Source organism: Maribellus mangrovi, from assembly GCF_037646455.1.
In the GTDB taxonomy this organism is placed as follows: Bacteria; Bacteroidota; Bacteroidia; order Bacteroidales; family Prolixibacteraceae; genus Draconibacterium; species Draconibacterium mangrovi_A.
The window spans coordinates 807402-922744 of record NZ_JBBIXN010000001.1 but is presented as its reverse complement, the minus strand read 5'-3'; the positions used below and the strand labels follow the sequence as shown (position 1 = coordinate 922744).

At 41.8% G+C, this 115343-nt stretch carries 82 protein-coding genes and 3 tRNA genes (2 of these 85 cut by a window edge); 51 read left to right on the top strand and 34 right to left on the bottom strand.

Annotation, left to right across the window (positions count from 1 at the left end; all coding sequences use genetic code 11):
• From mutS to WFY05_RS03510, 5 genes are all read left to right on the top strand, one after another.
• Positions 1-1244, top strand: partial view of a DNA mismatch repair protein MutS gene (gene mutS / locus WFY05_RS03530; RefSeq protein WP_340111343.1) — the end only. The gene continues 1339 nt to the left of window position 1, outside the view; 1244 of the gene's 2583 nt are visible here — the last part of the coding sequence; the start codon falls outside the window, past its left edge; it ends in the stop codon at positions 1242-1244.
• 164 nt (positions 1245-1408) lie between these two features.
• Positions 1409-1481 (top strand) — tRNA-Gly (locus WFY05_RS03525).
• 21 nt (positions 1482-1502) lie between these two features.
• Positions 1503-1591, top strand: a tRNA-Leu gene (locus WFY05_RS03520).
• Between the two features lie 5 nt (positions 1592-1596).
• A tRNA-Gly gene (locus WFY05_RS03515) sits at positions 1597-1669 on the top strand.
• A gap of 171 nt (positions 1670-1840) precedes the next feature.
• Entirely contained in the window at positions 1841-2089 is a 249-nt protein-coding gene (locus WFY05_RS03510) for a GIY-YIG nuclease family protein (RefSeq protein WP_340111342.1), read from the top strand.
• 249 nt (positions 2090-2338) lie between these two features.
• Here the strand turns inward: WFY05_RS03510 and WFY05_RS03505 are convergent, their stop codons facing one another.
• On the bottom strand, positions 2339-3310 hold the full coding sequence (locus WFY05_RS03505) for an endonuclease/exonuclease/phosphatase family protein (protein WP_340111341.1): 972 nt from the start codon (positions 3308-3310) through the stop codon (positions 2339-2341).
• Positions 3311-3458: 148 nt separating this feature from the next.
• On the opposite strand from WFY05_RS03505, the gene WFY05_RS03500 reads away from it, so the two are divergent.
• Positions 3459-4715 (top strand): glycoside hydrolase family 5 protein, encoded by a 1257-nt coding sequence (locus tag WFY05_RS03500; RefSeq protein WP_340111340.1) that lies wholly within the window; start codon positions 3459-3461, stop codon positions 4713-4715.
• Between the two features lie 203 nt (positions 4716-4918).
• Here WFY05_RS03500 and WFY05_RS03495 read toward each other — a convergent pair whose 3' ends face one another.
• Positions 4919-6382, bottom strand: a complete 1464-nt coding sequence (locus WFY05_RS03495) for a M48 family metalloprotease (protein WP_340111339.1) — start codon at positions 6380-6382, stop codon at positions 4919-4921.
• A 132-nt stretch (positions 6383-6514) separates the two neighbouring features.
• Here WFY05_RS03495 and WFY05_RS03490 point away from each other — a divergent pair, with 132 nt between their 5' ends.
• Positions 6515-8059, top strand: coding sequence for a M28 family metallopeptidase (locus WFY05_RS03490; RefSeq protein WP_340111338.1), 1545 nt, complete (start codon positions 6515-6517; stop codon positions 8057-8059).
• A 48-nt stretch (positions 8060-8107) separates the two neighbouring features.
• Positions 8108-9685: a M20/M25/M40 family metallo-hydrolase gene (locus tag WFY05_RS03485; RefSeq protein ID WP_340111337.1), complete on the top strand. Its 1578-nt coding sequence runs from the start codon at positions 8108-8110 to the stop codon at positions 9683-9685.
• Between the two features lie 150 nt (positions 9686-9835).
• On the opposite strand, the gene WFY05_RS03480 is transcribed toward WFY05_RS03485, so the two are convergent.
• Positions 9836-11248: a putative oxidoreductase C-terminal domain-containing protein gene (locus tag WFY05_RS03480; protein WP_340111336.1), complete on the bottom strand. Its 1413-nt coding sequence runs from the start codon at positions 11246-11248 to the stop codon at positions 9836-9838.
• 247 nt (positions 11249-11495) lie between these two features.
• Here WFY05_RS03480 and WFY05_RS03475 point away from each other — a divergent pair, with 247 nt between their 5' ends.
• Positions 11496-13925, top strand: a complete 2430-nt coding sequence (locus tag WFY05_RS03475; protein ID WP_340111335.1) for a right-handed parallel beta-helix repeat-containing protein — start codon at positions 11496-11498, stop codon at positions 13923-13925.
• Positions 13926-14016: 91 nt separating this feature from the next.
• Entirely contained in the window at positions 14017-16407 is a 2391-nt protein-coding gene (locus WFY05_RS03470; protein WP_340111334.1) for a glycoside hydrolase family 95 protein, read from the top strand.
• Positions 16408-16501: 94 nt separating this feature from the next.
• On the opposite strand, the gene WFY05_RS03465 is transcribed toward WFY05_RS03470, so the two are convergent.
• The 8 genes from WFY05_RS03465 to WFY05_RS03430 all read right to left on the bottom strand — a co-directional run bounded on the left by WFY05_RS03465 (position 16502) and on the right by WFY05_RS03430 (position 29633).
• A complete protein-coding gene (locus WFY05_RS03465) occupies positions 16502-20731 on the bottom strand; it encodes a hybrid sensor histidine kinase/response regulator transcription factor (RefSeq protein WP_340111333.1) in 4230 nt (1409 codons plus the stop codon).
• A gap of 377 nt (positions 20732-21108) precedes the next feature.
• Positions 21109-21666, bottom strand: coding sequence for a hypothetical protein (locus WFY05_RS03460; protein ID WP_340111332.1), 558 nt, complete (start codon positions 21664-21666; stop codon positions 21109-21111).
• A 367-nt stretch (positions 21667-22033) separates the two neighbouring features.
• Positions 22034-23509 (bottom strand): sulfatase, encoded by a 1476-nt coding sequence (locus tag WFY05_RS03455; RefSeq protein ID WP_340111331.1) that lies wholly within the window; start codon positions 23507-23509, stop codon positions 22034-22036.
• A gap of 12 nt (positions 23510-23521) precedes the next feature.
• Entirely contained in the window at positions 23522-24862 is a 1341-nt protein-coding gene (locus tag WFY05_RS03450) for a BNR-4 repeat-containing protein (protein ID WP_340111330.1), read from the bottom strand.
• Positions 24863-24978: 116 nt separating this feature from the next.
• A complete protein-coding gene (locus WFY05_RS03445) occupies positions 24979-25890 on the bottom strand; it encodes a ThuA domain-containing protein (RefSeq protein WP_340111329.1) in 912 nt (303 codons plus the stop codon).
• Between the two features lie 3 nt (positions 25891-25893).
• Positions 25894-27267 carry a Gfo/Idh/MocA family protein gene (locus tag WFY05_RS03440; protein WP_340111328.1) on the bottom strand — a complete coding sequence of 458 codons (1374 nt, stop codon included), beginning with the start codon at positions 27265-27267 and terminating at the stop codon, positions 25894-25896.
• A 51-nt stretch (positions 27268-27318) separates the two neighbouring features.
• Entirely contained in the window at positions 27319-28563 is a 1245-nt protein-coding gene (locus tag WFY05_RS03435) for a DUF6807 domain-containing protein (RefSeq protein WP_340111327.1), read from the bottom strand.
• A 26-nt stretch (positions 28564-28589) separates the two neighbouring features.
• Positions 28590-29633: a uroporphyrinogen decarboxylase family protein gene (locus tag WFY05_RS03430; protein ID WP_340111326.1), complete on the bottom strand. Its 1044-nt coding sequence runs from the start codon at positions 29631-29633 to the stop codon at positions 28590-28592.
• 180 nt (positions 29634-29813) lie between these two features.
• Between WFY05_RS03430 and WFY05_RS03425 the strand changes: the two genes are divergently transcribed.
• Complete coding sequence (locus WFY05_RS03425) at positions 29814-33584, top strand: beta-galactosidase small subunit-related protein (protein WP_340111325.1); 3771 nt, start codon at positions 29814-29816, stop codon at positions 33582-33584.
• On the opposite strand, the gene WFY05_RS03420 is transcribed toward WFY05_RS03425, so the two are convergent.
• On the bottom strand, positions 33571-35031 hold the full coding sequence (locus WFY05_RS03420; protein WP_340111324.1) for a sulfatase family protein: 1461 nt from the start codon (positions 35029-35031) through the stop codon (positions 33571-33573). The genes WFY05_RS03425 and WFY05_RS03420 overlap by 14 nt on opposite strands.
• A 57-nt stretch (positions 35032-35088) precedes the next feature.
• Positions 35089-36030 carry a tRNA epoxyqueuosine(34) reductase QueG gene (gene queG, locus WFY05_RS03415; protein ID WP_340111323.1) on the bottom strand — a complete coding sequence of 314 codons (942 nt, stop codon included), beginning with the start codon at positions 36028-36030 and terminating at the stop codon, positions 35089-35091.
• 40 nt (positions 36031-36070) lie between these two features.
• On the opposite strand from queG, the gene WFY05_RS03410 reads away from it, so the two are divergent.
• The gene (locus tag WFY05_RS03410) at positions 36071-36988 is read left to right on the top strand and encodes a Ppx/GppA phosphatase family protein (RefSeq protein ID WP_340111322.1); all 918 of its coding nucleotides are present in this window, start codon (positions 36071-36073) and stop codon (positions 36986-36988) included.
• A 24-nt stretch (positions 36989-37012) separates the two neighbouring features.
• Here WFY05_RS03410 and WFY05_RS03405 read toward each other — a convergent pair whose 3' ends face one another.
• The 3 genes from WFY05_RS03405 to WFY05_RS03395 form a co-directional block, all read right to left on the bottom strand.
• Complete coding sequence (locus WFY05_RS03405) at positions 37013-38362, bottom strand: MATE family efflux transporter (RefSeq protein WP_340111321.1); 1350 nt, start codon at positions 38360-38362, stop codon at positions 37013-37015.
• Between the two features lie 10 nt (positions 38363-38372).
• Positions 38373-38837 carry a MarR family winged helix-turn-helix transcriptional regulator gene (locus WFY05_RS03400; RefSeq protein ID WP_340111320.1) on the bottom strand — a complete coding sequence of 155 codons (465 nt, stop codon included), beginning with the start codon at positions 38835-38837 and terminating at the stop codon, positions 38373-38375.
• Positions 38838-38898: 61 nt separating this feature from the next.
• Positions 38899-39708: an XRE family transcriptional regulator gene (locus WFY05_RS03395; RefSeq protein WP_340111319.1), complete on the bottom strand. Its 810-nt coding sequence runs from the start codon at positions 39706-39708 to the stop codon at positions 38899-38901.
• Positions 39709-40009: 301 nt separating this feature from the next.
• Here WFY05_RS03395 and WFY05_RS03390 point away from each other — a divergent pair, with 301 nt between their 5' ends.
• The 3 genes from WFY05_RS03390 to WFY05_RS03380 all read left to right on the top strand — a co-directional run bounded on the left by WFY05_RS03390 (position 40010) and on the right by WFY05_RS03380 (position 43549).
• On the top strand, positions 40010-41299 hold the full coding sequence (locus tag WFY05_RS03390; RefSeq protein ID WP_340111318.1) for a putative DNA modification/repair radical SAM protein: 1290 nt from the start codon (positions 40010-40012) through the stop codon (positions 41297-41299).
• A 92-nt stretch (positions 41300-41391) separates the two neighbouring features.
• On the top strand, positions 41392-42165 hold the full coding sequence (locus tag WFY05_RS03385; RefSeq protein WP_340111317.1) for a TIGR03915 family putative DNA repair protein: 774 nt from the start codon (positions 41392-41394) through the stop codon (positions 42163-42165).
• A 148-nt stretch (positions 42166-42313) separates the two neighbouring features.
• Positions 42314-43549: a PQQ-binding-like beta-propeller repeat protein gene (locus WFY05_RS03380; RefSeq protein ID WP_340111316.1), complete on the top strand. Its 1236-nt coding sequence runs from the start codon at positions 42314-42316 to the stop codon at positions 43547-43549.
• A gap of 80 nt (positions 43550-43629) precedes the next feature.
• Here WFY05_RS03380 and WFY05_RS03375 read toward each other — a convergent pair whose 3' ends face one another.
• The 4 genes from WFY05_RS03375 to WFY05_RS03360 form a co-directional block, all read right to left on the bottom strand.
• Entirely contained in the window at positions 43630-44832 is a 1203-nt protein-coding gene (locus WFY05_RS03375) for a uracil-xanthine permease family protein (protein ID WP_340111315.1), read from the bottom strand.
• Positions 44833-44901: 69 nt separating this feature from the next.
• Positions 44902-45705 carry a 3-keto-disaccharide hydrolase gene (locus WFY05_RS03370; RefSeq protein WP_340111314.1) on the bottom strand — a complete coding sequence of 268 codons (804 nt, stop codon included), beginning with the start codon at positions 45703-45705 and terminating at the stop codon, positions 44902-44904.
• Between the two features lie 92 nt (positions 45706-45797).
• Entirely contained in the window at positions 45798-46052 is a 255-nt protein-coding gene (locus tag WFY05_RS03365) for an HTH domain-containing protein (protein ID WP_340111313.1), read from the bottom strand.
• A gap of 251 nt (positions 46053-46303) precedes the next feature.
• Entirely contained in the window at positions 46304-49243 is a 2940-nt protein-coding gene (locus tag WFY05_RS03360; protein ID WP_340111312.1) for a serine hydrolase domain-containing protein, read from the bottom strand.
• Between the two features lie 92 nt (positions 49244-49335).
• Between WFY05_RS03360 and WFY05_RS03355 the strand changes: the two genes are divergently transcribed.
• The 4 genes from WFY05_RS03355 to WFY05_RS03340 all read left to right on the top strand — a co-directional run bounded on the left by WFY05_RS03355 (position 49336) and on the right by WFY05_RS03340 (position 54510).
• Entirely contained in the window at positions 49336-50490 is a 1155-nt protein-coding gene (locus WFY05_RS03355; RefSeq protein WP_340111311.1) for an exo-beta-N-acetylmuramidase NamZ family protein, read from the top strand.
• A 9-nt stretch (positions 50491-50499) separates the two neighbouring features.
• Positions 50500-51942 carry a sodium:solute symporter gene (locus tag WFY05_RS03350; RefSeq protein WP_340111310.1) on the top strand — a complete coding sequence of 481 codons (1443 nt, stop codon included), beginning with the start codon at positions 50500-50502 and terminating at the stop codon, positions 51940-51942.
• Between the two features lie 104 nt (positions 51943-52046).
• On the top strand, positions 52047-53498 hold the full coding sequence (locus WFY05_RS03345) for a choice-of-anchor Q domain-containing protein (RefSeq protein WP_340111309.1): 1452 nt from the start codon (positions 52047-52049) through the stop codon (positions 53496-53498).
• Positions 53485-54510 (top strand): endonuclease/exonuclease/phosphatase family protein, encoded by a 1026-nt coding sequence (locus WFY05_RS03340; RefSeq protein WP_340111308.1) that lies wholly within the window; start codon positions 53485-53487, stop codon positions 54508-54510. The genes WFY05_RS03345 and WFY05_RS03340 overlap by 14 nt, the downstream gene beginning before the upstream one ends.
• Here WFY05_RS03340 and WFY05_RS03335 read toward each other — a convergent pair.
• Positions 54507-55913 (bottom strand): CCA tRNA nucleotidyltransferase, encoded by a 1407-nt coding sequence (locus WFY05_RS03335; protein ID WP_340111307.1) that lies wholly within the window; start codon positions 55911-55913, stop codon positions 54507-54509. The genes WFY05_RS03340 and WFY05_RS03335 overlap by 4 nt on opposite strands.
• 267 nt (positions 55914-56180) lie before the next feature.
• Here WFY05_RS03335 and trxA point away from each other — a divergent pair, with 267 nt between their 5' ends.
• Positions 56181-56552, top strand: a complete 372-nt coding sequence (gene trxA, locus WFY05_RS03330; RefSeq protein ID WP_340111306.1) for a thioredoxin — start codon at positions 56181-56183, stop codon at positions 56550-56552.
• Here trxA and WFY05_RS03325 read toward each other — a convergent pair.
• Positions 56545-57843, bottom strand: a complete 1299-nt coding sequence (locus WFY05_RS03325) for a UDP-N-acetylmuramoyl-tripeptide--D-alanyl-D-alanine ligase (protein ID WP_340111305.1) — start codon at positions 57841-57843, stop codon at positions 56545-56547. The genes trxA and WFY05_RS03325 overlap by 8 nt on opposite strands.
• 78 nt (positions 57844-57921) lie before the next feature.
• Positions 57922-59364, bottom strand: a complete 1443-nt coding sequence (locus tag WFY05_RS03320) for an SUMF1/EgtB/PvdO family nonheme iron enzyme (RefSeq protein WP_340111304.1) — start codon at positions 59362-59364, stop codon at positions 57922-57924.
• A gap of 219 nt (positions 59365-59583) precedes the next feature.
• On the opposite strand from WFY05_RS03320, the gene porU reads away from it, so the two are divergent.
• The 5 genes from porU (at position 59584) to WFY05_RS03295 (ending at position 65781) form a co-directional block, all read left to right on the top strand.
• Positions 59584-63318: a type IX secretion system sortase PorU gene (gene porU, locus WFY05_RS03315; protein WP_340111303.1), complete on the top strand. Its 3735-nt coding sequence runs from the start codon at positions 59584-59586 to the stop codon at positions 63316-63318.
• A 110-nt stretch (positions 63319-63428) separates the two neighbouring features.
• A complete protein-coding gene (gene porV, locus WFY05_RS03310) occupies positions 63429-64604 on the top strand; it encodes a type IX secretion system outer membrane channel protein PorV (protein WP_340111302.1) in 1176 nt (391 codons plus the stop codon).
• On the top strand, positions 64601-65080 hold the full coding sequence (ispF, locus tag WFY05_RS03305) for a 2-C-methyl-D-erythritol 2,4-cyclodiphosphate synthase (RefSeq protein ID WP_340111301.1): 480 nt from the start codon (positions 64601-64603) through the stop codon (positions 65078-65080). Before porV ends, ispF begins: the two co-directional genes overlap by 4 nt.
• Positions 65077-65442 (top strand): CoA-binding protein, encoded by a 366-nt coding sequence (locus WFY05_RS03300; protein WP_340111300.1) that lies wholly within the window; start codon positions 65077-65079, stop codon positions 65440-65442. Before ispF ends, WFY05_RS03300 begins: the two co-directional genes overlap by 4 nt.
• A gap of 6 nt (positions 65443-65448) precedes the next feature.
• Positions 65449-65781 (top strand): thioredoxin family protein, encoded by a 333-nt coding sequence (locus tag WFY05_RS03295; protein WP_340111299.1) that lies wholly within the window; start codon positions 65449-65451, stop codon positions 65779-65781.
• Between the two features lie 89 nt (positions 65782-65870).
• On the opposite strand, the gene WFY05_RS03290 is transcribed toward WFY05_RS03295, so the two are convergent.
• From WFY05_RS03290 to hutU, 3 genes are all read right to left on the bottom strand, one after another.
• Positions 65871-66479, bottom strand: a complete 609-nt coding sequence (locus WFY05_RS03290; RefSeq protein ID WP_340111298.1) for a trimeric intracellular cation channel family protein — start codon at positions 66477-66479, stop codon at positions 65871-65873.
• Positions 66480-66546: 67 nt separating this feature from the next.
• Positions 66547-67359 carry a DUF3667 domain-containing protein gene (locus tag WFY05_RS03285; protein ID WP_340111297.1) on the bottom strand — a complete coding sequence of 271 codons (813 nt, stop codon included), beginning with the start codon at positions 67357-67359 and terminating at the stop codon, positions 66547-66549.
• 118 nt (positions 67360-67477) lie between these two features.
• Complete coding sequence (gene hutU, locus WFY05_RS03280) at positions 67478-69478, bottom strand: urocanate hydratase (protein WP_340111296.1); 2001 nt, start codon at positions 69476-69478, stop codon at positions 67478-67480.
• A gap of 123 nt (positions 69479-69601) precedes the next feature.
• Between hutU and WFY05_RS03275 the strand changes: the two genes are divergently transcribed.
• The 3 genes from WFY05_RS03275 to WFY05_RS03265 all read left to right on the top strand — a co-directional run bounded on the left by WFY05_RS03275 (position 69602) and on the right by WFY05_RS03265 (position 71490).
• Positions 69602-70180: a LemA family protein gene (locus tag WFY05_RS03275; RefSeq protein WP_340111295.1), complete on the top strand. Its 579-nt coding sequence runs from the start codon at positions 69602-69604 to the stop codon at positions 70178-70180.
• 13 nt (positions 70181-70193) lie between these two features.
• Positions 70194-70631 carry a TPM domain-containing protein gene (locus tag WFY05_RS03270; RefSeq protein ID WP_340111294.1) on the top strand — a complete coding sequence of 146 codons (438 nt, stop codon included), beginning with the start codon at positions 70194-70196 and terminating at the stop codon, positions 70629-70631.
• Between the two features lie 91 nt (positions 70632-70722).
• Positions 70723-71490, top strand: coding sequence for a TPM domain-containing protein (locus WFY05_RS03265; protein ID WP_340111293.1), 768 nt, complete (start codon positions 70723-70725; stop codon positions 71488-71490).
• Between the two features lie 182 nt (positions 71491-71672).
• Here the strand turns inward: WFY05_RS03265 and WFY05_RS03260 are convergent, their stop codons facing one another.
• The 4 genes from WFY05_RS03260 to WFY05_RS03245 all read right to left on the bottom strand — a co-directional run bounded on the left by WFY05_RS03260 (position 71673) and on the right by WFY05_RS03245 (position 75078).
• A complete protein-coding gene (locus tag WFY05_RS03260) occupies positions 71673-72449 on the bottom strand; it encodes a zinc ribbon domain-containing protein (protein ID WP_340111292.1) in 777 nt (258 codons plus the stop codon).
• Positions 72450-72551: 102 nt separating this feature from the next.
• Positions 72552-73649 (bottom strand): Nif3-like dinuclear metal center hexameric protein, encoded by a 1098-nt coding sequence (locus WFY05_RS03255; RefSeq protein WP_340111291.1) that lies wholly within the window; start codon positions 73647-73649, stop codon positions 72552-72554.
• Positions 73642-73989, bottom strand: coding sequence for a MerR family transcriptional regulator (locus WFY05_RS03250; protein ID WP_340111290.1), 348 nt, complete (start codon positions 73987-73989; stop codon positions 73642-73644). The genes WFY05_RS03255 and WFY05_RS03250 overlap by 8 nt, the downstream gene beginning before the upstream one ends.
• 108 nt (positions 73990-74097) lie before the next feature.
• Positions 74098-75078, bottom strand: a complete 981-nt coding sequence (locus WFY05_RS03245) for a M23 family metallopeptidase (RefSeq protein ID WP_340111289.1) — start codon at positions 75076-75078, stop codon at positions 74098-74100.
• A gap of 179 nt (positions 75079-75257) precedes the next feature.
• On the opposite strand from WFY05_RS03245, the gene alaS reads away from it, so the two are divergent.
• Positions 75258-77879, top strand: coding sequence for an alanine--tRNA ligase (gene alaS / locus WFY05_RS03240; protein ID WP_340111288.1), 2622 nt, complete (start codon positions 75258-75260; stop codon positions 77877-77879).
• Between the two features lie 97 nt (positions 77880-77976).
• On the opposite strand, the gene WFY05_RS03235 is transcribed toward alaS, so the two are convergent.
• A complete protein-coding gene (locus WFY05_RS03235; protein WP_340111287.1) occupies positions 77977-78804 on the bottom strand; it encodes a hypothetical protein in 828 nt (275 codons plus the stop codon).
• A gap of 334 nt (positions 78805-79138) precedes the next feature.
• Here WFY05_RS03235 and WFY05_RS03230 point away from each other — a divergent pair, with 334 nt between their 5' ends.
• On the top strand, positions 79139-82207 hold the full coding sequence (locus tag WFY05_RS03230) for a cytochrome c biogenesis protein (RefSeq protein WP_340111286.1): 3069 nt from the start codon (positions 79139-79141) through the stop codon (positions 82205-82207).
• A gap of 413 nt (positions 82208-82620) precedes the next feature.
• Positions 82621-84420 (top strand): AMP-dependent synthetase/ligase, encoded by a 1800-nt coding sequence (locus WFY05_RS03225; RefSeq protein ID WP_340111285.1) that lies wholly within the window; start codon positions 82621-82623, stop codon positions 84418-84420.
• 58 nt (positions 84421-84478) lie between these two features.
• Here the strand turns inward: WFY05_RS03225 and WFY05_RS03220 are convergent, their stop codons facing one another.
• On the bottom strand, positions 84479-84919 hold the full coding sequence (locus WFY05_RS03220; RefSeq protein WP_340111284.1) for a hypothetical protein: 441 nt from the start codon (positions 84917-84919) through the stop codon (positions 84479-84481).
• A 122-nt stretch (positions 84920-85041) separates the two neighbouring features.
• Here WFY05_RS03220 and WFY05_RS03215 point away from each other — a divergent pair, with 122 nt between their 5' ends.
• From WFY05_RS03215 to WFY05_RS03195, 5 genes are all read left to right on the top strand, one after another.
• On the top strand, positions 85042-86040 hold the full coding sequence (locus tag WFY05_RS03215) for a nucleoside hydrolase (protein ID WP_340111283.1): 999 nt from the start codon (positions 85042-85044) through the stop codon (positions 86038-86040).
• A gap of 12 nt (positions 86041-86052) precedes the next feature.
• A complete protein-coding gene (locus WFY05_RS03210) occupies positions 86053-86787 on the top strand; it encodes a hypothetical protein (RefSeq protein ID WP_340111282.1) in 735 nt (244 codons plus the stop codon).
• Between the two features lie 79 nt (positions 86788-86866).
• A complete protein-coding gene (locus WFY05_RS03205; protein ID WP_340111281.1) occupies positions 86867-87679 on the top strand; it encodes an SDR family oxidoreductase in 813 nt (270 codons plus the stop codon).
• A 31-nt stretch (positions 87680-87710) separates the two neighbouring features.
• Positions 87711-88892, top strand: coding sequence for a mannonate dehydratase (gene uxuA / locus WFY05_RS03200; RefSeq protein WP_340111280.1), 1182 nt, complete (start codon positions 87711-87713; stop codon positions 88890-88892).
• Positions 88893-89029: 137 nt separating this feature from the next.
• Positions 89030-91198: a hybrid sensor histidine kinase/response regulator transcription factor gene (locus tag WFY05_RS03195; protein WP_340111279.1), complete on the top strand. Its 2169-nt coding sequence runs from the start codon at positions 89030-89032 to the stop codon at positions 91196-91198.
• A 26-nt stretch (positions 91199-91224) separates the two neighbouring features.
• On the opposite strand, the gene WFY05_RS03190 is transcribed toward WFY05_RS03195, so the two are convergent.
• The gene (locus WFY05_RS03190; protein WP_340111278.1) at positions 91225-93456 is read right to left on the bottom strand and encodes a carbohydrate binding family 9 domain-containing protein; all 2232 of its coding nucleotides are present in this window, start codon (positions 93454-93456) and stop codon (positions 91225-91227) included.
• An 89-nt stretch (positions 93457-93545) separates the two neighbouring features.
• Positions 93546-95681, bottom strand: a complete 2136-nt coding sequence (locus tag WFY05_RS03185) for a helix-turn-helix domain-containing protein (protein ID WP_340111277.1) — start codon at positions 95679-95681, stop codon at positions 93546-93548.
• Positions 95682-95927: 246 nt separating this feature from the next.
• On the opposite strand from WFY05_RS03185, the gene WFY05_RS03180 reads away from it, so the two are divergent.
• The 15 genes from WFY05_RS03180 to WFY05_RS03110 form a co-directional block, all read left to right on the top strand.
• On the top strand, positions 95928-96473 hold the full coding sequence (locus tag WFY05_RS03180) for a hypothetical protein (RefSeq protein ID WP_340111276.1): 546 nt from the start codon (positions 95928-95930) through the stop codon (positions 96471-96473).
• A gap of 78 nt (positions 96474-96551) precedes the next feature.
• Positions 96552-97721 carry a leucine-rich repeat domain-containing protein gene (locus tag WFY05_RS03175; RefSeq protein ID WP_340111275.1) on the top strand — a complete coding sequence of 390 codons (1170 nt, stop codon included), beginning with the start codon at positions 96552-96554 and terminating at the stop codon, positions 97719-97721.
• 156 nt (positions 97722-97877) lie between these two features.
• Positions 97878-99134, top strand: coding sequence for a T9SS type A sorting domain-containing protein (locus WFY05_RS03170; protein ID WP_340111274.1), 1257 nt, complete (start codon positions 97878-97880; stop codon positions 99132-99134).
• A gap of 73 nt (positions 99135-99207) precedes the next feature.
• Positions 99208-101379, top strand: coding sequence for a hybrid sensor histidine kinase/response regulator transcription factor (locus tag WFY05_RS03165; RefSeq protein ID WP_340111273.1), 2172 nt, complete (start codon positions 99208-99210; stop codon positions 101377-101379).
• A gap of 105 nt (positions 101380-101484) precedes the next feature.
• Positions 101485-101937 (top strand): hypothetical protein, encoded by a 453-nt coding sequence (locus WFY05_RS03160; RefSeq protein ID WP_340111272.1) that lies wholly within the window; start codon positions 101485-101487, stop codon positions 101935-101937.
• Between the two features lie 135 nt (positions 101938-102072).
• Complete coding sequence (locus WFY05_RS03155) at positions 102073-103263, top strand: alpha/beta hydrolase (protein WP_340111271.1); 1191 nt, start codon at positions 102073-102075, stop codon at positions 103261-103263.
• A gap of 119 nt (positions 103264-103382) precedes the next feature.
• Positions 103383-103913, top strand: a complete 531-nt coding sequence (locus WFY05_RS03150) for a hypothetical protein (RefSeq protein ID WP_340111270.1) — start codon at positions 103383-103385, stop codon at positions 103911-103913.
• A gap of 393 nt (positions 103914-104306) precedes the next feature.
• Positions 104307-106460: a hybrid sensor histidine kinase/response regulator transcription factor gene (locus tag WFY05_RS03145; RefSeq protein ID WP_340111269.1), complete on the top strand. Its 2154-nt coding sequence runs from the start codon at positions 104307-104309 to the stop codon at positions 106458-106460.
• A 118-nt stretch (positions 106461-106578) separates the two neighbouring features.
• Positions 106579-107145: a hypothetical protein gene (locus WFY05_RS03140; protein ID WP_340111268.1), complete on the top strand. Its 567-nt coding sequence runs from the start codon at positions 106579-106581 to the stop codon at positions 107143-107145.
• Positions 107146-107272: 127 nt separating this feature from the next.
• Positions 107273-108547 carry a T9SS type A sorting domain-containing protein gene (locus WFY05_RS03135; protein WP_340111267.1) on the top strand — a complete coding sequence of 425 codons (1275 nt, stop codon included), beginning with the start codon at positions 107273-107275 and terminating at the stop codon, positions 108545-108547.
• Between the two features lie 114 nt (positions 108548-108661).
• On the top strand, positions 108662-109906 hold the full coding sequence (locus WFY05_RS03130; RefSeq protein ID WP_340111266.1) for a T9SS type A sorting domain-containing protein: 1245 nt from the start codon (positions 108662-108664) through the stop codon (positions 109904-109906).
• An 84-nt stretch (positions 109907-109990) separates the two neighbouring features.
• Positions 109991-112159 carry a hybrid sensor histidine kinase/response regulator transcription factor gene (locus tag WFY05_RS03125; protein WP_340111265.1) on the top strand — a complete coding sequence of 723 codons (2169 nt, stop codon included), beginning with the start codon at positions 109991-109993 and terminating at the stop codon, positions 112157-112159.
• A 168-nt stretch (positions 112160-112327) separates the two neighbouring features.
• A complete protein-coding gene (locus tag WFY05_RS03120; RefSeq protein ID WP_340111264.1) occupies positions 112328-112888 on the top strand; it encodes a hypothetical protein in 561 nt (186 codons plus the stop codon).
• A 73-nt stretch (positions 112889-112961) separates the two neighbouring features.
• The gene (locus WFY05_RS03115) at positions 112962-114218 is read left to right on the top strand and encodes a T9SS type A sorting domain-containing protein (protein ID WP_340111263.1); all 1257 of its coding nucleotides are present in this window, start codon (positions 112962-112964) and stop codon (positions 114216-114218) included.
• Positions 114219-114404: 186 nt separating this feature from the next.
• On the top strand, positions 114405-115343 hold the 5' portion of the coding sequence (locus WFY05_RS03110) for an ATP-binding response regulator (RefSeq protein WP_340111262.1). 1134 nt of this gene lie beyond the right edge of the window; 939 of the gene's 2073 nt are visible here — the first part of the coding sequence; its start codon is at positions 114405-114407; its stop codon lies beyond the right edge, outside the window.

Here is a 115343-nt window from a genome sequence, read left to right as displayed (position 1 = left end):
AGCACGGGATCACTTCGTTAAAGATCGGTTTTAATAATGTGTTTGGCTACTACATTGAAGTGCGAAACACACATAAAGACAAAGTTCCGGCGGAATGGATCCGTAAACAGACGCTGGTAAGCGCCGAGCGCTACATTACTGAAGAATTAAAAGAATATGAAACTAAAATTCTGGGTGCCGAAGAAAAAATTCAGGAGCTGGAAACTCGTCTGTTCGGAGAACTTGTTTTTGCACTTTCGGAATACATCTCAGCTATTCAATTGAACTCGAATATCCTGGCTCAGATCGATTGTTTATTGTCGTACACTACCTGTGCGCAGGAATACAAATATTTCCGCCCTGAGATTAATGAGGGTACAACTATCGATATTAAAAATGGCCGTCACCCGGTGATCGAGCAACAGCTTCCAATTGGCGAATCTTATATTGCTAACGATGTACTCCTCGATCAGGATGATCAACAGATTATCATAATTACCGGGCCAAACATGGCGGGTAAATCGGCTTTGTTGCGCCAAACTGCCTTGATTGTGCTACTGGCACAAATGGGATCGTTCGTTCCGGCTGAAGCTGCCAAGCTAGGATATGTAGATAAAATATTTACACGGGTTGGGGCTTCGGATAACATTTCGCTGGGCGAATCGACTTTTATGGTTGAGATGAACGAGGCGGCCAGCATTCTGAATAATGTATCCGACCGAAGCCTTATTCTTTTTGATGAACTGGGGCGCGGAACTTCAACTTACGACGGTATCTCCATAGCCTGGTCGATAGTGGAACACCTGCACGAACATGCAATTGCAAAAGCAAAAACCTTGTTTGCTACGCATTATCACGAGTTGAATGAAATGGAAGGCGCTTTTCCACGGGTGAAAAATTACAATGTTTCGATAAAAGAAGTTGGAAATAAGGTGATTTTCCTGAGAAAACTGGTACGCGGTGGAAGTAACCACAGTTTTGGGATCCACGTGGCAGGTATGGCCGGCATGCCAAAATCGGTGATCAAACGGGCCGAACAAATTCTGAAAAAACTGGAAGGCGGCAAAGAAAAGGAAAGCCTCGCCAAGCCACTCGAAGAAATCGGTGAAGGACGTGAAGGAATGCAGCTCAGTATTTTTCAGCTCGATGATCCGGTTTTAAAACAGATCCGCGATGAGATCACCGGCCTTGATGTAAACAACCTGACTCCCATTGAAGCGCTGAACAAATTGAATGAGATCAAGAAACTTACGGGATTGAAGTAGGATTCTAGAGGGGAATGCCAGTAAAAACTTGTGATCCCGGATCTAAGTTCGGTATTCGTTCGAAAATTGATTTGAATTTTTCAAATCAAATTCTCACTAATTTTGCGAGATAAAAAAATAGCAATATATTTGCATCGCTTTTGAAAGCACGTTCTTAAAAATACGCGAGAATAGCTCAGTTGGTAGAGCACGACCTTGCCAAGGTCGGGGTCGCGGGTTCGAGTCCCGTTTCTCGCTCAGTCACAATAAACAAAGGATGCCCGGGTGGTGGAATTGGTAGACACGTTGGACTTAAAATCCAATGCCTCATTGTTGGCGTGCGGGTTCAAGTCCCGCCTCGGGTACCATTATTGCGAGAATAGCTCAGTTGGTAGAGCACGACCTTGCCAAGGTCGGGGTCGCGGGTTCGAGTCCCGTTTCTCGCTCATTAAAGGCTTCACAACTTTGTGAGGCCTTTTCATTTTATGACCTTGCACGGTCTCGGGGGCCCGAGCCCTGACGTTTAGTCGGAAGTCAGAATACTGAACGGAGTGTCAGCCTTCGAGTCTCGTTTCCATCACTCATAATGGGTTTCACATTGTTTTGTAAATTGCATAATGTCTTTCACTGTTTACATCTTATATTCGCTTGCAACAGATACGTACTACAAGGGACAAACTTCTAATCTTGAAGATCGATTAAGAAGACATAATGGCGGATATGAAAAGGCTACTAAACGCGGAATCCCATGGAAATTGGTTTGGACTGCCACTAAGAAAACGCGAGGAGAAGCTTTGAAACTGGAAAAGAAGTTGAAAAATCTATCGCGGGAAAGAACACTTGAATTTATAAAAAAATACGGTTAAGGTATCACGAGCCCTGACGTTCTAAAGGAAGTCAGGATGCTGACCGGAGCGTCAGCATTCGAGTCCCGTTTCTCGCTCCAGAGCAAAGGTCTTACATTAATTTGTGAGAACTTTTTTTCGCCTTACTTTTTAATGGAGAGGGACGAGTAGTTTATCCTGATGAATATCGGGAAGTCCCGTTTCTCACTCGAAGAGAGAGGTTCTCAAGAAAGTGTGGGGCTTTTATGTTTTTATTGGTATTCCAAAAATTTATTTGAATTTCAAAACGGCAGTCACCGGTAAATGATCCGAAATTTCTCCGAATTCGTTAGGCACTCTACCAAACAGTTCAACAAAATCCTTTTTGGTATAAAAAATAAAATCGATCCGCTCTTCGGGATCTCCTGATGAAAAGGTAAAATAGTTCGAACTTTTCGGATGATACGCGGCACAACCAATGGTCGTATCATTCAGGAAAAGTTGAAGTCCGGGTTCCCCTGATTCCGGTGTTGAATTAAAATCTCCGGCAATAATTACCGGCAGTTCGCGGCTTTCGTTTTTGAAAATCTCATAAACATGGGCAAGTTGTTCATTTCGAGTTAGTGTGTCAAAAGCCTCGGCATGAATGTTCATTAACCAAAATTCCTGTACCGGGTGTTCAACTTTTGTACTTACTAAAAGACGGTCGAGATAATACGCATTATAATAGAAAGGATTTGAGTTTACCTTATCCAGCACTTCACGATGCGGATCTTCCAATTCCCAATTGCTCATAATTGATTGTCCCGAAAGGATTCTTCCGAAATGAACTCGTGGCGGCCAGTAAGGAAAGGGAACATAATTGTTGTCCCAGTTAACGGCTTTAAGCGACCACGGATAAAAATGTGCGGCAATACTGTCGTGCAGGTCTAACCAGTTCGATCGTTTGCTGTGGTAATCAATTTCCTGAAAACAAAGCAGGTCAGGTGTATCATCCTTCAGCAAATTAACAAGTTTATGATAATTGTTGATGGTGTGTGCCTCATCTTTCCAACTTGCTGAATTATTTGTCATTCCCGACATGTAGCCAACATTGTAGGTCATGATAGCAATGGTACTATCATTTGCATTTGATTTTTCAACGGTCTGATGGACGAGCTTAAGTTTTTGGGTAGAAGAGCCGTTTGAAGACCATAAATAAAAGGCGAGAAATGCCATAATAAAAATGAGTACGGCGACCAGGAACCATTTTAGTACCCTCATTACATGATTTCATTGGTTTTAGTCAAAAGTAGAATTATTTTTATGAATGAAAGAAGATTTGCTTAGGTCTAAAAAAAGTTCGATGAGAAATATATTCAAAAGAAGACCTTTTCATTATCTTCAAACCAAGTTTTTAAATGAACCTAAAATGAGACAACTTAACCTATTTCTATTTCTTTCAGGGCTGATTGCAGTGTTTTATTCCTGTCAGCCGGCCGTTGAACCACAATCGGAAACACCACAATTTATCACCATCGATGGACCGGATTTGAGAACTCCGGACGGAAGCAAATTCTTTATAAAAGGCACCAATTTGGGCAATTGGTTGAATCCTGAAGGCTATATGTTTCGTTTTCAACGCGTGAATTCGGCACGATGGATTGATGAAGCTTTCCGCGAAATGGTGGGACCGGACTTTACCAACGAATTCTGGAAAACATTTAAAGATAATTATGTAACACGTCAGGACATTCAATACATTAAAAGTACGGGTGCCAATACCATACGAATACCTTTTCATTACAAGCTGTTTACCGATGAAGATTACATGGGACTGACACACGATCAGAATGGTTTCCAGCGGATCGATAGTTTGGTAGAATGGTGCCGCGATTCGGAAATTTATCTGATACTGGATATGCACGATGCACCTGGCGGGCAAACCGGCGATAATATCGACGACAGTTATGGATATCCCTGGTTATTTGTCAGCGAGAAAAGCCAGGAGATTTTTGTAGATATCTGGAAAAGAATAGCCGATCACTATCAAGATGAACCGGTGATTCTGGGGTACGATCTGTTGAATGAACCGATCGCTTCTCATTTTAGCGAGCAGGAAAAAGACAAACTGAATGCGCTGCTGGAACCGGTTTACATGAAGGCTGTAAAAGCCATTCGCGAGGTAGACAACAACCACATTGTAATGCTTGGCGGGGCACAGTGGAACAGTAATTTTAAGGTGTTTACCGATTCCGGATTTGACGACAAAATGATGTACACCTGCCACCGTTACTGGTGCGATACTATGCAGGCCAATATCCAGGATTTTGTGGATTTTAGAGACTCGGTTAACCTGCCCATTTTTATGGGCGAAACCGGCGAAAATACCAACGAATGGATTGCCGCCTGGACCCGTTTGATGATCCGAAACAATATTGGTTACACTTACTGGCCTTACAAAAAAATGGGCAGCGAGCGCGGAATGGTGACAATACCAACGCCCGAAAACTGGGATTTGGTGATTGACTTTGTGGAAGGACCACGTAGTAATTACGCTGAAATTCGTGAGTCGCGACCCGACCAAGAAATAACAAAACAGGCAATGCTTGATTTTCTTGAGAATTGTAAATTCAGTAACTGTACAAAAAATCCGGGGTACATTCGGGCCATGGATCTCGAGCCCTGATTAAGAATTTAGTTGTTGTTTTTTATTCTTTGCACCGTACTTCAGTGGTGCTACGAGCTAAATTCTTTTCAATGATTTTTAGGAAATTATGTATTATACAGCTTACATAATTTCCTAAAAATCAAATGTCATTAAAAGAAATCACTAATAGCCGCACTAAAGTGCGGCTCAATAAAATATCAAGCTTGTTTTCGACTCCAATTCTATTTACTGACTATCTTAAAGCGTTCACCTTTTTCAAGGCGGGTGTTTAAATCTTTATTATTCAGCAGGGCCAGTTCGTTGTATTTGTCTTTCGGAAGTTTGAACGTGTCAAACAATTCCTGCAATGTAGCTGATCTTGGAGCCGTTTCCACCTGAATCCGGTTGGGCTTGATATTGATCTTTGCGGGATCGATTAACGTTCTGAAGTCGCCCATTGTTGATGCCAGAACTGATCGGTACGCGTCAAATGTTTCACCGTTTGAAATACCATGAAATACATAAACACGGTCTCCTTTTTTTATGAAATACGACAGCACCTTGGTAACAGTCTCTGATCCATCCTGTGCCTGGTTGACCTGTTGCGACAACACTTCAACAGCTTCGTTGCCGTTAACCGATAAAGCTTTCGAATCCAGAGCAGTCAGGTTCAGGTCGCTCAGCGCTTTTTGCGAGGCTTCTTCAGGCGTATTTTCTTCTGTTAGGCTGAATATAATTCCGGCTTTCTGATCGGGCGAAATAATCTGGACCTGTGCCGGTGTGTTCACCAGTACCCACTTATCAGGGAAAGAAAACTGAAACAACAGATCGGGATGATAAAAAGTATTGTTTTCCACAAAACCCTGTCGTGGATCTTCTCCATAAACGATGCCGTCGATCATATCCAGATAGTGCTCTTGGTTCACGGCAAATGTTTCTCCCGGGTATTTGGCCTGCCAGGTGTCGGATAATTCATGAACGGTTGAAAAACGGTCTTTCGGATCGGGGTGTGTCGACATGAAAGTAGGCACACCACCCTCCGAACTTTCCATGCTCATTTTATCCAGCACGCCAAAAAAGTCGGCCATTTTATTGGCATCGTACCCCATTTTTGTAGCATATTCTACTCCCAACCTGTCCGATTCGCGCTCGTTATCGCGACTAAAACTCAGAAACAGAAGTTGCATACCGGCCATTGCTACATCAGCCAGTTCGTAAATTTCTTTCGAGGCGATCATACCGCCAGCCAGCACAATCTGTCCAATAGTTTGATTGGTTTGTTGTTGCGCGGTGTGGCGCGCGGTAACATGTCCCATTTCGTGGCCGAGAACGCCAATCAATTCGGCTTCGCTGTTCATTTGGGCAAGAATTCCGCGGGTAAAATACAGATAACCCCCCGGGACGGCAAATGCATTTACCACCGGCGAGTCGAGTATGGTAATTCGATAACGCAAATTCGGCCGATGCGATAATTGCCCCATTTGTGTCCCTTTTTCATCGAGAAAATTTTGCAGTTCTTCGTTTTCATAAACTCCAAACGTCGATATTACCGAAGGATGGTACTGGGCACCCATGGCAATTTCCTGTTCTTCGCTAACAAACATGATCTGTCGTTTACCGGTTACCGGATTTACTGCACAAGAGGGGATCAAAAAGATCAGAGTTAGTATTAAGCTGATTGTAAATAGTGTTTTTCCTTTTTTCATTACGAGAGGTGTAAAGTGTTATTTTAAACCAAGGTTCAATCAAATTTTTGGAGTAGAGCTCAGCTAGTTCAGGTTTATTGTTAATTTTATAAATTCATATTTAAATATCGGTAATTTTTTGACTTCAGTTGCATGGTTCAACGTAAAATAATAATAACAATTCAGGTCCTCATCTCGTTCATTTTTTCTGCATTTGCCCAGCATACGGCACTGCAGGTTATCGACACTGCAGATTTAAAGGAACACCTTTCGTTTATTGCTTCCGATGAATTACAGGGCAGAAGAATGGGGACAGAAGCGGAAGGGTTGAACAAGGCCGCTGATTATTTGGCTGAGAATGCCGCCCGGTTGGGACTGACTCCCGGGGCTCCTGATTATTTCCAGAAAGTAGATTTGCTGGCTACCAAAAAGGACGAAACTAATTTTGTGGAAGTAGTTGACGCAAAAGGAAAATCGAAATTTAAGGCACATTCGATGGTGGAACTCAGAGGTCCTGACGCCCCGAAATCGATTACAAATATGCCGGCAATCTTGGTAGGTTTTGGTGAACAGCTTCCCGATAAGGATTTTGACGGCAAATTGGTGCTGCTTGCACAGGGAACGGAAAAAAGCTTTACGAACAAACTTTTTCATTGGAATAACAGGATGGAAAATGAAAGGTTGGAAGCCATAAAAAGTAAGAATCCCGAGGTGGTGCTGCTGGTTACCGATCCGGATGACAAAACAAACAAGATCTATCAACAACTTAGCAGATGGTATGGGCGGACACGTTACCAACTGGCGTCAGAAAATACAAAGGAAGAAATTCCGGTAATTCTGGTACTCCCCGAAGTGGCAGATCAGCTGCTGGGTGGAAAAAGAAAATACAAAAAGTACCTTCAGAATCTGGTGGATGGTGAACAGGAATCGTTGATGGAAGTGCAAAAGCGCAGTCTGAACCTGAAAATTGGAAAGAAATCCGAAGTTTTAGATGCCAAAAATGTGGTGGCTGTTTTAGAAGGTGCTGATCCTGAGCTGAAAAAGGAGTGCGTGGTGTTGATGTCGCATTACGATCATTTGGGATTGGATGAAAACGGTGAAGTGTACAATGGCGCCGACGATAACGGTTCGGGAACTGTAACCATTATGGAAATGGCGGAAGCCTATGCCAATTTAAAGGAAAAACCAAAACGTAGCATTGTATTCCTTTGGGTAACCGGTGAAGAACTTGGAATGCTTGGATCGAATTACTATACGCAACATCCGATTGTGCCACTCGAAAAAACAGTGGCCTGCTTTAATCTCGATATGGTGGGGCGTGTTTTTGAGGAACGCGATACGGTTTGGAACAAATCGCCAAAGCGTGTAAAGGATTTTGATGGAATATTTGCGTTGACGAACGATGCCTGGCCCGAGTTGGCTAAAATCAATCAAAAATACTGCGAGCAGTTAGACCTTATCCCCGACACCACATTACCTGCTCAGTTCTTAAGCACGAGCGATCATTACCATTTTCATAAACATAGCATACCGATTGTAAATTATGCCACTGGTTATCATGCTGATTATCATCGGATTAGTGATAAAGTTGAGAGAATCAATTTCGAAAAAATGAAGCGCGTTGCCGAACTTTGTTTTTTGGTTAGCCTTGAGGTGGCCAACCGCGATGATATAGATATTCATAAACCCGAGCAGTAATTGTTGCAGGAATTTTATACAAATCAAACCTATAAATATTCAAAAAAAATGACAAGAACTAAACTGAACCTAAGTCTGCTGATGCTGTTTACAGTCAGCGTTGTTTTTGCGCAGAAAAAAGCCGCAGAAACCATTACCGAAAATGATCTTCAGGCACATCTCGATTACGTGGCCAGCGACTTTATGCAGGGCCGCGATTTTTACACCGATGTACCGGGGCTGGAACTCACGGCCAGTTATTTGAAATCGCAATGTCAGAAAATGGGATTGAAACCTGGCTTCAACGGCTATTTTCAACCTATTGAAATGACTTCTTCAAAACCGGATCCGGAGAATACTTATTTTCAACTGATCAGTAAAGATGGTAAAGTCACATCTACCGATGCCAATATTTTTGCTTTAGGCGGTTCATCGGGCAACGATACAATTGCGGGAGACCTTGTATTTACGGGCTACGGTTGGTACAACAACGATACAAAATACAACGATACCGAGGGACTCGAACTGAAAGGTAAAATCGTGGTTGTAATGACACGAAATCCCACAATGGTAGAATCGGGTGGTCATAATAATATGCAGATTGAAATGCAAAAAATGCAAAAGGCCATGTTGGGTGGTGCCAAGGCTTTACTCTTTGTCCCGGATCCAATGAATCCGGAGCCGGAATACATCAACAGCATAAAAAAGTATGCTACCGGTGGTACCCTTCAACTTAAAGGAGCCAAACCCGGAAGAACAATGCCTGTAAAATTGCTTTTCGGAACTGAAGAGCTGGCCAATCAGATTGTGCAGGAATCAGGTAAAACACTGGCTGAAATTCAAAATGAGATCAGTGAAACAGGTACTCCAAAATCGTTTGATGTGAAAGAGTTGACTGCAAACGTTGTTTTGGGAAAAGACACTTCAACTGTTATCGGTAAAAATGTAGTGGCTATGATTGAGGGCAGCGATCCTGTTCTAAGGAATGAATGTGTGGTTTATACCGCGCATTACGATCATTTGGGGATTGATGGCGAACAGGAAGTGTATAACGGTGCCGACGATAACGGCACGGGAACAGTGGCCTTGCTCGAAATTGCGGAAGCTTTTCAAAGCCTTAAAAAGAAACCAAAGCGCAGTATTGTTTTTGCCTGGGTAACGGGCGAAGAAAAGGGCCTGCTTGGCTCAGATTATTATTCACAATATCCCGTTTTCCCAATGGAGAATACACTGGCTGATATTAATATGGATATGGTTGGCCGTTCGGCAGAAAAAGAACCGGATGCCGAGGCAGAAGTTGAGAAAAGCCTCGCTGGGCCTGATGGAATATATATCGTTTCAGGGAAACAAAGTTCTGAGTTGATGGAGATCAGCGCTGATATTTGTGAAGAAATGGGATTAATTCCAAGCGATAAACTTTCGCAGGCATTTTTAACCCGCAGCGACTATTATCACTTCTATAAAAACGGAGTGCCCGTTTTGGGTTTAAGCACCGGTTTGCACGACGATTACCACAAAGTAAGCGACGAGGTTGATAAAATCGATTTTCATAAAATGAAGCGCGTAGCTCAATACAGCTTTTTGGTGGGCGAAAAAATAGCTAATCAGAAAAAACGTATTTTAGTGGACAATCCGTCCGTGGAGTAAAATCACATCCTTTTTATTTAAGTTCACCGGGTGACTAATCGAATTATCGAACAGTCACCCGGTGAATTGTTTTAAGGATCTGCGATTGCCAATCAACGAATTTTGATTGTAGATTTTCTCTGTGGAAACTCTTTCTCAAATCGTTAATTATCATTCTCCATTCATTGCTGCCTTCAGCCCTTCTGTAGTGGTGTAATATTTTACGATCATGTTTGGCACTTCCCAGTCGGGTAGTTTGCCGTCAACCAAATATTGCAGGTACTTTTCGGTAACCTGGCCAAAATGAGCTTCGTGGCCTACTTTATATTTGTCCGGAATATTCAAAGCCCACTTTGTGTCGCTGAGTTTTTCCAGCTCAATGCCCGTGTATTTTTCTGCCAAACCCTGAACACCGTTGTTCAGGTTACCGGCGAAAGCTTTTATGTCATCACCGATCGATTCAATGTACAAACGTGGTTTGTAACCTTCTTCTTCTCCCTGTTGAATGATGAGGTTACACAGGGTTCCGCGCATGATCGAATAGTGGGTATCGCCGGCTCCTTCGGGAGCCTGAAAATTCCAGATTACCGAAGCTTTGGCGTGAATGCCTTTCAGGGTATAGTTGATCTCGCCGTTGCTGTACACTTTCAAAACATCGTTTTCAATATCTTTTTGAAGGTAATCAGGGTAAGCGTCAAGATGGGTAACTTTGTTGAACATTTCCGGTGTCAGGTCGGTCGTCCATCGTTTTGCTGAAAGAATAGCCACGTCGTCTTTCGACAGGATAACCTCAGGAAAAGCTTCCCACTGGATCAGATCGACGAGGTGAGTATTAACATCAACAATTCCTTCTCCCTGTTGCTCGGTGTCGAAAAACCAGGCCGGGCGGGTGAGCGGTTTCCCTGAAACATATTTAAAGAAATGATGTACACTTTCTTTTGTAATAGCCGGATTTTCTGGAGTTCCGACTTGCAACTGTCCAAATACTTCAGGCAATTGCGAAAGTTCGCGTTGGAGCATTGTGGTAATCTCATGGCGCTCGGTCATAATATCGTAAAGTAAAACTCCTTTTTCTTCAGCCACCTCAAATGCCTTTTCCAGTTTCGGAAACTCATAGGGATTAATCACCATCGGTTTGTCGGCCAGTACATTTATTCCTGCCTCAACAGACCTTAGTATATAATCCGTCTTTTTTGCATTGTTGCCGGCAGTGTTCATTACGTTGCCGGGTTTTTCACTTAGCATTTTTTCAAAATAATCTGGCCCTTTGTAAACCTTCAGGTCCCAAGATGTTGGATTTTCAGAACGCAGGTTATACGACTCAATGCGAACCAGTTGATCTTCCACGTCGGGACCTTCGGGAGCATAAACATGAACTACAGGATTCACCTGATCATACATTGTTTTCAGAATTAATGCCGCATGAAAATGCCCGGGATCCAACGACATGATCTTTACTTCGCCTTTGGCTCCTGTAAACATAGCTTGTGATTTTTTCTGGGTAGTTGATTTTTCGCTGTTTCCTCCGGCACATGCCGTGAGAAATATGCTGATGATGATAACGCCGACAGCTGGAAGCTTCATATTGATTTATTTTTTTAGCGATTTAGATCTTCAAAAGTATAATTTTATTTCGATTGCTCCGGTGTTCACGATTTTTGGAACAGGCAATAAATTCAGAAAACCTCACTTTTCAAGCGGACAAACAAATTAAAATATTTTAAAAGATTTACTTTTATTTTGAAAATCATTATTTTGTCCGCTGTGGCAGCATGTTCAGCTTCACCATGCTTTTTGAAACTTTACGTTTCCTTTTTATTAATAGCGTAGTATGAGAAGAATCAATTCAATTTTATTGATCGCACTTGCTTTTCTGATTGCATCTTGTCGGCAAAATGTAGTAGAAATATATGTGTCGGCTGATGGCAATGATGCCGCAGACGGGATTAAGACCAATCCGGTGGCGACACTTGAAAAGGCTGTTGAACTGGCACGCACTAAAGCCGGAAATCAAACGGTTCATGTTTTGGTGGAAGACGGAACTTATTACCTGTCGCAAACGCTGAAACTCGATGCCGGTATATCGGGAAGCACTGAGCATCCAGTCGTTTTCAAGGCAATCAATTCGCCCGGAGGAGTAGTGATCAGTGGTGGGCAGAAACTGGAACTGCAGTGGAATCCTTACAAAAACGGTATTTTTTACGCAGAAATTTCTGAAGATACAGATATTGATCAGTTATACATTAATGGACAGCGCCAGCGAATGGCCCGCTTCCCGAATGCAATCGAAGGAAAAAACTTGTTCGATTCATGGGATCTGAAACATACCCGAGAACCCGATTCCGCACATGATCCGCTTGTTCCTGAACGTATTGATTCATGGGCGAATCCGGAAGGGGCTTTTGTGCATGCCATGCAAATTGCGTTGTGGGGCGACATGCACTGGATAGTAAAGGGGAAAAATTCTGACGGGACACTCGATATGGAAGGAGGATGGCAAAACAACCGACCGTCGAAGATGCATCCGCGATACCGCATGGTTGAAAATGTTTTTGAAGAACTGGATGCTCCTGGAGAGTGGTACTTTAATAAAAAGGAAAGTGTATTGTATTTTTATCCAGCTAAGGCTGAAAATCTATTGGAAGCAGTAGTGGAGATTGTCCGGCTGAAACATTTGGTTGAATTGAACGGAACAAAAGACAAGCCGGTAGAACAAGTTCATTTCGAGGGATTTATATTTCGGCATGCCGCGCGTAGTTTTATGGAAAACAAGGAACCGCTTCTCAGAAGCGACTGGACAACATACCGGGGTGGTGCCTTTGTGTTTAACGGAGCCGAAGACTGTTCGATAGAAAACTGTGAGTTTGACCAGGTAGGAGGGAACAGCATTTTTGTTAACAATTACAACCGTCGCATTACGATCAGAAGCTGTTATATACATCATTCGGGAGCCAACGGCATTGCTTTTATCGGCGATCCTGAAAGTGTACGTAGTCCTCTGTTTCGCTATGGCCCTCAGGATTTTGAAAATCTTGATCTCACTCCCGGACCCAAAAGCGACAATTATCCTTCGGATTGTGTGGTTGAAGACTGTTTGATCACCATGACTGGCCGTGATGAAAAGCAAACTTCTCCAGTTCAGATATCCATGTCGCATAAAATTCGAGTGAGCCACTGTTCGATTTACGATGTCCCTCGTGCAGGTATAAACATCAGTGAGGGAACCTTTGGCGGACATATTATTGAAAACTGCGATGTTTTTAACACAGTGCTTGAAACAAGCGATCATGGAAGCTTTAATTCGTGGGGTCGCGACAGATTCTGGACACCCGATATTCGTGTAACCGATACATTGGTAAAGAAAGATCAGGATTTCCCGAAAATCGATATGCTCGACAAGAATATCATTCGTAATTCGCGATGGCGCTGCGATCACGGTTGGGATATTGATCTCGACGACGGATCGTCCTGGTACGAAATCTACAACAATGTATTGTTAAACGGAGGTTTAAAAATGCGCGAAGGTTATTACCGCACGGCCACCAACAACCTTATCATTAATAACAGCCTGCACCCGCATGTTTGGTACCCCGAAAGCGGCGATGTATTTAAACACAACATCGTGTTTGGTGCCTATCGGCCGGCGGCCATGAATCGTGCACTTGGTCCGGATGACAAATGGGGGGAAGAACTGGATTACAACCTGTTTGCTAACGGTGAAGCTGATCGGCTTAAATTTGCCAAGAGCGGATGTGATGAACACTCCTTGAGTGGTAATCCATTGTTTGTTGATGCCAATAAAGGAAATTACACAGTTCGTGAAAGTTCACCGGCTCTGGAAATCGGCTTTGAGAATTTCCCGATGAATGAGTTTGGAGTAACATCGGAGCGGCTAAAAGCACTGGCAAAAACTCCGGTGATTCCGGTATTGATGGCGGGACGTTCAGCAACAGGTGGCAAACTATTTAAATGGAAAGGCGGCACAGTGAAAAATATTGAAACGGCTGGCGATCAATCGGCTGCTGGGCTGTCATCGATTGCCGGTGTTGAAGTGATGGAAGTGCCCGATGATTCGGAGCTCTCGTCGTCTGGACTTCGAATTGGGGATGTAATTCTGGAATGTGGAGGAAAATCCACAGACTACTTCGAAACTTTCATTAAGCAATTTGAAAAAGAAGCGATATCGGGAGAAGTAGTTTTGCAGATTTCGCGCGATCAGAAGCACAGGGAATTTCGTTTTGAAGTTACAGAAAGCAAGTAGGTGTGTGAAATAATATCGGTAAAAGGAAAGAGGTTATATTTTTATTGACGTCTTTCATTCGGGAATAACTGGAATTAAAAACAATATACTGATGAAACTTATCCATAAAATGAGTGGGCTCATTCTGCTGTCATTTTTAATGGCATGCCAGTCAGAAAAAGAACAAAACAGAGGTCTAAAACTTTGGTACGACAGCCCTGCCAATGCTTTGGTAGAAGACGATAAAAACGGGTGGCGAGATGACCCGGAATGGCTCAAGGCTTTGCCATTGGGTAATGGTTCGCTGGGTGCCATGGTTTTTGGCGATGTAAATAACGAACGTATCCAGTTAAGCGAAGAAAGCATGTGGTCGGGGAGTGTTGATGATAACGATAATCCGGAAGCCCGGGAAGCACAGGCAGAAATTCGTCGCTTGTTGTTAGAAGGAAAATACAAGGAAGCCACGGAGCTAACGAATCGTACTCAAATTTGCAAGGGTGCCGGAAGCGGACATGGAAATGGTGCAACGGTGCCTTTTGGTTGTTTCCAAACAATGGGCGATTTACGCATCGATTTTCAAAACAAGGGGGAATATCAAAATTACTACCGCGAATTGAACCTCGAAACTGCAGTGGCAAGCGTAACATTTACCAAAGGCGGCGTTAATTTTAAACGTGAAATTTTTACCAGCTATCCTGATCAGGTTCTGGTTGCTCGTTTTACTGCCGATAAACCAGGACAACTTTCCTTTAGCTGCACGCTCGACCGCCCCGAATATTTTACCACTACCGCAGAGAATGATCAACTGATAATGTCGGGTTCGCTGGTCGATGGAAAAGGCGGAAAGAATCTTGAGTACCTGGTACGTTTAAAGGCGGTGAATAAAGGGGGAGAATTTGTGTATAACGATTCGCAGTTGATTATACGTAATGCTGATGAAGTGATTCTGCTGTTGTCGGCATCCACCGATTATGTACTCGATTATCCTGAATATAAAGGCCGCAATTATAAATCGATTACGGCTAAAAACATTGAGGCAGCAGCTTCAAAAAGTTATAAAGAACTGTTGTCGGCACACCTCGAAGAGTATCAAAAATATTTTAAGCGTGTTGATCTTGATCTCACTCCGGAGGCAATTACCCCGCTTGCTACCGATAAAAGAATTGAGCAGTTTAAAGAAACACAGAACGATCCTCACCTGGTTGAGTTGATGTTTCAGTACGGACGTTATCTGCTGATCTCTTCATCGCGCCCCGGTAGTTTGCCTGCCAACCTGCAGGGACTTTGGGCCAATAAAATTCAAACGCCCTGGAATGGCGATTACCATACTGATGTAAATGTACAAATGAACTACTGGCCGGCAGAAGTAACCAACCTATCCGAAATGCATTTGCCCTTGTTCGATTTGGTGCAGTCGCTGGTTGAGCCGGGTGAGAAAACCGCAAAAGTACAATACGGAAACCGGGGTTGGGTGATTCATCCAATCACAAATGTTTGGGGTTACACCTCGCCTGGCGAGGCCGCAAGTTGGGGCATGCACACTGGAGGCAGTGCCTGGATTACAACACACATTGCCGAACATTACCGTTTTACAGGCGACAAGGAATTTCTGAAGGACATGTATCCTGTGATAAAAGGCGCAGTTGAGTTTTACCTCGATTGGCTGGTAGAAGACCCGGAGACCGGTAAACTGGTTTCGGGACCGGCGGTTTCGCCCGAGAACACCTTTTTGGCACCCGACGGCAGCCGTTCCCAGATAAGTATGGGGCCCGCTCACGACCAGGAAGTGATATGGCAGTTGTTTACCGATTTTATGATGGTATCCGACGAACTCGATATAAATGATGATTTTGTTGATCAGGTGGTGAAAGCCCGGGAAAACCTGGCTGGACCGCAAATTGGTTCTGATGGCCGCCTGATGGAATGGGCACACGAATTTCCGGAAGTGGAACCCGGTCACCGACACATTTCGCATTTGTTTGCCGTTCATCCGGGGGAGCAGATCAATTTGCAGAAAACTCCGAAACTGGCTGCCGCTGCTAAAAAATCGCTCGACTACCGCATTGAAAATGGCGGTGGTCATACAGGGTGGAGTGCTGCCTGGCTGATCAGTCAGTATGCAAGATTAGCCGAAGCAGAAGGAGCAGAACACAGTTTAAATACTGTTTTAACCAAAAGTACATCACCCAATTTGTTTGGTCAGCATCCACCGTTCCAGATGGATGCCAATTTTGGAACGACCGCCGGAATTGCCGAGATGCTCCTGCAAAGTCATACGGGAACAGTTGAATTGTTGCCTGCACTGCCGGAAGATTGGCCGAGCGGGCATGTTCACGGATTAAGAGCAAGAGGTGGCTACACGGTAGATATTAACTGGAGAGACGGGAAACTTACTTCGGCTAAAATTACTGCCGATCGCGACGGAATTCTGCAAGTGAAATACAAGGATGTGACTTCGGAATCAGAATTAAAAGCTGGCGAATCATTCGCATTTGAATTGTAGATATTTAACCTGGTGACAAAATTTGGGATTACATTTATAGTGAGACAGATTGGCAAGACTTCAATTAACAACTACTTTAAATAATTACGCTCATTCAAGAAGATTTAGGTGAATATTTATGAGGTACAACCCCAAACATTTCTTTGAAGCACTTCGAGAAATATCCCAGATGATTGAAGCCCACTTCATACGCAACTTCAGTAACGTTACCAAAATTCTGTTCAAGCAATTGCGCAGCTCTTTTTAAGCGAATTGTACGTATGAACTCTGAAGGAGCCTGATTGGTCAGCGCATACAATTTTCGATAAAAATTACTCCTGCTCATGCCCATTTCTGTGTATAACTCCCCGACGCTGAATTGCTCATAACTTATATGATGTTCCACGATCTCTATGGCCCGGTTCAGGAATCTTTCATCTACCGGGGTTATGGAAATATCTTTAGGCTTTAAAGTGACTTCACGAATAAATCTTTCTCGCAACTGCTTCCTTAATTTGATAAGGTTTTCAACTCGTGCTTTTAACTCTTTAATTTTAAAAGGCTTAGTGATGTAGTCGTCAGCACCTGTTTTCAAACCTTCTATTTTGTTCTCCAAATCGGCTTTTGCAGTAAGCATTATTATTGGAATGTGGCTGGTTCGCTCGTCGTTTTTTAATTGATCGCATAGTTCTATTCCATCCATTTTGGGCATCATAACGTCGCTAATGATCAAATCAGGAATGGTTTCAAAAGCTTTTTTAAGACCTGCACTACCGTCAATTGCTTCGTCTATCCGATAATTTATGAGGTGTTCATGAATGAGGTCCCGTAAATCTCTGTTATCATCAACAATCAGTATAAGTGGAATTTCATTATCGGTTTGAAACGCTCTTTTTTCTTCGGTAATGGAAATTTCTTCCTCGGGCAATTGAGTTGATTCTACATTTTTAATGCTTTTATCGTCGATTATCACATATTCATTTTTGTTCAGGTGGTTAATACCAAGAGGTAAGCGGACAGTAAACCTACTCCCGTTACCCGGTTCACTTTTTACATCAATTTCGCCATGGAGTAAACTAACCATATCATGGGCCAGCGACAGACCAATACCTGTGCCACCGGTTTCATTTTTTACGGTTTCATTTGTCTGATAGAAGAGGTTAAAAATCTTATCTAAACTATCTGCAGGAATTCCGGGTCCGGTATCGGACACTGAAAATTCTATGGTTTGGGAGGCCCTGTTGAATCCTTCGCTAAGATATTGTGCTGATAAAACAACTTTACCTGCCTCAGGAGTGAATTTAAATGCATTGGAAAGCAGGTTAGTTACTATCTTCTCCAGCATGTCCGGATCAAACCAATTCTGTTTTTTCACCAGAGGCAGATGAATCTTGAAATTGATGCCTTTAGCTTCTGCAAGTGAAGAAAAACTGCCTGATATTGTATGGAGTTTTTCCAGAACATCCCCGTGTACTAACTTTTGCTTCATATTGCCATTCTCAATTTTAGAAATGTCAAGCAGTTGATTGATCAGATCCAGTAAGCGATAGGCATTTCTTTTTATTAAACTGAGCTTTTTATACTCTTTCCCCGACCGTGATTTACCTTCCTGTAATTCTTCAACAGGGGCAAGTATTAGTGATAATGGTGTCCGGAACTCGTGAGAAACATTGGTAAAAAAACGGCTTTTTATACGATCGATCTCCAGTATTTTCTTATTCTTTTCCTCCAAAATTATTTTTTGAGCTTCTATCTCTTTCTGGTGTGCTTTTATTTGCAGGGTACGTTCATTTACCTTTTTCTCCAGAACCATTTTTTCCTTGAGTAGCTGATGCGTTCTCCATCTGATATATGTAAAAATTAAGGACACAATTATTATCGTATAAAATGCATAAGCAAGTTTGGTCCTCCACCAGGGAGGGAGGATAGAAATTCGGAGTGAGGTACCTTTTTCATTCCACACCTGGTCGTTGTTTGAGCCGCTAACCCAAAAAGTATACTCCCCGGGTTTTAAATCGGTATATTCTGCATAATGTTTGTTCCCTGCATAAATGGTATCCTTATTCAAACCCACCAACCTGTATTTGTAACTGTTCTTCTCCGGTTTGGTAAAATCGAGGGCTGCAAATTCAAAGGCGATAAAGTTTTGGTCGAAAGGCAAGTTAATCTCCTGTGCATAAGTAATAGGAGTTTTTAAAAATGAATCTTCACCAGGTTTAACGGACTTGTTATAGAGTTTAAAATCGGTGATCACTACAGGCGGAATGTTGAGATTTTCTTTAATACTGTCAGGATAAAAAGAAACAAGCCCCTTATCAGTTCCCAAATACATCATTCCATTCTCGTTTGGCAAATATGTAGCACAGTTTATGAAATTACTTAAAAGTCCATCGTTAACAGAATAGTTTTTAAAACGCTCAGTCCGGGGATCGAACATAGATAATCCATCAACTGTACCGATCCACAAATTCCCATTTTTATCCTCCTCAATACAACGTAATAAATTATCGGGCAATCCATCCTTTTCTAAATACCTTTTAAAATGAACCTTACAGTTTTCCGAGTTTTTTATTGGACTTGTAATAAGTTTGTTAAGGCCACCACCATAAGTTGTAAACCAAATAGTCGCGGGTTGAAAGTACTTACTTATTAATTGTCCAATTATCCTGTTACAGCTTATACTTTCAGGATCATTAGGATCATGCAGATAGCGAATTCTTAAACTGGGACTAATAACGTGATTGGAATCTTCTGTAAACGGAGGTATCCATCTGGATGGGCCATACCACGTAGGATTCCAGACCTCTCCGGGAATTTTTGCCGGCAAACACGTGTCAATAATATGAAAGTTTGCTTTGTCATTCATTATTAGAAATGTATCATTTCTATACATGAAATAATCAGTACCAACACTGACCATCATATCTCCATTATCACATTCAATTAATTCATAGATACTATTAGTTTTGGGGTGCTTCGGATCAATTGGATGGTATTGGATATCAACTATATCTGGCCCATTCGTCACCAATTTATTTAAGCCCTTTTGCCATGTTCCAACCCAAAGTGCTCCATTTCTATCCTCCAGGAGGTTATGTATGGAGTTTCCACTTATACGATCATGATGGTACTTTCTAAATTTTTGTCGTTTTCTGTCATAGCTATATAGTCCATTTTGTGTACCTATCCATAAAGTTCCGGATCTGTCCTGAAGAATGTTTGTAGTAGTTTCTAATTTAAGACCTGGAGGAACATCCGGGACATTTGTTAAACAGGTAAAGTACGAACGTTTCTTTAAATTGTACAGGGTTTTGTTGGGAGCTGCCAACCAAATAAAATCCGGACTGTTTACAAGCAAAACTTTCATAAACGTAAAGTAATCCCACGTTAAACGTATGTTGTCGTTTGGAACTTCCCAAAATTGATTTACATTATTTTTTGGATGATACCTGTATATTCCCTGTGATGATCTGATCCAAAGGGCACCGGTTTCATCTTCTTCTATCTTAAATATGATATCCTTCGTCGACTTTGTCAATCCTTCGTGTTCGGGCAGAAACTGAGGTTGAAATTTTTCTTTCTTTTTATCAAATTTATAAAGCCCAAAACCTGTACCTACCCAAAAGTTATTTGATTTATCCTCAAGGATTGTATGAATTTCGTTGGACGGGTGATCTATGTTGTCCGGCTGGATTTTGTAACTTGTAAAGGTTTTGGAATCCCGTTTATACTTATACAATCCTATCGTTGTACATACCCAGAGTGTTCCGTTCAAATCCTCATTTATTGAAGTGATAAAATACGGGAATCTTTCCAGTTTATCTCTTTCAATTGTGCTGTCTAAAATTAACTCCGTAAAAACTTCATTTGTTTTATCAAACGTATATAATCCATACCATCCCGTTCCAATCCAGAAAATACCTTCCCGGTCTTCGTAAATTTCTTTAATTACATTTTTGCCATCAAATTCTACCAGTGGAATTGGAAAATAATGTTTAAACTTTTCTTCTGTTGAACTGACACAGAATTTATTCAACCCGCCCTCTGTGCCAATCCACAAATCTCCGTCGCTGTCTTCAAATATTACATGAATGTTTTGATTGGAAAGCGACAACGTATCTAAAAGATTATGTTTGAATTCTTTAAAACTGTAACCGTCATATCTGAATAAATTTCTTGTGGTACCGAACCACATAAAACCCTTTTTATCTTTTATAACAGCGCTTACATTTCCTAAAACACCTTCAGGATCGAACTTTTTAAGTTCCAGTTCCTGGGCAAATAAAATGGGCATTATTGTCCAAAACAGAAAACTGGTCAGAAGATATCGCGGGATATACTTCATGGTTTTTTTAATATAAGTTTCAATTCTAAAATTTAGTATCCGGGATCCTGTTTCAATGAATTAGGCTAATATTTAATATTCCCGGCTACGGCTCAATTACCTGACGAAACATAAAATCGCCGGGGAAGTATTTACACTTTTATCGCACATTATTTAGAACCACTGAGAGCCTATTGCTTCTAACTCAATTTATTACAAAATGTTACAATTTTTATACTCCATTTTATATACGTATGGTTCAAAGCTTTCATAATTTGTTCAAAATGGAATAATAAAACCGGGGCAATGAGGATGCTTTTTGAAAAAATAAATCAAAAATTATTGGAAACAATAATCAATCTATGCGAAAGATAAAGCACCCCCATTACCGGTATTATTTAGAAATGATTTATGCCTACTACAAATATTCCGGTCTTGTCCATGCATCCCGATACCGTGTGGCATGATTTATCAACACAGCAATTGAATAGGGTTTTCGAGAACGATTCCATCATTGATGTTGCAGCGTTATCCAAACGGTAAATTACCAGGTCGGATTCATTACCCGCTTGTCCGTAGTATTTGGTATTTTCATAATTCAGGGTAAGTGTTAAAGGCCGTTGTAATTGTGTGTTCTCCATACTGATGACATAGGATACGCTTGCTGTATTATCAAGAGATAAACTAGGTCCATACTTTACTGTGAGTGTGGTTAGCGAAGGCACGGCAAATTCAGGAATTAACAGGGTTACCTTTTGATTAAGGGCCTCAATAAGAGCTCCCTGGGGCCCAATCTCAAATTCTTCAGAGTCAACGGACAACACCGGATAATCATTCAGGGGACTGGTCAGGTCAGGATCATCACAAGAAGTCGAAAGCAGAAGAAGCAGAAGAGATATTGAAAATACAACTCTCAGCACAGCTGATATTACAGTTGAATATAGGTTCTTTTTCATGGTTTTGTTTTTTTGGTTAAACATTTACTCAAATTGCTATTGAATTTGAATTACTTAATCTCCTTCTTATTTTGAATGAGAGGGATGTGAGAACAGGAAAGTATATCCGTGTGCAGATCTGCGGTAAAAGTCCATTTGTAAAATTACGACAACATGAAGGGCTAATGCTACCACTGATATCCCAAAAATTGACACATATTATTCAAGACGAATATGATTTGTCAAGAATGAGTATTGTAAAGATACATGTGGAAGAGGGCAACTGCTTTAAATCCACTAACAGATAGTCAGCAGGGCGAAACTACAATCAGAAAGTAATAATTAACTGGCATGTTCCTTGAAACCGCATACTACAAATAATAGTATTTTATTGATACAAACCGGTATCTCCCATTTTCAGAAGGGGCATCAGCTTTTCTACAATTTCAGGATATTGGGCAGCAATGTTTTTGGTTTCGTAAGGGTCGGAGTTATGGTCGTAAAATTCAATTTGCGGTTCTTCTTCTCTGAAATATTGAGTTAATCGGTAATTCTCAGTGCGAACTGTGATACCATTTCTGAAATATCCGTAAGCAGCTTCGTTCCAATCTGAATTTGAATTATGGAGCAGCGGAACAAAACTGTTACCATCGGTTTTGTGTGCCATTGCAACACCGCAAAGTTCCATTAATGTTGGATAAATATCTACAGAACTGATTACTTGTTGGATGGTTTGTGCTTCTTTTTGTCCCGGTGCCCGAACGATAAAAGCACTTTTTAATGCGCGTTCAAAAAGGGTGTGCTTTCCCCAAACCCGCTGATCGCCGAGGTGCCAGCCGTGGTCACCCCAAACTACGACTATGGTATTTTCTGCCATACCTTGTCTTTCCAGTTCATCAAGCAGTTTGCCAATTTGTGCATCGGTGTAACTGATGCAGGCATAATAAGCATGCCTTAGTTTTTTAGCATATTCATTTGAAACCGGATGCGAAAGGGTGGCTTTTTCATCGGTAAGTTGATAGCCATTTAATTCGCCGCTGTTGTGCAGACTCGCTAAGTTCACATGTTTAGGGATAGAATCGAAAGGAGCGGTTGCAAGTTCTTCTTCGGAATACAAATCCCAGTATTTTTTAGGAGCAGTAAAAGGTAAATGCGGCTTGAAAAATCCAACGCCCAGGAAAAAAGGTTTTTCGGTTTTAGCCAGATCTTTGAGCTTGTTAACAGCCAGTTCAGCAGTGTAACCATCTGCATAACCCAAATCATCAACATCGGCATTTTCGTAGGGTTTTACCTGCCTGTTGAGGCTTTGACGATTTTCGCCATCGGCATATCCAAAAAAAGCGTTCCAGCCGGTTTCCCATTTGGCCGGATTAAACAAAAGCTCGTCCCAGCTTTCAGGAAGTTCTCTTTTGTCGCTTACCGAGTCGTTGTAGCCATAAAGCAATCCATCTGCATAATGACTGATCTTTCCGATTCCAACCGTATAATAGCCATTATTCTTCAGGTGATGAATAAAGGATTCAGGACCATTGGTTTGTGGTTGTTCGGCAATAAATTTACGGCAGGCTTCATTGCTCAAATATCCTCGCCCAACAGGCAGCATCCCCGTCAGCATGCTGTACCGCGAAGCCCCGCACGTTGGAACCTGCGCGTAATGATGAGTAAAAACTGCCCCCGATTTTGCCAGCTTATCGAGGTTGGGAGAATGAATAGTCTGATTTCCGTAACAGCCTAGCTCGGGACGCAGATCATCGACACAAATAAAAAGAACGTTTGGCTGAGTTTTTTCCTGTTTACTTTTAGCTTGTGGCTTACAAGCAGCAAGTAATATTATAATAAGAAAGATGATCTGAAATTTTGGCATTATACAACTGTCTTATTCGTCGATCATATATTTAATGCGGCTGTCGAAATTAGTGTAGTGAATGTACTTTTTGTTTTCCATCCACATGACCACTGTTTTTGCATCATTCGATTTATTACGTGCCACATAGGGCCGTACCTGGTCGAATTCGGAGTTGCTAGTGATGGGAGTAATTTCCCAGGTTTCTCCGCCGTCGGCAGTTATGTATTTTTCAATTTCAAAACGCCCGTTAATTTGCCTCGAAAGGTAAACCGTTTCCGGATGGGCAGGATCGAAGGAGAGGTTACCCATGTAATGTGGTTCGCGTTCTACTTCGCCTTCGGGTGTTTGAGGAAACCAGCGGCCTGCTTTGCAAATTTCATGATCTATCCAGCTTGCGTTTTTCGCATCGTACCAGGCGTAATGATAGCGGTGGTCGGTTTCTTTAGGATGGCGCGAGTACAGGATCACCGGTTGGTTGTCTTTCACCACAATGTCGGCAATCCATGATCGCCCGGTTTCTTCAGTAGCCTTGTAAACCATAGAGGCATCTTTGGGTTCAAACGGAAGGTCTTCCAGGGTGCAGATTTTGCTGCCGCCAGCTTTCCAAAAGGCGCCATTTTCATAATAACAGTAGTAAACTGAATTGAGTGGTTCAACACGCGGATGTCCGTCGGTGAAAACCATGTGGATTTTCGATTTCCCGTCGGAGTAATAATTTACATAAGGGCGGTTTCCGGGAGTAAAAGGATTATCGCTAATGATCACATATTTTTCGCTCCAGGTTTGCCCGTTATCTTCCGAAATGATTAGGTTGGGTTTAAAACCTGTCCAGCGCCCGAAAACGAAAAGCTTGTTGTCTTCTTTTGAAAGCACAAAAGGATTGGCGTAAGTATAGGTTTCGCGCGGGAAACGTTTTAAAAGATCTTCATTGGTTGGTTTAAAATCTACGGGCGCTCCAAAAGAGCTGATGTCGCCACCGTTGCTGGTGGTGTTCATGATCACCCCTTTTTTTGTGGAATGCCAGGTGTACATGGCCAGAACATTTCCATCCGGAAGAACTGTAAATGCCGGATTATCGTGATCGTCGAATTGCAGTTGCGGATAAAGAATTTTATATTTTTTCTCGCCTGAATTAAGATCCAGAGATGCTGCTTCTACCGAACCGTCTTTCTTCACCCAGCCTGTAACGATCTTATCATCCTCGTAATAAATTGCCCGCGGATTTGAAAACCAACACCAGGCACCGTCGTCGGTCAGCGTTTCTATTTTTGCTTTTTCAGGTTCATTTTGAGCTGCCTTTTTCTGCTTCGACGAAGTGCAACTACCCAGTACAATTGTAATCAGTAATACCGGAATTAATTTGAGTCTCATATTTGTTCTGATTTTGTCGCACGAAGATATCAAAAATGTACTCAGGGCACAAAATTGTCAAATTCTTCCGCGCACAAATCTTTGTTTTGGCAGGCAGTAAACTCTTTTCATTGTCATTATAAATTTGGCGTATCATCACATTTAAAATCACCTGTAGCATACTGAATTCCATCCAGAAAAAATTTTAGCATACGCGGATTCTCAAAACTTTGAGCATTGTGCGATGGCGAAACGTAAAACACACGTCCTTTACCATGTGGTTTTATCCACGAGACATATCGAATGTTCCCCTCGATCGGTTTGGGTTTGTTGGTCAATTTATCCGTGTCCATGTATAAAAGCGGTCTGAATTTCTTTTCTTCGTAAGCCTTATTAAAAAGATAAGGTTCATCGACGTGGACAAATGCTTCACCTTGAAAAGCTTTTAGTAAAGGATGATCGATATCCGCCAGTTCAAGTGTTACTTCTTGTTGTGGTGGATGATAATCGAAGCTGCCTCCGACCATCTCGCTAAAAGGCATCGAATTGTTTTGCATAACAATGGCTCCATGAACAACTACGAGGCCACCTCCTTTTTTTACATAGTCGATGAGGTTTTTCTCTAGTTCAGCTGCTTTTTTCTTTTGCTGCTCCTTGCTCAGGTTTTCATCTTTTTCCAGTGCATCCAGAATCAGGTCGCGTCGTGGCCCAACCGAACAGGTATTGTTGAGTACCACTACATCGTATTTTTTTAGATTGCCGGATTCGAAACAATAAATATCCTGGGTGATTTCAGCGGTGTAGGCTCCGCTTTTATCCCCTAAAACTTTAACAACCTGACTGGTATGAGGAGTGACCCAGTGATCGAATCCCGTGAAAAGATCGAAAACAAGTACTTTTCGGGCTTTTTGAGGCTGTACTTCGGAATGCTCAGGCGCCAGCCCCACAATCTTCTGAATCCAATCTTCCGTACATTCAAACTCTTTTTGCTGGGCAACTGCAATATGACTGATCGCAATCAGCACCAGGAATATGACTCGTATCTTCATTTTTTAAGTGTTTATGTAGTTTGTTCCGTAAGGATATCGCTGCGGGCGGCTTAACATCGAATTGGCCAGATCGTTATTTTTGAATCGTTCGGACTGTGGATCCCATTCCAAAATTCCGGGGATTTTCATGGCAATGTGGCTGATCAAACAAACCGAGCAGGCGCGGTGGCCGATTTCGGCAGGAGAAATGGGTTGTTTGCGCGATTTAATGCAGTCAAGCCAGTTTCCGTGTTGCTCATCACTCACATACAGTTTTATTTCATCGTCGCCAATCACCGATTTCAATATATCTTCGCTACTGGCATCCAGTGCTTTTGTTGCACCTTCGGGAATTGGATCGGAAGCCGTTGCACGATAAGCTCCGCGGGTAACAAAAATCCATCCGTCTTCTCCTTCGTAACGAATTCCATTAGGGAATCCACCGCTTGTATAAACTGTAATTCCGTTGGCATATTCTTGCTTTACCATAAAATCACCGTGTACGTTCCAGTCGCCCGATTTTGGGAATTGAGCCACTGCTTCAACCGAAATCGGTCCGGTGTATTCCGTATCCATACCCCAGGCGGCCGAGTCGTAATGGTGTTGTCCCCATCCGGTGATCATTCCTGCGCCATAATTCTCGTGGCGTAACCAGCCGGGACGGCCATATCCTTCCTGCGGATGCACCAGGTTTTCTTTGTAATCAACTTCGGGAGTCGATCCCAGCCACATATCAAAATTAAGGTTCGAAGGCACAGGGCCGGTTTCGAAAACAGGACCTGAAGGGTCGCCCGGCAATCCGACTTTCACGGTATGCACTTTTCCAATTCGCCCGTTGCGAACCAGTTCGGCAGCTCTTCTGAATTGCGCAGAGGAACGTTGCTGTGTTCCCATCTGAAGAATTGTTCCCTGCCGGTTTACAATATCACTTAACTGGCGGCCTTCGGAAACAGTTAACGAAGTTGGTTTCTGAAGGTAAATATCTTTCCCGGCCAATGCTGCTTCAATAGCCGGTTGAGAATGCCAGTGATCGGGAGAGCTTATAATCACAGCATCAATATCTTTGTTGGCAAGCAAATCTTTATAGTCACCATACATTTTTACATCAACAGGATTATCGCTGCCGGTTTTCTCTTTGTAAAAATCTTCAACGAGTTTTTTTCCGTCTTTCATCCTGTTGCTGTCGACATCCGAAACTGCAATTATTCTCGAGATATCGTGTTGCATGGTTCCCGGCATGTCGTGTCCACGAGCAATTCGGCCACAGCCAATCTGACCTATATTGATTTTATTACTCGGCGCACTGGCTCCAAAAACAGAAGAGGGGATAATGGTTGGAATAACCAAGGCTCCCGCGGTTGTGGCCGCTGTATTTTTCAGAAAATTTCTTCGTTTCATTTTGTTTTGATTGATTTAAGAATCTTTTAATGGTTTCGTTGTGAAGTAAATTTAGTTAATAAATTCTACATGAGGATTGGACGCAAAACTGTTCCAGTATTGTTCTGCCTTTTCAGGTGAAAGTTTCCCGTCAAAAACGATCATTCTGTATTTCAGGGCATAATCCGTGTGGGCATCCAGCTTCCAGTCTTCATGTCTTATCGGAACAAATTCGAAATACATATCACCGCGTCCGCCATTTGCATCAAGCGGCCAAACCCGCATTGGTTCCGGGTGCATGCGGTTCGAGGGGTGACTCAAAAATAATATCCCGGAACGTCCCTGTTCGGTATCCGTTTCGCCTTCAACAACGCACCAGCGTGCATTCGATCCGTCGGCATCCGCGCGTGTTTTTCCTTCCGAAGTAAGTACAGTGCAATTGTCTTTATCCCAGCTTTCGGTAGCTCGCCATCCAATTCCTCCTCCGTAACGGTAAGCATCAAGCAAAATCCCGTCTTCAAGCGGGCAATTTATCGATGTAGTGTAATCGATCATCCAAATGCCCTCTTTGACATTCCATACTCGTACATCGAGGATCTCATTCATGGCAATTTGGTCCTCGCCTTTTGCACCAAAATCAATGTGTTGTTGCAAGGCTTTAAATCCACTGTAGATTGCTCCCTGAGTTTCACCTGTAAATCCGGCGAATTTTACAGTTCCCTCGCCTTTGATCAGGTTCCAGAAATCAACTTCGCGTTCGCCAATATGAGTTTTTGTCCAGGGACCCCAAATGCCGTAGTGGTGATAGTGGTCAGGTGGTTGAATGCGTGTGAGAACTTTCCCGGCGGGTGACCACAAGGGATGGATATAGCCGGATCTTTTAAATAAGGGATCAGCTTCTTTGGGAGGGAGTGTTACCGCATATCGGTATTTCAATATCGGTTTATTATGCTTTTGCAGGATGAGGTCCTGATTGTCTTTCCTCAGCTTAACTCCATCAGAAAAATCGGTGTTGATATTTGCCAGTCGTAAAACAAACTGTCGCTCGCTGCCCTTTGGCGTTATGCCATCTAACACGAACCATAATCGGGTAGTATGTCCGTTTTCGATTTGCGAAGGAATGGCTTTTTCACCCTGCCCGGTAATTTCATAAAGCACAAGATTTCCCTTGTCGTTGTTGTAATTTAATCCATCCAGCGAGACTGAAACAGGTGCATCAATTCGATCTGTTTTTGCAGAAACTTTGAATTTAGCCAGATCCTGAGCCAGCAAAGAGTTGGCGAATAGAAGTATGCCGATGAAAAGAATTATTTTCATATGAATAGTTTGTTCGTTTTTGAGTACTACAATTTAGGTACTACATCATCAATAGTTTCCTTAAACGCCTTGATGTTTTTTGTACTAACATCCTGTGGCATTCCTCCTCCGCATGACCAGATTACCCGTTTCGGATCGCCAAAATCGAGCACCATTTTTCGGGTTTCTTCTCGTACCTGTTCCGGTGTTCCGGCCGCCAGCACATCTCGTGGAGGAAGATTGCCGATCAATGCTACTTCGGGGCCGGCCAGCTCGCGGATCTCTTTCATGCTGTGTTCAAAACTGAAATTGAAAAGATTTACACCCATATCTTTCAGGTAGGGTGTTGAGATCAGTCCCTGCGCATCGTTATGGAAGAAGTTCAGTTTTGAATCGAAGGAATTAAAAATACGCTGTATATATGGTACGGCAAATTCTTTGCATTCATCGTCGCCAATAAAACCAACAATGTCATCCAGGAGAAGAATACCTTCGATACTCGGAAACATTTCTTTTTGATGTTGAACCCAATCTATCGAAAATTGTGTGATCGTTTCCAGCAGTTTGTGGCTGTTCCCGGGATCCATCATCAATGCCATCATAAACTCGGTAGTCCCCATCATAAACGAGGAGATATTCAAAGGGCCGCGTGCAACTGCAAATTTTATGTCGTGTCCCATTTCACGTATCGGAGTTTGGTAATTCACAAGGCGCTGAATGATAAATGGCAACAAACCATCGGTTTTGGGATTAGGAACTTTTAATTCGGCAGCTTCCGAAATTTCGTTGATCACCTTGCTCGCATGCGGCAAATTGTATTCGTTCCACACCAGTTTGGCGCCAAATGCTGAAGGTTCGGTGCACATGCCAAATTCTGACCAGAAGCCAGGCAGAAAAAGTATTTCAGGAAAAGTTTCAATTGCTTTTTTGTTGGCTTCAAACCAAATTTGTTCTGATGAATAGAATTGCAAGGTTGAGATGCCGGCCCATCCGGGAATCCATGGACTATCGATGATAAAGCCGGTGAGCGGTTTTTGAGGAAGTTTGCCGTTAACAGTGTCAAGCAGCAATTGCCATTGTTCGTTTGTCATTGATTTAGGTATTTGTTTCCGATAAAGATAATAGTGATTCCACAAAATCGGAATTTTTAACAAGCGAAGTTTGGTAAGTCTTGGTGTAAATTGCTGAATTTGTTGTTGTGGTCTGTTTGCATTTGATAAATTTGTAAACGTCGACTGTTTTTCAGGAAATAAAAATTTATGTCGAAAACTATGAAACCATTACTTCCAATTTTGCTTAGCCTGTTTTTTTGTTCATACATATCTGCCCAGGAAATAGAATTTCTTCCTGATGACTGGCAAAATCCGGCCGTTTTTGAAAAGGGACAGAATGCCCCGCATGCTTTTCATATGCCGTATAATTCAGCAGAAAGAGCCATACAGAATCTGCCAAAAAAGTGCGAGAATTTTCAGCTGCTCAACGGGAAATGGAATTTCCTTTGGGTGGAAACTCCCGACCAGGTTCCTGACGGTTTTTGGGAGCCTGATTTCAAAACAAAAGACTGGGATGAAATTATGGTGCCGTCGAATTGGCAAATGGAAGGATACGGACATCCAAAATTTCGGAATGTGGCCCTGACATTTGAAAGCGATCCACCCAATATTCCGGATTATTACAATCCGGTGGGCTGTTACAAACGCAAATTTGAACTGCTGCGTGCATGGGAAGACAAGCAGGTAATACTGCGTTTCGAAGGTGTGAAATCAGCATCCTATGTTTGGATTAACGGCAAAAGAGTAGGCTACAATCAGGGTGGTTTTGAGCCTGCCGAATACAACATTACTCCTTTTCTCGATCGGGGAGAAAACGATATTTCAGTGGAAGTACTGCGTTTTAGTGATGGCTCTTACCTCGAAAATCAAGATATGTGGCGTTTGTCGGGTATTTACCGCGATGTCAAACTTTACGCTCAGCCTCTTACCTATATTCACGATCATTATGTAACTACCGATTTAGATGATGAGTATAAAGATGCCGTCCTAAATCTTCAACTGGACTTAAAAAATGTGAGACCAGACTCGGTTAAAGTAGTTGTGGGAATGGATGTTTTTGATGAGGAAGGAAGATCGATATTGCAGGAAGGGGTGCAGCAGAAGGCGGTAACTGTAGATTCCTTATCCGATCAGAAAATTGTTTTGTCAACACTCGTTGATGATCCGCCAAAGTGGTCGGCAGAATTTCCAAATCTGTTTACGATTCTGGTTGTTTTAAAAGATGAAAACGGAAACACCCTTGAAGCTTTCACGCAAAAAATCGGTTTTCGAGAAGTTGAATACATTGACGATATTCTCACGGTGAATGGGGTGCCGGTAAAGTTGAACGGTGTAAACAGTCACATGCACGATCCGAAGCATGGGCAGGCGGTGCCGTTAAAAACTTTGCAAACCGACCTTGTTCTGATGAAGCAGAATAATATTAACTGCGTTCGAACCTGTCATTACCCGCCAACACCTGAATATCTCAGCATGGCGGATGAACTGGGGATGTACATTTTTTCGGAAGTGGGGGATGAGGCGCACAGTAATCTACAACTCTCGGAAGATCCCGCGTGGACCGAGATGTATCGCGATCGTTCAAGAAAACTGGTCTATCGCGACCGCAATCACCCGGCAGTAATCGTTTGGAGTGCCGGAAATGAATCAGGCAGCGGGCCAAACGTTCATGAGGTGATTAAAACAGGAAAGGAAATTGATCCGAGTCGCCCGGCCTGGATGTATGGCGGAAATACGTTTTATATTCCGTTTGAAGATATCGTAGGGCCGCGTTACTGGACACCGATGGATTATAAAAATCTTGCTGAAGGGAAAGAACTGCCTGAGAATGACCGGCGGGCTTCGTTTATGGACGAGTACCTGGCAGCGACCGGGAACGGACTTGGTGGTATGGATGAATACTGGGAGTACATCTGGAAATATCCGCGACTGACCGGCGGTGCGATCTGGGACTGGATCAGCCCGGGAATTGAAACGCCACATTGGATCGTTCCAGATCTGTCGGAAGCTAATAACGATGGGCAAATTATGGGACGACCGGTTTTTCAGGAAGGCAAAAATGGTTGGGGATTGGAATTCTCAGGGCACGACGACTGGGTGGAGTTTTACCGCGATCCGAGCCTCGATATTAGAGGGAATCAGCTTACTATTTCGTTTTGGGTGAAACCATTCGAAATACCACAACCCAATACTTTTCTGGCAAAAGGCTGGCATGGCTATGGAATCAGGATGGAAGATGCCCAAACATTGGAGTTCTACATCAACAGCGGGAAACGAGTTTCGGCTAAAGCAAAAGTAGGCGACGATTTTTACGGCAAGTGGCACCACATTGCAGGAATTTACAATGGCAGCAGTCTTCAACTTTATATCGATAATAAGCGGGTGGCAACAACAAATTTCAATGGAAATATTAGTTCAACTCCATTCCCGCTTTGCATAGGTCGCGAGGCCGAATCACAGGATCAGGGCGAGTATTCAGGCAGGCTATCAAAAATGGTGATCGACGAGGTGAAAATCATTCCAAAAGCCATGAATATCGATGTGCTTGAAACCTCAAGCGACGGTGCCGTTTTGAACCTCGATTTTGAAAAGGATACCATTGTCGGCAGTTTTTATTCGGTTGGTTTGGGAGGACGAACTTATGGCATTATTTGGCCCGATCGGAGTGTACAGCCCGAAATTCATCAGATCAAAAAATCGGGGCAGCCGGTAAAAATTGAAGCGATAGATATCGAAAATGGAAGATTCAAAATCATAAATCGTCACCATTTTAAAAATCTGAAAGTCTTTGATGGATTTTGGGGAATTGAAGTGGATGGAAAACCTTCGCAAGATGGTCTTTTTGAATGCGATCTGGCACCCGGCGATACTACCGAAATTTCAATCGATTACCGTCGTTTGCGCATCGATTCACGGCAGGAAGCAATAATGACCGTCGGTTTTATGCTGAAGGAAGATAAGGATTGGGCACTAAAAGGACACGAGATTGCCTGGGAACAGTTCAAAGTTCCAACCGATTTATTTTTTGTGGAAGATGTTGAGGATGATAAGGAAGTAAATTATTCAGAAGATGAAAATCAATTAATCGTTTCAGGAACAAACTTTCGATATGTGCTAAACAAGAATACGGGAGAACTGACATCGCTGCAATTCAAGGGAACTGAATATTTGAAAAGCGGTCCGGTTTTCAATGTTTGGCGGGCACCAACCGCCAACGATATTGATCCATGGGGAAATATCATGTTCAGCCAGAGTTACCGGACACCGGGTTACGGACGAAGCATCGTTAACCAGTTACGGACGCTGGGAATGCGCGATCTGAAAACACAGGTTGATGAAGTGGAAGTGATTCAGCTAAAAGAAGATGAAGTAAAAGTTAGTATGAAAGTATTTTCCAATTCGTCGCTGTCTCCCAATCGCCGGTTTAGCTGGTTGGGTTACTTTTCAGCATTCGAACGAAATGAAACATGGACATTTTCTGCTGACGGGAAGATTGAGTTGGAGCAGGAGATCATTCCAAATGGGCCGATGCCCGATATGTTGCAGAAACTTGGGCTTCAGTTTGAATTGCCTAAATCGTTCAATACGGTTGAATATTATGGTCGCGGACCTTTCGAAAATTACCCGGACAGAAAAACCGGAGCAAAAGTAAGCCGCTACCATTCAACAGTCGATTCGATGTATGTACCCTACATTATCCCGCAGGAATACGGTAACCGCTGCGATATGCGTTGGTTACAGGTTCAAAACGATGAGGGTAAAGGACTACTAATAAAAGGTGACGATCTGCTGAATTTCAGCTTGCATAAATATAGCACCGATAACCTATCGCGGGCCATGTACACCTACCAGTTGCAGGAAGCACCAAATACAATTTTGAATGTAGATTACGAAGTGTCAGGAGTTGGTGGTACCGCAATTCGTCAACTACAGAGATACCGTGTTCGGCCAGGTATCAGGACGTTCAAAATATCGATTACTCCGTTTTAATGTATTTCCCTATTTCCCGGGTTCCGGAACCTTTCGCCAGGCCAATGTTCAGATCACCCAATTCGGTGCGGGCTGCCTCTGCAACTTTCATCAGTTCGGCAGCTTTTTCAGGGTAGTAATCAATTACGTTGTATTGTTCGCCGGGATCGCGCATCATATTGTACAATTCAGGCTGTTCAACTTTCATAGGTATCCGCCGACCTCCGTGACCATCCTTCCCCGGTTGGGTATCGTACGACATCCAGGTGTGAGGCAACACGAGTTTCCAGTTGCCTTTTCGAACTCCGTTCAGGTTATTTTTTCCGTAGTAAAACAAAATGGTTTCGCGTGGTTCTGCTTCGGTATTTCCTTTCCAGAGTTCAACTACACTGGTTCCGTCAATCTGAAGTTCCGGTAGCGGAGCGCTTGTAATTTCTGCAAAACTCGGCAACAGATCAATCGCGCATGCCAGTTTGTTGCATATGGTACCTTCGGGTGTTCTTTCGGGCCATTTTATAATAAATGGAACGCGCTGACCACCTTCCCAGCTGGTTGTTTTCCCTTCACGCAATCCACCTGCCGAACCGGCGTGGTTCCCATAATTCAGCCAGGGGCCATTATCAGTAGTAAAAATAAAAATCGTATTATCTGCAATGTGGTTTGTTTCCAGCGCCTTTCCAATTTCGCCTACACTCCAGTCAATTTCCATCATTACATCACCATACATGCCCTGTTCGCTTTTTCCGCGGAATTTATCGGATACGCCTAAGGGGATATGTCCCATGGAATGTGGCATGTACAGGAAAAATGGTTGGTCGGCATGTCGATTGATATAGTCCACCGCTTTTTCGGTATAACGGGTAGTAAGTTGATTTTGTCCGGCGAGAGTAGTGATTAACTCTATGGTTTCATTACCTTCTATTAAAGGAAGGTCAGGATAAGTGTCCCATCTTTCTCCTGTTTTTCTGTTACCATCAACGTCGATTGGCCACATATCGTTGGAGTAAGGCAGTCCAAAGTATTCATCAAAACCATGTTGAAGTGGGAGGAATTTCTGCAGATGACCAAGATGCCACTTTCCGAAAATACCTGTTGCATAGCCTTTGGTTTTTAGCATTTCGGCAATGGTAGTTTCTTTGGGATTGATGCCTACTTCACTATCTGGAAAAAGAGCTCCAGAAAATCCGATCCGGTTGGGGTAGCAACCTGTAAGTAAACCTGCACGCGAAGCACTGCAAACCGGTTGAGCTGAATAAAAGTTGGTAAAACGCATTCCCTCTGCTGCCAGTTTATCGAGGTTGGGTGTAGTGTATCCCGTAGCTCCGTAACAACCCGCATCACCATATCCCATATCATCGATAAAAACGAGTACGATGTTGGGTAGCTTTTCTGTATTTTCTTCATTGGATTTATTTGAGCAGGAAATGCTTGCAAAAAGAATAAGAAAAACGGCGATGAGCTTTTTCATTTTGTTGGTTTTAGTTGGTTTTCGAAGTTAGTGATAAATTACCTGAACATTCAGTATTTATTCTTCCTTGTTTGACGCTAAAAATTTCAGGTTTCGTTGCAGTCCTTTAAATCCGGCTCGTTTGACTGCAGATTTTCTGAATAGTTCATTAAAAAGGGGGCGCTCCATATTTTGCCATTCTTCTTTTTTTAGTTGAAGGAGTTTGGGATGAGCTTCAAATCCCGGCTCCTTGTGTGGCTCCGATTTCAGGTTCCAGGGACACACATCCTGGCAAATATCACAGCCAAAAACGCGGTTTTCAAAATGTGCTTTTAACGATTCATCCAGTTCGCCTTTCACTTCAATAGTTTGGTACGAAATGCATTTTCGTGCATCCACCACACGGTCGGCCACAATCGCTTTGGTTGGGCAGGCGTCAATACATTTGGTGCAGCGCCCGCAGTGGTCGGTTACCGGCTTTGGTTTGTCGTAAGGCAATTCAATATCCACGATTAGTTCACCGATAAAAAAGAAACTGCCATGTTCGAGCGAGATCAGGTTGCTGCTTTTGCCTATCCAGCCTAATCCTGCTTTTCTGGCCCAGGCACGTTCGAGTACCGGTGCGGAATCCACAAACGGGCGTCCCGAACAGGGAGCAATTTCATCGTTTATAAATTGTAAGAGCTGTTTAAGTTTGTCCTTAAATACAAAGTGATAATCAGTACCATAAGCATATTTCGATAATACCGGTGCAGAATTGTCTTCCTGAGTATGATCGGGATAATAATTTTGAAGCACAACGATGATGCTTTTTGCATTTTCAATCAGCAATTCCGGATTAAGGCGCTTATCGCGGTTTCGAGCCATGTAGCCCATTTCGCCATGCATGTCATTAGCCAGCCAGTCATCCAGACGGGATTTGTCTTCAGTTAAAAACTCAACTGGCAAGATGGCACAATCCAGCAATCCTAATTCATTTGCTTTTCCTTTTATTATATCGGATATTTGTTTTGGTATCATCCAACTCAAATTTAAAAATAAACTTTCAATCTTCGCATTTATGCGCATTGCTGTTATCGACCTGGGAACCAACACCTGCAATCTCCTTGTTGCTGAAATGAGCAATAAAGACTTCAAAATCCTACATCAAAGCAAGCAACTGGTGAAACTGGGTGACGATAAAATTCGGGATAACGAGATCAGTCCGGCGGCAACAGAGCGTACAATTGATTCTTTTCGAATGCACAAAAACATCATCAAAGAATTTAATGTTGATGCGGTTCGCGTTATTGCTACTTCCGCAGTGCGTTCGGCGGACAATAAAGTGGAATACCTCGAAAAGTTGGGAGAAGAAAGTGGCTGGTTGGTAAAAGTTGTTAAAGGTGAAAAAGAGGCCGAATTAATTTTTGAAGGTGTATTGCTTGCGTTCAAAAAGCTTGAAACCACAGCAGTGATTCTCGATATCGGTGGCGGTAGTAACGAACTGATTCTGGCAAAAGATCAGGATTTACTCTGGAAAGAAAGTCAGCCAACGGGTATGGCTCGAATTATCAATCAATTTGAGTTGTCGGATCCGATTCAAAAGAATGAAATCGCAATATTGGAAAAGTATTTTGCGGAACAACATGTTAATACAATTATACGATGTAAAGAACAAGAGGTAAAAATGCTGGTTGGCTGTTCGGGGGCTTTTGATACCATTGCTGATATGATTGACGGAGTTGAGCCGGGCGAAAAACAGCGAACTACCCAGGAAATAAAGCTGAATGATTTTTATACGATCTATAACAAACTGATTACATCGACCCGTGAAGAACGAATAAAAATGAAAGGGATGGATCATGTTCGGTTGGATCTGATCGTTCCGGCGGTGATTTTGATTGAGACGCTTGTTAAAACTATCGGCATTAAAAAAATTGTACAAACCGATTTTGCTTTGCGCGAAGGTGTTCTCTACGAACTCATGCATAAAAATTAGTTCTCAACAGCTTCTTACGACAGTTTACTGCTTGATATCCAGTTTTCTGATTGTTCTTTTCAGAAATAGAAAAGCCATAATTCCCACACTGGTGTTAGCCGTGAATCCTGCCCAGAATACACCGTTTATACCCAGTAATTTTGACCCAAGCCACGCTAAGGGTACATACAAGATCATCATTCGGATAACTGAAAACACGGCGGAAGGCAGTGGTTTGTTAACGCCGTTAAAGCTTGAGGTACTTAGCATTACAAGCCCCTGAAAGCCATAGCTTGCACCGATGATATAGAAGTAGCTTTTGGTAATTTCAATCACATGAGTATCGTTTGTAAATAACGAAGCAACTGCCTGTCCAAAGAGGAGCAAAAGCAGAAAGATCAAAATCCCCCAGCTTATTGAAAAACGTGAAGAAACTTTTAATGCTTCAAATATTCGCTGAAATTTTTGTTTGCTCAAATTCTGACCAACAAAAATGATCAATACCGATCCTAAAGCAATAATGGTCATTAAGGCAAACATTTCAACCCGGGAAGCTACACCAAAAGCGGCAACAGCTTCTTTCCCAAAGCGGGATAAGATTTTGGTGATCAATCCGATGGAAACGGGTGTGATTAACAAGGTGAGCGAAGCCGGAACGGCAATGTAAAGCACATTTTTCCATGTTTTTACGATGTGTTTCACCGGTCCGAACTTTAGCGTGAGCAACTTTTCACGTTTCACCAAAATAAATAAAATGGCTACCAGTCCAACAGCTCGTGCTATTACAGTGGTAAGTGCTGCTCCGGCAATCCCCATTTCAGGGAATGGACCGATTCCAAAAATCAGCAGGGGATCGAGGATAATATTTGTGACAGCGCTAATCAGCATGATCATCCCCGGGGTAAAAGTATCGCCGGTAGCACGCACAATATTGTTTCCAATCATCGGAATAACAACAAATGGAGCTCCGAAGTACCAAATGCTCATGTAGTCGGAAACATAATTAAGTACGTCGTCTTGTGCGCCAAGTGCAGTAAATAATGGACGAATGGTTAGCAATCCGATGACGACAAAAATCAGCACGTTGATCACACCGAGCAATATTGCCCGGCTGGCCATCATCTTTACTTCACTGCGCTTGGCATGAATAATGTTTCTTGAGACAAGGGAACTGGTTCCAATACCAACACCTTGCGAAAGACTATTAAGGAACATTACAACCGGAAAACTGAAACTCATTGCGGCCAGTTGGTGTACTCCGAGTTTCCCGACAAAATAGGTATCAACCAAATTAAAAATAACCATCCCGATCATTCCCAGCAACATGGGCCAGGTAAGTCGCGAAAGTTGTCTTAAAATGTTCCCTTCAGTTAGATTTCTTTTTCCTTTTACCATTAATTCTGTACTATTTCAACTTTTTAAGTTGTTCAAGTTTGAATAGTGCATTAGCTTGCATTCTGTCGAGGTAACTAAATACTTCGGTTCTTTCTTCTTCGCTAAAACCATCCAGCAGAATTTCGGTCCACGAGGCAAACACCATTTTAAGCGATTCCAAAATCTTGTGGGTTTTATCGGTTAGCATTATCCGATGCATTCGGGCATCCTGTTCGGCCGTGAGACGTTTAATGTATCCGTTTCGTTCCAGGATGCTTAATTGAGAGGTGATCGATGATTTATCCAGGTTTAAGTTTTTTGATAGTTCGAGTTGTGAGATGCCTTCCTTTTCCGCTATAAAAAGCAAGGTCCTTATCTGCGCCGGACCTATCGAGTAGGTTTTGAATTCGCTTTTAAAATAAATGTGCGAAGTCTTCGATAACTCATTGATCAGCTTTCCGGCCGACTTGTAATGCTTCCCTCGATGCTCTTGCATGATGCAAAATTAGGTCAATTAGTTTGAATTCAAACTAAAATTCAGAAGTGTACAGAGATACTTAAAGATTTCTTTTAATCTGTTGTTTTAAGGATTGGATTTCGGTTTTAAGTTCCTTTACGGTTTGCATAATCACACTGATATCACTTTCCGGTTCAGGGATTTCAGTATTCAGGTAACAAACAAATTTCCAGATCTCTTTTATTTCAGATACAGGAACGTCGTAAGGCTTATATTCCGTGTTGAGTGAAATCAAACGCAAGGAGTGTTTTTCTGCAATTTCATTCTCTGCCATTTTGAAGACAATGCCTTCATCGCGGGTAAGTACAATGTATGCCTGTTCGTTTTTTACGTCGAAGAAATCCTGGACAAACTCACCAATTACAACTGATCCGCTAGGAATCGGTAACATGGAATCGCCACTGATGGTGAATGCCCGGTACTTTTTTTCTTTCGACAAGAAGGGGAGTTGAAAAACCGGGAGTTTGCCAATGTATTCGGGATCGGCAAAACTGGTGACGTAACCAGCCTGTGCTTTTTCGTTCACAAACTCAATGTTGTCGTTATTTCCCGGATCAACTGTTGTGGCAATCACCCTTAAGTTGGTGCCGCGTATAAAAACGTCAAAACCATTTTGCAGGTCGGTGAACTGCATTTCTGAAAGCCGGCTTAAATCGACATTGATCAGTGTGTCGATGGCAATGCCAAAGTGTTTCGAATACGCCTGTAACTGTGGTACCGTTGGTTGACTAATTGAATTTTCCAATGCATTTATGGTGGTGCGTTTCAGATTAAGCGCCAGAGCTATTTCGTTTTGTGTGCGCTTCTTTCTGCTTCGCAATAGTTTGATGTTGTTGCTGAAATGATTCATAAAATAGTATTGTTAAGGACTAAAGTCCTGTTCTCGAGCGATTTTATAACCCCAGGCTTAAGCCCGGGGCAAAAAAGAGAACCTATTCCCGGCTTTAGCCATTAATTTCTTTTATCAAAATTAGCAAATATTCTTGTCGGTTCAATAGAAATGATTAAATTATTATCGTCGAGATTGATAATGATATTATCAATTGGTCATGAAAACAATTTCCATTAATTCCTGTGGGCTTTGCCCAAACATTGAGGTTTCAGATCCCCGGTATTGACCGGGGATTTTTTCACTACAAAAATCCATTGCCATGAACGAAACAGTTGCCAAAAAACTTCAGATACTCTCCGATGCGGCCAAATACGATGTATCGTGCGCTTCGAGTGGAAGTAACCGGGCAAATCGTAGCAAAGGAATCGGGAATGGAGTGGCATGTGGTATTTGCCACAGCTTTACCGACGACGGACGTTGCGTAAGTCTGTTTAAGATATTGATGACCAACCACTGCATTTACGATTGTGCCTATTGCATAAACCGGCGAAGTAACGACCGGCCACGTGCTACTTTTACGCCGCAGGAAATCGTTGATCTGACCATTGGATTTTACCGCCGTAATTACATTGAGGGTTTGTTTCTGAGTTCGGGAGTAATAAAAAGTCCCGATCACACGATGGAGCGAATGGTGTCGATCGCCAAAAAGCTGCGCACCGAAGAAAACTACAACGGTTACATTCATTTAAAAGCCATTCCCGGAGCGAGTGGTATGTTGATTCATGAAGCCGGAATCTGGGCCGACCGTTTGAGTGTAAACATGGAAATACCGACCGAACCTAATCTGAAAAAGCTGGCACCCGAAAAAAATTACCCCGATATTATTTCACCTATGGGACAGATTCGCGATTCGATTCTTGTGGCAAAAGAAGAGCGGAAGAAATACCGGAAAGCGCCGCGTTTTGCACCGGCCGGACAAAGTACGCAGCTAATTGTTGGTGCTTCGCCCGAAACCGACAGGCAGATCATTTTACTATCGTCGGGATTGTATAAAAAACAAAACCTGAAACGCGTGTATTTCTCGGGCTACCTGCCGGTAAACGAGTACGACAAACGCTTGCCTGCCATTTCGAGGCCACCGCTGGTGCGAGAAAACCGACTTTATCAAAGCGACTGGCTGATGCGGTTTTATCGTTTCAAAGCCGAAGAAATCCTGGATGAAGATCAGCCCTTTCTCGACCTGGATGTCGATCCGAAACTGGGCTATGCACTTCGAAACATGCATTTATTCCCGGTTGATATCAACAAAGCAGATTATGAAATGATCTTGCGTGTTCCGGGAATCGGGGTACAGTCGGCACAAAAGATTATCCGGGCACGCAAACACCGCCGATTGACGATGCTGCATCTGAAAAAACTGGGGATTGTAATGAAACGTGCTAAATATTTTATAAGCACCAACGAGCTTCCGGCTTCGTGTTCCGACTGGGAGCCGCGACGATTGAAACATAAATTATTGAGTGAAATGAATGCTAAATTCAAAAAAACGGAGTACACGCAACTGAAACTTTTCACCGATTTTAAACCTGTGTTGCCAACGCTTCATTAGTTCAAAGTTTAGTGTTCAGAGTTTTAAAGTAGATGTTAATAGAATCAATTAATCAGTTTTACAATTTCACAATTTAGCCATTGAAACCGTTGATGAAGATATATACCTACGATAATAGTTTTGAGGGATTCTTGACGGCCGTGTTTGAGTGTTACCGTTGCAAAGACATTCCGGTTGATATTTGCTCGAGGGCAGGAGAACAGCGTTATCTTTTTGTCGAGAGTGTTGATATTGATACTGATCCGAAAAAAGCAGAGCGGGTTTGGAAGGGCATTCAGGATAAACTTTCGGGGAAAAATAAACAACTTCTCTTTTATGCTTTCCTGTCTGAAGAACAGGGCATCGAAATGAAGATCTATCGTTTTCTGCGACGTTTGTTTAGTGGTTACGTAAATCTTGAAACTGATTTAGGCGATTCGGATGTGCTATACCTGACACAAGCTTCACAAAAAGTAAAAAAGGAGGCCATGCGCATGTTGCAATTTGTAAGGTTTCAGCGCACCAAAGACGGCATGTATTTTTGTGGCATCGAACCCCGATACGATGTTATACCTCTAATTCTGAAACATTATCAAAAACGCTTTGCCGATCAAAAGTGGCTGATCTACGATGTTCAGCGAAATTATGGCATTTACTACAATAAGAATAAAGTGGAGGAGGTGGAAATTTCGAAGAAACAGTTTAATACCTATAACGGACAGGTAAAAAAGGCTTTGCTTGATGAAGGTGAAGACTTTTACCAGAAACTCTGGCGCTCATATTTTAAGCATATAAGCATTGAAGAGCGTAAAAATCTGCGTTTACAACGCCAGCACATGCCGCGGCGGTTTTGGCGGTATTTGCCGGAGAAACAGGAGGTGAAGTGAGTGTTCGGTAATACCCTGAAAATATCTTTTGCAGCCTTTTCCTGATGAAGTGATTAAGAACGCGTTAGCATGCTATAAGCTATTTTTTTATTTATATTCGCAACAGTCAGCATGCTGTCAACAAACCGTAAAATTAAATAACCTGAAAATGAAAAAAATCAATTCTTCATTCTGCCTGATTGTTTACTTAATGATCAGTCAATTTTCAATTGCTCAAACTATTTACCAGTGGCGCGGTGCTGATCGCGACGGCAAATACCAGGAATCCGGCCTGCTATCGGAATGGCCGGAAAATGGTCCGGAATTGTTGTGGACTAACGAAATGCTTGGTCCCGGTTATGCTGCTCCGGTGACCACTTCAGATAAATTACTAATTATGGGAGTTGAAGACGGAATTAGCACATTATTTGCTTTCGATTTAAATGGTAATTTGCAGTGGAAATCTCCAAACGGAAAATCATTTGTTGGGGATGGATTCTCGGCCAGATTTCCGGGGGCACGATCAACTCCGACAGTTGTGGGCGATATGGTGTATGCAACATCGGGCACGGGAAGGCTGGCCTGTTTTAGCCTGAATACCGGAAAAGAACTGTGGGCCGTCGACATGGTGAACGACCTAAAAGGTTATATGAATGAATTTAGCTATGCCGAATCGGTAGTTACTGACGATAATGCCGTTTACTGTTTTCCCGGCGGAAAAGAAATAAGTGTGGCTAAAATCGATCGTCAAACCGGAAAAACCATTTGGACATCGGAAGCAACCGGAGATACCACTCATTTTGTGTCACCAATTCTTGTGAATCTGCCATCGCGAAAAGTATTTGTTTCCACATCGAGGCACTATGTTTTTGGTGTTGATTGCGAAACCGGTGCATTGCTTTGGAAATACGACATTGCCATCCGCCACGATGGTGATCATGCCAATACTCCTGTTTATCAGGCTCCGTATTTGTATGTTATTACCAACGATGATAATGGAAAAGGGGCCATAAAACTGGAGCTTTTACCGGATGGTTCCGGGGTGAGGGAGGTATGGACCAATAAAGCTGTGAAGAATGATATGGGCGGTTATATTCTTCATGATAATAAATTGTTTGTTACTACCGAGAATAAAAAACTGAATGTTCTTGATCCGGAAACCGGAACTGTTCTTGAGGAAGCGAGATCAACGTTTGGCGGGACTATTTTTGCCGATAACAAATTTATTGTTTACGGTACAAATGGCGATGTAGTCCTGTTTAATTACGAAGACGATAAACTTACTCAGGGCGGATCGTTTAAAATTACAACGGGTAGTCAAGAGCATTTTGCACATCCGGTAGTTGACAACGGTGTGTTGTATATCCGACATGGAGAGGCACTTATGGCTTATAAGATAAAGTAAGAAGACGTACTGATTATAAAAAAAGGATCCGATCCTTTCGAGGGAACGGATCCTTCCTGCTAACTGAGACTAAATTCTGTTTACTTTTCTTCTTTGGTTTTTGGAAGCAACAGGTTCAGAATAATTCCAACGGTGGCTGCCAAACCGATTCCTGCCAGCGAGAAATGTCCGTAAGTAACAACGGCTCCGCCAATACCAACGGTAAGTACCACTGAAACGATAACCTGATTTCTGGTTTCGCCCATATCGGCTTTTGAATCAACCAGTGTTTTTATACCTATGGAAGCAATCATTCCGAACAGCAAAAGCATAATACCGCCAAGAATAGCCTGAGGAATAGTTTCAAGAAAACCACTGATTTTACCTACCAGTGCAAAAACAATAGCGGTGACTGCTGCAATGCGTAAAATGAAAGGATTGGTTACTTTAGTAAGCGTTATTGCACCGGTAACTTCGGAGTAAGTGGTATTTGGTACACCACCGAAAAATCCGGCAAGTGCTGTTGCTATACCATCGCCAAGCAATGTGCGGTGCAAGCCCGGTTTTTCAATAAAATTCTTTTCGCAAACACCACCAATAGTATACATGTCGCCAACGTGTTCGATAACCGGAGCGATGGCCACAGGAACCATGTAAAGAATGGCCTGCCAACTGAATTGTGGAGTAGTGAATTCGGGCAGCGAAAACCAGGCTGCTTCCTGGATAGCCGAATAATCCACTTTCCCCCAGATGAGTGCCACAATGTATCCAACAGCAATACCAATAAAAATTGGAATCAGTTTGATCATTCTTTTTCCATAAATTACAACAGTAATTGCGGTAGCCAACGAAATAACTGCCAGCGCATAGTCGGTTTTAGCCATGTCCACTGCAGCAGAAGCCAGCGATAAACCAATGATCATGATCACAGGACCTACCACAACTGATGGAAATAATCGTTCAACAAAAGTAATCCCACGCAATTTTACCAGTGCCGAAACTACTCCGTAAACAACACCAACAGCAATTATTCCTGATAAGGTTCCCGACCAGCCATAAAGTCTTGTGGCTTCGATTATTGGAGCGATAAAGGCAAAACTACTTCCCAGAAAAACCGGAACCTGCCCTTTGGTAATCAGATGGAATAACAGGGTGCCTATTCCTGCTGTAAAAAGTGCAACTGCGGGATCGATACCGACAAGCAGCGGAACCAGTACCGTGGCTCCGAATGCTACAAATAAAAATTGTACGCCAAGAATAGTGTTTTTGAAGGTTAGCTGTTCTCGAAAGGTTTTTTCACTCATCGTTAAACTTTTAGGTTTGGTATTCTAAAAATAAACCCGTTCCTAAAAGAAACAGGTCTATGAAATATTCTATTGAAGGATTTCGGCAGGGATTTCCTTGATTGGCTTTATGCGAACCGAACGGATATAGAGATCGCCGCCTTCCGACTGGATCTGTATCTTTCCTGATTTTAAAGGTTGTATTTCGCCATCTTCGAAAATGCCGGTATTGGTATTTATCATTACAGTTTTGCCGTTAACGACATGTGCTGTTGTTCGGCCCACACTGTACAATTCCACAGTATTCCATTCGCCCAAAGCATTTTCGGCATCGCTTGCTTTTTTTATTCCGGGGCCGTTAAAGTCTTTTCCAAATTGGGTAAGATCTCCGTTGGGGCTGAACGTTAATCCTGCATCGGTTTTTATGGTTTTTGTTTCGCAAACCGTGTTGTTCATCAGGTAGGTGTCGCCCAGATTATCGTGCATCAACTGGCATTCGATGTTGGTCATCCAGGTGCCGATGGCTGCCCCAAATTCGCCAAAACTATGGTACAATAAACCACTGTTTCTTCGGGTGTACACCTGCTCACCCCATTTAAATACCAACTCGAGGTGATAGTTCGAAAAAGTATCAACGGTAGCCAGCGAGCCATTTACTTCACCTGAAATGTGAATGAGTTTTTCGCCATTTACCTCAACTACTTGGAATACTTTATCGGTGGTGTCAATGATAGCAGCGGCATGAAGGTCTTCGAATCCGTTTAATGGTGTTCCGATGTAGGTATCCCAACCTTCCAGGTTTTCGCCATTAAAAAGTTCCTGCCACGGTTTTTCGCATGCGCTCAGCAAAACAACACTTAGGGCCAGTACTAAGAAATGCGGAATTCTATTCATATCAATTAGGTTTAGTTTAAAATGAGTCATAAAAAAAACTGCCCCATAAATATAGGACAGTTTTTCAATATTTTATATTCTCTTCTGAATTGTTAAACTGCTGCTGAGTGCAATAATTCCTTCGCTCTATCCAGAATTGCCGTATCATCAAGGAGAACAATTCCGCCGTTTGGCCCCGGTTCCATATGGATTCCAACTGCTTTTCCGCTGGTGTAATTCGCACCTCCAAAATAATTCCTGACGGTTTGTTCTGATACTTCAAATTCTTGTGCCAATTGTTTAACTGAACCGTCAGGTAAGCTGTCTTTGATTTTTCTCAGCTCATTGAATGTTATTTTCTTTTCCATATCGCTGTGATATTATTTGATTAATATTATTGTAAAGAACGTTTCTCAGACACGTAAAGATAAAATTAAATGATTAATAATAAAAGCTTAACAGAGGTGTGAAAGCTTCACTGCAGGTCAGTAAGTAACATAATCACCGAATTGAAAAAATCGGCAAATTGTAAGTTATTGTTTTTTAGTAATAAAGGTTTTTGGGATATGTTGTATAACAGGAGTTTGAAATGCTTGCGTTAACATTTTTTAAGGCGGATTCATCTGGTTTCGATGCTGTTATAAATCGCCTGGTGCATGTCGGTTCGTATGTTGAACTGGTAGAGTCGTTGATTTTCGCGGGTAGGGTGTACCCGGTTCGACATAAAAATGAAAAGCAAGTTGTTTTCGGGATCGGCCCAGGCAAAAGTGCCCGTAAAACCACTGTGCCCAAAACTGCTTTTACTCGCAGACACAGCAGGGTAGGCATCTACAATCTCATTTTCCTCGTTATCAATAAGCGGTTTATCGAATCCAAGACCTCTTCGGTTTTCGTTTAGCGGATACTGAATGCGAGTGAATTCGTTTAAGGTTGCTTCTGAGATGTAGCGCCTGCCGCCGTAATATCCTTTTTGGAGGTACATTTGAAACATTTTTGCCAGGTCGATTGTCGATCCGAAAAGTCCGGCGTTCCCCGATACTCCTGCCATCATTGCAGCGCCTTCGTCATGCACAAAACCACAAAGTGTCTCTTTACGAAAAAAATCGTCGATCTCGGTCGGTACAATCTGTTTTAAAGGAAAATGCTTGTAAGCGTTATAGGTGATTGTTGTCGCTCCAAGTGGCCGGTAAAAGTTGTCTTTCAGATAGGTTTCATAATCGCTGCCGGTTAAATCCTCTATTATTTTTGGGTACAGGTAAAAGCTGAGTCCTGAATAAGTATATTTTTTTCGTGGCAGCAACTTCGATCGTGCCAGGGTGTCCATCATGATTGTATAATAATCGGGCGACATGTACAAATGATCGGAGACACGGACGTTAAACTGATCAGAAGGCTCGTGACGAAATACATGGCGGTCGAGTTCGCCGGTTTTTGTGCGGGTGGCCGTCCAGAATGAAATGTAGGGAGCCAGGCGTGCCTGGTGGGCGAGTACTTCTCTTAATACCAGGTTCTCTTTATTGGTCCCTTTGAACGCCGGCCAGTATTTGCTGAATTTGTCATCAACATTTATTTTCTTTTCATCCACCAGTTGCATAATCGCGGGTAGCGGCCCGGTAACTTTTGTAATGGATGCCCAATCGTAAATGTTGTTTTTCTGTACCGGAACTTCTTCATTATAAGTTAAGGTTCCAAAGCATTTGTGGTAAATCACTTTTCCATCTTTTGCGATGAGAACCTGGCAGCCGGGATAAGCTTTGTCTACAATACCATATTGAGCAATGGTATCGACCGCCAGTAGTTTTTGTGAATTTACACCGGCTTCTTCGGGTATGGTAAACGAGAAACTCCGGTTGCCTTCCAAGGTTAATCCATCATTTACTTTGAAACGCTGATCGACAGTCACCGGTAATTTCCCGTTGGCACCAAAAGCCCCGAAAATAAGCTGTGCGGAAAGTTCCTGTGTTAATTTGTTGCCTTGGTAGGCAACGATCAATCCATTGGCATGATGGATATTGTCGAAATGTTTTATTGCGTAAGCATTCCCGAAGAACACAAAAACCGAATTGCATTCGTTTACAATATCGGAAACTGCTTTTTGCTGAATTTCAGTAGTGCCGTAATTTCCCGATGGATAGCGATGGATTCCTTCAATTGTAGTGATGACCAGGTTGTAATTCTGAAGTTTTATACGAAGGTTTGCCCATTCTCGCTCCGATGCTTCTTTTGATAGCACAAAATGTTCAACTTCAGCATAGTTATCAAGCATATTTTGGAATGCTGAGTTTCGCTCACCACCCAGACTCACCGAGGCAATCTTTAGTTTCTCCAGGTTTTCAACTGGCAGGATATTGTTATTTTTAAGAATGGTCATCGATCCTTTGATCAGCTTCCGTTGTGTAACTTCAAATTTTGGCGCATTCAGGCGTTTCACCAGTTCGTTGGTGGGAGTGGGTGTATACTCATTTAAGTAAACCCATCGTTTTAAGGCCAGTACCGTGCGGCATTTATCGTTGATCTCCTCCAAACTCAGTTCATTGTTGTCAACCGCAAGTTTCACGGCAGAAATGGCTTTGTCCAGGTCGGGAACAAATTCAACAATGTCGTTTCCGGCAATCAGTGCTTCCACTTCTGCTCTCTCAGGCGCGGCCTGCACACCTTTCATGCCAATGGCATCGGTGACCACAAAACCTTTAAAACCGATTTCGTTTTTAAGGTATCCGGTAACAACTTTTTTCGAAAGCGATGAGGTTTTGCCTGAAGCATCGAGTGCAGGAACATTCAAATGGGCCGTCATAATTCCAGCTATTCCTTTTTCCGAGAGGTAACGGAAAGGATACGATTCGATGTTATCGAGCCGCTCTTTTGAGTGAGGAACCAGAGGAAGCGTTTGGTGCGAATCGGTTTTGGTATCGCCGTGTCCGGGAAAATGTTTCGCTACCGGAATGACATTGGCTTCCTGCATTCCTTTTGCAACCATCCATGCTTTTTCGGCCACATTTAGTTTGTCTTCGCCAAACGACCGGAAATTGATCACCGGATTGGCAGAATTGGTGTTCACATCGGCTACCGGGGCAAAATTCATTTGGATACCCAGCATTTTAAGTTGTTCTCCAAAATCTCTACCCATTTGTAGAACAAGGTTGGTATCCTGAATCGCACCCACAGCCTGTGCATATGGATAGTTGGTGGTGCTATCGATTCGCATGGCAGGTCCCCATTCGCCGTCAACTGCCACCAACAGCGGGATGGAACTGACGCTTTGAAATTCGTTGATCCACTTCGTTGTTTTAGTCGGATTACCTTTCATCACCAGGATTCCTCCCGGTTGATTTGCCTTAATTGCGGCAAGTGCTGCATTCTTACTGCTTTCGTTTTGTGTGGGGTAAACTGTGTAAATCATTAACTGGGCAATTTTTTGCTCCAGGGTTAAACTGTCGAGTTGCGCATTTACCCATCGGGCGTATTTATAAATCGAAAACGGTGGCTCGTTGGCTTCTACTTGCGTGAAACCCAGTAAACACCAAAGTACGAGAATATATAATGAGGGAATACGATTCATTTTCTGTTTAATGATTGCTTTCTAAAAAAATTAAAATCTATCTTAGTCCCTGCAAATGTAATGTTTTCATGACTATGTTCAGAATAAATCTAATGCTGTTTTTAACAGCGATTTTATTGTCGTGCAATACTCATGCCGAGCCAACGGAAATTGTTGTTGGAGCTACCCAAACAGATAAGTATTTTCCGCTACTCGAAGGCAAAACGGTGGGATTGGTCGTTAATAATACTTCACGGGTTAACAAGCTTCATCTGGTTGATTTTTTGGTGAAAAATGAGATTGATGTGAAAAAGATTTTTGCTCCGGAACATGGTTTCAGGGGCGATGTATCGGCAGGAGGGAAGGTGGAAGACGGTGTAGATACGCAAACCGGCCTGCCTGTTTTTTCCCTTTACGGTGAAACGCGAAAACCAACGCCCGAACACTTAGATGGACTGGATGCAATGATTTTTGATATACAGGATGTGGGGTGCCGGTTTTATACCTACATATCGACTTTGCATTTGGTTTTGGAAGCTTGTGCCGAATATGATGTGCCGCTTATTGTTTTAGATCGTCCGAATCCAAACGGCGATTATGTAGCAGGTCCGGTTCGAAAAGAAGGTTTTGAATCATTTGTCAGCATGGACCCGATTCCCATTGTTCACGGTTGCACGGTAGGCGAGCTGGCAAAAATGATAAACGGAGAACATTGGCACAAAGCCGGTAAAGCTTGCAATTTAACGATTGTGCCCGTTTTAAATTACAACCACACCATGATGTATTCTCTGCCGGAGCGTCCTTCTCCAAATCTGCCCAACGATTTGTCTGTGCGTTTGTATCCATCGCTTTGTTTTTTCGAAGCCACAAGTGTAAGCGTGGGGCGTGGAACTGATTTTCCGTTTCAGGTTCTGGGTGGCTTGAATGAAAACCTTGGAGAGTTTGAATTTACACCACGAAGTATTCCCGGAGTGGCCATTAATCCGCTTAATAAAGATAAAAAGTGTTACGGGATTGATCTGCGGGAATTAGAAGAAGCACCAAAGTTTACCCTGAAGTATTTTATCGATTTTTATCACAAATATGAAAACGAAAGTGAATTTCTTACCCGCGAACGTTGGCTGAATCTGCTGGCCGGAACTGATGATCTGATCATGCAGATCAGAGAGGGAAAAAACGAAGCGCAAATTCTGGAAAGTTGGCAAGCGGAATTGGAGCAGTATAAAAAGCTCCGCAAAAAGTATTTATTATACCCCGACTTTGAATAAGTAATAATTATGAGTCCATACCTCGTTCTGGGAATTGTTTTAGGATATTTTTTTGTTTTGATTGGCATCTCGTGGCTGACATCGCGAAAAGCCGACACACAAACGTTTTTTACGGCCAACCGAAAATCGCCTTGGTACTTGGTTGCCTTTGGGATGGTGGGAGCAACGCTATCAGGAGTCACTTTTATTTCCGTCCCGGGCGAAGTTGGAAACTCGGCTTTTTCATACCTTCAGTTTGTATTTGGTAATGTAGTGGGTTACTGGCTGGTCGCCGGAATCTTGCTGCCGCTATACTACAAGCTGAACGTGGTTTCCATTTATTCCTTCCTCGATCAGCGTTTTGGTCCTAAATCCTATAAAACAGGATCTTTTTTCTTTTTGATCTCGAAATTGATCGGGGCGGCATTTCGCTTGTTTCTGGTAGCAGGAGTTTTACAGCTTGCTTTTTTCGATGCATATAATATTCCATTTTGTATTACGGTAATTGTTACCATTGCATTGATATGGGTTTATACTTTTCGTGGAGGAATAAAAACCATTGTATGGACCGATACCTTGCAAACCCTGTTTTTGGTAAGTGCAGTGATATTCACGATTGTTTCCATCTCCCGAAACCTTAACATGAATTTGTCAGAATTAGTTCAAACCGTATCAATTGATCAGCATTCGAAAATCTTTTTTTGGGATTGGCGATCGGGCAATCACTTTCTGAAGCAGTTTTTTGCGGGAATGTTTATCACCATCGTAATTACCGGGATGGATCAGGACATGATGCAAAAAAACCTTACCTGTAAAAATAAGTGGGAAGCTCAAAAAAATATGATTGTTTTTAGCGCTTCGTTCCTGATGACGGTATTGCTGTTTCTGAGTTTGGGGGTGATGTTGTATATTTTTGCTGAAAAAACGGGCATTACCATCCCCGAAAATTCAGATGATTTGTATCCGTTGCTGGCCTTGCAATACCTGGGATTACCTGTTGGAATCGCTTTCCTTTTGGGAATAACTGCGGCTGCCTATTCCAGTGCTGATTCAGCTCTAACCGCGCTAACCACTTCGTTTAGCATCGACTTCCTTAATATTGAATATTACGACGAAAGGAAACGCCAAAAAATAAAAAAACGTTCACATTTAATGTTTTCTGTATTGTTGATTGGTGTGATTCTGGCTTTTCAGACCATTAATAATCAAAGTATAGTAATGGCTGTGTTTACAGCAGCCGGTTACACGTATGGCCCTATTCTAGGAATGTTTGTTTTCGGCCTGTATACAAAGCGAAACGTAAAAGATAAGTGGGTGCCATTGATTGGTGTTTCAGCACCGCTAATTTCATATTTTATCTCGGCAAATTCAGAACAATGGTTGAACGGGTACAAGTTCGGATTTGAGCTTTTAATTTTAAATGGTGCACTTACAATGCTTGGGTTATTACTAATTTCTAAAAAAAGTACTTAAATCATTAATGATTGTAAATAATTGTTAAAATTTGTAAATTGAATTTTTATATTTGCATACTAAGATCTTAAACTAAAACGTTTAATTTTTAAACTTCTAATAATTTGGCCAAATATCTACTCCATATCTTTGCGGTAGCTGTTATCGTTATCTCTCTTTTCGCTTGCGAAGACGAAGGATATATGAATTCACCCGATGCGCAGTTAAGATTCTCGGTAGATACCATTACTTTCGACACTATTTTTACGACTATTGGCTCCACAACACGAAGGTTTACTGTTCAAAATCCTTACGAGGAGGATGTGTTGATTTCGCATATTCGTTTGGGTGGAGGTAACCAGTCGAATTTCAGATTGAACATTAACGGAGTTGTTGGAAATGAGATCTATGATGTTGAGGTGCCTGGTAAGGATAGTATTTTTATTTTTGTTGAAGTCACTGTCGATCCTACCGGTCAGAATCTGCCAATGGTCGTTCAGGATTCCATCGAGTTTTCTACCAATTCAAACTTGCAGGACATTAAACTGATTGCTTACGGGCAGGATTTCGTCCTTGTAAAAGGAGAAAACATTGAAACTACAACCTGGACCGCCGATAAACCCTATTTGGTTTATGATTATGCTTATGTCGACAGTTTGTCAACACTGACCATTGAAGCTGGTGCAAGGATACATTTTCACAAGGGAGCCGGCCTTTATGTAAGAGGACAGGTGATTGCTGATGGTACGGTTGAACAACCCATACAGTTCCTCTCGGACAGGCTGGAAGATTCATACAAGAATGTACCGGACCAGTGGAACAGCATTATCCTGTTTTCCGGCAGTCACAACAATTTGTTCAATCATGTCGTCATTAAAAATGCCAATATCGGGCTGCAGGTAGGAACGATTGAACATGAGGGATATGCTTCGGTTCAGCTAAGTAATTCGAAGATTGAGAATATGGCTTACGCCGGACTTTTTGCATTAAAATCGAAAATCTATGCATACAACGATGTTATTGCCAATTGCGGTTATTACGCGGCAGCTTTGTTGATTGGTGGAGAGTACGAGTTTTATCACACCACAATTGCCAATTATTGGGGGAATTATGGCAGCAGTGTTCGTTCAACGTCTTCGCTGGTATTGTCGAATGTGTTGGTTGTGGAAAGTGCAGACGGTAGTAAAACTTCGTACAATGGCGATTTGGTTGAAGCAACTTTCGCCAACAGCATTATTTACGGTAACATCAACAAAGAAGTGGAATTAGGCGATAACGGTGAGAGCCTGTTTAATTTCAAGTTTGATCATTGCATTATGCAAATACCCGATACCACCAATGTTTCGAATAAAGACCATTACAACCAGGTTTGGCTGGGAACGGAATATGATCCGGAGTTTGTTGATCCGTATGACGAGTACATTTACGAGTTGGATTCTTTGTCTCCTGCAATAGATTTAGGCTCAGATGAAATTGCAAAAGATTTTGCTACGGATATTCTGAATAAAAGTCGACTAAGCGACAACGCACCTGATTTAGGAGCTTACGAATACATTTCGAAGGATGATGAGGAATAAACTCATTCTTATATTTTTTACTTTCCTTTTTTTTGAACTCCATGCCCAGAACGAAAATGGATTTTCTGTTGTGTTTTACAATACTGAAAATTTATTCGACTGGAAAGATGATCCCCACTCCAATGACAACGAATTTACACCGGAAGGAGAGCGGCACTGGACCTACAACAGGTTTGAACAACGCATTCAGAATACCGGCAAGGTTTTAATAAATGCGCACGGCTGGGATACTCCTGCAATTATCGGATTGTGCGAAGTAGAAAACCGTGTAGTGCTGGAACGCTTGCTTGGAGAAACGCCCTTAAAACAGACGCCTTATAAAATCATTCATAAAGATTCACCCGACCCACGAGGTATCGATGTGGCCATGTTTTATAATTCCAATGTATTTTACCCCTTGACATATCGCTACATTCCTTTGCTGGAAGATGATGGCTCGGTGCGCAATACCCGCGAGATTTTGTATGCCAGCGGCGTGTTGGCAAAAACGGATACAATTCATTTTTTCGTCAATCACTGGCCATCGCGATATTCCGGCTTATTGAAAACACGACCCTTAAGAAATAGGGCAGCTGCATGGTTGCGGCATCACGTTGATTCCTTGTTTCAAATTGATGAGCAGGCAAAGATTATAATAATGGGTGATTTTAACGATCAGCCAAATGATGAAAGCATTCAGGAATATTTAAGGGTAGAGGAAGTTGCTTCTCCATTGAAGCCGCAGATTTTGTATAATCTTTCGTTGTCGTGGGCAGCACCCGATGTTGGTACCTTGAAATACCAGGCGCAGTGGTTTATTTTCGATCAGATCATTGTTTCGGATGCTTTACTTCGCAATACCGAAGGACTTTACGCACAGGCGGATTGGGCAACTATAATTGACCCCGACTTTCTGTTTGAAACGGATGAACGATACGGAGGGAGGAAATTAAAGCGGACTTATATTGGTTATAGTTACAATGGTGGATTCAGCGATCACCTGCCGGTAAAATTAAAAATCGGGAAACGCTAGTTCACGGGTTTCAGCCCCAGTTCCACCGCTTTTTTCAACATAAATTCAAAAGCCTCTTCGTAGTTGTTGTGAATTTCGCCATCGAGGATAGCATCTTTAATCGCATCTTTAATCAGACCAACTTCGCGACAGGGTTGCAGGTCGAATGTTTTCATAATGAGTCCGCCATCGACCGGTGGCTGGAAATTGCGAACAGCATCCTTCTCTTCGATCTCTTTCAGCTTTTTGCGCACCAACTTAAAATTCTTCATGTAGCGCTTTGCTTTTGCCTCGTTTTTCGATGTAATGTCGGCTTCGCACAAAGTCATCAGGTCGTCGATATCATCACCGGCCTCAAAAAGTAATCGCCGCACAGCCGAATCGGTGACAACGTCCTCCGAAAGCACAATCGGACGCATGTGCAGTTGTACCATTTTCTGAACGTATTTCATCTTTTCGTTCAGCGGTAATTTCATTCTTCTGAATATTTTGGGAATCATTTTAACACCCACAAAATTGTGCGCATGAAAAGTCCATCCCTGGCCTTCCACAAATTTTTTTGTAGCAGGTTTTGCAATGTCGTGAAGCAGTGCCGACCAACGCAGCCATAAATTATCTGTATTGGGTACAATCCGGTCTAATACCTCAAGGGTGTGGTAAAAATTATCTTTGTGACCAATTCCTTTTACCACTTCAATCCCTTTCATTTTTTGCAACTCGGGAAATATGAGCTCGAGGATCCCTGTTTCTTCCAAAAGTTTAAAGCCAGTGGACGGTTTGGAAGCCATCACTATTTTATTGAGTTCATCGATGATGCGTTCGGCTGAAACAATTTTTATCCGCTTTTTATTCTTTGCGATGGATTGAAAAGTGTTGGCTTCAATTTCAAAATTCAGCTGAGTAGCAAAACGAATGGCTCGCATCATGCGTAAAGGATCATCCGAAAAGGTGATATCAGGATCGAGTGGTGTTCTGATTACTTTGTTGTGCAGATCGTCGAGCCCGTTGAAAGGATCCAATAATTCTCCAAAGCGTTCGGCATTCAAACAAATGGCGAGTGCGTTAATGGTAAAATCGCGTCGATTTTGATCATCCTGAAGGCTTCCGTCCTCAACTATTGGTTTACGCGAATCGCGCTGGTACGATTCTTTACGTGCCCCGACAAATTCAATTTCCAGGTCGTTGTATTTAAGCATGGCCGTACCGAAATTCTTGAAGTAATTTACATTGGGAGCCGGTTTCAGGCTTATAGCAACAGCTTTGGCCAATTCTATACCACTGCCCACCGTAACAACATCAATATCCTTCGAAGGACGTTCTAAATACAGGTCGCGAACGTATCCACCAATAACATAAGTTTCTACATTTAACTGATCAGCTACTGCCGACAATTGCTGAAATATACTGTCTTTCAGTTTCTTCATTCAATCAAAATTCCATGGCTCCATGTTAAGCGAATATGAAATCTTTTTGCTTAACGGAACAGTAATTCCTCAATAATAACGGCTGTAATAACTGTCAAAACTGTTGAAAAGTTCAGACCTTACTGCCATTTCTGTTAAAATCGTGACAAAATTACAATTATTTAGTTGAATAATAGTGGTATATTGTTGATTGACTGGATGGCATTATATTTGTATCGATATATGTAAATAAATAGATATTAATAAATAAAGTAAAACAATAGTATCATGTTAGAACATTTAACCATGGAAACTTTCAAAGAGAAAGTTTTTGATTTTGAAGCAAATAAAGAGTGGAAGTACGAAGGTTCGGTGCCTTGTATGATTGATTTTTATGCCGATTGGTGTGGTCCGTGTAAAATGGTTGCACCGGTTTTGGAAGAACTACAAAAAGAATACGGTGACAGTATCGTAATTTATAAAGTGAATACTGAAGAGCAGCAACAGTTGGCAGGAATGTTTGGTATTCAAAGTATACCATCGTTGTTGTTTGTACCTGCAGACGGACAACCACAAATGGCTATGGGAGCCCTGCCAAAGCCAACTTTCGAGAAAGCAATTGCAGATGTGCTGAAAGTTGAAAAACCTGCCGTTAATTAAGAAATTCGAGTACTTTTTCGAGCTTTACACCACGGGAACCTTTTATTAAAATGTTCCCGTTTTTTATTGGCTTTTTTTCAAGGTAACTACACAGTTCGTCAACATTATTAAAGGCCTCAAACCCAAATCCTGAGCTTACTTTTAGAAACTCGCTGCCTACCAGAAAAACATTTTCGAAACTTTTTTCTTTAATCAGTCTCAGCATCTCAAAATGTTCCTGTTTTGAAAATTCTCCCAGTTCCAGCATGTCGCCTAAAATCAGATAGCTGTCTTCCTTATGGTTGTTAGTAGCAAAACTGGTAATGGATGCTTTCATACTCGTTGGATTGGCATTGTAGGCATCCATAATAATTCGAACTCCTTCTTTTTGAATGAGCTGCGAACGATTGTTGGATGGCGCATAGTTTTTTATGGCCTCCTGTATTTTTAAAGGATCAATCTCAAAATAATTACCTATGCAGGCCGCCGCAAGTATGTTCTCGAAATTAAAATCGCCAATGAGCTTTGAATTCAGGTAAAGAACGCCTTTTTCGAAATTGGTTTTTACATGGATATATGGAGGCGATTTAATGGGCTCACCATTAAAATCGGCACCCAATGTTCCGAAAGAAACTCGCTTTGTTAAACTTTTACCAAGATCCTCCAGAATGAAATTATCGCTATTATAAAAAACGACTCCATTCTTTTTTCCCAGGTAATCATACAATTCTCCTTTTGTTTTTATTACGCCTTCGAACGATCCAAAACCTTCGAGGTGCGCTTTTCCGATGTTGGTAATGATTCCAAAATCAGGATCAGCAATCTCGCACAACATTTTAATTTCTCCCGGATGATTTGCACCCATCTCAACAACACCAAATTCGGTTGATTTATCCATGCCAAGCAGGGTAATCGGAACACCAATGTGATTGTTTAAATTTCCCTGCGTGAAAGCAACTTTGAATTTTTTTGATAACACGGCTGCTATCAGTTCCTTGGTAGTGGTTTTACCGTTAGAGCCGGTAATTCCAAGTATTGGTAGTTTTAATTCTTTTCGGTGATGATGAGCCAGATCCTGGAGACATTTCAAAACATCATCTACCAAAATCGTTTTTTCTGAAGTCGCAAATTCTGCTTCGTCAACAATGGCATATGCAGCCCCTTTTTTTAAGGCATCAGCAGCATATTTATTCCCGTTAAAATTTTCTCCCTTAAGTGCAAAAAACAAACAACCTTCAATGATTTTGCGACTATCGGTCGAAACCTTTCCGGTTTTGTTGAAGATTTGATATAAATTTTCCAGTTTTGTCATTCATCAAAAATAGTTACTATTCGACATAAAAAAAGCTTCATTTTCATAAATGAAGCTTTTTTTGAAGTGCAAATATTCTTATAATCCCTGTGGACTTCCTACTCTTGTCATTGCACAGCGGAAACCCAGGTCTCTTTGTGCTTTCGTTTGTTCGAGGTAACGTCGTGTTCCCGGAACCAGCCAGTATGGACGATCTTCCCACGAGCCTCCTTTGTAAACCCTAACTTCATCGTCGATCAGTGAAGAGAAGGATCCCGGACGATCATCCTGAATGTACATTCCCTCCGTACCGCGGTCCTGAACTTCATTCCAGTTATTTCCTTCAATAACTTGTGAGTTAACGTCTCCGTCCTCAAAATTACGGTAGTCCATTCCCGGAATAGTATCTTTAACTAGTCGTCCGTATTCGTCTCTCATCATTTGTCCGTTAGCATCATGACGATATTCGGTAATGACATTACCACGATATGGGCTAAACTCTTCAACATCTTGTAACGAAAGTGGGCGGTAAACATCAGATACCCACTCATTCACATTACCCGCCATACAGTAAAGGCCGTAATCGTTTGGTGAATATGAAAATACAGGCGCAGCAATATCGGCGTTATCATTAAGTGCGCCGGCCATACCCATCATGTCACCACGTCCACGAACAAAGTTGGCGTTCATTTGACCTTTGTCTTTCTTTTTATCGTCACGCAAATATGCGCCATTCCAAGGATATATTTTTCGATCGGTCAACAACTCGCCGTCGGTATTTCCAATCAACCCGTATGCTGCATATTCCCACTCAGCTTCAGTAGGTAATCGGTATTCCGGCATCAAAACGCCATCTTCCCATTTTACTCGACGCGTTGTTCCGTCGCTATTCTCGATTTGTTCTTCACCTGCGGTACCATCGTACATACCGGCCAGGTATGTTTTGGTCGTGTACACATTCTGTCCCGACTGTGAAGGATCATGAGTGAGCATTTCTTTATCAACAAGTACTTGTTCATTAACCCTGTCAGTACGCCACTTGCAATAGGCCTCGGCCTGTTCCCAGGTGACTCCTACCACCGGATATTCAGCATATGCCGGGTGACGGAAGTAGTTTTCTACGTAAGGCTCGTTGTAGGCCAATTCGCTTCTCCATACACTCGAGTCAGGGGTAACCGATTTTAGCTTTTCACTGTCATTAGGGTAAACCCTTGAAGTCCAGTGCGTAAATTCACGATAGTCCTGGTTTGAAACTTCTGTCTCATCCATGTAGAAAGAAGGAACAGTGACCCTTCTCGGAAAGTTATCATTGCGGTACATCACATCTTGCTCAACGCGTCCCATGGTGAAGGTACCACCTTGTACGAAAACAAGACCTGGTCCTGCTTCCTGTTCATAGCCTGATACATTAGGGATATTCCCTGTTTCATCTTCGTTATAAGCCCAGCCAGTGGTTCTTGAGGTTTCTTTACTGCCTCCAAATAAGCCACAGCCGGAAACTAAAGCGGCCAGAATGAAAATGAATAATGGTTTTAGTTTCATCAAACTCATTTTTTGCATTTATTTTTCGTATCGACACAAATATAACTAAATAGTTCAATTCTTATTGTTCAGGGTTTTCAATATTTTCATCAAGTTTTCAAGGATGTTAATATCTTTGTCGCGCTTGTGAAAGGATGGCATATGTATTTGCGAGCATTGTAAGGTGCAATATTTAAAGGCAAAACACGTTTTTTGAGGTACACTGATGAAGATCGTTTTATGAGAAAGTTTTTATTCCTGTTGTTTGTGGTGCTGGTCGGTTTTTCGGTTGACGATGTGCAACGAGAATCGGTTATGCTGGACTGGACGTCCGAAACCTCAAGTTTTAATGATGATGCAGGCGTGGTGGCCTGGTTTATTAATCCCGGCTTAACTGCAAATGCTGAAGAACTTCCTGTGTATACCAGACTCTATACTGTATATGGTGTTGGAAATCAGTTTAAATTTATCGTTGAAAACACGGAGTTTGAGTTGATCGATAAGGATATTCCGGAAGAACTGCTTAAACGCTTGAGTGACGATATTCAGGTAAAAACAACGTTATCAAAGTCGGGGAATGAATACAGGAGTGAACTGCAAATTGTTCCTCTCAAATATGAAAACGATCAACTTTATCGTCTTACTTCTTTTCAAGTAAAACGAATACCCGTTGCCTTCGAAAAGAGTGCTACCCGAACAGCGCAGTGGAAATCATCTTCAGTATTAAGTTCCGGGAAGTGGATTAAAATTAGTGCGAGCACCAAAGGAATTTATAAAATTCCCTTCAGTACTTTAAGCAGCTGGGGATTTAATCAACCTTCGGAAGTTCGGGTTTTTGGTTCCGGAGGGATTTCTTTATCTGAAGATCCCGGTGAAATTGCTTACGACGATTTAGAACAGTGTACAATTTGGCACGATATTAATGATAACGAACAATGCCTGTTTTTTTATTCACCGGGAGTTACGGAATGGAGTTGGAACGGAAGTCAGTTTACACATGAAAACAACGATTACTCCAGCAAAGCCTATTTTTTCTTAAGTGAAACTGCAGGCGAGGGGAAAATGCTTGAAACTCTGGATGAAATAAATGATTCGCCTACACACAGCATTTCAGCATTTGATGAATCTGCTTTTTTTGAACAGGAGAAATACAACTTGTTGCCGCTGGGATCGGGAAAGCAGTGGTATGGTGATAAATTTGGCAACGGATCACGCAGAACCTATTCTTTTTCATTAACCGATCCGATTACTTCTGAAACAGCCGAATTAACAGTTAGTGCGGCGGCACGGAGTTATGAGTCGTCAAAACTTAAAGTGGAAGCGAATGAAGAAAACATTGGCGAGGTCAGTTTTTCGCGTGTGGATACCGACGATAGTTACAGTATTTATGCCAAGCACAGATATACAAATTTTCAGACTGTGCTTTCAGGAAATTCACTTTCGATTCGACTCACTTTCAATCCGTCGAATTCGAATGCGGAAGCCTGGCTCGATTACCTTGAACTAAATTACCGCCGACTTTTAAAGGTGGGCGACGAACCCGTGTTTTTCAGAGATGCGGAGTCGGCAGGTGCCGGTAATGTTTTAGAGTTTTCGATTAACAATGCCGGTGCTGAAACCAAAATTCTGGATGTAACTGCCATTAACGAGGTTAATCAGGTTCCGGCAAATCTGTCGGGGAACAAACTGGTTGCTGTGCGTCCCGCCGATGAATTGCACGAATATGTTGTTTTCAACCCTTCAGGTAACTTCAATGTACCCGAGATGATTAGTGAGGTGGAAAATCAAAACCTTCACGGATTAAGTACGCCTCAATTTCTGATCATTTCGCATCCCGATTTTATGGCGTCGGCTGAAGAGTTGGCAGTATTTCATCGCGAATTCGACGGGATGGATGTTGAAGTGGTGGATGTAAATAAGGTGTACAACGAATTTAGTTCGGGCAGTAAAAATGCTACCGGTATCCGAAATTTCATTAAAATGTTTTACGACCGGAATGAACAATTAAAATATGTATTGCTTTTTGGCGACGGCAGTTACGATAATAAAGGTGTGGATCCCGAAAGCAATAATTTCATCCCTACTTATCAGTCTGATAATTCGTTAACTGCAACTTCGTCGTTTGTAACCGATGATTATTTTGTGATTCTCGATGCCGGAGAAAATGTTTATTCAGGGGCCATTGATCTTGGTATTGGCCGCATTCCCGCCTCGACAAATTACGAAGCACAACTGGTTGTTGATAAGGTAAAAAGGTATTACACACCCGAAACACTGGGAAGTTGGCGCAACCGTATTAGTTTTATTGGCGACGACGAAGATTCAGGATTACACATGCGGCAGGCAGAAGAACTGAGCGATTCGGTAAATGAAAACTACGGAGGATTTATAACAGACAAAATTTATTTCGATGCTTTTGTTGAAGAATCAACACCATCGGGAGATCGCTACCCGGGTGTAAAAGCAGCCATCAACGAACGGGTGGAAGACGGTGTTTTGATCCTGAACTACACAGGGCATGCTAACGAGCGTTTCTTGGCTCATGAACGTGTACTCGACGTTAGTGACATCAATTCGTGGACCAACAAAAACAAACTTCCCATTTTTGTAACAGCAACGTGTGAGTTCAGCCGTTTCGACGGAGATGAAACGTCGGCCGGTGAATATATTTTACTCAATGCGAACGGAGGCGGAATAGGCTTATTCTCAACCACTCGTGTGGTTTATGCTTCTGCCAATTTTAGACTGAGTAAAAGTTTTTACAATTTTATTTTTGAGAACGACAGCAACGGCGAGCACTACCGAATGGGAGATGTAATGCGCCTGGCAAAAGTAAATATTGGGAGTTCGGTAAATAAGCGAAACTTTTCACTTCTTGCCGATCCGGCCTTAAAACTCTCTTATCCAAAATACCAGATCAGAACAACAAGCATTAATCAAGAAGATGCAAATGCCGAAAGCGAAACCATTGGTGCCTTACAGAAAGTAACCATTATCGGTTATGTGTCGGACGCATTTGGGGATAAAATTGACGATTTCAATGGCGAGTTGATCCCAACGGTCTACGATAAGCAGGTAACAATGCGAACGCTGGGCAACGGAGGACAAACTCCTGTGAATTTTAAGGTACGCGAGAACATTATCTACAAAGGGAAATCGAGTGTAAGTAATGGCGATTTCAGCTTTAGCTTTGTGGTGCCAAAAGACATTTCGTACAGCCTGGGCGAAGGGAAAATTGTGTATTATGCCGATAACGGAACAGAAGATGCGACCGGCGCCTTTACCAATTTCGAAATTGGTGGTTCGGGCTCCGAAATTACCGATAACGACGGCCCGGATATCGAACTGTTCCTTGATTCACACGATTTTCAGTCGGGCGATGAAACCGGCAAAAGCCCTTTGTTACTGGCTAATCTTAGTGATGAGAACGGCATAAATACGGTTGGTACCGGAGTTGGCCACGATATTATAGCGGTTATCGACGATGATTATTCCAACACCATCGTACTCAATAATTATTACCAGGCCAATGCCGACGATTATACCAGTGGTAGCATCGCTTTTCCGTTAAGCAATCTTTCGGTGGGGCTACACACCTTGAAATTAAAAGCCTGGGATGTTGCCAATAATTCTTCCGAGGTGGAGGTGGAATTTATGGTTACAGGCGATTTTATTATTTCCGGTGTAAGTGCATATCCCAATCCAGCAAGCGATTACACCTACTTTGTTCTGGAGCATAACCAGGCAGGAGCATCGCTGGATGTAATTATAGATATTTACGACATTAACGGGCGTTCGATCGATCGTTTTCAAACCACTGTGGGGTCAAGTGGTTCAACAACCAATCCCATTCGTTGGGATTTGGCTGAATTGAAAATACCGGCTACTCCGGGCATTTATATTTACCGGGCCATGGTACAAAATCGCGAGGGCTTAATTGCTTCAAAATCAGGAAAGATTACGATTGCACGATAAAAAATTTCATCTCGTAAAATTTTTCTGTGAATGTTCCGTTCAGATATTAGTTAAAAATATGGTAGCGTAAACATTTGTTTTATCTTTGCACGCTCAATTTTAGTAAAATTATGATGAAGATTTTTCGTTTATTATTTATTCTGACACTGATAGTTATTGCAACCGAAACTGTTGTGGCTCAAGGAACTTTATCGGGAGCAAATACAATTACAACAGGTGTTCCCTTTCTCGGAATTACCCCCGATTCAAGAGCGGGAGGTATGGGTGATGTTGGGGTAGGAACAACTGCCGATATCAATTCGCAACACTGGAACCCTGCAAAATATGTTTTTATGGAAAGCGACATGGGAGTTGGACTTTCATACTCACCATGGTTGCGTAATCTGGTCGACGATATTAACCTGGCTTATTTGGTAGGCTATAAACGTCTGGATGATGTTCAGGCCCTGAGTGCTTCGTTGCGCTACTTTGCATTGGGCGACATTGTTTTTACCAGCGATCAGGGAGAACTAATGGGACAACAGAGCCCGAATGAATTTGCCATCGATTTTGGTTATTCACGCCTTTTATCCGAAACCTGGTCGGGTGCTGTGGCGGTTCGCTACATTCGTTCCGATTTAACCGGAGGACAGCTGGTAAATGGTGTAGAAACCCACGCCGGTAACTCCTTTGCTGCCGATGTAGCTTTTTATTATTACAACGAATTCAGAAGAAGCCGAAGAGACAATAGTTTTTCTGCCGGTATCAACATTCAAAATATTGGTTCGAAGATTTCGTATACTGATGGAGAAGTCAAAGATTTTATTCCGACTACTTTGAAATTGGGAGCTTCTTATACCATGGAACTTGACGATTACAACAGTTTTTCATTTTCTGCTGAAGCCGGAAAATTACTGGTTCCTACCCCTCCGGCCGATTCAACGGAATATGGCGATGGCGACGTAATTTTTTCGGGCGGTATCAATTCAGACATTGGTGTTATCGAAGGTATTTTTAAATCGTTTGGCGACGCTCCCGGTGGTTTTAAGGAAGAGTTTCAGGAAATTACCTGGGCAGCCGGTGTTGAATATTGGTACAACAAGCAATTTGCCATTCGTGCCGGATATTTCTACGAGCACGAAAATAAAGGTAACCGTAAATATTTTACCGCGGGTGCAGGTCTTAAAATGAACGTTTTTGCACTCGACTTTTCTTATCTTTTCCCTACGCAGCGAAACCACCCGCTGGAGAATACCCTGCGTTTCTCGTTGTCGTTCGATATCGATGCTTTTGGCAACCAACGATGAGTTTCAGAGTTGGTATAGGATATGATGTACACCGTCTGGCTGAAGGAGAAACCTTGTGGCTGGGCGGTATTTTAGTTCCGCACCATAAAGGTACTGTGGCGCATTCCGACGGCGATGTGCTTATACATGCCATTTGTGATGCTATGCTCGGAGCCTTGAAACTCCGGGACATTGGTACACATTTCCCTGATAATTCATCGGAATATAAAAATATCGACAGCAAACTTTTACTCAAACGTTCGTACGAACTCGTGAAAGAAAAAGGTTACTCGATCGTAAATATCGATTCGTCGATTAGTGCCCAGCAACCCAAGTTAAAGCCTTTTATTCCTGAAATGGAAAAAGTGATGGCCGAAGTTTTGGGTGTTGACGTCGATTGTATTTCGGTTAAAGCCACTACTACTGAAAAACTCGGTTTCGAAGGCCGCGAGGAAGGTATTTCGGTGAATGTTGTCGTACTATTGCAAAAATCATGACAAATAATAAAAAGACTTTAGTAATTGGTGCCAGCGAAAATCCGGCTCGTTATTCGAATCAGGCAATTCATTCGCTGCGAAATCGCGGCCACCACGTTGTGGCATTGGCGAAACGCATGGGGCAGGTTTCCGATGTAGCCATTCAAACTGAATTTCCTGAAGATCCAATTCACACGGTGAGTTTATATGTGGGGCCGCAGCGTCAACCGGAGTATTATTCAAAAGTACTGGGGCTTAATCCGCAACGTGTGATTTTTAATCCGGGCACCGAAAACCCTGAGTTTGAAGCTTTGTTGGAAGAAAACGGCATCGAAGCGATTCAGGCTTGCACACTGGTCATGTTAAGTATTGGAAATTATTAATTCTCCATGTACACCGAAATTAAGAATTTTGAAGAATTTGAAAGCCTGAAAAGCGAGCCGGCTTTGCTGGCTTATTTTTCCACCGAGGCCTGTAATGTATGCAAGGTGTTGAAACCAAAGGTTGTTCAGTTGCTTGAAGCCGAATTCCCTGAAATGAAAATGGCCTATGTAAAATCAGACGTTCTGCCCGATATCGCAGGACAAAACAGGATTTTTACTGCACCTACAATTCTTGTATTTTTCGATGGTCGTGAATACATTCGTAAAAGTCGAAATATCGGAATTGGCGAATTGCAGGAAGCTATTTCAAGGCCTTATAACATGATGTTTGGGGAATAGTTACATCCCGTATTTTGAGAAAATGGATGATATCTGTTTGAGAAGATGTCATCCTTTTTTGTTTATGTACCCTTGAATATTTAATCTGCTCAGTCTTTTATTAACCGGGGCAACGTAATGTTAAAACGGATGGCTACAATTCGAATGATAATGATCAATGCAACAGCAACGATTTCGCAGATTACTTCAGGTACATTAAGGTTGTATAGTAAAAGAAAGGCAAGTGCTCCGCCAATACAGGCTGTGGCATACACTTCGCGGTGTAATATTAAAGGAACTTCGTTACACAGAATATCGCGAATAACACCTCCTACTACCGCCGAGGAAAGTCCCATCAATACAGCCATGGAAGGATCGATATCCATCACCAAAGCCTTTTTTAAGCCGATAACGGTAAATGTGGCGATACCAATAGTATCGAATAGAAAAAGCGTTCGTTTGAGGTTCATCACTTGTTTTCTAAACAGTATAGTTACGACAACAGCTGCAAGTATCACCCAGAAATAAGTGGTGTTTCTCATCCATGCTACCGGCAAGTCGCCCAGCAGGATATCGCGTAAAGTACCTCCTCCAATGGCCGTAACGAAGCCAATTACGGTAGCTCCAAAAAAATCAAGTCGTTTCTCGGCAGCCGTCAACACGCCACTAATAGCAAACACAAATGTTCCAATGTAATCGAACAGTAACAGAAGATCCATGATGCAAAGAAATGAAAAATGAATGATCCGAATAGCGATAACGTGTCTTAAAACTGAGTTATATTAATTACTGAGCTATATTCATCAGGTTAACACCCAAAAGCTTTGAAGAAATTATCACGATTGACATTATTAACAACATGAAAAGTAAAAAGAATATCATGCCTCCAATGAATATGAACAAGGTTCCGAAAACCGAACCCAAAACGGAATTTTTAAAAATACTCTTGAAGGCAAAAGTAAAATAGATTATTGTGAGGCTAATGCTGATGACAGGATAAATATCGAGAACAGAAGGGAAGACAATGATAACGGGCGAAAACAGCACGGTGATTAGCGTGTTTTGTGCAAAAATAAAGGTATTAATTATCAGGTACTCTCCATAAAAAAGTTTTTGTTTGCGGTAGTACCATTTCGAAAAGAGGCTGGCAAAAGGGATCATTAGAATAGGCATAAAGTTTACGTATTTTTTTATGAACTCTACCCAGCGTGATTGTAATTCCAGTGCTTCAGGTGAAGTCTGCATCTGATCAGTTTGCAATAGCGAGTTGGTACTTGCGACGGTGCTGTCGAGAATATTGAGCGATAGCACTAAAAAAGCATAGGCACCGGCAATTATTAAAATGTAATTAAGGGGATTGATGTAAATTTTGGTTTTACCGTTTAAGTAATCGCTAACTACAGTTCCCGGATTGCGGAACATCCAGATCGCTGTATGAAGGAAACCTCGTTCGAAATTTATAGCGCTGCCAACTACTCCAAAAAATCCTTTTGTGGTAAATCGTTTTCGGTATATTCTCTGACCACAGTTACTGCAGTAATTGTCGATGTGTGTTGAATTGCAATTCGGACAATGTTCGATGGAAGGTCGATCGAGCATCTTTCTTGTTTTTTGTTAGGTCATCGTTTTGCTGATCGTAAGTTAGATTATTTTTAGCTGAAATAAAAAAAGGATCTGACATTGATTCAGATCCCCTTTCAAAAGTTTTTTTCTTTGTTTAAAATAAACCTTCAATCAGATTGTTGTCTGCCTCTTCAGGTAATGTGACTTTTAGTTTTGGATTTTCCTTCATAGCTTGCTCAATGGCAAATCGTGCCGGTTTGTTGCGTGCCCAGCTGCGGCGTGAAATTCCATTGTTCACATCCCAGTGCAACATCATGGTCAGGCGTTCTTCGGCTTCAGGTGTTCCGTCGATGGTCATTCCAAAACCACCGTTTATCACTTCGCCCCAACCAACGCCACCACCATTGTGCAACGAAACCCATGTGGCACCACGGAAAGCATCGCCCACAAAGTTCTGCACTGCCATATCGGCTGTAAACGATGAGCCGTCGTAAATGTTTGAAGTTTCGCGGTAAGGTGAATCCGTTCCTGAAACATCGTGGTGATCGCGTCCCAGAACAATTGGTGCCGAAATTCGTCCATCTCGAATAGCATCGTTAAATGCTTTGGCAATTTGAGTCCGGCCGATACAATCGGCATAAAGAATACGCGCCTGCGAACCTACCACTAGCTTGTTCTTTCCGGCTTCACTAATCCAGTGGATATTATCCTGCATTTGTTGTGTGATCTCGTCAGGTGAGCTTTTTGCCAGTTCCTCCAACACTTCAGCAGCAATTTTATCAGACACTTCCAGGTCCTCCTTCTTGGCCGAAGTGCACACCCAGCGGAAAGGACCAAAACCGTAATCGAAAAACAGGGGGCCCATAATATCCTGTACATAAGAAGGATAAATGAAATCACCTTTGTCATTGGTAATATCGGCGCCGGCACGGCTGGCTTCAAGTAGGAAAGCATTTCCGTAATCCCAGAAATACATGCCGTTTTGGGTGAGTTTATTAATGGCTGCCACATGGCGGCACAAGGATTCATATACTTTTTCACGAAACAATTCAGGCTGCTCGGCCATCATCTTGTTCGACTCCTCAAAACTCAATCCGGCAGGGTAATACCCTCCTGCAAACGGATTATGCAGTGAAGTTTGATCGGAACCGAGTTCAATTGGAATATTTTCTTTAGCCAGTTTTTCCCACAGATCGATCACATTGCCGTGATAAACCAGCGAAATCGCTTCTTTCTTTTCACGTGCCTTTAATGCCCGCGCCAGTAATTCATCCAGATTGGTGTAAACTTCATCTACCCAACCTTGGCTGTGACGCACCTCGACTGCTTTCGGGTTGATCTCAGCAACTATACAAACCATTCCTGCAATTACTGTTGCTTTGGGTTGTGCACCCGACATTCCGCCGAGTCCGCTGGTTACAAATATTTTTCCGCCAAAATCGCCCGGAGAATGGAGTCGTGCAGCATTCATAACCGTAATGGTAGTGCCGTGCACAATTCCCTGAGGACCAATATACATATACGATCCAGCAGTCATTTGTCCGTATTGCGAAACTCCCAGCGCATTCATTCGTTCGTAATCATCGCGGCCCGAGTAGTTGGGGATTACCATGCCGTTGGTGACCACTACCCGTGGTGCATTTTTATGCGACGGGTACAAGCCCATAGGGTGGCCCGAATACATTGCCAAAGTTTGCTCGTCGGTCATTTCGGCCAGGTATTTCATAGTGAGCAGGTATTGTGCCCAGTTCTGGAAAACTGCTCCGTTGCCTCCGTAAGTGATCAGTTCGTGCGGATGTTGCGCTACCGCCTTATCGAGGTTGTTCTGGATCATCAGCATAATGGATGCTGCCTGTTTCGATTTCGCCGGATATTTATCTATCGGCCGGGCATACATTTCGTAATCAGGACGAAAGCGGTACATATAAATCCGGCCAAACATTTCCAGTTCCTCTAAAAATTCAGGAGCAAGCACCTCGTGAAACTTTTGAGGAAAATACCTCAATGCATTTTTCAAGGCCAGCTTCTTTTCTCCCTTGTTCAAAATATTTTTGCGCTTTGGCGCGTGATTGATATTGTTTTCGTAGGGCTTGGGCAATGGTAATTGCTCAGGAATTCCAGCTAAAATGGCTGCTTTAAAATCCGAACTGTTCATGATCCTTTGCTTTATCTTACTATAATCTGAATACGGCGACAAAATATCGCCTTTCCCCGAAAATCGCGATGATATTTGACACTTTTTAGGAATATTTGTGGGTATCAATTAAATAGAATAAAAATGAAGAGACTAGGAATTGTATTGTTAGCGGTAGTAAGTGCTTTTTTGTTTTCCAGTTGCGGATACAATAAAATGGTAGAACTGGATGAGCAGGTAACTTCGTCATGGGCGCAGGTTGAAAATGTTTATCAGCGACGTGCTGATCTAATCCCAAACCTGGTGAATACTGTAAAAGGATACGCTGAGCACGAACAGGAAACCCTGGAAGGCGTGATCGAGGCCCGGTCGAAAGCTACTTCGGTGCAGGTAAATCCCGAGAATTTATCTCCACAAACGCTGCAGCAATTTAATCAAGCACAGGAAGGGCTTTCTTCCGCTTTAAGCCGATTGATGGTGGTTGTAGAGCGATATCCCGATCTGAAGGCCAATCAAAATTTCCTTGATTTGCAGGCTCAGCTTGAAGGGACGGAGAACCGAATTGCAATGGAACGCCGAAAATTCAATCAAACCACACAATCGTATAATGCCTACATTCGAAAATTTCCACGGGTGATTTATGCCGGTTGGTTTGGATTTGATAAGAAATCATACTTCGAAGCACAGCAAGGTGCTGAAACTGCCCCGGAGGTACAATTTTAAGGAAAGGTAGATTATGAGCGTACACAAATATTTTACGGAACAGGATAAGTTACAGATCACTAATGCCATTCGTGTGGCCGAAACCAACACCTCAGGTGAGATTCGGCTTCATATAGAGAACAAGTGTGCCGCCGATGTGCTTGACCGTGCGGCCTATCTCTTTGAGAAACTGGAGATGCACAAAACCGAACTTCGGAACGGTGTGCTTTTTTACCTCGCGGTTGAGGACCGAAAATTTGCCATTCTTGGTGATGCCGGCATCAACCAGAAAGTTGCTGAGGATTTTTGGGATAGCACCAAAGACAAAGTCATTGGACAATTGAAAGAAGGAAATATTGCAAAAGGTCTGGCCGATGGAATAATAATGGCCGGTGAACAGTTGAAAGCTCATTTCCCTTATCAGCAGGACGATGTGAACGAGCTCTCGGACGAAATATCATTTGGAAAATAATTAAATTAAACTTCCGCTTTTTCTCCCGTTTTAACGGAGGAGCCTGCGTAAGGAATGTGGGCGGATGGCAGAGGGATAAATAAAAAAGAAAATGAAAAAAATAATAATATTAGTATTTGCACTTGTAATTACAATTAACCTGATGGCCCAGATTCCCGATCGTCCCAATCCGCCGCGATTGGTGAATGACTTTGCCGGTCTTTTGGAACAGAGTGAATACAACAACATGGAGAGTGCGCTGGAGCAGTTTGCCCGGCAAACTTCAACACAGATTGTTGTGGTTACTGTTTCTGACCTTCAAGGTTATGATCCGTCGCAATATGCACCGGAGTTGGGAGAAAAGTGGGGGATTGGCCAAAAAGGCAACGATAACGGACTGGTAATTCTGGTGAAGCCCAAAACAAACGAAAGTAAAGGTCAGGTTTTTGTGGCTACCGGATATGGTTTGGAAGCTGTGTTACCGGATGCCATTGTGAACCGGGAAATTGTGGACAATGAAATGATCCCGCGTTTTAAACAAAACGACTATTACGGAGGTTTGGCGGCCGGGATCAATGTAATTATGGATATTACCCGCGGAGAATACACTGCCCAACAATACCAGGAAAAAGTAAGCAGAGGTGGTTCTGCAGGAATTCCGTTTGTTGTGATCATGTTTGTGATAATTTTTGTGCTGTTTGGTAGAAGTCGCAGAAGGCGATTTTACACCGGAGGCAGTAGTTTGCCATTCTGGCTTGCCATGGGCATGATGTCGGGGAGTCACCGTTCCTCGGGCTCATTTGGTAACTTTAGTTCCGGAGGTGGCAGCTTTAGCGGCGGAGGTAGTTTTGGTGGTGGCGGTGCCGGCGGAAGCTGGTAAAAAACAGTGTTCAGAGTTTTGAGTTCAGAGTTCAAAGTGAAGTAAAAAGAGATATCTTCAAAACAATGTTTAGGTAAGAACCGTTTCCTGATTTTTCGGGAGACGGTTTTTTTTATGAAATTAAAACTAAAAAGCCGATTCATCATTTGACGAACCGGCTTTCCAATAAATATCGTATTAGTTTATTCAGCTACGTCTTCAATCACATTGATGTTCTCGTCAACAAGAATACGTCCGCAATACTCGCAAACAATAATTTTCTTGCGGCTGGCAATATCAAGTTGGCGCTGTGGCGGGATCTTGTTAAAGCAACCACCGCAGGCATCGCGCTGAATGGTTACAACAGCCAATCCGTTATGCGCATTTTTGCGAATACGTTTAAAAGCGGTGAGCAAACGCGGATCAATAAAAGTTTCGATCTTTTCTGATTTTGCCTTCAGCTTTTCTTCCTCAATCTTTGTTTCCTCTGTAATTTCTTCCAGCTCTTTTTTCTTACGATCAAGGTCTTCTTCGCGTTCTTTCAACTGTTTTTTCGAATTGTCGATGGTTTCTTTTTTCTGCGTCATCTCGGCAGTGAACTCCTTAATTCGTTTTTCAGAAAGTTCGATTTCCAGGTTCTGGAATTCCATTTCTTTTGAAAGTGAGTCGAATTCACGGTTGTTACGAACGTTGTTTTGTTGTTCGGTGTATTTAGCAATCAACGCCTGAGAATCCTTGATCGCGATTTTCTTATTGTTGATGGCTGTATCCAGATTCTTGATCTCATCATCCAAATTCACCAGCCTGGTTTTCAAACCAGCGATATCGTCTTCAAGGTCCTGCACTTCCAGCGGAAGTTCGCCCCGCAATGTTTTAATTTTGTCAATGTCAGAAACTACACTTTGCAACTCGTGTAAAGCCCGTAGTTTTTCTTCAATAGAAATGTCTTTGTCTTCTTGCCTTGAATATGGTGCATTCATGCTGCTAATATTTAATTTTACTTTTTTCTGTTTTCAGGACAACACGGTGTGAGCATGATATGTTCGCTTTGTGCTGTAAATCCTGTATGTTCAAACCAAAAATCAGAAGTAAAAAACCGGGTTGGTATTCACCTCTGACAATTGGACTGCAAATTTAGGGAAATTTTTCGTAAGTAGCTCATAAAAAAGTTCTTTAGTAAACTGTTCGCTTTCGAAATGGCCAATATCGGCAATCACAATTTTATTTTCGGCATCAAAAAATTGGTGGTATTTGAAATCGCCGCTTACAAAAATGTCGGCTCCGGCCGCTTTTGCATGGTTCAGTAAAAATGATCCGGCTCCTCCGCAAACGGCCACCGTTTTTACTTTTTTATTGAGCAAAGCCGTGTGTCGAACAACATCGGTTTTAAACGTATCTTTAAGTTTTTTTAAAAAAGTCTTTTCGTTGATTTCCTTTGGAAGTGTGCCGATCATTCCCATTCCCACCTGGTTGAAATTGTTGTCGAGCGGGTAAATATCGTAAGCTACTTCTTCGTAAGGATGTGCATTTTCGAGCACCGAAATAACTTTTCGCTGCAAGTACGAAGGGAAGATGGTTTCGAAACGGATTTCGTTTTCGTAGTGCTGTTCGCCTTTTTCGCCAACGTACGGATTGGTTGTTTCATCGCCCCTGAAAGTACCTTGTCCGTGCGCGTTAAAACTGCACGAGTCGTAGTTGCCAATGTTCCCGGCACCGGCACTAAACACTGCGTTTCGTACCTGCTCTGCCTGATCTACGGGGATAAATGTCACCAGCTTTTTTAGCATGCCTTCGGCAGGTTGAAGAATGCGACAATTTTCGAGTCCGAGCTTTTCGCATATCTTTCCGTTTACACCACCTGTTACGCTGTCGAGATTGGTGTGTGCGGCATAAATAGCGATGTCGTTTTTAATGGCTTTTAGCAAGGTCCGCTCCACATAATTTTTCCCTGTTATTTTTTTAAGGCCCGAAAATACAATGGGGTGGTGAGCCACGATCAAACCGCATTTCTTTTGAATGGCCTCGTCTACAACATCTTCGGTAACATCGAGTGTGATCAGTCCCTTTTTAATTTCGGCATTTTTATCGCCCAGTATTAATCCTGCATTGTCGTACGATTCCTGCAAACGAAGCGGGGCAAAGCTTTCCAGAAAGTCGCTAATATCTTTAACTTTAGTCATGGTTGTTTAGTCCTTCTTTTAATTCGATCAGTTCTTGTTTTAAGTCCTGTAAGCGTTTTACAATCTCGTAATTGTTCAGGGTATCTTCCCGGTTATCTTTTAACTTTTTACGGGCGCCTTTTATGGTAAGTCCACGTTCCTTTACCAGGTGATTGATCAGTCGTATCGTTTCAATATCCTCTTTCGTAAATAGTCGGTTTCCCTTCTTGTTCTTAAAAGGTTTCAATGCCTCGAACTGCTGCTCCCAGTAACGTATGTGCGAAGGATTGAGTCCGAACATTTCGGAAACCTCTCCAACCGTATAGTAGATCTTTTCTATTTCAGGTTTTTTATAGGGCACCTTTTTTCAGATTTTTAACTACCAAGATAATTAGATTTTATTCGGAGGCAAAAAAACTTCCACCGGCAGTACCAATGGAAGTTTCCTGTATTGTTTTGAAATTCAATCTTAGTCAAGCGATTGCCCGATGTTCGACGAGATCGCGATCATTTTATCGTATTCCTGCGGAGTAAGATCCTGGAACACATAATAGGCAGGATTTACTTTGCGACCATTTTTATGTACTTCGTAATGTACGTGAGGTGCGGTTGATCCTCCCGAATTTCCAACATACCCGATAATATCGCCACGTTTCACTTTTTGTCCGCGTTTTATGTTGAATTCGTTCATGTGACCGTATACAGTTTCGTAGCCAAAACCATGATCGATTTTAATATGCAGTCCCAATCCAACCCGACTACGTTTCGAGCCTTTTACCTCGGTTACGGTTCCATCGCCAGTGGCATATATCGGAGTTCCTATCGGAGCTGTGAAATCTAGTCCCCAGTGCATTTTACGTACTTTGTAAATTGGGTGAATCCGGTAACCCCATCCGCTTGAAGTCCGTTTAAGGTCTTTGTTGGTAATGGGCTGAATAGCCGGCAAACTGGCCAGCATTTTTTCCTTGTTCAGCGCCATTTTCATTACATCGTCGTACGATTTCGACTGAATGTATGCCTGTTTTGAGATGACATCGAGTTTGCGCGCAGTGGCTATAATCAGCTCCGAGTTATTCATCCCCTCGAGGTGTGAGTATTTATTCACTCCACCAAAACCGGCATCGCGCACCGATGATGGAATGGGTTCCGCTTCAAAAATTACACGGTAAATATTATCGTCGCGTTGTTGCAGGTCGTTTAATACCAGTTCAACTTTATCCAAATCCTTCGACATCAACTCGTACTGCGAAAGCAACTGCTTATTTTCGCGCTTTAGTGCTTTTGTTTTTGGTGTTTCATAAAAATTCAGAAATACCACAATAAACACCAGTGCCAGTGCAAAGCTGCTCGACAAGTAGGTCAGAATCCGGTAAGCTTTTTCTTTCCAAGATAAACCTATACTTTCGTAGTTTAGGGTGTCTGGATTAAATTTATACTTCTTTCTGGCCATAAAGGCTGGTTTTTATTCCTGTTACAATCAAAATTAATTAAAACCTCTAACTTTGCAGGGTTTTAAAAAAACGTGATATTTTCACGGTGCAAATGTAAGTAAATAACTCATAACTAGGGATTTTATTTTATTTGTATTAAATAATATTAACAAAATCGTAAACATTTACAGACGATAACATGAAGACTTCTAAAGAGATACGTGCGGCATTCCTCGACTTTTTCAAAGAGAAAGGACATCAGGTTGTGAATTCTGCACCCATGGTGGTAAAAGGCGATCCTACACTGATGTTTACCAATGCGGGAATGAACCAGTTTAAAGATTGGTTTTTAGGAAACGAGCCCGTCAAATGGAATCGTGTTACCGATACTCAAAAATGTTTACGTGTTTCAGGAAAACACAACGATTTGGAGGAAGTCGGCCTCGATACTTATCACCACACCATGTTCGAAATGTTGGGCAACTGGTCGTTTGGCGATTATTTTAAAAAAGAAGCCGTTGATTGGGCCTGGGAATTTCTGGTTGAACGAATGGGCATTGATTCATGTCGGTTATATGCCACTGTGTTTGAAGGAAGCAGCGATGATAATTTAGCACGTGATGATGAAGCAGCCGGTTACTGGGAAAAATACCTTCCAAAAGATCGTGTGCTGAACGGAAATAAAAAAGACAATTTCTGGGAAATGGGAGATACCGGTCCTTGCGGTCCGTGCTCCGAAGTTCATGTTGATATTCGTCCGCAGGACGAAGTGGATAAATTACCCGGCCGCGAGTTGGTGAATAAAGACCATCCGCAGGTGATTGAGATCTGGAACCTGGTATTTATACAATACAATCGCAAATCGAATGGAGTTCTGGAGGAGTTACCCGCTAAACATGTGGATACCGGAATGGGATTCGAACGTTTGTGTATGGTTTTACAGGGTGTAACTTCCAACTACGATACCGATGTTTTTCAAGATACCATTGCTGAAATTGGTAAGCTAGCGGGCAAGAAATACAGTGAAGATGAGAAAACCGATATCGCTATGCGTGTGATTGCGGACCATTTGCGTGCAGTGGCTTTTGCAATTGCAGAAGGGCAGTTGCCATCGAACAACAAAGCCGGTTATGTAATCCGCCGTATTTTGCGACGTGCCGTGCGTTATGGTTATACCTTTCTGGGCTTTAAAGAAGCGAACATTTACCGTTTGATAGAGGTATTGAAAGAGACAATGGGCGAGGCTTTCCCCGAACTGGTAAGCCAGCAACAATTGATAGAAAAGGTGATCAAAGAAGAAGAGGAATCATTCCTGCGCACCCTTTCAACAGGTATTAAGTTACTGGATGATTTAATGAGCAAAGCTAAAGCTGAAGGCAAAAATGAAATTGCCGGAAAAGATGCATTTATTCTTTACGATACTTACGGTTTTCCACTCGACCTTACCGAGCTGATCACCCGCGAGAACGCATTGGCAGTGGATCAGAAAGGATTTGCTGTTGAAATGAAGGCTCAAAAAGAACGCTCGAGAAATGCAGCGGCACAGGAAACTGACGATTGGGTAGAATTGCGAAAGATTGATAAAACTGAATTCCTGGGCTATGACCGACTGGAAGCAGAAGTGCGCATTGCCCGTTATCGAAAAGTGAGTCAGAAAAAAAAGAGCTTTTATCAGCTGGTTTTCGATCAAACTCCATTTTATGGCGAATCGGGAGGACAAGTAGGCGACACCGGATACATCGAATTCGAAGGTGTTAAAACGCGTATCTTCGATACCCAAAAGGAAAACAACCTGATCGTTCACCTGGTTGAAAAACTACCCGAAAATCCTGCAGAATATTTTCGTGCTGTGGTGGATGAAAAACGCAGAATAAACATTGCCAATAATCATACTGCAACTCACCTATTACATGCTGCCCTTCGTGAAGTGCTGGGAACGCATGTCGAACAAAAAGGTTCGTTGGTGAATGCTGATCATTTACGTTTCGACTTTTCTCATTTTCAGAAAATGAGTGATGAGGAAATTGAAAAAGTGGAATTATTGGTGAATCAGAAAATTCGTCAAAATTCAATGCGGGAGGAAAACCGGGAAACGCCTATAGCAGATGCAAAAGCAGCCGGAGCGATGATGCTGTTTGGCGAGAAGTATGGCGAAACGGTTCGAACCATTCAGTTTGGCGAGTCGATTGAACTGTGTGGTGGTACACACGTCGATTCAACCGGACAGATCGGAATGCTTAAAATCGTTTCGGAAAGTGCCATTGCCGCCGGCGTGCGACGCATTGAAGCCATCACTGCCGATCATGCCGAGAAATACATTAATGAGCAACTTGGAATTCTGAAAGACATTCAGGACGTAATTAAAGGTTCGAAAGATGTGCTTGGACAGATTACCTCCTTAATGCAACAAAATACAGAATTATCGAAGCAGATCGAGAATTTCCAGCGCGAACAAATGAAAATTGCAAAGGCTAACCTGAAAAGCAAAGTGCTGCAGGAAGGTGGCATCAACATCATTGCTCATAAAGTTGAACTGGATAATGCTGCGGTTATCAAAGACTTGGCTTTCCAGTTAAAAGGCGAGGTAGATAACCTATTCCTGGTGCTGGGTGCCGAAATCAACGGCAAACCAAATCTTACGGTTATGATCTCGGAAAATATAGTGGAAGAAAAAGGATTAAATGCAGGTAAGATCGTTCGCGAAGCCGGTAAAGAAATTCAGGGCGGCGGTGGTGGTCAGCCATTTTACGCTACTGCCGGAGGTAGAAATGTAGCCGGCATAGAGGCGGCCATTGAAAAAGCACTTTCGTTTTTGCAATAAGAACATTTGGGTAAAATAAAACAGCAGCTATCACAACTGGTAGCTGCTGTTATTGTTTATGAGGAAAAACAATTTACTATTTGAAAGCAGGCAATAATTACTGACCGGCCACTACTTTATCTACAACTTCCCACAATTCTGATTTCACAAGTAATCTCGATTTATTTGTTTGTTCCATGAGTGCATCAGTGTCTTCGTTTGGATGAGCTTTTGATATAGCATCGTTGTAGTTCGCCGTTCCGATTTGAGCGAAATCAGAGAAATAATTTACGGTAACATATTGAAAATCGAGTCCGTAACCCGAAGGAAAGATTCTTCCCCAAAGCGACCAGCCCACTCGCGAACCTGCTTTTATAAATTCGTTATGTATAGGTTTCCACACCTCAACTTCAGCATTTACATATTCGCCATCGTGTCCCTGCTTTACCTTCATGTAGTCCAATTGTAGGTATTTAAAATCGCCGGGTCCGCCTTCAGGATAAACAGTCTCCATCCTGTTCATCAAGTTGCTGCTTACCAGGCTGCGCGTTTTCATGGTTTCTTCATATGCTTTATCAACTTCTGCTTCGCCGAGTATCTCCGCAGGATCAATGCCTTCCCAGGGATTTTCCAGTCTGTTTTTGTCGGTGAATAAGGTTACAGTAACGTAATTGTACGGATCGTCGGAAGCGGTGTAATGCACCCGGTAAAGGTACCACCCTGCAATAATTCCTTTGTCTACCCGGGCCTGATGTAATTTCTTCCAGACGGTCCTCTCCAGTTCAACATAATTGCCTTCGTTACCGGGAGTGGTTTTCATAAACTCCACCAGTCCGAACATTGGACTCGGGCTGTCTTGCCCCAATATTGTTAAAGGGGCAACTCCCAATAAAAAAAACACTACAGTGAATAAAGACACTGTTTTTCTTAAGTATTTGTACTTCATGTTCATAATTTAGTTTTTAGAATTAAAAATTAAGCAGATATAATTTACGATTATTTTTCCCAATAAAACACTAAAAAGTATTTTATTTATCTATTAGTGTGAATTTTAGTTGAAAAGCTGCAGAAAGTAAAATTGGACATATGTTTTCGAATAAATACTTTCAGGTCGGTTTTAGCGTTCTTTCTTTGATTTATTCTAAATAAGAATTATTTTCAGCCTCGTTAAAACTTCGGGCTTCAGATACTGACTTCCGATAAATATTCTGGAATGAAACGAGTCACGATGTTTCGGGACGAGTTAAATAAGTTGCGTTAAAACAAGCAATTATAAACGAATGAAAAAATTATATGTCTTTCTGACTTCCCTGCCTTTCATGTCCTTTATTTTTCTGGCATTAGCCTTTTCAATGGCCATTGCCACTTTTGTTGAAAGCAGTTACGGAACGCCAACTGCGCGGGCATTGGTTTATAATACGCGTTGGTTCGAAGTATTGTGGGGACTGTTCGCATTCAATTTGCTGAATAATATGTTCCGCTATCGGTTTTTTACTTCACGACGGTTCACGCTGGGATTGTTTCATGTTTCGTTTTTAGTAATGATCCTTGGAGCAGCTATTACCCGCTATTTTAGTTTCGAGGGCATGATGCACATTCGCGAGAATGAGAGCGCCAATTATATCCTCTCGACGGAAGACTATTTTTACGCTGGCTTCGACGGGCAGGAAAAGGAAAAGAATGTACGTTTTTCAGAAGTAACACCAAAACAGTTTCGGGCAAAATTTAATGTTAACGGTCTGAAAGTTAAAGTAAAGTCGACCGGTTTTATCGAGAATGCTGAACGTAAACCTGTTGCTTCCGATAGTGGTGAGCCGGTTATTGATTTTGTTTTTGCCACACCCGGCGGACAAGGCATGCAGTCGTATATGTTTCAGCTTGGCGATGTACTCGATTATCCCGGATTCACGGCCGGATTTAATGTACCCGATGAAAAGCTGATTAATTTCTTTCTTCAGGACGGTCAATTGTACCTGTCTTCGTTCGCTGAGTTGGAAGAAACGACAATGGCCAGCCAGGAAACGGTGGCATTTAATTCGGGAGATACGATTCCCGTTAAACCGATGTTCTTGTATGGTTTTGGCGATTACCGATTTTTAGTTCGAAATTATTATCCAAGTGCCACTTTTACAGCGGTTAAAAGTCAGGCTGAAACCAATGAAGATGCTGTTTTTATTGAAATTTCGGATGGAATAAAAAAGCAAACCGTACCGGTTTTTGGCCATTCAGGAATGGTGTCTGATACCGTGCGTGTTCCTCTGGGCGACGGAACTTTAAAGCTGGCTTACGGTGCTATGCCGCTTGTTGTTCCGTTTAGTATTTATCTCAAAGATTTTCAACTTGAGCGCTACCCGGGATCCGACTCGCCATCGTCGTTTGCATCGGAGGTGGTGCTGAAGGACCAGGAAAAAGGAATCACCGAAGACATCCGGATTTTTATGAATAATACGCTGAATCATCGCGGTTATAAATTCTTTCAGTCGTCGTACGATGTTGATGAGAAGGGAACCATTCTTTCGGTAAATTACGATTTCTGGGGAACCTGGATCTCCTACCTGGGATACTTTCTTTTGTTTGTCGGAATCATTACTTCTCTGGTCAACAAATACTCGTATTTCCGGTTTCTGACTCAAAAGCTTAAAAACAGTTCCGTAAAAGCTGTTTTACTATTTGCTGTTTTCGGAACGATGGCTTTGGGGGCTTCTGCACAAAGTGGAATGGGAGCAGGAATCCCGGAAATTGATGATGAGGTTGTGCAGGAATTTCGTGAACTGTGGGTGCAGGGAGTCGACGGCAGAATTGAACCCATATCGACTTTAACCAGCGAAATTGTGCGAAAGGTAAGTCGAAAATCTACACTTTACGGAAAATCTTCGGATGAGGTGGTTCTGAGTATGATGACTCATCCTGAGATCTGGCGTTCGATGCCCATTGTTCGGGTAGCAGAAAAGTCGCTGGCAGCTCAACTTGGCGCCATCGATAATAAATATCTAACCATTCAATCCTTGTTCGATGAACAGGGAAATTACCGGATTATGGAAGCTGTTCGGGCGGCGTATTCAAAAGCACCGGCCTTTCGTAACCGCATCGAAAAAGAATACATCTACCTCGATGAACGTGTGAATATTTGTTTCATGGTTTTTCAGGGCACGATGTTCAACCTTTATCCCCGTGAAAAAAGAGAGGACAGTTGGTATCCTCCGGGTGCAGTTGCTCAGGAATATTCCGATGGTGATTCGATTTTTATTAAGAGCGGATTTCAACTGTTTTTGCAATCGGTAGCCGAGAACAACACAAGCGATGCAGTTCAGGTGTTAAAGGCACTCGAAAATTTTCAGGTGAAATATGGTGGAGATCTTATTCCCGGTGAAACAAAACGCAACATTGAGATATTGTACAACGATATCAATCCGTTCAAACGTATTTTCCCGTTTTACCTCTTGTTCGGATTCCTGTTATTGTTTGTTCTTTTTGTAAATATTTTCAGGGAGAAGCCTTTACCACGTGTGCTTAAATATGGTTTTGCCGGTATGATTGCATTACTTTTCTTGGTACACACTGTTGGACTCGCTTTGCGCTGGTACATTTCGGGGCATGCACCATGGAGCAATGGTTTCGAATCGGTTGTTTATGTAGCTTGGGCAGCGATGCTTGCCGGACTTATTTTCGGACGAAAATATCCCATGGTGATTGGTACGGCTGCGTTCCTTTCGGGAATTGCATTGTTTGTTGCCCACTTGAGTTGGATGAATCCTGAGGTAACTCCGCTGGTACCTGTATTAAAATCTTACTGGCTTACCATACACGTTTCAATTATCACCGCCAGTTACGGATTTTTAGGACTAAGCACTTTTCTTGGTGTCATGGTGATGATATTGTTCGTGATCCGAAATAAAGCAAATGCATCACGGGTAAATGGCTTTGTGGAGCAACTCACCACCATTAACGAAATGTCGGCTACGGTTGGTTTATATGCGCTTACTTTCGGAACTTTCCTGGGTGGAGTATGGGCCAACGAAAGCTGGGGACGTTACTGGGGCTGGGATCCAAAAGAAACCTGGGCACTTATTACGGTTGTCATTTATTCCTTTATTGTTCATATGCGTTTAATACCTGCTTTAAAAGGGGTGTTCAACTATAACTTTGCTTCCATTCTGGGGTTTGCCTCGGTGCTGATGACTTATTTCGGAGTTAACTATTACCTCTCGGGATTACATTCGTATGGGAAGGGAGTAGCCGATGGAGTAAATCCTGCCGTACCTGTAAGTTTTGCGCTGTTGGCCGGACTTATTATCTGGGCTTATATTAAAGATTCAAATTACGAAAAAGCAAAATTGAAAAAGAACTAAATTATAAGGTTCTGAATACATTCATTTATTTTGTTTTATATCACATTGGTTAAAACATAAAGTAACCTTTTACTATTTTATTGAGTATAAATAGATGGTTAGCCATTCCGGCTAACTGTGTGTTTGGGGGTTAACATTTAGGAGGGCAGTTGATGAACTGCCCTCTCTTTTTTCGAATCCCTGACGTTGATTGTTCGAAAATTCAATTTTATCTGATTGCAAAAAAACACTCATTTTTATCTCTTTGTGCATCTGCTTTGCGTTTGTAAAATGTTGATTAACAGATGCGAATTAAACGTGATTATTTTATTTACAATCAATAAAAATAATGACAGTATGTTCATCCCATCCCGATTTTATAATCACGTGGCACGGCAAAACTGTTATATTGCGCCGATTATTAAAATATGGTTATGGGACAGACAGTTACTCGAACTTTTGACATCCTCGAACGCACACTAAACGAATTTCCAAGAGAAGATGCATTAGGCGGTAAAAAAGGGAGTGAGTGGTACACTTATTCCACTGCTGAGTACCATAAAAAATCGCATCAGTTTGCCATGGGTTTAATGGCGCTCGGACTTAAAAAGGGTGATAAATTAGCTACAGTAACTACCAATCGGCCTGAATGGAATTTTGCCGACATGGGAATGGCAATGACCGGAGTAGTTCATGTACCGATCTATCCAACTTTAGGAGAAGACGAATACCGTTATATTCTGAAGCATGCCGAAGTAAAAATGATCGTGGTTGGTGATGCCAAACTGTATAAAAGTATCCTGCCCCTTGCCAATTTGCTTGAGCTCGATCTGGTGTATACTTTCGAAGAAGTTGAAGGTGCAAAAAACTACCGGGAAGTGCTCGATCTGGGAGAATCGGGAAGAAAAGATTTTGAGAAAGAGCTGGAAGAAATCAAAGCGTCTGTTCAACCCTCTGATCTGGCTACCTTGATCTACACTTCGGGAACAACCGGTGTACCAAAAGGAGTAATGCTGACCCAGGAAAACCTGGTTTCCAATTTTGTATCGCATTCAGCAATGCACCACCTTGGTAAAGATCATCGGGTGATCAGCTTTTTACCGCTTTGCCACGTGTATGAGCGAAGTGTAAACTACCATTTTCAGTATAAAGGAATGGGCGTTTATTACGTGGGCAACCTTTCACAAATTGTAGGAGCAATCCGCGAGATTAAACCGCATATGTTTAACTCTGTTCCTCGTTTACTCGAAAAAGTTTACGATGGATTTGTAGCTAAGGGAAAAGAGCTTAGTGGTATAAAGAAAGCCCTCTATTTTTGGGCACTCAACCTGACTCAGCATTTTGAATACAATAAAAATTACGGACCGATTCTTAGTTTGAAAATCAAACTAGCCGACAAACTGATTTACTCAAAATGGAGGGAAGCACTCGGAGGTAATATCGTTTACATTGTTTCAGGAGGAGCAGCCTTACAACCACGTATTGCCCGGGTGCTGGGAATGGCCAAAATGTACAATCTCGAAGGTTACGGACTTACTGAAACTTCGCCGGTAATTGCGGTAAACAATCCGGCTAAAAATGAAATGAAAATCGGCACAGTAGGCCCTATTCTCGATGGCATGGAAGTAAAAATAGCCAGTGACGGTGAAATTCTCTGCAAGGGACCCGGTGTGATGAAAGGATACTACAAAGCTCCTGAACTAACTGATGAGGTAATTGATGAAAATGGCTGGTTTCACACCGGTGATATCGGGTTTTTGGAGGAAGGCAAATACCTGAAGATTACCGATCGCAAAAAAGAGATTTTTAAGTTATCGGGAGGGAAGTACATTGCGCCGCAAATGATCGAGAACAAATTGAAAACCTCAAACCTTATCGAACAGGTGATGGTAATCGGGGCTAACGAAAAATTTGCCAGTGCACTGATCTCACCAAATTTCCCGTTGTTGCACGATTGGGCTGCTCAAAGGAAATTGCATTACGAAGATAACAAAGCACTGATACAACTTCCCGAAGTGGTTTCAATGATACAGAAGGAAGTTTCAAAGATCAACAAAACACTGGGTAGCCACGAGCAGATCAGCCGCATCCGATTGGTTTGCGAAGAGTGGTCACCGGCTTCAGGTGAATTATCTCCGACATTAAAATTACGACGAAACATGGTAGCGGTTAAATACCGGCACCTTATCGACGATATTTATTCAGTAAAGAAACAAAACGAAGTGGCGTATTAAAAGCGCTGTCTGAACCAAACTTAGCGAAGGCTGTGGAAATTTCTGCAGCCTTTTTTTATTAAAACAACGGCCGATCCCAGGGAATGGCCATCAAAATAACCAGTAACGAAATCGTATAAAAAATGACTGCGGCACGATGTTTTTTCCATCCGACTATATCTTTTTTTGTCCGCGAACGACCTATGTGAACAAGTGCCAGAGCAATTACCATCATCAGAATGTGTTCCACTACATAAAATCGCAGTGTTGCATTTTTCATGGCCGCACCAAAATCGTTAAACGCTGCTTTAGTCATCGGACTTAAAAACACATACAACACCAGGCCAATTAAAAACTGAATGTCCATTAAAATCATCAGAATCAAACTGGTAGTTTTACCCGATTTTGTCCATTCGGCTCTTTTAGTCCATCCATAAACCGAAAGCACTATCGCCACTACTAAAACAATCAAAACCAACCAGCGAAATCCGCTGTGTGCATGCAATAATCCAGTATACATATATATTAATTTTACCAATCTAACAGCTATTTACAGTTTTGGTTGAAAATATTTTTAAAAAGATTTTGGAAAACCTTCGGGTATTGCCGAAAATTTTGAAACTTGACTAAAAATTTATTTCCATGAAGATTAGAAACCTGATTTATATGGTGGTCTTGGCGCTTTTGGTGGCCTGTAATACGGACAGCAAGAAAGCGCCCGAGAAAATGCGAATTATCATTGATACAGATGCCAATAACGAGCTTGATGATCAGCATGCTCTGGCTTACGCTTTTTTGAATCCCGAAGTTTTTGACGTGGTAGGTGTAACTGTAAATAATACCGATAATGGTTACGGCTTACAGGGGCAATACGACGAGGCTGAGCGGATACTAAAGCTGTTTGATCTCGAAGAGCAGATTCCATTACTGAAAGGCGCCGATAGCGATTACAAAAACATTGCCCCTCATATTTCCGAAGCAGGTTTTGATGGTGAACCGGCAGTTGATTTTATCATTTCGGAAGCCATGAAAACTACGGGCGAAAAGCTGATTTTGGCTCCTATAGGAAAACTAACCAATGTTGCACTGGCCATTTTGAAGGAACCCGGGATCGTGGATAAGATCAAGGTGGTTTGGCTGGGAGGGAATTATCCGTCGCCGGGTGAATACAACCTGGTAAATGATATTGATGCCATTAATCCGGTCATTGAATCCGGCGTTGAGTTTGAGATGGTAACCGTTCGTTACGGACAACCATCTGCCACCGATGCTGTGCGTGTCACTCCTGAAGAAGTACATGAACACCTTGCAGGGAAGGGACCTGTTTCGAAAAATACGATCACAGGCCGTCATGGCGGCACATTTAATCGTTTTGGCGACTATTCAAAAGATCTTTTTGATCATGCTAATATGCACAGTTATCCGCCGTCGCGTGCTTTGTTCGACATGGTGGTTTTGGCGATTCTTAAGAATCCCGACTGGGGAACCAAACACGAAATACCGGCCCCAAAACTGGTTGGACATGCCTGGGAAGATCAGCCCGAAAATCCAAATAAGATTATCTACTGGGACAATTTCGATCGTGATGGGATTGTGAATGACCTGTTTCAGAAAATGGAAGAGACGACACCTCAGAACTGATATCGTACTGAAATGCGCGAACTAAAAAAACAGCTGGAAGTTCTGCTCATTAATCATTTCAGGGATTCTTATGCCGAATTCCCAAGAGGAAGAATTGTGCTGGCTGAATCGCCCGATTTTGTGGTAAAGGTTCCTTCGAAACGACGGCTGGGAATTGAACTTACACGCTTAAGTCCGGAAACTTCTGTCGACGCTTTTGAAAGCCACATCAATGAAATTCAGCTTCGGATTATTGAACTGGCAAAAGAATTGTTTGAGCGCAATAATCCGCACAAGTTGTTTGTAAAGTTCCGGTTCTCAGGTGAATATCCGATTTCAGAAGTATCCGAACTTTCGCTTGCAGCCCGGCTGTCGGCTATAATTCGCCATGCTGTTCAATCCAAAAATCCACGAAGCAATTTTAGTTTAACAATCCACGCTAAACTTCCACACGAAATTGAACAGTTGCTATTAGTGCATCATCCGAACCTGAAAACAAATGTTTGGGAAGTAGCCAATAATCTTGGATTATCGGATAATGTAATTCATGATATTCAGACAGCTATTGACAAAAAAGAGGAGAAGCTTGAGCTTTACCGCCGAAAAAAATGCGACGAATACTGGTTACTGATCACTGCTGATTATCTCCGTGGAACGCGCAATTATCATGTACAAAACCAACTTCAAAATCACAATTTTCAGAGTGGATTCGATCGTGTATTTCTTATGGAATTGATTAACGAGCGCGTTTTTGAATTAAGTGTTTGAGAAATTAAGTCTTAATCAGGTGAACTTAGAACAAACCCGGCCGTAAAAACGTCATATTTGTAATCTTAAAATTATAATCATGTCATTATTCGATATTAAAGGAAAAGTTGCCGTTGTTACCGGCGGATCGGGAACGCTGGGTGGTAGTATCTCAAAATACCTCGCCAGAGAGGGAGTAAAAGTAGCCGTTGTTGGCCGCACTCAGGAAAATGTTGATCTGCGTCTTGGAAAAATTGAAAAATCCGGTGGTGCCGGCATGGGCTTAGTTGTCGATGTGCTGGATGTTGAAGGACTTAAACAGGCGCGCGATAAAGTGATGAACGAATGGGGTAGAATTGACGTGTTGGTAAATACTGCAGGAGGTAACATTCCCGGAGCTACCTTAACCGAACAACAAACGGTTTTCGACATGAAAATCAAGGATTTTAATAAGGTTACCGACTTGAACCTGAATGGTACTGTTTATCCGTCGCTGATTTTTGGAGAGGTGATGGGTGAGCAAAAAACGGGTTCTATCATTAATATTTCGAGTATGGCCACCATGTCGTCGATCACGCGCGTTCCGGGTTATTCCGTGGCAAAGTCGGGGGTTGAGATTTTTACCAAATGGCTGGCGATGGAAATGGCAACTAAGTTCAGCGAAAAAATACGTGTAAATGCCATTGCCCCGGGATTCTTTATCAGTACCCAAAATCAAAAAGTTCTCTTGAACGAAGACGGGTCTTTGACTGAACGTAGCCAGAAAGTGATTGCAAAAACGCCAATGGGGCGCTTTGGAAAAATTGATGAACTGAATGGTGCAGTACATTATCTGTCGTCGGATGCAGCAAGTTTTGTTACGGGCACCATTATTCCTGTGGATGGGGGATTTAGTTCCTTCTCGGGCATTTAAAACAGCAACTTTCTATCTGAAATTCTGATCAATGAAACTCATAAAATCGTGGCGGTGGTTTGGTGAAAATGATTCCGTAACGCTGAATTGGCTTAAAGAAAACGGGATTGAGGAAGTAGTGACCGCGCTGCACCATATTTCCAATGGCGAAGTGTGGCCAGAAGAAGAAATCCTTAAAGTTAAGTCGAAGATCGAAGCCGCCGGTTTAGGCTGGTCGGTTGTGGAAAGTCTGCCGGTTACCGAAGCCATTAAAACCGCTTCCGATCTGCGTGATCAGCACATTCAGAATTACAAAACCTCGTTGCGAAATTTAGCGGCCTGTGGAATTAAAACCGTTGTCTACAATTTTATGCCCGTGCTCGACTGGGCACGAACCGATCTGAATTACCAGATTCCCGGACTCGGTGAATCGATGTTATTCGATTATCCCACTTTTGCTGCTTTCGACATGTACATCCTGAAACGCCCGGGTGCAGAAAACGATTACCCGACCGAATTAAAGGTTGCAGCTAAACAGGCTTTTGAAAAAATGACCGCTGATGATGCTGAGCGGCTGGCGCACAATATCATTGTCGTGACCCAGGGGTTTATCGATGGCGTGATTGATCCGTCAATTGAAGATTACAAACAGGAATTTCTGAATCATCTGCAGCGTTACCAACACATTGATGATGTACAGTTGAGAGCCAACCTTACTTATTTTCTGAATGAAGTGATTCCGGTGGCAGAAGAAGTCGGCATCAACCTGGCTATTCACCCCGATGACCCGCCTTTCGCGGTGTTGGGACTGCCACGTATCTTCGGAAATATAAATGATATGGAATGGTTGGCAAACACCAATCCATCGCAAAATAACGGCATTGCATTTTGTGCGGGCTCTTTTTCAGCAAGGGCTGATAATGATGTTGTGGAGATGGCAGGAAAATACGCGCACCGCATTCATTTTGCTCACCTGCGAAACACCCAGACTTTGCCCGACGGAAGCTTTTACGAATCGGGACACATTAACGGGACAGTCGATATGAAAGCCTTGGTGAATGTATTCTTGAAGGAAATGAAGGAACGTTCAGCCCGAATTCCGATGCGGCCCGATCACGGCTTAAAAGGTGTTGAAGATGAAGGACTGACAGCAAATCCCGGTTACCCGCAGTTTGGCCGCTTAAAAGGACTTCGTGAGGTAGAACATCTGGAGGAGGAATTACTCCATCCGTAATAATATTTTCCAATTTCCACCGAAATAATTTAATCTGGAAATCTCGGCAACTATTTGGGAAGATCCGGCAAATTATCTTCCAAACAATCATCAACCTTTTGTGGCATTTTATCGTAACTCGTTAAAAACCACAAGTCATGGAGTCTGTTCCCCGTTTTTTCGATCGTCTGGACAAGAAACTTGAACACATCATCGATACAAAAAATCTTTCGCCAAGAGAAGAACTGGCTAAAAAATACATGATGATGCAGGGAATCTTTGCCATTTCCGGCCTTTCTATTATGCTGGTTGTTGCCTGGATCATCTCGGCCAAAATGATGGCTGAATTTAGTTTGGTTTATATTCCGTTTATTTCAGGAGTGGTGTACCTCTTGATGCGAACGAAGCACACCCTGAAAAAAATTTTCGCTTTTAAAATCGCGATGATTCTTATTTCATCCATTTACATTCTTCGAATGGGAGGCCTTTTTACCAGCGGTGGTCTTTTTCTGGTCTCCATACAGGCAGTTACCAGTACTGTCGTTGTGCGCGATTTTAAACGGATTCTTTCTGTTTTACTTACTTTTATAGTTGCGATGGTACTTCTGGTTGTTTTGGAGTCCTACTTCCCAACTCGTTATGCGCTCGATCCTTTGCAAAATATAATTTTACTTACTACGAACGTGATCTCGATGACCTTCTATATTTTCTTTTTTAGTTTATATGCCGTTAATCTGTATTCAAAATTGGAGCAGCGCGAAACCCAACGCCAGAAAGAACTGAACGATGCCAAAACCCGATTGTATACCAATATCACTCACGAATTCCGAACACCGCTTACCGTTATTCTCGGACTGGCTGATGCGGTTAGAAAAGGACAGCAAAATCATCTCGAAGCCAAAATGGACACGATAACAAGAAATGGTAAAAATCTGTTGCAATTGGTCGATCAGATGCTGGATTTGAGCAAGCTCGAATCCGGCAAACTTTCGGTGAATAAGATCCATGCCAATATCATCCCGTTTTTGAAATACATTTTTCAATTGCAGGAATTTTATGCGGAAGAAAAACGCATAAACATGGCTTTCTTTTCCGAAAGTCAGTCGTACGAACTTGATTTCGATCCCGAAAAAACAGCCGCTATTATTAGTAACTTGTTAAGTAATGCCATCAAGTTTACCGGCGAGGGTGGAACTGTTCGATTAAAGGTGTTCACGCGTTCCGATTCGCTATACATTGAAGTGCGTGATAATGGAATTGGTGTTTCTTCTGAAAAGCTGGATAAAATTTTCGACCGTTTTTACCAGGTGGATGGCGCAAATACACGCAAAGCCGGTGGCGCCGGAATTGGTTTGGCGCTTACCCGCGAAATGGTAAATCTGTTGAAAGGAACCATCCGGGTGGAAAGTGTACCGGGTGTGGAAACCATTTTTTCGGTGCGCTTGCCTGTTACTCATCAACATAAAAGAGAAGCACTTGAGTTTGCTGATCCGGAACAAAACGGAGCACAAGAAAAAGTGGAGTTAACTGACGATCACGATTACCCGCAAAATGGAAACAGGAGACATCTGTTGATTGTGGAAGATAATGCGGATGTAGTGGCCTACATGAAGGCATGTTACGAAACGCATTTCAATATTGAGGTGGCCAAGGATGGAATGGAAGGATACAAGCAGGCACTGGAAGATGTTCCCGATATCATTATCAGCGATGTGATGATGCCGGGCATGGATGGTTTTGAACTGTGCAAAAAACTGAAGGATGACTACCGCACCAGCCACATTCCGATAATTTTACTCACAGCTAAGGCTGATATTCCTTCGCGAATCGAGGGTCTGGAACAGGGTGCTGATGCTTATGTGGTAAAACCTTTCAACCAGCAGGAACTATTGGTGCGCATGCAAAAACTGCTGGAGTTGAGGCGGAATCTTTTTAAACGCTACAGCAACGGTAATGCGATGGAAACATCATCCGATCCGGTGGTTCAGAAAGAGGACCTGTTTATCCAACGGCTGAATGAATCGATCAATAAAAATCTGGGCGACGAGAATTACGATATCCATAAGCTTTGCGAAGACATGGCCATGAGCAAATCGCAGCTGTACCGCAAATTCCGGGCGCTTACCAACGATTCGGCTGCCCGCTACATTCGCCGTCAACGGATGAAACGTGCCAAAGAACTGTTGCAGACTACAGAAATGAACATCACCGAAGTAGGTTACGAAGTGGGAATGAAAAGCCTTTCAACTTTCAGCCAGTTGTTTAAGGATGAATTTGGGGAGAGTCCCCGAGAGTATGTCAACCATTTACAGGAGAACCATCATTGATAAAAAAACAGTCGTTGATACCTGATCTACCACCTGAATGTATAAGTATATTTTAACAGTACAGTTCTTGCTGAGGTAAACGGGAGTTTAGGTTCAACGCGTGAACGGTCGGTGTTGAGATTTTCGTTGTACACAATATAAAAATCGTTTCCGTCGCGCGGATTGTACCTGAAACGGATATTTCCAATTATTCCGTTAATTGCTGAATTATACTGAATAAATGCCGATACTGAAGTTTTAGTTGTCAAGGTCATTAAGCCATTAAAGCGCACGATATGATTGGTGAATTCCATTGAACGTTCCGAAAATTCTACGAAATCAAGTTGATAATACAAACTCAGGTCGAAATCGCTGCCGATTTTTAAGCTTGGATAGGTGTTAAAAGACCATTTTCGACCATCGTAAAAGTCACCTGCGGTTGCATTAAAAAAAGCTGTAAGCGCATGTCTGTTCGATGTAGTATAATTAAGGCTAAAATCGGTGAATGAATATTCACCGGCCGGGACACTGGCCTGGTTGTATCCTATAATAAGTTTGTCGTAAAGATTTTCCAGGTGTCGATTAACTGCGGCGTACCATTTTATCCCCTTTTTGGTTTCAAAATCCCATTGGAGTGTAGCGGTAGTTGTTTCATGTTTGCCGGTTTCTGTACTCCACCATCGGTAACCTTTAAGTGATAGTTTATGGTAGCGAAGCACAGCGTCTTTCCCGGGCAGCCAGCCATACTGAAAGGTAGCATGTGGCCCCTGAAAATTTTGTCGCTCTTCAAATCCGATACCGGGATTAAACGTTTTTCCTGACCAGGTATATATCAGGTCGTAAGCAAAACCGGTATCGTTCCTTCTTTGCCATTCAAAAATAAAACGTGAAGGTTCCGTACTAAACGCGTCATTGTTCAAATCGTTTTGAAAAGTTTGTGCCCATTTCAGCGACAGGTATTCATCGCCGACAACTCGGAACAGTCCGTCGAAACCAGAGGCCACGTTGTAGTTGCCGTTCATTCCCAGCCGGCTGGTAACCATGGTTCCGATAAACGAATTGGAATTTAAAACTGAACGCTTTAATCTGAGTGTACCGAAATTCTCAGAAGGATTCTCTTGGAAATCTTCCGTTTGCATATCCAGGAAACCAATATCCCAATTGCCAACTCTTCCGGTCAATCGGGCGCCACCGTAAATTGTAACGGGATTACCCTGGTAAAGTCCAATGTTTCGACTGTAAAACAGATTACTGTTACCAAGTAAGGAAAAATTGAAAACGTCTTCTTTTTCCAGGAAGAAATTTCTTTTCTCCGGAAAATACAGGGATAATCTCGAGAGGTTAATTTGCTGAGCATCGGCTTCAGCCTGTGCAAAATCGGTGTTCACTGTGAGATCGGCTATCAGGTTATTGGTCAGGTTGTATTTTACATCGAGCCCGGCATCGCCTTTCCATTTTGTATTTAAATCGTAGCCTGTTTTCGGTTCGTTTAATATGTTTTTATTTTCAAAACCACCAATAATATAAGGTGTTACGTATAACGGTTTCTTCGGATTCAGGTTTTCAAATTCCACCTCTGCTGTTAGTGACGCTTTCCATGCGGGGAATGGGAAATTGGGTGAAAGTACTGGCCACGAGACTGACTCATAGGTCGCTGCCATTGTGCGCATCACTGCTATCCCCATTTTAGTTATTCCGTTTGAAGACTGAAACCGTAAACTTGAAAAGGGAATCCGGATCTCAGCTGTCCAGCCATTTTCCATTCTTACGGTTTTGGCATCCCAGAAAGTGTTCCAGTTAAAATTAATATCCTCCCAAACTAACATATCATTTTTAATTGCCCCGTCTATACGGGCTCCATTTGGATTTACTGCAAAATTGAAGGCATTTTCCCTGTCATTATAAGAATCGATTGTAATTGCCAGCCTATCAGGAGCAAAAGATAAATAATCCCGCTTTTTACCGATTGCACGTATATCTTTCGGGTTTTTGTAGAATAGCATACCCGACAGGTATAAAAAATCATTGTCGTAAGCCAGTTTTATAATTGATTCTTCGGTGGGTGGAGCGCCAAAGTTGGGCCGGTACATGGTCATTTGTAAAGTGTCTACTGTTTGCCAGGCAGCTTCATCGGGAATACCGTCGAAATTAATACCGGATATTCTTGAGACTTTATAAACGGATTGCTTCATTTCCGGATCTCTGTTTTGTCCGGATGCACGAATTGTTAATGTGATTAAAAAAGTGAATATAACCAGGAATGATATTAACCTTTTCATGAGTTGAGTTTTTAGTAAAACCACGTTCATCTGGCTTTTTCACATCAGGATTTTATATCATAATTTCGTATTATTTTTGTTTAATCCGTTCAGACATCTTCCTTTTCAGGTTCTATAAATCCCTTCTCAATAAATAACTGCTTTGTCTTTTCCCTTTCAGTACCGAAGTGAGATAATATCTGCTGATAGTATTTCAGAAATTGTTGATCCTTTTCCAGATCTTGAACACGTTTCAAATAATTTATTTGAGAGATTGTTTCACCTGGCATAGTTTCCAATTGTGAAATTTTATCAATACAAAGCAGTACCGAATCTTTTTGGTTTAGTAAAGAATAGGCAAGTGCAAGCTGAATACAGTTTCTGGATTTCATTGGAGTTGCTATCGTATCGATTAATGCACTACGGTTTTCCAGCGTTTTTTGTATATGCCACATGCTTTTCTTTTCTTCTCCAAAGTATTTATAAATACAGGCCATATAAATGTTGGGATCCAGGTACCTGTTTTGTTTTTTGAAAAGATCAACACGTTTTTTTAAAAAGAAGTATGCAGAATCCATATAGGCTATCCCGGAAAATACACTGGGATCATATAATAAATAGCAGTTCATAAGGAAATTAACAAATGGAATTTCGGAGGTATCCAAATGATAATACTTGTACAACATCTCCATATATAGTTTTGGCCCTCTTGGCGACGTTGCAGGTATCAGTGAGTATTTGTAATAAGCCGAATCCAATGTCTTTTCCAGAGCCGAGTGTACAAACTTATCACAAACATCAGGGAATCCAACACCCGCTGCAACTGCATTCAGGTAATGTAGGTCACTTATTTCTTCTAATTCTATATCCGGTAAATTTTCTTCAAATTTCAGCCAGCTTTTTATCGCGTTATAATAGTCTTCTTTTATATAAGCCAGATAGCCGCAATAACGGTAATATTCACTTGTGTTTTGTGGATTTTTTGCCAGTTCCGAATCTTCAAATTTAGCAGTACTGTTGAGTGAGTGGATGAACATCTTCAGCGCGTCATTGCCTTTGCCATATTTCTCCGCATTATTTATCGCAATTCTTGCAGAATCAAGATGATTATGAAAGGTGTTCAGGTTTAAAAATTCTGAAATATACCTGTTGGGCAACATTCGGTACGAATAAATTTCAGCCAGTTTTAACCAGGCTTCGGCAAAAGTGGAATCAATCTCAATGGCAGCTTTAAATTCTTTTATTACTCTGTGCCATTCAGGTGAAAATTTATGGTTTTTTGCATATTCCGATAAACCAATTCCCATGTTATAATGACGAAGTGCTGCTTTATTTTCAGTCAGTAAAACAGATATCTTCTCTTTTTCTTCTTTTGTGGGGCTGATTCTTAATTCCTTCGCCACATCTAAGGTTATTTGATTGGAGATTTCATCCACGTTTTCTCCGTCAGGATTCAAGCTGTATGTGTTTCCCGAGATTTGTTTTCCCGTTTTTGTATTGTCCAGAAGGGTATTTAATTCCAGTTTATTACCGACCTTCCCCACACTGATTGAAATAACAACATCAGCCCTGAGATCTTTATTGATCTGATTCAGGTCCGGGAGAACCGACAGGTTTTTGTATTTGTCAGTCTCCAGTTTTGAAATAACATCCAGGTTCTCAAGATTACCCAAGTCGCCATGCAAATGAATCCGTAAAGCACTTAAAGCACTGTAAGTATTTTCTGTGGAATTCATCTCACTCAGAGGAAGGATAGCAATGGACAGTTTCGAATCTCCAAACCTTCTGTTTTTAGTTGAGAAATAAAGGAGGAGAAGTACAATGATAAACGCAGTAATGACGACTCCGCTTAGGATGGTTCGCTTATTTGTTTTCTTCTCCTTTACCTGCTCTTCTTCAATTTCATGATTTCCTTTTAGTACATCTCCCGGAGGGAAACCATAAAAATCATGAAAACATTTGGTAAAATAGGTAGTACTGCTAAAACCAACCTGGTAGGCAATTTCGGCCACGGTACCACTTTTATTCTGAAGCAATTCAATAGATCTTTTTAATCGGGTTTCGCGAATAAAAGTGCTCACTGATTTTTTGATCACCTGTTTTACTTTTCGGTGAAGGGTGGTGCGGCTCATCCCCAACTCGGCGGCCAGCTCGTTTACACCAAAGTTTTCATCGGCCAAATGTTCGTCGATAGCCCGGGTCAGTTTCTGCAGAAATTGTTCATCCATTGAAGGTCGTGCCGACATCTGAAAGACTTTTGGTTTTTACTCAAATTGAAATGATACTATAAGTTACTAATAATTAGAACGTCAAACAATGTTTTATCGAATGTCACTAGTGCCTAGTAGTTTTCATTTTTCTAGTACTGAAACATGATTTAAGCTTTTGAAACGAGGTTTAAATCATTTGAAACACAGCTGTTTTTGCTTGTCAGTTATTTGCAGGAACTTGCTAATTGAGAAATTCAGTGTTTAACCAAAAATCAAAAAGTCATGAAACTAATTAAATTTTTAATGATCGGCATTTTTATTATGGCCACTTCCTGTACCGAAACTTTTATAGAAGAACCGGATCCGGTACTGAAGAGCGGAGTGAACAACCCTCTGGAATTTGAAACTGTATTTAGCACAATCCTAATTTCCCAAACTGATTTTTACCCATGGGGAGACGAAGGTTGGTGGGCATTCGATCTCGTTTATGAAGGCAGCGGTATCGCAAAACATATGGGTAATACCGAATTGCTAAAATATATGAAGGTTACAGGTTTAGGTATGCAATTCCCATTTTACACCAACGCCAATACGGCATACATTTCAGCAAATAAAGACACACTCTGGTTTATAACCAGTTCGGAAGTTTATCCTGACCCTGAATTAGGGTGGCCAAACAAGATTTTTGAAAATTTTCAATCAGAGTTTCTTTACGGCACCGGTAGATTTGCCAAAGCAACAGATGGTGAGGTTACAAGAATTGCAACCACTGCGGATCCTGATACAGGTGAGGGAACAATGACAGAAAGAGTGATCGTCTACTTTTAGGAGTTGAATTAAATACTGGCGCGCGTTTTCGAACGCGTGCCATTGCTAAAGAAAGTCTAATCATTAACACAAAAAGTCATGAAACGATTTTATTTACTTCTAATAGTCTTTATTTGTCTGCCGGGCTTATTAATGTCACAAACTTCCGTTGGCGATGAATTTACGGTTGACGGTATCAGATACGAAGTAAGCGGCATAAATAAGGTACAGGTTACCAGTGGGGAAGATTATATCGGTGAAGTTACAGTGCCTCCCGAAGTTGCTTATCAAGGAGTAGATTACAGTGTGACGGGAATTGGCGACGGTGCTTTTTCTGATAGTGACACCTTGGTGAGAGTTAATATTCCCACTTCGATAGTTTCGATTGGTAAACAGGCATTTAAAAGTTGTATTGCGCTGGTGGAAATTGATCTTCCTTCTTCCGTAACTTCCATTGGAGATAGGGCTTTTAACGATTGTATCAGTTTAAAAAGTATCTACATTCCCGAATTTGTTTCTTCAATCGGTGTTGGTGCCCTTGAAATATGTTCTGATGTATTTGCCTCAAGTGTGCGTGCTGCATTAACTATTGATGTTGATACGAACAATATTGCCTTTATGAGTGAAGACAACGTCGTCTACAATAAACAGAAAACAAAACTTGTATTTTGCTCTGCATTAAATGCCGGAAGTTTTGAAATACCTGAAACGATTACAGAAATAGGACAAGAAGCATTTGGCTTATGTATGAACCTTAAAAGCATCGATATTCCAGCTTCAGTAAAATCTGTAGGATCTTTTGCTTTTGCAGCATGCAGGGGGCTGAACGAGATATATGTTCACAGCTTCACACCACCACTATTAGTCGCCGTTGAAGAATTTCCCGGCAATAGCACTTTTGCATTTATCAATATCTCGCAGTGTACACTTCATGTTCCTGCCGGCTCAAAAAGTGCTTATCAGGCTGAAGAAGGATGGAAGGATTTTAATATCGTGGATATGAAGACAGATTCTAAGTTGTTGACAGGAGTTTCTGATGAAAGATCAATTATGCCATTGTATATCAAACTGTTTAACAAATCTCTGCAAATCTCAAATAACGAAACACCGGTGACATTGGCACTGTTTGATCTTTCAGGCAGATTGATTTATAAATCTTCAATTTCGGCTTACGAGTCTATCACCACACCCGAATTGCTTACAGGAATTTACATTGTAAAAGCCTCCTCTTCGAATGGAATATATGCACGGAAAATAGTGATTCAATAATTTGATATCGTTCGCGTTTTAGTCTGAAAAATTCCAATTTGTTTGTTGAAGGAAGTTTGGGAAGTTTTGGCAAACATCAGGGAAAATCCGGGAAGTCGTTTTATGTTTTTGGTGATAAATTGGCTTTAAAATCAAATCAATTGAAATTATCAAGCCATGAAACGAATTCTACTTTTAATTGTAACGATAAGCCTGTTTAGTGTCCTACAGGCGCAGGAAAATACCTGGAATGTCTACCTCCGGGGACAGGCAGTAAAGTCAGTAGCCTTTGAGAACGATTCTATTTGGGCACTAACCGATAGTTTTCTGGTAAGGCTGGATAAAAACGATTCCGGCACCACTCGTTATCCTTACCTGGAAATACCGGAACTTGCAGAAAATACTTTCTATAATTTGAAAATAAGTAACAAAGGTACAAAATGGATTTCCTTCGGGAATATTATACCGGATGTAAACAGACTTTATAGTTTTGATGAAGGAGAGTGGAAAAAATATAATCTCCCCTATGATTTTTGGGTGCCTTCTTCAATAGAAACCGATAAAAATAGCTGTTTATGGCTTACCTCTGCCGGATTGGGGAAAAGCTATATTTACAAATATGATGGTGCTCATTTTAAGAAGTATACATCTGATAACTCCGGAATGGCCTACAACTACGTTTACGCAGTAACTTCCGATCTGAGTGGAAATATCTGGTTCGGAAATACCTATCGGAATCGGATTGATTACGGTGGTAGTTTGCCCGACATGTCCCTAATGAAGTACGATGGAGAAGCTTGGTCTTCTTTTCCCGGACCATCATGCTATTATGCAAAGGTAGTATTCGATAACTCAGATCATTTATACATTCAGGGTTACATCTATAAATCCACTAACGAACTGTTTAAGTGGAATCTGGAAGACAATTCGTGGACGGAATATTTAAGTTTGAATGAAACCTTTTCGTTGCAGGCAATTGACGGTCAGAATAAAATCTGGTTCACAATTGGCAGTAAAGGCATCGCGCATTTTAACGGAATGGATTGGACGTATTACACGACATCAAATTCTTCATTACCTTCCAATAACGTGAACCAGATTGCCATTGATGCTGACGGAACCAAATGGATTGCCACTGAAAATGGACTGGCATCATTGAAATTGGCAGCAGCTGTCAGTTCGGAATTGTCAACAGAACAAAAGTCATTTTCTTTTTATCCAAATCCGGCACACGATTTTATAAGTCTAAAAATACCTAGTGATTTTCAAAGTTCAACGGTCGATATAATAAACTTAAACGGACAGGTGCTGCTAACTTTCAACATTAATAACAAACTAAATCGACTTGACGTCAGTAAAATCCCAGCCGGTGTTTATCTGCTAAGAATTCAGTGGCAGGATAACCAAAGCCTGAAAAAATTCGTAAAGCAATAAACCGGCCGGGTGACTGTGAGATCAAACAACTAGTCACCCGGTGAATTATTCGGCAACTAACTTTAAAACTGCCATGAATACCATCCCAATACCACCGCGAATTAAAGCCAGACTAAACTATTTTCTGTATGATCGATTTGATACAGAAGAGAAAGACATGAGAAAATACCATGTCTGGAGTCAAATGATTACTCTGGGTTTTATGCTTTCTCTTCTGGTGCCTTTGCTTGGCAATGTTGCTATTGTTAAAGCATTTGGATTGACAGGTTTGTGTCTTTGGTCAGTTTTGGCTATCAGCTATATTTTTGTAAAAAGGATTAAGTATTTATTGCTGGCTGCCAAAATTGGAATGGAAGCTATTGTATTTTATTTCGTGTATCATACCGGAGGAATTTTAACCAGTGGTGGAATCATTTTGGTAGGAGCTGCACCGGTTCTGTTCTCTCTTATATTTAAAAATTTCCGATGGATGCTTCTGGTTTTTTCTATCTATTTTATTTCAGTAAGTACCTTAATGGTAATGGACAACCATCTTCCCGGGAAGGATTTAATACCGCCGGATGTAAATGTGCAGCTTTTTGGAATAACATTTATTGCTATTACGTCATATGTTTTTGCTTTTGCTTTATACGCACAACGGATTTATACCAACCTGGAACGCAGGGAGACTGAGCGCCAAAAAGAAATCAGCAATGCCAAAACCAGGCTTTACACCAATATCACGCACGAATTCCGTACTCCACTGACGGTTATTTTGGGGCTGGCAGATTCTTTAAAAAATAACGGGCAGAATAACATTCCCGGTAAATCGGATACCATTATTAAAAACGGCAAAAACCTGCTTCAACTGGTTGACCAGATGCTGGATTTGAGCAAGCTCGAATCGGGCCGGATGTCGGTGAATAAAATAAGCGCTAACATCATTCCTTTTCTGAAATATGTTTTTCAACTGCAGGAGTTTTATGCCGAGGAGAAAAATATCTCCATGCAATTTTCTTCCGAAAGCCAGTCCTATGAGCTTGAATTTGATCCGGAAAAGCTGGCATCGATTGTTTCCAACCTGCTAAGCAACGCCATAAAGTTTTCACCCGATGGTGGACAAATCAGCATGAAAGTTTACCAGAAAGATCAGAACATCTGTTTTGAAATTAAGGACAATGGTATTGGAATTCCGCAGGAGAAACAGGATACTATTTTCGACAGGTTTTACCAGGTTGATGGAGAAAACACCCGCAAAGAAGGCGGCGCCGGAATTGGACTGGCCATAACCCGGGAATTAGTGCACCTGTTGGATGGTTCTATAAACGTTCAAAGTAGTCCAGGAATTGGTACCATTTTTACAGTAAAACTGCCCTATATTACTGTTACAAAAAAATCAGTTGGATTTGCAGATCTGTATGACGAAGCTGTATCCCTGGAAGATAAAACGGATCTGGATGATTTAATGCCAATCAGTTCCAACGGTCATCAACGACTGTTGATTGTTGAGGATAATCCCGATGTGGTGGGTTATCTGACAGCCTGTTATCAAAATCATTTTTCAATTCATATCGCACAAGATGGGAAAGAAGGTTTTGAACTGGCGGTGGAAGAAATTCCCGATATCATTATCAGCGATGTGATGATGCCTGAAATGGATGGTTTTGAATTGTGTACGAAGTTGAAGGAAGATTTCCGAACCAGTCATATTCCTGTCATCCTGTTAACAGCAAAAGCCGATATTCCTTCCCGGATTGAAGGTTTGGAAACTGGGGCCGATGCGTACATTGTAAAACCGTTCAACCAGCGCGAGTTGCTGGTGCGCATGCAAAAGCTCCTGGAATTGCGCAGAAAACTCTTCCGCCGATACAGCAACGGAAATACACATGAAGTTTCTAATGATCCGGTCATTCAGAAAGAGGACAAATTCTTTCAAAAATTGAACGAAATTGTTCAACGAAACCTGGGAGATGAATTCTTTAATATCCAGGTTCTGTGCGATGAAATGGCCATGAGTAAATCGCAGTTGTACCGTAAATTCAGTGCGCTTACCAATCAGTCGGCTGCAAAATACATTCGTACCTTGCGCATGAAAAAAGCCAAAGAACTCTTGCTGACCACATCAATGAACATCACTGAGGTGGGTTATGAAGTGGGAATGAAAAGTGTGTCAGCATTCAGTCAGCTTTTTAAAGATGAGTATGGCGAAAGTCCGCGGGAGTTTCAAAGTCAGCAACAAATCAATGAGAATGTGAAGTCTAATTAAAGTTGGGAAGTTTCATAAAAACATCAGGAAGAACCATAAACACCTTTCTTTGTTTTGGGGCTAAATTGCTTTAAAAATCGGTGTTTAACTTTAAAATGAAAAATCATGAAAATCTTCAAAACTTTTTTAATCGGCTTTGCCCTTTTGGGTATGTTAACCTTTAGTGCTAATGCTCAGGGAGTATCCTCAAGAATGGAACAGGTTCCTATGGTATTTTGGTGTGGTTGTGCCGGAGAATATGTAGGAGGAACGCTTAGTGTACAGGTGGTTATGAATGATAATCTCGTGCATTACAACATTAAAACAGAAAAACTTGTGGGTTTGTATGTGGACGAATCAACCGGGGAATTTATCGAATCAGGTAATGAATACACTTTCACAAGAGTAATGAATTACAAGCCTGAGTCGGGCGATCTGGTTTTAAATATGAGAAATATACGCACGGTTGGCGATGTATTGGGACTTGTTACCAACTTTCAGGCACACGGACCGGCCGAGATGGATGGAGTGAATTTCATACCCCTGGAAGGAGCCAAAGTAAGTTTGGTTTGCCATTAGTTTGATACTGAGGGAAAGACTTTCAATTCGATTTCTCTTTTCTAAAGTAGCAACAATCGGCAATTTTTTTAGGAAACCAGGGAAATGAGCCTCTTGGTTTTCCCATAATTTACATTCAATTTAAAACCAAAAATCATGAAACGAATTATTTTTATATTAATCGGATTCCTGATTCTAAGCGTAGCTTGTCAGGATGAGTTTGTCGAACCTGAAAACGATGTGTCAGTTGTTACAAAAAGTGCGATTGTTATTCCTGATGGATTAACAGAAGGCACGGTAATAACGACACAGTTCTACAGCCCGTCTTTGGAGGGGAATTTGCTCGGCGATCCGGCCTTGCGCAATGTGAACATTTATCTTCCACAGTCCTATTTCAGCTGTCCGGATAAAAGATTCCCGGTTATTTATTACCTGCACGGAATTCCGGCGTCGGAAAACGCATTACTGACTCCCGTGCCCTACATGATCCTTGAACAAATAGCCTTATTACAAGCTCCCGTCGATTTTCCACAGGAAGGTTTCACGCAATGGATCAACAACCTGATGAACTCCGGCGAGGTAAAAGAAGCCATTATTGTCATGCCTGACGCATCTACGAAATATGGTCACTCAGGGTATGCCAATTCGCCCGTTCAAGGCAGTTACGAAGATTATATCGTTCAGGACCTGGTCCCTTTTATCGATGAAAATTTGCGTACAATTGCGCATTTTAACTGGAGAGCAGTAGTCGGTCATTCTGCCGGAGGAGCCGGAGCTTTGAAACTGGGGATGAAATACCCGCATGTATTTCGTCATGTTGCAGCATCATCACCCGGGATGGGAGGTTCTGCGGGTATTCTGTTTATGGCCCCGTATATGCTATGGGAAAAAGACTTATGGGACGGAACACTCCTCCCCACAACTCCTTACAACCCGATGCAGCCCTACAAGTTTGTTACAAATACAATCTATTCTACGGCTGCTGCTAAACTTCCCAATCCCGACAATCCGCCGCTCTATGTTGATCTCCCCTTTACCTTTAGTGCTACAGGGGAAGTCATTCCGAACGAAGCTTTGATGCAGAAACTGGATGCCCAAAGTCTTTTCGCACTTTCTGCGACATATCAACTCGGTCTGAAAAAACTAAAAACTATTTTTATTGATGTCGGATCGAATGATGATTTGCTTGCTTACGAGCCTAACGTTTATTACCACAACTACTTAACCCAGCTAAAGATCAAGCACGAGTTTGAAATACACGACGGAACTCACTTTAGTCACTTGTTCGCTAGTCTGGGCAAAGCACTCGGTAAAGTTACCTATGCTTTCCCTGATCACGACGACTAACGATTTTTTAAAAGGTGGTGCAGAAAGTCCCGGCGGCTTCTGCCCGCCTTTTTCACTTCCTGATTTAAGATTCGGGAAGAATAATAAAAAAAGAAAGTTGAACCTAAAAAACAAAAGTTATGAAACGAATTATTTTTCTACTATTCGGGATTTTCATCTTTGCTTTCGGATGCAATGAAGATATCCTCCCTGCAGATCCTTTATTGGAAAATGAAACCTTGAAAAAAGCTGAAGTCAAGATGGTACCATCAATAGGTGAAGTGTTTAATTATTATAATGAAGAGCATCCTGACTGGGGAACAATATCTGGCTTTCTTTCGCATTTTGGAAAACTGGATGAGACGAAAAGTACCTGGGAATTTGTGAGTAGTGATATGTCTCAATTTCCCCCACTAATTACTTCTATTCATGATATTGTATTTTGCGCTGCTAATGGAGATTTGGCATATGGAACATTTACCGGAACTGTGGATGTAACAACTTTTGAAGTTAATGGCACCCTGGTTCTTGAAGGTGGTACCGGTAGATTTGAAAATGTATCCGGACAATCGACTGTGAATGGTTATGTTGTGTTCGATGAGGAAGGGAATAGACTTGGAATGTATTTAGCAGGTGAAGGTGAAATCTCCAATGTAGGAAGCAGTAAATAATTGCTGCTCTGCCTGTAAATTCATGTGCGTGAAACGAAGTAGTTGCATTGCAAATCGATCTCCAGTTTTAAATGGAGAAAAATGAAAATCCTCTGGAATTCGACTTTCCGATTTAAAATCCGATAGAATATCGGAATGGGTTGGACGATGTTTTCGAATGATTTTCACGAATACGAGGATTAATGAGATTTGTTAGACCCGGACATATTTAAAAGAACTGATAACAGGGAGGCTGCGGCTTTCCTGTTTTTTTATGCTTATCAGTAATTGATTATTAGTACACAACTTGGATCAAGAAAACAGCTCACGTTTACTTATTTATCTGATTCGTATTTTGTAACTTAGTTAGAATAAAAACTTTGTGAACGAACGAGTTAACTAATCGAATTCTAAATGTCACTCCGGTTTAGTAATTATATTACCTGGCTTGAAAAATTCTTTCTGGGAGAAGATGAAGACGACAAGCACAGAAAAAGAAAATCAGTTCTGTTGACTGCTTCTTTCGTGTTTATGAGCTACACGCTCGTCGTTACAATTTCAGTATTGATCCTGAGACAGCGCATAATTTCTTACTACGGGATTTCCATGTTCCTGACCTATTTCCTGTTTTTTAGTTTTGTCAAAATAACAAAAAACATCGACGTCGTTTTTTTCATAGAACTGATCGTAATTATTATTCATACAGCTTTATTTATCGTACTTCTGGGCGGTATTCCATATTCCGGTGGAATTGTATTGAGCGGATTGGTTGCTACTATTTTTTCCATACATTTCGAACGCATAAAATGGTCGTTAATCCTTTTTCTTCTATACTCTTTGTCCTTAATTATTGCCGGCATTTTGCAACCAATTGTAAAAATTGAGCCACAAATGCCACCAACTGTTAACCTGATTCTGTTCATCATATTTTCAGTCTTTCTTTGTGGGTTGACCACCTTGTTTATTGCCGACGTTGTAAATGAAAGAATCCGTATCCAGGAGTTCATGGTAAATAAACTCCGGGAACTCGATACTACAAAAACCAACCTGTACACCAATATTACCCACGAATTCCGCACCCCCATAACCGTCATCCTGGGCATCACCGAAATCTTAAGTGATCAGTTGGATAGCAGGCAAAAGGAAGATCTTTCGCTGATCTCGAGAAATGGAGAAAAGTTACTGAAGCTGGTGAATCAAATGCTTGATCTCGCAAAACTGGACTCAGGAACCATTGAACTGGATAAGATCAATGGAAACATAATCGAATTGCTGGACTATGTAGTCGCTTCATTTGAAAGTATCTCGAAACAAAAAAATACACGCTTACATAAGTTGTATGATACTCCTGAAATATTCATGGATTTTGATCCTGAGAAGATGGAGTCAATTCTCACGAACCTTTTGGACAACGCACTCAAAAATACCGAAAACGGGGACATTTATATTATGATTTCGCCTGAAAAGGAACACAACAATTTGATCATAAAAATCAAAGATACAGGCTCCGGTATTCCCGCTGAGCTGGCAAGTAAAATTTTTGATCGTTTCTTCCAGGTTGAAAAATCCGAGTCGGGGCTAAGCGGTGGAACTGGAATTGGCCTGGCCATTGTAAAGGAATACATACAGTTGATGGGAGGTGAAATAAGTGTGAAAAGTGAAATCGATAAGGGGACGGAATTTACAATTCAAATCCCGGTAATCAATGAGCTCACTACGACCGATGTTCCCCTCAGAAAGCGAATTGCCGGACATCAAAACACCGTTGAAGAATCCATTCGGCCAAAAGACAAAAAGGATTTGCCGGTTTTACTGATCATTGAAGACAATCAGGATTTAACACGTTTTCTGATAAAAATGTTGAATGACGAATTTGAAATTGTAGCGGCAAATAATGGAAAAGAAGGTGTTGATAAAGCGCTGGAACACATACCTGATATTATTATTTCTGATGTTATGATGCCTGAGATGAATGGGTTTGAAGTGACCGACCGATTAAAAAATGATTTGAGAACCAGCCACATTCCGGTGCTTCTTTTAACTGCAAAAGCCGATGAAAAATCAAAACTGGCGGGATTATCAAAAGGTGCTGATGCCTACATGGTGAAACCGTTTAATAAAAAGGAATTAATTGTAAGGCTCGAAAATCTGGTTGATTTGCGAAGAAAATTGAAGTCGAGGTATAAATATTACATCCCCGAATTGATTCAAAGCGGAAAAGGGACTTCACTCGACGAAGTTTTTCTGAAGAAGGTAAAGAATGATCTGGAAAAGAATTACTCGGATGAAAATTACAATACCGAACAACTTTGCCAAAACATAGGAATGAGTCGGGTACAATTATTCAGAAAGTTAAAAGCGCTGACGGGGAAAGTACCATCGCTGATGATACGTTCTTACCGCCTTGAAAAAGCACGAAACCTGATCGTATCGACCGACCGTCAGATTGCCGAAATTGCTTACAATTGCGGATTTGGAAATGCAGCTTATTTCACACAGGTGTTCAGCGAAATTTACGGTGTTTCGCCTACTCAAATGCGAAACTCAGAGTTCGATTCTGTAACCTGAACAACAGTAATGTAACCCAGTCAACATTCCATTCAAAACCATTTGAAACCACACTTAAACTTGGTCAGGTAAGAAAAAGCTAATTTGATTATCACAATTAACCTTAAAAATGATAATCATGAAACGAGTATTTTTTTTACTGATCGGAATCCTGATTTTATGCGTAGCCTGTCAGGATGATTTTGTTGAACCTGAAAACGCACCTTCCACCAAAAGTGCGAAGTACGAAAAAACCAAAACCTTTGAACTTCGGGGCCATGTCAGCTCCATTCCTGATTTCAACGGTCCTATTGTTTCCTGTTTGCCCGAAGGCAGCGATTTGGCACTGGCCGAAACCGGTTGGATTAGCGGTCAGGCAAATATCCTGGGAAAGTTAGTGCAGGAGAAAAGTACCTACCATGGAGTCCAATGTGGTATGGAAATGACCAATGGGGTGCCAACGGTGTTTATAACAGCCGATGTTGAACTTGTAAGAAACAACGGAGATAAAATTATTCTTGTGAGCCACATGGTACTGGATCCTCTGACCAACGAAATCAGCGGATACAATGAATATACCGATGGCACCGGAAGATTTGAGGGAATTACGGGAGAATGCGATATATTAAATGGTGTGCTTGATCCCGCAACAGGAATCGCCAGCTGGGATGAAGTGGGAGAAATAACCCTGATTCTTAAAGAGTAAAAGCTCTTGAGTTGATGGATTTTTCTGCTGGGACGTATCAACAAAACTCCGGGAAAATTCATCAACTCGTTTCATCGTTTTCAAATTAATTTAGTCTTATAAGTGAAATCAATTAAAACCGAAAGTCATGAAACACACTTTACTTTTAGTATTAACCATCTGCCTGCTTGGTTTTGTTAAGGCACAGGAAAATACCTGGGAGGTCTATCTGCAGGGAGAGGCTGTAAAATCTATTGCATTTGAAAAAGAAAATGTTTGGCTTGCCACTGGCAGCCACTTAGTCAGGTTAAATAAGTTGGATAAAAGCACTACTTATTATTCGTATCCTTACCTTGATGAGAAAGGAAGTTCGTATAAAGTAAAAGCCGATAAATACGGCGTAATATGGCTTGCTCGTTCTGAATACTTGCCAAGTGGCGGAAGTATTTATGAAAATTATAACAGCAGCATATATAGTTTCGATGGGAAACAGTGGAGAAAAATTACCACTTTAGGTTACGGCGAAATAAGCTCCCTGGCAATTGATAAAAACAATAACAAATGGATAGCTAAAGCAGGCAGCGATGGTTTGTATAAAATAATTCAGGATTCTTGTATCCAATTTACGCCTCAAAATTCAGAGTTGGTCTATGATCATGTAGATCAAGTTGTTTCAGATAACGAGGGGAACATCTGGGTAGCTAATTCCGGTAATTATAGTGGTCTGATTAGTGCTGACCTGGTACTGATGAAAATTGATGGCGATAACTGGGATGTACATTTTTCGGGAACAGGAACCTGGGCTTTACTGAACATCGGTATTGATAGCCATGAAAGTTTGTGGGTTCAACAACTTTTTGCCTTGAATAAACTAGATACTGTTAGTGATTCATGGACAGAGCAAATTAATATAGGCAGTTTGGATGCACAAGAATATCCTCATTTCTATGCAGTTGAGGGAGAGAGAAAAATCTGGTGTTCAAGAAGATTAAAGTTGCAAGAAAAAGGCATTGCTGTTTATGAGAATTCGAATTGGATTTACTATACAACTTCAAATTCAGAATTACCTTCTAATACGGTCAATCAAATTGCCATCGATGCTGACGGGACAAAGTGGATTGCCACCGAAAATGGGCTGGCATCGTTGAAATTGGCAACATCTCTGAGTATGGAATTGTCAGCGGAAGAACAGTCATTTTCGTTTTATCCCAATCCTACAAATGATTTTTTAATCCTAAAAATACCTCAGAAAATGCAAAACTATACTGTTGAGATTGTAAACATTAATGGTCAGGTGTTGCAGTCTTATAACTTGAATAGTAATGAAAAAAGATTGAATGTGAGTAATTTAACTGTGGGGGTCTATTTGCTAAGAATTCAATCGGATGAACATCAAGTCCTGAAAAAATTTGTAAAGCAATAAACGATTTTGCTTCCATGAAAATTTCACCAAAATATCGGGAATATCAATTTACTCTTACCCGGATTTTGGCTGTAAGTTAGAATAAACAATGAAATCAATTTAAAACCGAAAGTCATGAAAAGAATTCTACTAATACTTGTGAGCATCACTTTTTGCGGTTTTCTTACTGCGCAAGACAATAACTGGGAGGTTTATCTCTGTGAACAAACGGTGACATCTGTTGCCCTTGAAGATGATTTTATCTGGGCAGCGACTGACAGCTTTTTAGTCCGGCTAAATAAGGCGGATAAAAGCACCAACTATTATCCTTATCCTAATATTCTGGCACATACAACCTGCACTTTAAAAATCGATGGAAATGGAGTAAAGTGGATCGTTTGTTCTGCAAAACCGGGGCCTGAAGTCGAGGACAAGGATGTGATAACCACCATTTATCGGTTCGATGGAGAAACGTGGGATAAAGTGGAATATAACAAATCTACACCCATAAATTCATTAGCCATCGACAGAGACAATACGGTTTGGATAACTACAGGCACTAATCTGTATAAGATGGATGAAGGAATTTTTAAGCAAATAACACCTGAAAATTCCAAGCTCGTTTTTGATTATGTGGCCAATGTAACTACCGACAAGAATGGAAATATCTGGTTGACCAACATTGGTAATTTTGGAGAACTCGTTACGGCTGATCTGGTATTACTAAAAATAGAAGGGGATAATTGGCGTTCCTATTTGTCGGATAGTAGATTGATTTATGTTACTATGTATATTGATGATATGGGAAATCCATGGGTTCAGCAATTTTTAGGTATAAGGAAACTGGATGTAACCCAAAATACATGGACTTCACAGTTAATAATGAGTATAGATAATCATCATATTTTACACACGATGGAAGGAGTGAATAAATATTGGTTTATTGATCCGGATAACGGTATTGCTAGTTTTGATGGCGCATATTGGAATTATTATACCAAATCAAATTCATCATTGCCATCAGACAGAGTGTATCAAATTAAAGTTGAAACAGACGGTACAAAATGGATTGCTACGGGTAGCGGGCTCGCAGTTCTCAATGAAAATGGCTTAACAAGTTCAATTCGTCACGATCAAAAATTGTTGGATGAGATTGTCATTTATCCAAATCCTACTCATGACTTTATAAGCCTAAAAATGCCTCAGAAAGTACAAAACTCTACTGCAGAGATTGTAACCTTAAACGGACAGGTGCTGCAATCTTACAAGGTAAATAATAATCAAACACGTCTGGATGTCAGTCAAATTCCAGCCGGAGTTTACCTGCTCAGAATTCGAATGCAAGATAACCAAAGCCTGAAAAAGTTCGTAAAGAAATAAACTGATAATATTCACCGGGTGACTATGAAATAAAATAGATAGACTCCCCGGGAATTGTTCGGTAACTAACTTTAAAAAGTCGCCATGAGTTCTGTCCCAATCCATAATAATCTTAAAGCCCGGCTAAACTATTGGCTCTTCGACAGATTTGATGCCGCAGAGCGTGAAATGAGAAAATTTCATTTTGTGCTTCAAATAGTTTTTATCGGCGGGATGATGATTTGCGTTATCGAGTCGCTTATCGGCAAAATTCCTGTTTTGGGCTATCTTGGATTAACCGGAATTGCATTTGCTTTAGGATTGCTGGTTGTTTTCTTTTTTGCAAAAAAAGTAAAGTATGTTATACTCACAAAAGAACTAGGATTACTGCTGATCGTTTTTTATTTCACCCGTCGCATGGGTGGTTTGCTAACCTCCGGGGGAATCATTTTGATCGGGATAGTACCTGTTATCATTGCTTTAAGTTTTAAAAGTTCCCGGCTTATACTATTAATTTTCTCCCTTTATTTTATTTCGGTGCTTTACCTGGCCATTGCCGATAAAAACCTTCCCGGGAAGGATCTGCTCCCGCCTGAGTGGAACCTGATTCTTTTTGCCTCAACAGTGCTGGCGTGTACCCTGGCTTTTTTTAGTTCGGCCTTATTGGCGCAAAAGGTTTATACCAACTTGGAACGTCGTGAAACCGAACATCAAAAAGAAATAAATGATGCCAAAACCAGGCTGTACACCAACATCACACATGAATTCCGCACTCCGCTAACGGTAATTCTGGGGCTGGCTGATTCGGCCAAAAACAACGGTCATTCAAATGTTCCCGGTAAAATGGATACAATCATAAAAAACGGGAAAAACCTGCTTCAGCTTGTCGATCAGATGCTGGATTTGAGCAAATTGGAATCGGGAAGAATGTCGGTAAATAAAATAAGTGCCAACATTATTCCTTTCCTGAAATATGTTTTCCAATTGCAGGAATTTTATGCCGAAGAGAAAAATATTTCGATGCGCTTTTCTTCCGAAAGTCAGTCGTATGAAATTGAATTCGATCCTGAAAAACTGGCGTCAATTGTTTCCAATCTGCTAAGCAATGCCCTGAAATTCACCCCCGATGGCGGGCAGATCAGCATGAAAGTGTATCGACACGATGAGAATATTTGTTTCGAAGTTAAAGACAATGGCATTGGAATTCCTCCTGAAAAACAGAATACCATTTTCGACCGCTTTTACCAGGTAGAAGGCGAAAGTACCCGCAAAGAGGGTGGTGCTGGAATTGGGCTGGCGATCACACGCGAACTGGTGCAACTATTGGAGGGGGCGATACAAGTTAGAAGCAATCCCGGAGTCGGCACCGTTTTTACGGTGTGTTTGCCTTATATTCCTGCAAGCGAAAAATCAGTTGTGGTGACGGATGCGGATGAAGAAGCTGAGTTGTGGACTGAGCAGACTGATTATGAGGAGATGCCGCAGATTGCTAATAACAGTCATCATCGTTTGCTGATCATCGAAGATAACACCGATGTAATAGGATACCTGAAAGCCTGTTATCAAAACCATTTTTCAATTCATGTGGCACATGATGGGAAAGAAGGTTTTGAATTGGCGGTAGATGAAATCCCCGACATCATTATTAGCGATGTAATGATGCCCGGTATGGATGGTTTTGAATTGTGTAAAACGCTGAAAGATGACTACCGGACCAGTCATATTCCAATTATTCTGCTTACCGCGAAAGCCGATATTCCATCACGGATCGAGGGACTGGAAAAAGGAGCCGACGCCTACATTGTAAAACCGTTCAATCAACGCGAATTACTGGTGCGTATGCAAAAATTGCTCGAATTGCGCCGAAAACTTTTTCAAAGGTATAACAACGGGAACAGCCTGGAATTATCCGACGATCCTGTCGTGCGGAAAGAAGATCAATTTTTTCAAAAGCTTAATGAGGTTATCTTAAAAAACCTGGGAGATGAGTTCTTTACGATCCAGGTGCTTTGCGATGAAATGGCCATGAGTAAATCGCAATTGTATCGTAAATTCAGTGCGCTTACAAATATTTCTGCCGCAAAATACATTCGAACATTGCGCATGAAAAAAGCAAAAGAACTGCTCCAGACCACTTCGATGAACATCACCGAAGTGGGCTACGAAGTGGGCATGAAAAGTGTATCCGTCTTCAGTAAAGTATTTAAAGAAGAGTTTGGTTACAGTCCTACCGATTTTGTGCATCAAAGTTTAAAAACCAATGAGGTGATTTAGAATCGATTAAACAGCAAGCTCCCAAATATTTCTAAAGTTCATACTATTTACCTCAATTTTCATTTGAGATATATCGACAAACTTCTGAGAAAAATCAACAACCCGAAGACAAGCATACTCCATAATTTTGATGAAGGAAATCAATGTTTAACCTAAAATTGGAAAATTATGAAACGAGTATTTTTTTTACTGATCGGAATCCTGATTATGTGCGTAGCATGTCAGGATGATTTTGTTGAATCTGAAAATGCGGTTGCTACCAAGAGTTCTAAATTCGAGAAAACAAAAACTCACCAAATTAAAGGCTGGATGCAAATTATTCCCGATGAGGCAGCGGGGAGATTTCAGTGTGAAACGTTTGGCCCCCCTTATGACATGTGCGCCAGCGGTTGGGAGGCTGGGCATGTTAATATCCTGGGAAAGTTTATTCAGGAACAAAGTACGTATACAAAACTGTATTGCGAACTGATGATGACACCCGAAGGACCGGTAGTTTATAACGAAGTAAGCTTGGATCTTCTGCTGGCAACCGGTGAGAGAGTCTATATGTTGGGCTTTGCTTGGATAAATCCTGCAACCGGAGAGGTAACGGGCCACGGCGATTACACTGGTGGAACCGGACGTTTTGAAGGAATTACCGGGACAGCTCAAATTCTGAATGGCGTCGTTTTACCCGAAGGGGGATTGTACTGGGATGCGGAAGGCTTTATTACACTGGAGATCAAGTAGCTGCTTGTGTAAATTAATTGTTTAGCACCGAATTCGTATCGAATCCGGTGCTAAAATACTAAAAATAAATACCATGAAACGAATTTTACTTTTAGCTTTAACCATTAGCCTTTTGGGCTACGTTACGGCACAGAACAATACCTGGGATGTGTATCTTCAGGGACAGGCAATAAAATCAATTGCCTTTGAAAACGAAAATGTCTGGGCTGCTACCGATAGCTTTTTAGTCAGTTTAAATACGTCGGATTTGAGTACCACGTATTACCCCTATCCTGATATCGTCAGGGACATGACAGCTTTTTTTATAATTGATAAAAACGGAGTTAAATGGATTGTCCGTTCTGTTTGGAATTTTGATGATGAACCTATTATTATAGACAATATTTATAGCTTTGATGGAAAAACATGGGATAAAATTGAATACAACGGGAATGGGCCAATCAATTCATTAGTCGTCGATAGAAAAAACAATAAATGGATAACAAATGGTGGTTTTTTCCCTCATTTACATAAACTGGAACAGGGAAGTAGTATTCAATTCACATCAGAAAGCTCAGGGATGATGTGTTATTCAGTATGGCAAACCGCTTCAGATAATCAAGGGAATATCTGGCTTGGAAATACCGATTGCAATCCTATCGATTACGCTGGTTATTTTCCCGAAATGTACCTTGTGAGGTACGATGGGGAAAACTGGACTTCCTTTCCCGGACCTTCAAGTTACTATAGTAAAATTGTTTCAGACGACTCGGGTTACTTATGGATTCAAAGTACCAATAATCACGAATTAGTTAAATGGGATTTGAGCGACAATTCCTGGACAAATTATTTAACCTTGAATGGGGAGTATGTGCTGGAAGCAATTGATGGAGAGAATAACTTATGGTTCACGAACAGCGATAACGGCATTGTAAGTTATGATGGAAAAGATTGGAGTTTCTTTACAATGTCAAATTCAGAATTACCATCCAATACAGTTTATCAAATTACCATCGATTCTGAGGGTACTAAATGGATTGGTACCGACAATGGTTTGGTTTCGATAGAATTGAAAGAGGGTAGAAACCTAATTTTGGAAGTGAAAAATGAAAACGCGAATCGATTTGCACTTTACCCTAATCCGGCTCACGATTTCATAACACTAAAAATGCCTGAAAAATTACAAAACTCAACAGCGGATATTATAAACATTGACGGACAGGTAATTCAATCTTACAACTTAAATAGTAATCAATATAGATTAGATTTAAGTCAATTCCCAGCCGGGGTTTACCTGCTCAGAATTCAATCCATGGAAAACCAAATCATTAAAAAGTTCGTAAAGCAATAAACTGATAATATTCACCGGGTGACTATGAAATATAATAGATAGACTCCCCAGGAATTGTTCGGTAACTAACTTTAAAAAGTCGCCATGAGTTCTGTCCCAAAACATCAGAATTTTAAAACCAGACTAAATTATTGGCTCTTCGACAGATTTGATGCTGCAGAGCGTGATATGAGAAAATTCCATTTTGTGCTTCAAATAGTTTTTATCGGTGGGATGATGATTCCCGTTATCGAGTCACTTATCGGCAATATTCCAATTGTTGGATATCTTGGACTCTCAGGAATCGCTTTTGCCTTAGTCTTACTGCTTTTCTTCTTTTTTACCCCAAAAGTGAAGTACGTGATACTCACAAAAGAACTCGGATTACTGCTTATCGTTTTTTATTTCACCTATCGAATGGGTGGTTTACTAACTTCCGGGGGAATCATTTTGATCGGGATAGTACCCGTTATTATTGCTTTGAGTTTTAAAAGTTCCCGGCTGATTATACTGATTTTCTTCCTTTATTTTATTTCGGTGCTTTACCTGGCCATTGCCGACAAAAACCTTCCCGGAAAGGATTTGATCCCGCCGGAATGGAATCTGATTCTTTTTGCCTCCACAGTGCTAGCGTGTACCCTGGCTTTCTTTGTTTCTGCCTTATTGGCGCAACGAATTTATACCAATCTGGAACGTCGGGAAACCGAACATCAAAAAGAAATCAATGATGCAAAAACAAGGTTGTATACCAACATTACGCATGAATTCAGAACACCGCTGACGGTTATTCTCGGATTGGCTGATTCGGCAAAAAACAACGGGCAAAACAACAATCCCGGGAAAATGGATACCATCATCAAAAACGGGAAGAACCTGCTTCAACTCGTCGATCAGATGCTGGATCTGAGCAAGCTTGAATCGGGTCGGATGTCGATAAATAAAATAAGCGCCAACATTATTCCTTTCCTGAAATATGTTTTTCAGTTGCAGGAATTTTATGCCGAGGAGAAAAATATCTCCATGCATTTTTCTTCCGAAAGCCAGTCGTACGAGGTCGAATTCGATCCTGAAAAACTGGCGTCAATTGTTTCCAATCTGCTAAGCAACGCCATAAAATTCACACCCGATGGTGGTCAGATTTATATG

Excerpts from the sequence above, each read along its gene's own strand:
- WFY05_RS03510 (WP_340111342.1), top strand. The coding sequence starts at position 1,841 with ATGTCTTTCACTGTTTACATCTTATATTCGCTTGCAACAGATACGTAC.
- WFY05_RS03505 (WP_340111341.1), bottom strand. The coding sequence starts at position 3,310 with ATGAGGGTACTAAAATGGTTCCTGGTCGCCGTACTCATTTTTATTATG.
- WFY05_RS03500 (WP_340111340.1), top strand. The coding sequence starts at position 3,459 with ATGAGACAACTTAACCTATTTCTATTTCTTTCAGGGCTGATTGCAGTG.
- WFY05_RS03495 (WP_340111339.1), bottom strand. The coding sequence starts at position 6,382 with ATGAAAAAAGGAAAAACACTATTTACAATCAGCTTAATACTAACTCTG.
- WFY05_RS03490 (WP_340111338.1), top strand. The coding sequence starts at position 6,515 with ATGGTTCAACGTAAAATAATAATAACAATTCAGGTCCTCATCTCGTTC.
- WFY05_RS03485 (WP_340111337.1), top strand. The coding sequence starts at position 8,108 with ATGACAAGAACTAAACTGAACCTAAGTCTGCTGATGCTGTTTACAGTC.
- WFY05_RS03480 (WP_340111336.1), bottom strand. The coding sequence starts at position 11,248 with ATGAAGCTTCCAGCTGTCGGCGTTATCATCATCAGCATATTTCTCACG.
- WFY05_RS03475 (WP_340111335.1), top strand. The coding sequence starts at position 11,496 with ATGAGAAGAATCAATTCAATTTTATTGATCGCACTTGCTTTTCTGATT.
- WFY05_RS03470 (WP_340111334.1), top strand. The coding sequence starts at position 14,017 with ATGAAACTTATCCATAAAATGAGTGGGCTCATTCTGCTGTCATTTTTA.
- WFY05_RS03465 (WP_340111333.1), bottom strand. The coding sequence starts at position 20,731 with ATGAAGTATATCCCGCGATATCTTCTGACCAGTTTTCTGTTTTGGACA.
- WFY05_RS03460 (WP_340111332.1), bottom strand. The coding sequence starts at position 21,666 with ATGAAAAAGAACCTATATTCAACTGTAATATCAGCTGTGCTGAGAGTT.
- WFY05_RS03455 (WP_340111331.1), bottom strand. The coding sequence starts at position 23,509 with ATGCCAAAATTTCAGATCATCTTTCTTATTATAATATTACTTGCTGCT.
- WFY05_RS03450 (WP_340111330.1), bottom strand. The coding sequence starts at position 24,862 with ATGAGACTCAAATTAATTCCGGTATTACTGATTACAATTGTACTGGGT.
- WFY05_RS03445 (WP_340111329.1), bottom strand. The coding sequence starts at position 25,890 with ATGAAGATACGAGTCATATTCCTGGTGCTGATTGCGATCAGTCATATT.
- WFY05_RS03440 (WP_340111328.1), bottom strand. The coding sequence starts at position 27,267 with ATGAAACGAAGAAATTTTCTGAAAAATACAGCGGCCACAACCGCGGGA.
- WFY05_RS03435 (WP_340111327.1), bottom strand. The coding sequence starts at position 28,563 with ATGAAAATAATTCTTTTCATCGGCATACTTCTATTCGCCAACTCTTTG.
- WFY05_RS03430 (WP_340111326.1), bottom strand. The coding sequence starts at position 29,633 with ATGACAAACGAACAATGGCAATTGCTGCTTGACACTGTTAACGGCAAA.
- WFY05_RS03425 (WP_340111325.1), top strand. The coding sequence starts at position 29,814 with ATGAAACCATTACTTCCAATTTTGCTTAGCCTGTTTTTTTGTTCATAC.
- WFY05_RS03420 (WP_340111324.1), bottom strand. The coding sequence starts at position 35,031 with ATGAAAAAGCTCATCGCCGTTTTTCTTATTCTTTTTGCAAGCATTTCC.
- queG (WP_340111323.1), bottom strand. The coding sequence starts at position 36,030 with ATGATACCAAAACAAATATCCGATATAATAAAAGGAAAAGCAAATGAA.
- WFY05_RS03410 (WP_340111322.1), top strand. The coding sequence starts at position 36,071 with ATGCGCATTGCTGTTATCGACCTGGGAACCAACACCTGCAATCTCCTT.
- WFY05_RS03405 (WP_340111321.1), bottom strand. The coding sequence starts at position 38,362 with ATGGTAAAAGGAAAAAGAAATCTAACTGAAGGGAACATTTTAAGACAA.
- WFY05_RS03400 (WP_340111320.1), bottom strand. The coding sequence starts at position 38,837 with ATGCAAGAGCATCGAGGGAAGCATTACAAGTCGGCCGGAAAGCTGATC.
- WFY05_RS03395 (WP_340111319.1), bottom strand. The coding sequence starts at position 39,708 with ATGAATCATTTCAGCAACAACATCAAACTATTGCGAAGCAGAAAGAAG.
- WFY05_RS03390 (WP_340111318.1), top strand. The coding sequence starts at position 40,010 with ATGAACGAAACAGTTGCCAAAAAACTTCAGATACTCTCCGATGCGGCC.
- WFY05_RS03385 (WP_340111317.1), top strand. The coding sequence starts at position 41,392 with ATGAAGATATATACCTACGATAATAGTTTTGAGGGATTCTTGACGGCC.
- WFY05_RS03380 (WP_340111316.1), top strand. The coding sequence starts at position 42,314 with ATGAAAAAAATCAATTCTTCATTCTGCCTGATTGTTTACTTAATGATC.
- WFY05_RS03375 (WP_340111315.1), bottom strand. The coding sequence starts at position 44,832 with ATGAGTGAAAAAACCTTTCGAGAACAGCTAACCTTCAAAAACACTATT.
- WFY05_RS03370 (WP_340111314.1), bottom strand. The coding sequence starts at position 45,705 with ATGAATAGAATTCCGCATTTCTTAGTACTGGCCCTAAGTGTTGTTTTG.
- WFY05_RS03365 (WP_340111313.1), bottom strand. The coding sequence starts at position 46,052 with ATGGAAAAGAAAATAACATTCAATGAGCTGAGAAAAATCAAAGACAGC.
- WFY05_RS03360 (WP_340111312.1), bottom strand. The coding sequence starts at position 49,243 with ATGAATCGTATTCCCTCATTATATATTCTCGTACTTTGGTGTTTACTG.
- WFY05_RS03355 (WP_340111311.1), top strand. The coding sequence starts at position 49,336 with ATGCTGTTTTTAACAGCGATTTTATTGTCGTGCAATACTCATGCCGAG.
- WFY05_RS03350 (WP_340111310.1), top strand. The coding sequence starts at position 50,500 with ATGAGTCCATACCTCGTTCTGGGAATTGTTTTAGGATATTTTTTTGTT.
- WFY05_RS03340 (WP_340111308.1), top strand. The coding sequence starts at position 53,485 with ATGATGAGGAATAAACTCATTCTTATATTTTTTACTTTCCTTTTTTTT.
- WFY05_RS03335 (WP_340111307.1), bottom strand. The coding sequence starts at position 55,913 with ATGAAGAAACTGAAAGACAGTATATTTCAGCAATTGTCGGCAGTAGCT.
- trxA (WP_340111306.1), top strand. The coding sequence starts at position 56,181 with ATGTTAGAACATTTAACCATGGAAACTTTCAAAGAGAAAGTTTTTGAT.
- WFY05_RS03325 (WP_340111305.1), bottom strand. The coding sequence starts at position 57,843 with ATGACAAAACTGGAAAATTTATATCAAATCTTCAACAAAACCGGAAAG.
- WFY05_RS03320 (WP_340111304.1), bottom strand. The coding sequence starts at position 59,364 with ATGAAACTAAAACCATTATTCATTTTCATTCTGGCCGCTTTAGTTTCC.
- porU (WP_340111303.1), top strand. The coding sequence starts at position 59,584 with ATGAGAAAGTTTTTATTCCTGTTGTTTGTGGTGCTGGTCGGTTTTTCG.
- porV (WP_340111302.1), top strand. The coding sequence starts at position 63,429 with ATGATGAAGATTTTTCGTTTATTATTTATTCTGACACTGATAGTTATT.
- ispF (WP_340111301.1), top strand. The coding sequence starts at position 64,601 with ATGAGTTTCAGAGTTGGTATAGGATATGATGTACACCGTCTGGCTGAA.
- WFY05_RS03300 (WP_340111300.1), top strand. The coding sequence starts at position 65,077 with ATGACAAATAATAAAAAGACTTTAGTAATTGGTGCCAGCGAAAATCCG.
- WFY05_RS03295 (WP_340111299.1), top strand. The coding sequence starts at position 65,449 with ATGTACACCGAAATTAAGAATTTTGAAGAATTTGAAAGCCTGAAAAGC.
- WFY05_RS03290 (WP_340111298.1), bottom strand. The coding sequence starts at position 66,479 with ATGGATCTTCTGTTACTGTTCGATTACATTGGAACATTTGTGTTTGCT.
- WFY05_RS03285 (WP_340111297.1), bottom strand. The coding sequence starts at position 67,359 with ATGCTCGATCGACCTTCCATCGAACATTGTCCGAATTGCAATTCAACA.
- hutU (WP_340111296.1), bottom strand. The coding sequence starts at position 69,478 with ATGAACAGTTCGGATTTTAAAGCAGCCATTTTAGCTGGAATTCCTGAG.
- WFY05_RS03275 (WP_340111295.1), top strand. The coding sequence starts at position 69,602 with ATGAAGAGACTAGGAATTGTATTGTTAGCGGTAGTAAGTGCTTTTTTG.
- WFY05_RS03270 (WP_340111294.1), top strand. The coding sequence starts at position 70,194 with ATGAGCGTACACAAATATTTTACGGAACAGGATAAGTTACAGATCACT.
- WFY05_RS03265 (WP_340111293.1), top strand. The coding sequence starts at position 70,723 with ATGAAAAAAATAATAATATTAGTATTTGCACTTGTAATTACAATTAAC.
- WFY05_RS03260 (WP_340111292.1), bottom strand. The coding sequence starts at position 72,449 with ATGAATGCACCATATTCAAGGCAAGAAGACAAAGACATTTCTATTGAA.
- WFY05_RS03255 (WP_340111291.1), bottom strand. The coding sequence starts at position 73,649 with ATGACTAAAGTTAAAGATATTAGCGACTTTCTGGAAAGCTTTGCCCCG.
- WFY05_RS03245 (WP_340111289.1), bottom strand. The coding sequence starts at position 75,078 with ATGGCCAGAAAGAAGTATAAATTTAATCCAGACACCCTAAACTACGAA.
- alaS (WP_340111288.1), top strand. The coding sequence starts at position 75,258 with ATGAAGACTTCTAAAGAGATACGTGCGGCATTCCTCGACTTTTTCAAA.
- WFY05_RS03235 (WP_340111287.1), bottom strand. The coding sequence starts at position 78,804 with ATGAAGTACAAATACTTAAGAAAAACAGTGTCTTTATTCACTGTAGTG.
- WFY05_RS03230 (WP_340111286.1), top strand. The coding sequence starts at position 79,139 with ATGAAAAAATTATATGTCTTTCTGACTTCCCTGCCTTTCATGTCCTTT.
- WFY05_RS03225 (WP_340111285.1), top strand. The coding sequence starts at position 82,621 with ATGGGACAGACAGTTACTCGAACTTTTGACATCCTCGAACGCACACTA.
- WFY05_RS03220 (WP_340111284.1), bottom strand. The coding sequence starts at position 84,919 with ATGTATACTGGATTATTGCATGCACACAGCGGATTTCGCTGGTTGGTT.
- WFY05_RS03215 (WP_340111283.1), top strand. The coding sequence starts at position 85,042 with ATGAAGATTAGAAACCTGATTTATATGGTGGTCTTGGCGCTTTTGGTG.
- WFY05_RS03210 (WP_340111282.1), top strand. The coding sequence starts at position 86,053 with ATGCGCGAACTAAAAAAACAGCTGGAAGTTCTGCTCATTAATCATTTC.
- WFY05_RS03205 (WP_340111281.1), top strand. The coding sequence starts at position 86,867 with ATGTCATTATTCGATATTAAAGGAAAAGTTGCCGTTGTTACCGGCGGA.
- uxuA (WP_340111280.1), top strand. The coding sequence starts at position 87,711 with ATGAAACTCATAAAATCGTGGCGGTGGTTTGGTGAAAATGATTCCGTA.
- WFY05_RS03195 (WP_340111279.1), top strand. The coding sequence starts at position 89,030 with ATGGAGTCTGTTCCCCGTTTTTTCGATCGTCTGGACAAGAAACTTGAA.
- WFY05_RS03190 (WP_340111278.1), bottom strand. The coding sequence starts at position 93,456 with ATGAAAAGGTTAATATCATTCCTGGTTATATTCACTTTTTTAATCACA.
- WFY05_RS03185 (WP_340111277.1), bottom strand. The coding sequence starts at position 95,681 with ATGTCGGCACGACCTTCAATGGATGAACAATTTCTGCAGAAACTGACC.
- WFY05_RS03180 (WP_340111276.1), top strand. The coding sequence starts at position 95,928 with ATGAAACTAATTAAATTTTTAATGATCGGCATTTTTATTATGGCCACT.
- WFY05_RS03175 (WP_340111275.1), top strand. The coding sequence starts at position 96,552 with ATGAAACGATTTTATTTACTTCTAATAGTCTTTATTTGTCTGCCGGGC.
- WFY05_RS03170 (WP_340111274.1), top strand. The coding sequence starts at position 97,878 with ATGAAACGAATTCTACTTTTAATTGTAACGATAAGCCTGTTTAGTGTC.
- WFY05_RS03165 (WP_340111273.1), top strand. The coding sequence starts at position 99,208 with ATGAATACCATCCCAATACCACCGCGAATTAAAGCCAGACTAAACTAT.
- WFY05_RS03160 (WP_340111272.1), top strand. The coding sequence starts at position 101,485 with ATGAAAATCTTCAAAACTTTTTTAATCGGCTTTGCCCTTTTGGGTATG.
- WFY05_RS03155 (WP_340111271.1), top strand. The coding sequence starts at position 102,073 with ATGAAACGAATTATTTTTATATTAATCGGATTCCTGATTCTAAGCGTA.
- WFY05_RS03150 (WP_340111270.1), top strand. The coding sequence starts at position 103,383 with ATGAAACGAATTATTTTTCTACTATTCGGGATTTTCATCTTTGCTTTC.
- WFY05_RS03145 (WP_340111269.1), top strand. The coding sequence starts at position 104,307 with ATGTCACTCCGGTTTAGTAATTATATTACCTGGCTTGAAAAATTCTTT.
- WFY05_RS03140 (WP_340111268.1), top strand. The coding sequence starts at position 106,579 with ATGAAACGAGTATTTTTTTTACTGATCGGAATCCTGATTTTATGCGTA.
- WFY05_RS03135 (WP_340111267.1), top strand. The coding sequence starts at position 107,273 with ATGAAACACACTTTACTTTTAGTATTAACCATCTGCCTGCTTGGTTTT.
- WFY05_RS03130 (WP_340111266.1), top strand. The coding sequence starts at position 108,662 with ATGAAAAGAATTCTACTAATACTTGTGAGCATCACTTTTTGCGGTTTT.
- WFY05_RS03125 (WP_340111265.1), top strand. The coding sequence starts at position 109,991 with ATGAGTTCTGTCCCAATCCATAATAATCTTAAAGCCCGGCTAAACTAT.
- WFY05_RS03120 (WP_340111264.1), top strand. The coding sequence starts at position 112,328 with ATGAAACGAGTATTTTTTTTACTGATCGGAATCCTGATTATGTGCGTA.
- WFY05_RS03115 (WP_340111263.1), top strand. The coding sequence starts at position 112,962 with ATGAAACGAATTTTACTTTTAGCTTTAACCATTAGCCTTTTGGGCTAC.